Raw genomic sequence first — 88,792 nt, 5'->3', positions numbered from 1 at the left:
ACAACGGCATTACGGAAGGCTTTCATCGTAAAATGAAATTGATTCAACGTCGTGCTTATGGATTTAGAAACTTTGAAAATTATAGATTAAGGGTTAAAGTTTTGTGTTCTTGATTAGTGCCCCCGGAAATGGGGATGAGTCGTTTTTTTGCAAAAGAGCAAAATTTTTTGGTACCTAGGGTGGGACTCGAACCCACACGGTGTCACCACCACCGGATTTTGAATCCGGCGCGTCTACCAATTCCGCCACCCAGGCATTTGAGAGGCCATTATAACAAAGAAATAAATTCAAACAATGGGTTTTTGTGTATTATTATTTAAAAATAATTAATTATTAAAGGGAGAATTAATGAATAAATATCGGTTTTATATTTTAGTGTATTTTCTTATACAATTTAGCACAGCTCATTCTACAATTTGCCCTGATCCAAAAACCACTTCTCTGCAATGGGGGGTTCCCCCAGAGCCTTGGGTAGTTAATCCAGTTTCCCCCCATCGTCCCCAGGGCGATGTGAATACATCCTTTGTGCGAGCTAATATTTTAGTTGCTGGATATGGTCGTGGAGTCGTGTGTACCTATAGAAATTCGATAGGGGAATATTCAATCTGGTGGCCCACTTTGACTAAAATCCCATCTCGCCTTGATTATCATTGGATAGAAACCTTAGCTGGTTTTGTGTGTTTTCAAGGTTTGGAACAGTGTCAGTTTTATGGCGCAAAATAATTTTATGTGATTAATTGCCCTGGTTGAGTTAATACAATCAGGGCATGAAAAATAATGTTAACCAGCTCACATGCAAATTTTAGGTGTGCATATTTTATTAGATTCGATTTTCTGTTATGTTAATCATCATTTGTAATGATTTTTTAGCATTATCTATAACCCATTGCTGTTCTTGTTCCGACAATCTGTTTCTACTGCCGGTGAATTCATTGACAACGTCACCTGCTTTAACTTCATTATAAGCCATCGTTTTACCTTGCCTTAGTAAATCAACGAGAGCTACTAAATGAGGGGGATCATTACGGGACATCGTGGCACATCCACATCCTATGCCTTTTTCATTTTCTTTTTTAGGGGCTTGGGCTAAATTGATTACTTCGATTCCTAAACCTTTACAATATTGTTTGAGATTGTCTACCATATGGTTTTCTGTGCCTATGGCATAACGTTTCGTCTTCGCACGATCATGTACTACATAATCCCAAATGAAGGCTGTAGATCCTGAATGTTGGGCAATTTTAATGACCGAATTGCGGCATTCAGGATGAACAATAGTTGTATATCCTTGAGTATGCCAATACTCACACATTTCAGGTTGGTAGTGGGTATGTACAGCACATTGGCTGGAGAACAAGATAAGTTGGGCTTCATCAAATTGCTTTAATGTTTGCTTGTCTTGATTTGCTAGTGAATATTGAGCTCCGGCTGTACCGCCTGGCCAATAAGCAAGGTTTTTTATCCCTAGCCAATAGGCTACATTTTCTCCCATATGTTGATCGGGAATGAAAAGGATTTTCTTATTTTGCTTTTGTGCCCATTGAAATATTTTTTTGACATTAGAGCTGGTACACACAGCCCCACCTTGGGCTCCAGTCATTGCTTTGACACGGCCAGATGTATTCATATAACAAACAGGTAGAATATTTTCAGCACCATAACGTTCATTCAAATCAAGAAAGGCAGGTTCGACCATGAAATCTTTGGCAAGCATTTCCATAGTACAACCCGATTTAGGATTAGTGATATATACCTGTTGATTTTGATGAGCCAGAATACTAATTGATTCAGCCATAAAATGAACTGCAGACTCAATAATGATCGATTTTTCAGGATGCTCTGCGGCCATTAATGCTAATTGATAGGAATCCCCAATAAGCCCCCCAAATTGTTCTACTAAACGAACAATTTCTCCTCCCATATAATAATGGGCTAAAAGCAAAAGGCGCTTACCAAAATGATCTTGTGCTTTTTTAAGATAGGGGGTCATCCATGCCAAGATCGTAGTAAGTTTACGATCAGGTAATGCCTGATATTCCTGAGCATAGGGTATAAAATCCTCCTGGTACCAATCTATAGGATAATCGCTTTGGCAAATGCTCATATCATTTCTAATGTGCATTAAAGTGGTTTCAGGAGTATAAAGAGTAGAATTTTTAAACATCTATTTGGCCTCAAATCATGTCAATATAGCCTCAAGTATCTATACTAAAGCTACAAATTTTATTTATTCCGGTGAAATATCCATTAATCCCAATTTGGCAATGCTTTCTTTCGCTTTGGTATTTTTGTTTGGGTAATCTTCACGAAAATGGCCACCGCGTGATTCACGTCTCGCCAAAGCGGATCTTACAATGAGCTCTGCATTGAGAATAATATTTCTGAGTTCAATAAAATCACGAGTAATGCAATGCTTCCAGTAATATTCTTCAATTATTTTCTTTCGCTTCATAATTAATTGTAGTAGATCTTCAAGGCCTGCTTCTGTTCTTACAATTCCTGCATAAGAAGTCATTTCTCCCCTTAAACCCCGCCATTGAGCATTAATTTGGCTTGCTCGTCTAGCATTAACCTCACTAGGTGCGCTCCAGTTTGGGATATGATCTGTATATTTCCATGGAGTAGAAATATCTTTTAAGGTACAGTATGCTGCATTAGAACCCATAACTAAAGCTTCGAGTAATGAATTACTGGCTAAACGGTTAGCGCCATGTAATCCAGTAAAAGCAACCTCTCCTATTGCATAAAGTCGTTTTAAATCGGTACGACCATCAATATCCGCAAGTACCCCCCCGCATTGATAATGTGCCGCTGGAACGACAGGGATCATATCCTGAGCCATATCGATGCCTATAGACAATAATGTACTGTAAATTTGGGGAAAACGTTTTTTAAGAAACTCTTTTGATTGATGGGTAATGTCGAGATAGACATATCCTTTTTGACTACGCTCAATTTCACTAAAAATAGCGCGAGCAACGATATCTCGAGTTGCGAGCTCCATTTGTTCAGGCGCATAGTCCTTCATAAAACGCTCACCTGTTTCAGCATTTTTAAGCAAGGCTCCTTCGCCTCGTACGGCTTCTGAAATAAGGAAATTATTTAATGAATGGTGGTGTAATAGGGTAGGGTGAAATTGGTAGAACTCCATGTTACCAACACGTGCTCCTGCTCTATAAGCCATGGCAACACCATCCCCGGTAGCAACCATAGGATTTGTTGTATATCGGTATGTTTTACCAGCCCCGCCAGTCGCCAATATGACACAGTTTGCTAAGAAAGTATGTATACGATTTGCTGAACAATCTAAAATATATGCGCCTAAGACCTCACTTTGAATATCTGTTCGATGAGGATGGTAATGTGTAATAAGGTTCACTGCTACATGATGTTCAAAAAAATGAATTTGCTGGTGTTGTCGTGCTAGTTGGTTCATTATCTGTGTTACTGATAAACCTGTCTGATCACCGCAATTAAAAATACGTCGATGAGAATGCCCACCTTCTTGTGCTAAATGAAAATGGCCATTGTTGTCCCGTTTAAATTGAACACTATATTGGCTCAGTTTTTTTATAGTCTCGGGCCCTTGCCTAATAATGAACTCTACTGCAGGCAGATAGCATAAGCCATCACCAGCAATCAATGTATCTGAAATGTGCGACTCGAGAGAATCTTCTGCTGAAAAAACAGACGCAATGCCACCTTGGGCATAACGACTGTTGCATTCAATTGCATCTGCTTTACTAATCAAGGCAATTTTTAAACGTGGTTGCAGGTTTATGAGTTGAAGGCAGTATTGTAATCCTGCTAACCCTGTTCCAATAACCAGAACATCAAACTCATAGGTTTGTCCTTGCTGTGATAAAGTATCACTCATAAAAAAGCCTTTACGAGTTGCGTTGCTAAGCCAGTATAGCTTCCCGGAGTAAGTTTGGTGAGTTGTTCTTTAGCTTTCTCAGGAATAGATAGCTCTTTAATAAAATTTTTAAGACTTTCTTCATCAATACCTTGGCCTCGGGTCAACGCCTTTAATTGTTCGTATGCATCAGGTACGTTATAACGACGCATTACTGTTTGTACTGCTTCTGCCAAGACTTCCCAGTTGGATTTTAAATCCTCTTGCAGAGCATATTCATTGATTTGCAATTTATCATTGCCTTTGGCTAAGGCAAGATAGGCGATTAGACTATACGAAAAGGCCATTCCAATGTTGCGCAATACGGTGGAATCAGATAAATCGCGTTGTAATCGTGATTGAGTGAGTTTATTGGCGAAATGGATAAATAGGGCATTAGCCATCCCTAGATTTCCTTCTGCATTTTCAAAGTCAATTGGATTTACTTTATGAGGCATGGTTGATGAGCCCACTTCTTCGGCCACTGTTTTTTGTTTAAAATAGCCCAATGAGATGTAGCTCCATATGTCTTGTGTATAATCGAGCAAAATATTATTAATGCGCACCATGATTTGTGATACTTCTGCTAAACCATCATGGGGCTCAATTTGAGTTGTGTATGCATTAAAGGATAAACCTAAAGATGTAACAAAATTTGAGCAGTGTTTGCGCCAATCAACTTCAGGATAAGCTACTGTATGGGCGTTATAATTACCTACAGCACCATTAAATTTACCTGGAATCAATACCTCAGCTAATTGCTGTTGTGGTCTTTTAAGCCGAGCAACAAAATTGACTAACTCTTTGCCCATGGTTGTTGGTGTGGCGGGTTGGCCATGTGTCCTTGACAACATTGCTACATCAGCATGTTGTTTTCCAAGAAGGGTAATACCCCCCATTATTTCAGCTAGGGTTGGTTGAATTACCTGAGCGATTGCTTGTTTTACCATTAAAGCATAAGCCAGATTATTTATATCTTCTGAGGTGCAGGCAAAATGAATGAATGCTGTGATCGCTTTCAAATGCGAATTCTGTTGGAACTTATGCTTTAAGTAATATTCTATTGCTTTGACATCATGGTTCGTTTGTTTTTCCAATTCTTTAATTTTGAGGGCTTCATTTTCGTCAAAATTGGAAATGATGCTATTGAGAAAATCTTTCGCTTCTTTATCTAATTGAGGAACCTCAGAAATAGCATTATTCGCAGCTAAAGATTCAATCCAACGGATTTCCACTGTTAAACGATAGTAAATTAGAGCAAACTCACTAAAATAAGGACTCAAGGCCCGGGTTTTATTGATGTATCGTCCATCTATAGGTGAGATGGCATTTAAGGAAGTAAGAGTCATAACTGCAAGCCCTATGGGTAAAGCGTATATAATATTAGATGCGAGCCAAGATGTGAATTAAAGTAATAAATTTTCTATTAAGATTGATTATAATTTGATTTAATTGCTCATATTAACATCTTCCAATAAATCATTTATCCATTGGATGAGGTTTATTTAATGCGAGAAGATCTACAAAGTGCAAAAGAAGTCATCCGCAAACTCGTTTTTGAATTTATTCTGCACACCTATTTGGAATCTTACTCATTAAAAACGCATTCTCCAATGTAATTATTAAGCAAACAAAGTTTCTCATTCCCATAGCCCCACATTTTCAGTAGAATAACGGTCATAATTTATGGACTTGGGGCGGTTATGGCGATCAAAAAACACATTATTGACTTAGCTCATCTAAGCATGCGTGATTTAGAGCAGGTTGGTGGAAAAAATGCATCTCTCGGGGAAATGATCAGTCATTTATCCTCGGCTGGGGTTTCTGTTCCGGGCGGTTTTGCAACCACCGCAGATTCATTTAGAGAGTTTTTAGCTCAACATAATTTAGATAAAAAGATTTATACGAAATTAGAGACCTTAAATACTGATGATGTGCTCCAATTAGCTCTTGTTGGTAAAGAAATTAGAGAGATGATTGTCAATGCCCCATTTACTTCTGAGTTTGAAAATGCGGTACGCGCTGCCTACGAGCAGTTATCTCATACTATAGGTCATGATAATTTTAGTGTTGCTGTACGCTCCTCAGCAACAGCTGAAGATTTGCCAGACGCATCCTTTGCAGGCCAGCAAGAAACATTTTTAAATGTTAAAGGCATTGATGAGGTTTTACTATCAATTAAACATGTTTTTGCGTCACTGTATAATGACAGAGCAATTGCTTATCGCACACATCACCAGTTTGCTCATCATGATGTCGCTTTATCAGCCGGGATCCAACAGATGATTCGTAGTGATTTAGCAGTAAGTGGTGTAATGTTTACTATGGATACTGAATCTGGTTTTGATCAAGTTGTATTCATTACTTCTTCGTATGGTTTAGGAGAAATGATTGTACAAGGAGCGGTTAATCCTGATGAATATTATGTACATAAACCCGGTATTCAAGCAGGAAGACCAGCCATTATTCGTAGAAATCTGGGTAGTAAAGCTTTGAAGATGGTGTATTGTGATGATCCGAGTAAGCAACAACGGGTTAAAACTGTAGAAGTAGATGCCAAAGATCGCTTATTGTTTTCTTTATCTCCAGCTGAAGTTGAAAGCCTGGCTCATCAGGCCATGATTATTGAAAAACATTATGGTCGACCAATGGATATAGAGTGGGCGAAAGATGGTTTAAATGGCCAATTATACATACTTCAAGCTCGTCCTGAAACAGTAAAAAGTCGCGATAACAAACAAATATTAGAACGTTATACGTTGCAATCCAAAAGTGAAATATTGGCTGAGGGGCGTAGTATAGGCCAGCGAATTGGACAAGGTAAGGCCAGAATCATTACTGATGTTAGTGAAATGGATAGAGTACAACCTGGTGATGTCTTAATTTCAGATATGACTGATCCTGATTGGGAACCAGTGATGAAGCGGGCGTCAGCGATCGTCACTAATCGTGGTGGACGAACCTGTCATGCAGCAATTATCGCTCGTGAGTTAGGTATTCCTGCGGTAGTGGGTTGTGGTGATGCAACAAAAACGATACGTGATGGAGATGAAGTAACTGTTAGTTGCGCTGAAGGGGATAATGGTTATGTTTACGCTGGTTTATTACCTTTCGAGCAAGTACGTCTTGATGTAGAAACCATGCCTGAATTACCGATGAAAGTTATGCTTAACGTGGGAAACCCTGAGCGGGCATTCACCTTTCAATCCATTCCTAATTCAGGAGTGGGGTTAGCTCGTCTTGAATTTTTAATTTCAAATACGATCGGCATACATCCTCGGGCATTACTGGATTTTGATTCCTTAGAGGATAAGGAATTAAAACAATTTATTATGCAAAAAACTGCAGCCTATGATTCGCCTGTTGAGTATTATATCGAGCGCTTGAAAGAAGGTATTGCGACAATTGCTGCAGCTTTTTATCCAAAACCAGTGATTGTGCGGCTGTCTGATTTTAAATCTAACGAATACGCTAATCTTGTGGGCGGTAATTTGTATGAACCTCATGAAGAAAATCCAATGCTGGGCTTTAGAGGGGCATCGCGATACGTTTCTGAATCATTTGCCGATTGTTTTGCTTTAGAGTGCCAAGCAGTTCGACGTGTTCGTGAAAAGATGGGACTAACAAATGTAGAGGTGATGATACCATTTGTTAGAACCGTTTCTGAGGCAAGCAACGTTATCCAGGTATTAAAACAACATGGACTTGAGCGTGGCAAACATGGTTTACGCATCATTATGATGTGTGAGTTGCCATCTAATGCCCTATTAGCGAAAGAGTTTTTAGAGTATTTTGATGGTTTCTCTATTGGTTCTAACGATTTAACACAATTAACTTTAGGGTTAGATAGAGATTCAGGACTTATTGCTTCTCAATTTGATGAACGTAATGAAGCCGTAAAAGCATTATTACATATGGCTATCATCGCCTGCAAAAAAGCCAATAAATACATAGGTATTTGTGGCCAAGGACCTTCAGATCACCAAGATTTTGCACAGTGGTTAATGAAAGAAGGGATAGAAAGTGTTTCGCTGAATCCGGATTCAGTTTTAGAAACGTGTCTATTTTTAGCGAAACAATAATTGTGTCATGATTTAGGCTGCAAAAGCGGAAAACGTACCTTATAAATTTGTATCCATTTAGCCAAAATGTGGTCTAAGTCAATTGAAAAATAGACTTTTTCGGAAGCATCAATCCCAAAAGAGCTTTTGAAAAAGTCTAATGAATGAATGGGATATTGATGCGGGCTTTAGAACAAATAATACAACGCTTCAAATGGTGGTTTCTTTTAGTGGGCATATATCCGCTGTACGGATTTGCATCTCCTGAATCCGAGCATGTTGATCCAATTGCATTTGTCCTGCTTGCCGTGACTACTATTTTTTTCTTTGCGATTATTGGTCGCTATACGGCAAGGCGCTTGAAGCAACCAAGTGTTCTTGGTGAATTACTCATGGGCATGCTAATTGGCAATATATTTTATTATTATGGCTTTCCATTAGCTATTTTATTACGAGAGGGTTCAGCAACTTTTGATGTGGTTCGAGAAGTACTTAGCGGAGTTCCTATAAATCAAGCGGTGACAACCACCATATCTAATGTAAGTTATGCACAACAGATGATTACTGCTTTAAGTGGGCCGCATGGCGCTGATTTTCTTAAGATTGCTTATATTGTAGATATTTTTTCGCGCTATGGAGTAATTTTTCTTCTTTTTATGGTGGGTCTTGAAAATTCTGTTGAGGAAATGAAGCACACTGGACGTGATTCATTCTGTGTCGCATTAATTGGGGTTATTGCTCCAATGCTCTTAGGATTTGGTGTTGCTTATATGTTGTTGCCTGATGATTCATATCAAGCTGATTTGTTTATCGCTGCAACCCTAAGTGCAACCAGCATTGGTATTACTGCTCGAGTCCTTGCGGAAATGAAAAAGCTGCGTACCCGTGAGGCTAGAACTATTTTAGGTGCGGCAATGCTGGATGATATATTGGGCTTGATTATATTAGCTGTAGTTAGCTCTTTAGTAATAAATGGTGCAGTGGATCTCATCGTTATTGTTCGCATCATTGTGAGCGCGCTATTGTTTTTTTCAGGTACTCTGTTTTTAGGTCCAATTATCTTAAGAAGATCGATTCACTTTTTTCGTTTTCTTGAACCCTGGGAAGCCAAATTATTTATTTCCTTTATATTTATTATGACACTTTCCTGGTTAGCCTCAGTGCTTCAGCTTGCAACGATTATTGGCGCTTTTACTGCGGGAATAATCCTTCATGATGATTACTTTGATGGGATTGGTAGAGGAAAACAGGAAAGTCGTAGTATTTATCATTTGTTATCACCCTTAGAATCAATTCTAACACCAATGTTTTTCATTGTGATTGGAATCCAGGTCAAATTAGAATGTTTTTATCATTGGAATGTAGTGATTTTGTCGAGTGGCCTTATACTTGCTGCTGTGGTTGGAAAGCTTATAAGTGGTCTTGGGGCAAGTGCAAAAGATGACCGTATGCTTATTGGTATTGGTATGTTACCTCGGGGTGAAGTAGGTCTGGTCTTTGCCTCAATTGGACGTACATTAGGCGTAATTTCAGATGATTTATTTTCTGCTATTGTTTTAATGGTTATGATAACTACTTTTATAGCGCCCCCATTATTAAAGGCTCGTTATGCCATGAGGGATAGGAAAATTATAAATGAATAAAACTTTCATATCAGTAGAGGATGATGTATCACGCGCATTACAAGAGGATATAGGTGATGGTGATGTTACTGCTGCATTGTTACCTGATGATCTTAAGGTAGAGGCAGAAATTATTTCACGAGAACCAATGATAGTTTGCGGCCAACCATGGGTTAATGAGGTATTCAAGAGAATAGACGAGCGCATCCAACTTAAATGGCACGTTTCAGAAAGAGATTGGATAGATGCTCCTGCGACTTTATGCACTGTTTATGGTTTAGCACGACCTATTTTAACCGCAGAACGCACGGCACTTAATTTTTTACAAACACTTTCAGCTACGGCAACTCAAACGCATTTTTATGTTCAAAAGCTACGCGGGACAGAAACTCGATTATTAGATACACGAAAGACTCTTCCAGGTTTAAGAGTTGCTCAAAAATATGCGGTTACCTGCGGCGGTGGCTTTAACCATCGTATGGGTCTATATGATGCTTTTTTGATTAAGGAAAATCATATAAAAGCGTGTGGCTCTGTAGCTCAAGCTATTAGTTTAGCCAGACAAACTCATAAAAATATTTTAGTTGAGATTGAAGTGGAAACCCTGGATGAATTGCATGAAGCAATTTTGGTGCAACCTGATAGAATTATGCTGGATAATTTTAGTCAGGAAATGATTAAAAAAGCAATTGAAATGAATCAACCTAAACATAGTACCTTAGAGGTTTCCGGAGGGGTAACCTTGGAAAATATCGGTGAAATAGCCCAATTGGGAGTTGATTTTATTTCTGTAGGAGCCATTACCAAATCAATACAAGCAATAGACTTAAGTTTACTGATTAGGAATATTTTATGATGCCAACGATCATTTTTACTGGAGGGGGCACTGCTGGCCATGTAGCACCTAATATGGCTTTAATTCGAGAATTTAGCAATAAAAGCTGGGATGTTGCGTACATTGGCTCAGCTGATGGTATCGAGAAGCAGATGATTCAACCGCTTGATATTCCTTTTTATAGTGTAAGTAGCGGTAAATTGCGGCGATATTTAAGCTTTAAAAATTTACTAGATCCATTTAAGATTGTATTGGGTATCGTGCAAGCGTTTTTTTTGCTTTATAAATTAAAACCTGATGCTGTTTTCTCCAAAGGGGGCTTTGTTGCATTTCCAGTGGTGGTCGGCGCTTGGTTAAATCGGATACCTGTAATTGCCCATGAGTCGGATATGAGCCCGGGACTTGCAAATCGACTGTGTTTTCCCTTTGTAAACAAAATTTGTTTGACTTTCGATGCTGGGAGAAAACATTTTAAAAGACAAGATAAAATAGAAGTAACAGGTACACCCATTAGAGAGCAATTATTTTCTGGCAACAGTAATCGCGGATTGGAGTTATGCGGATTTAACTCAGAAAAGCCTTGTCTTCTTGTTATTGGCGGTAGTCTAGGAGCTGGCTCAATCAATCGCTGTATTCGTGACGCGCTACCTCAATTAACTGGAAAATATCAGGTTATTCATCTATGTGGAAAAGGTAAAGTAGATGCCTCGTTGAGTGGTTTAATGGGATACAAACAATTTGAATATGCTAATGAAGAGCTGGCGGATTTATTTGCGGCTGCTTCAGTTGTCGTTTCCCGTGCAGGTGCAAATTCTCTTTATGAAATATTGGCACTGGGTAAACCTCATATTTTAATTCCGCTTTCTGCTGAAGTCAGCCGTGGGGATCAAATCCAAAATGCTAAATACTTTCAAGAACAAGGTATCAGCTTAGTGATCGAAAATGAAGCGCTAAATGTAGATGCTTTAATGAAAACATTGAGTGATCTAGAACATAATAAAATGGAAATTATAAGTAAAATTAATGCATTAAACATTAGATCTGCTACAGAGCAAGTTGTAGCGATTATTGAGGAGCAAGTTCATGTTCAATCCCCAAGCGCTATATGATTTTGTTTGTCAGCAATGGCAGGAAGAAATTATTCCAAGTTTATGTGATTACATAAGGATTCCTAATAAATCACCCCATTTTGATGCTAAATGGCAAGAACATGGTTTGATGGATCAAGCAGTAGATCATATTGGTAATTGGTGTAAGACACATGCACCAGAAGGAATGACACTCGAAATTATAAAATTAACAGGCAGAACTCCTTTAATTTTTATAGAAGTGCCTGGTGAAATTGAAGAAACTGTATTGTTATACGGACATCTTGATAAACAACCAGAAATGTCTGGATGGGATGAGGATTTACACCCTTGGAAACCTGTCTTAAAACATGGGCGCTTATATGGCCGCGGTGCGGCTGATGATGGCTATGCTGCATATGCATCGTTAACCGCAATTCGCGCCTTACAAAAACAAAATTTACCTATACCTCGCTGTGTTTTAATTATTGAGGCCTGTGAGGAGAGCGGTAGTTATGACCTACCCTATTACATTGAATTGTTGCAAGAGAGAATAGGTAATCCTAAGTTAGTGATTTGCCTGGATTCTGGAGCTGGAAATTATGAGCAATTATGGATGACTACTTCCTTGCGCGGTAATGTGGTAGGAGAGTTATCTGTTGAGCTGATTTGCGAAGGAGTTCATTCTGGTGCTGCTAGTGGTATCGTTGCCGATAGTTTTAGAGTAGCCAGGCAGTTAATAAGCCGTATTGAGGATGAGGCATCTGGAGAGGTGAGATTACCCGAATTGCATTGTGACATTCCTGAAGAAAGAAAATTGCAGGCAGAGCATTGTGCTAATGCTTTGGGGCATTCTGTCTATTCTGAGTTTCCTTGGCATGAAGGGGTTGAACCAGTTGGTGGTGACATGCAACAACTCATTTTAAACAGAACTTGGCGTCCTGCATTGACTGTGACCGGAGCAGATGGATTTCCTGCAATTGCTGACGCAGGAAATGTTTTAAGACCAATAACAGTGCTTAAATTATCGATGCGTTTACCACCGTTAGTAGATCCTAAAGTTGCAACATCTGCATTACATGATATCTTAACAAAGACTCCTCCTTATCATGCCAAAGTACGTTTTAATGGAAAAGATGGCTCACCAGGTTGGAATGCACCAAAACTGGCTTCCTGGTTGGAAAAGGCAGCCAATAATGCATCGATGACGTATTATGGCAAACCAGCTGCTTATATGGGTGAAGGTGGTACTATCCCTTTTATGGGAATGTTAGGTGAAAAATTTCCCAAGGCCCAATTTATGATCACAGGAGTGTTAGGTCCTCATTCTAATGCACATGGCCCAAATGAGTTTCTTCATTTGGGTATGGTTAAGAAATTAACGGCATGTGTAGCATATGTTCTTTATCATGTTGGTTTAGAATGAGCGATCCAATAAATTTAATAACTGCTTAGAAAGTCATTAATATGCAGGTGTTAATCGAATGCGCCTGCATGTTTTTATATCATTGATGATTATTTTTCAGTCTTTTCCTGCAAAAAATAATTTAAAAATCTCTCGACAGTGTCTGTAAATATTGGGATACTTTGGCTTGACTCTGGAATGAGTCATCTAGTCCAACAAAAAGGAGAAAATTATGAAAGCAAAATTTTTTGCTGCTGTGTTATCTTTATATGTTATTACCCTTCCTGTACATGCAACTCTTGCTAAGCAGGATGCAGTTCCAAAGCAACCTCCAATAGCAATTCATAAAATAGATATTAACAATGCAGATCTAACCGCACTTACAGGTTCAATTAAAGGTATAGGAACAAAACGAGCCGAAGCAATCATTGCTTATCGCCAAACCCATCACGGTTTTAAATCGCTTGAGGAGCTCTCTGAAGTGAAGGGAATAGGACAGCATTTTGTCAATGTGAATCGTGAAAAGTTAAGTGAAGTATTTGTTATTCATAAAATGGAGTAAATAAATACTCAAATGTTGTTGGTCTAATTAAGACCAACAACAGAAATGAAATTGTGTCTAAATATTTGACATAATTCGCCCAATATTTAAAATTGTTCTCCAAGAACTGTCGATTTTTATCCAAATTTAGGATAAAGTAGCGCACAAAAAAAAGAACGGGGTAGTACTGCTTATGTTCAGAAAATTAAGGGGTGTGTTTTCCAATGATTTATCAATTGATTTGGGAACTGCCAATACATTGATTTATGTAAGAGATAAAGGGATTGTGTTAAACGAACCCTCTGTTGTTGCTTTACGTAATGAGTCAGGTCAAAAACGAGTTGCTGCTGTTGGTCTTGAAGCAAAGCGCATGCTAGGAAGAACTCCAGGTAACATTAACGCGATCAGACCAATGAAAGATGGTGTGATTGCTGACTTTTTTGTTACTGAAAAAATGCTCCAGCATTTTATACATAAAGTTCACGAAAATAAATTTTTACGACCAAGTCCGCGTGTTTTGGTTTGCGTTCCTTGTGGCTCTACACAAGTTGAACGTCGTGCGATTCGTGAATCTGCTATGGGAGCTGGTGCTCGAGAAGTATTTCTTATTGAAGAGCCTATGGCTGCAGCTTTAGGTTCTGGAATGCCAGTAGAAGAGGCCAGTGGCTCAATGGTTGTAGATATCGGCGGTGGTACTACCGAAGTTGCGATTATTTCCCTAAGTGGTATTGTTTATCATCAGTCTGTTCGTATTGGTGGTGATAAGTTTGATGATGCGATCGTATCTTATGTGCGTCGTAATTATGGTACACTTATTGGCGAAACGACTGCGGAACGTATAAAACATGAAATTGGTTCAGCTTTTCCAAGTCGTGATTTATTTGAAATCGAAGTACGTGGACGAAACCTGGCAGAAGGTGTTCCTCGTAGTTTTATTTTAACAAGTGCTGAGATTTTAGAAGCCTTACAAGAACCTTTATCAGGTATTGTTGGTGCTGTAAGAGCTGCTTTAGAGTTGGCTCCTCCTGAGTTGGCAGCAGATATTGCTGAACGAGGCATGGTTTTAACTGGGGGAGGTGCTTTGTTGAAGAACATTGATACCTTGCTGATGGAAGAAACTGGCCTACCTGTATTAATTGCTGAAGATCCGCTGACCTGTGTTGCACGCGGTGGTGGTAAAGCTTTAGAAACCATGGACTTACGCGGCGGTGATTTCCTCTCAACAGAATAATGCGCATAACAGATTATTTAGCAGGAGCGGGTACAGTTCTATAGGATTTGTGCTCGCTCTTTTATTTTCTGTTTTTCTTATGTTTTCTGACTATCATTATCGTTACTTAGATAATGTTCGTAGTGGTTTTTCTTTAATCGTTGCCCCTCTACAATATGCGGTTGATTATCCAGTACGTGTTGTAGGTTGGGTTCAGTCGTTAGTTAGCGCCAAAAAAGCTTTAATTGCAGAAAATATGCAATTACGTTATAAGCAAACCATGCTCGAGGCAGAGCTACAAAAATTAATTGTTATCCAAAAAGAAAATTCACAACTGAAAGAACTACTTCTTACCTCATCAAAAGCCGATATGAGCGCGATGGCGGCTCAAATCCTGGCTGTAGATACCAGCAATTCACGTCAAGTGGTTGTATTAGATAAGGGCAAGCTTAATGGGGCTTATGTAGGACAACCTGTTCTAGATGCGAAAGGGGTTATGGGTCAAATTATTGATATTGGCCCCATAACCAGTACAGTTTTACTTATTTCTGATTCTAAAAGTGCTGTTCCTGTCCGAAATAATCGAACAGGGGAGCGAGCGATTCTGGTAGGGACAAATGATATAGAAGAGTTATCTTTAATTAATTTACCAAAAACATCTTCGATTCATCCTGGTGATGTATTAGTTACGTCAGGTTTAGACAGGCATTATCCAGAAGGTTATCCTGTAGGACTAGTAGAAGAAGTTAATAGTATTCCTGGTGAAGATTTTGTCAAAGTTAAAGTGAAGCCCGTTGCTTTACTTAATAGGAATCGATTGGTTTTATTAATCTGGACTGATGTGAAACAAGAACAGTTGACGACACAAATTAATGAACGTTTAAATGCGAAGGAAACTATGTAATGAAAAACCTTCGTATTCGCTTGGGCTTGAGTTTTATTGTGGCGCTACTTTTGTCAATCTTGCCTATGCCAGAATTAATTTCTGCTTTCCGTCCCCCATGGATTTTGTTACTTGTCCTTTATATAGAATATTTTTTACCAGGTAACTTTAAATTGGCCACATTATTATTTGTGGGTTTATTGTTGGATGTATTGCTTGCCACAGTTATTGGGGAACACTCTTTTGCATTACTTTTTGTAACCTGGATTGCTTCAAGTAAATCTAGGCGGTTTCAATTCTTTTCAATGATGCAGCAAATCTTTCTAATTGGATTCTTTTGCTTGTTATATCAATCAATTATTTCTTTAATTGCAGTGCTTTTAGGTTTTAATTACAGCATATTTGCACCATTTGCGAGCGCTGTAGTGAGCATGTTCCTCTGGCCATGGATTCGTCTTCTTGGCCAAGATAATTTATTAAATCGCTTGGCATATAGGTAAGGGTCATAGCCTAAGAACCATAGATTTCTAACAGAACTTTCAAACGTAGATTATTTAAGCTCGGCTACACTTCTTACTTTTCTCTGGGATTTTTCATTTTCACAATGAGAAAGGCATATAATCTAGTTGGAATTACTTCTTTATCTTGATGTCGATAATCTTATACTCGCCAGGCTGTAAGTTATCTAATCGCCAGTCACTTATGCGATGTCGTACTAATCTTAATGTAGGAAATCCAATTGCAGCAGTCATTTTTCGTATTTGATGGTTTTTTCCTTCGCTTAATATAATTTCCAGCCAACTCGTAGGAATATTTTTTCTAAATCGAATGGGTGGATTACGTGGCCAGAGATGTGGTTCATCAATGAGTCGAGCTCCAGCTGGCAAAAAACTAATGTCTTTAAGAACCAGGCCGTTTCTAAGAATATCCAAATCTTGGTTGCAAGGTGTTCCTTCGACTTGAACCCAATAATATTTTCTCTTATTGAATTTAGGAGCGGTCAATCTATGTTGTAACGCTCCACTATCTGTTAATAACAACAATCCTTCACTGTTTTTATCCAATCTTCCCGCAGCATAAAAATTAGGGATATCAATAAAGGCAGCTAATGTATGCTCATGTTCTTCACCGGAAAATTGGCTGACTACACCATAGGGTTTATTGAATAATACTATTTGTGGCATGAGATATTTCGTAACAAATGAAAAAACGCAATAGTAGGTTGTATATGAATTATGAGCAAGAGATCTCTAGTGTGGATAATTATTTCAGTAATCCTGCTTTGTTTAATAGAATTCAAAATATGCTTATACAATCTTATGTAAAAATAACTAAAAAGCACTAAAGCCTACTCGTGAAAATGCAAATTAATTCCAATGATTTTCCCTACACAAAAATGAGATCAAAAAATTTTAACCTGAAGTGAGACAATCATTGGCCAATCTAATGAAATTAAATGTTTAGCGCTATTACATAGCGATTTTTAATCCATTAAAAGCAGACCAGAAAAAGACATAATTTATTGTTTTGTTAGGTTAATTATTATACAATCATGCAAAAACAGACTTGTAGTGAAAATCAATGATAAAATACGCTTTTTTGTTTTCTATATTTATGTGCCAAGTATCTTATGCTATGACTCATATTGTAATGGTTGGAGATGAAAAAGTAGAAATTAAACAAATCGTAGGCAGGGGAAAAACCTTTGTACATTTACATTATAATGAGCAAACAGCTTTAAAAGCAGCGCAAGCAGTTATAAAAAACGAAGGAGGAAGCCTTATAACTTTAGTTCATTCTGGCGGTAGGAATATAGTTTTTCGTCTTAATAACAAGCGCTACGAATTTGATCCGAACCGCATTTTTACTGATAAGGGAATTAAGAATACACTTACTTCATTAAGTCAGTATAGTCCTGAAGCGCATCAAGAAGTAAATAAGTTAGCAAGTAGAATCAAGCAGTTATTACCTGAGGGTAAAGTGGTTGCTGTACATAATAATTCATCCTACTCATTGAAAGATTATTTGCCAGGTAAGCCTCTTGAAAAAGATGCACAGGCCCTCCATTTGGTTCCTGAAAAGTATTATCGAAATTTTTATTTAGTAACAAAAATCAGTGATTTTCTCCGTTTAAAAAGTAAAGGATATAACGGAATATTACAGAAACCATCAGCAACAGACGATGGTTCATTGTCCATATATTTAGCAAAAAATGATTACATTAATGTTGAGGCTGGTTATGATCAATTGATGGAACAAATTAAAATGCTACAACATGCATAAACAATGGTGATCCCAAATTATGTTTGCGGCAAAAATTAATAACATCAAAAAATAGGATGCCTATTGTTCTAGTCAACGTTTTAGCCGCATTATGCATGCTGTAGGTCGTGCACTATTTTTAACGCAATACCAATCAACTCGTTATACAAAATGTCTATAATATTATCTAAATGCTACATCATTATCTTAAGGTGTAAATTAAATAAAATCATGCTTGGGATTCCAAGTTATCACATGCTATTATTGAAACCTCTCTAAATTTACGGAGTTGTCAATGACATATGATAAAATCAAAGTGCCTTCACATGGTGAAGCTATTACTGTAGCTGCTGATCTATCTCTTCGTGTACCCAATAATCCTATAATTCCTTTTATTGAGGGAGATGGTATTGGCGTTGATGTGACGCCCCCTATGATTCGAGTTGTTGATGCTGCGGTTGCAAAAGCCTATGGTGACAAGAGAAAAATTGCCTGGATGGAAGTATATGCGGGTGAAAAAGCAACTAAGGTATATGGTGCAGATCAATGGTTACCTAAAGAAACATTGGATGCAATGAAAAAGTATGTGGTCTCAATTAAAGGTCCCTTGACCACCCCAGTAGGTGGTGGAATTCGCTCCTTAAACGTAGCAATTCGACAAGAAATGGATCTTTTTACTTGTTTACGTCCAATTCGTTATTTCGATGGTGTTCCAAGCCCAGTTAAAGAACCATGGAAAACCGATATGGTGATTTTTAGAGAGAATTCAGAAGATATTTATGCAGGTATTGAATGGCAAGCAGATACCCCGGAAGTGAAAAAGGTGATTGAATTCTTGACAAAAGATATGGGCGTAAAAAAAATCCGTTTTCCAGAACATTGCGGGATAGGAATTAAGCCAGTCTCAAAAGAAGGAACCACACGTTTAGTAAGGGCAGCAATTCAATATGCAATTGATAATGATCGCCATACTGTTACCTTAGTCCACAAAGGTAATATTATGAAGTTTACCGAAGGTGCATTTAAAGAATGGGGCTATGAAGTTGCACGAGATTTTTTTGGTGCCAAGGAGTTTGATGGTGGGCCTTGGATGGAGTTCAAGAATCCTAAAACAGGCAAGCAAATTGTCATTAATGATGTCATCGCAGATGCGTTTTTACAACAAATTCTATTAAGACCCGAAGATTATAGTGTCATTGCTACTTTGAATTTGAATGGAGACTATATCTCTGATGCTTTGGCTGCCCAGGTTGGTGGTATTGGTATTGCTCCTGGTGCTAACATAAGTGATAAAGTTGCGGTATTTGAAGCTACTCATGGAACTGCGCCAAAATATGCGGGTAAAGATAAAGTAAATCCTGGCTCAATAATTTTATCTGCCGAAATGATGTTACGCCATATGGGCTGGAATGAAGCAGCTGATTTAATTGTCAAAGGTATGGAAGGTGCTATAGAAGCTAAAACAGTAACTTATGACTTTGAACGTGGTATGGCCGGTGCAACTTTGGTAAGTAGCTCTGGCTTTGGTGATGAAATAATTAAGCATATGTAAGTGTTACATCGCTATTGTATTAAGCTAAAATTTAGGAATGGTGTGAAAATGATCTGGGATAGTGTATAAGAGAGCTCCAGGATTTTTCACGCTTCCCTAAGTTATAATTTGTGATAGTGGTTTAATGAATGGTATCTAATCAATGTGTTTTTCATTATTTCAAAGGCTTTTTTTTTCATTAAAATTAGCTGTTTTTACTGGCCAAAAGCGCGCGGGGAGTCTATAAAAATAGTATAGAGGTTGTATGTTATGAGCGGGCAAAATCTAGAGGAAATTGTAAGGCATAGAATTGCTGAACCAGAAATGAGCTCAGAAATTAAAGTGCCTAGAAAGTACAAAGTTGTGTTGCTCAATGATGATTATACACCAATGGATTTTGTAGTTGATGTTCTGAAGCATTTTTTTCACCTGAGTGAGGAAATGGCTGTTCAAATAATGCTACAAGTTCATTTTCAAGGAAAAGGCGTGTGTGGGGTATTTACGCGAGATATTGCAGAAACAAAAGTAGCTTTGGTAAATGAATACGCCAGAAGAAATCAGCATCCATTGCTATCAAGCATGGAACCCGAGTAATTGCTGTGGGCTGAAGAGGAGCAACGACAATGTTAAATAAAGAACTTGAATTTACCTTGAACTTAGCTTTCAAGGAAGCAAAGGAAAAGCGTCATGAATTTATGACAGTTGAGCATTTGCTGTTGTCTTTGCTTGATAATCCGTCAGCTGGAAGCGTGTTGCAGGCATGTGATGCGAATATTGAAGCATTACGCCGAGATTTGATTGAATTTATTGATGAAACTACTCCTAGAATTCCTGAAGATGAAGTAGACAGGGAAACTCAGCCAACACTTGGTTTTCAACGAGTGCTGCAACGTGCTGTCTTTCATGTGCAGTCTGCAGGAAAAACAGAAGTAACTGGGGCGAATGTTTTAGCAGCCATTTTTAGTGAACAAGAAAGTCAAGCTGTTTATTTCTTACGTCGTGAAAATATTACACGTCTTGATGTAATTAATTATATTTCGCATGGTGTTTCTAAATATCAGAATAATGACATGCATGAAAACATGAATTCTATGGAAGATGAGATGGGGGCATCAGAAGGTAATGAATCACCTCTTGAAAGTTATTGTACCAATCTTAATAGACGTGCGAAACAAGGTAAAATAGATCCTTTGATCGGACGACATGAGGAAATACAACGTACCATTCAAGTATTGTGCAGACGCAGAAAAAACAATCCTTTACTTGTGGGAGAAGCAGGAGTTGGTAAAACTGCAATTGCCGAGGGATTAGCTCGACGAATTGTTGACGGCGAAATTCCTGATGCTATACGTGATTGTATTGTTTACTCGCTGGATTTGGGAGCATTACTTGCTGGAACAAAATATCGTGGTGATTTTGAAAAACGATTAAAGGCTGTATTAAAACAGCTTGGTCAACAAGAGGGAGCTGTTTTGTTTATAGATGAAATTCATACCATCATTGGGGCAGGAGCAGCTTCAGGTGGTGTCATGGATGCTTCTAATTTGATTAAACCCCTGTTAGCAAATGGCGAATTGAAATGTATAGGTTCTACAACTTACCAGGAATACCGGGGTATTTTTGAGAAAGATAGAGCATTGGCTCGACGTTTTCAAAAAATTGATATTCCTGAACCTACAGTTGATGAAACTTTTGAAATCCTGAAAGGATTAAAAGGGCGCTTGGAAGACCACCATGGGGTAAAATTCACGATACCTGCCCTAAAAGCTGCAGCAGAATTATCAGCAAAATACATTAATGATCGGTTTTTACCCGATAAAGCGATAGATGTCGTTGATGAAGCAGGTGCATATCAAAACTTATTAACGGCCAGTAAACGTAAAAAAATAATTAGTGTTACTGAAATTGAAAGCGTAGTTGCAAAAATTGCACGCATCCCTATTAAGAAGGTATCTGCCCGTGATAAAGATACATTACGTAATTTGGAACGTGATTTGAAACTTCTTGTATATGGACAAGATCAAGCAATCACTGCATTGGCTTCCGCAATTAAATTAGGTCGCTCTGGACTTAGAGATCCACAAAAACCAGTTGGTTGCTTCTTATTTGCTGGTCCAACAGGTGTTGGAAAGACTGAAGTAACAAGGCAATTAGCTAATGTTTTAGGGATAGAATTGTTGCGTTTTGATATGTCTGAATATATGGAGAAACATACAGTTTCTCGATTAATTGGTGCTCCTCCAGGATATGTAGGATACGATCAAGGGGGATTACTCACAGAAGCAGTCACCAAAAACCCACATGCGGTGCTTTTACTTGATGAAATTGAGAAAGCTCATCCCGACGTGTTTAATTTACTGTTACAAATTATGGATCATGGTACTTTAACCGATACCAATGGCCGTCAAGCAGATTTTAGGCACATTATTTTGGTAATGACCTCCAATGCGGGTGCGGGAGAGATGGTGCGAAACTCCATTGGTTTTTCACAGCAAGACAACAGCAATGATGGACTTGAAGTCATTAAAAAACAATTTAGCCCAGAGTTTAGGAATAGACTTGATGCAATAATTAACTTTGCTCCGCTGGATGCAGTAACTATTGGTTTAGTAGTTGATAAATTTATCATGGAATTAGATGAACAACTTAGCCACAAAGGGGTGACCTTTACTGTGGATAAAATGGCTCGTGAATGGCTGATTGAACATGGTTATGATAAAGTAATGGGGGCTCGACCTATGGCTCGACTAATTCAAGAAAACGTGAAAAAACCTCTTGCTGATGAACTTTTATTTGGTAAGTTAATACATGGCGGTCATGTCACTTTAAAAGTAAAAGATGGAAAATTGCACTTTGATAGTCATGATCATCGTGAGGGCGTGTTTTAGATGTCGTTATCGGTAATAATAATAACTAAAAACGAAGAGCAAAATATCAGAAGATGTTTAGAGTCAGTACAGTTTGCGGATGAAATTATAGTATTAGACTCAGGTAGTACGGATAACACAGTAGCTATCTCAAAAGAATATACAGAGCACGTGTACTCTACAGACTGGCCTGGGTATGGTGCACAAAAACAGCGTGCTTTATCAAAAGCACAATGTGATTGGGTATTGAATCTTGATGCAGATGAGTCAGTAAGCCAAGAGTTACAGCAAGAAATGATTCAGGCAATGGCTTCTGACTCAGCAGATGCTTTTAGGGTTGCAATACAAATGTATTTTTACAATCAACCTTTAAAGTACTCTTCCAGTCCTAAACGACATGCACGTCTATTTAAACGAGTTAACACCTACTTCAGTGATGATATAGTACATGAGAAAATAGTACTCCCAGAGGGGGCGCGAATTGGTCAAATAAAAACTCCAATTATGCACCATTCATTTAAAGATGTGAGTCATATGCTTTATAAATTAAATAAATATTCATCCTACAGTGCAAAGACATATATCGCTAAGCAAAAAAGGGCAAGTTTGAGCAAGACTTTAGCAGGTACATTGTGGATGTTTTTTAGATGCTATGTTGTGCAACGAGGATTTTTGGATGGCAAAAGAGGTTTTTTATTTGCTGTATTTAATGCCCAAGGCACTTTTTATCGCGGTATTAAACAAATATATCGAGACAAAAACCTGGATCAATTACCATCGTTAGCTCAAAATGCAGAGGAGCTAATTTGAGAGCATTTTTTTCGGAAGAAAAAATTAACTTATTAGCTCCAATCCTTATTGTTTTATTGGTTTTTTCTATTCCTATTAGCTCTAGTGTCAAATCAATTTTGATGGTTCTTAGTCTGTTGGCAATAGTATTTACACCTTATTACAGGCAGTATTTATATGAGGCATTTAATACATTATGGGCGCGCGCAGCATTGGTTTTCTTTCTTTATATTATTCTTGCGTGTTCTTGGTCCGACGCGCCTCTAACAATACGTTATAATACGATTGATAAGTATTCTAAATTAATTTTTTTACCAATTCTTGCAGTAGTTTTTATTAAACCGAGAACGAGACAATGGGTTTTAGATAGTTATCTATCCGTGATGTTATTAACTTGTATACTTTCCATTTTAAAAGCAAGAAATCTTTTGGAGTTAAATAATGTTGCAGATCCTGGAGAAGTATTTTACAACCACATAATTACTGGATATATGGTGGCTTTAGGTGTTTATTTGGCAGGATTGCAGGTTTTCAAAGCTGAGGTAAGTCGACCACGCCGTCTTTTTTCTCTAAGCATGTTCTTTTTAGGAAGTTATCAAATCCTATTTTTAAATACGGGAAAAACAGGTTATCTGATATATGCCCTCTTAATGACAATGCTTATCTTACAGAGAATGTCTTTAAAAAGAGCACTAGTGGGAGTAATGCTATTTTTTGCCACGATTCTTTTAACCTATACTCTGAGTCCTAGGATGCAAGTAACAACTCAAACGTTGTTTAATGATATTAAATCATTGCAACACCATCAGGAAAATAACTCGTTAGGATTTAGAATACAATTCCATCAATATGCAGAATCATTATTTAAAGAGCATCCCGTTATAGGTATTGGTACAGGAGGATTTCCTTACCGTTTTTCATTGGAACAACCTATACCAGCATGGGGGAAAAAGTTAAATGAACCTCATGGCCAGTATTGGCTGACGCTTGCGGAACAAGGCCTAATTGGTATCACGCTTTTATTCTTATTTTTGGGTACTTTATTTATTACTTTTTTCAAGCTTAAAGAAACGAAACCAATTCTTTTAGGATTGTTAATTTCTTTTTGTTTTTCGTCATTCACAGATACAGTATTTTGCTATTCAACAATAGGTTATTTACTAATTATTTTTAGTGCATTATGTTTTGGTGAGTTAATAGAAATGCGTTAAATAAGATAGTTCAATACCCCAAATTATGTATTCTTTCTTTTTAAGATCAAAGATATGAGACCAAGTGGTTTTAAAATGAAATGAGTTGTTTCATTTGCTTATGCATGCGCTTATTTTCTATAGGAAGCTTTGAGGTAAATACTTTCGCAGTGATGACAAAACTTTAAAGATCAAATAATTGAACAGGCCAAAGATGGTAAAAATGCTGTACTGGTCCATTTCCTAATCCAACACTATTATCTTTAGCTGCTTGAATTGCGTTAAATAAATAAGTTTTTGCAATATCACATGCCTTTATTAAATCAATTTTTTGAGCGAGGCAGGCTGTAATTGCTGCTGAAAGTGTACAGCCAGTACCATGAGTATTAGAGGTATTGATTCTCGGGCTTAAGAACCAATGAGGCTTGCCATGAGCTCCTATGAGTAAGTCATTTGAATTTTTTGAGTTTAAATGCCCACCTTTTAACAAAACATTTTGAGGTCCAAACGCTAATAATTTTTGTCCTACTGATAACATATCATCTTCCGATTGGGCATTAAGTCCAGTAAATGTAGCTGCTTCAGGGATATTGGGAGTGATTAAGGTTGCCAGAGGCATTAGTAAGGTGAGCAAAGCATCAATAGCTTCAGGTAATAATAAAGGATCACCACTTTTAGCAAGAGTTACAGGATCAATAATAATAGGGATATCCTTTGCATTGCTTTTAAGGAATGCAGCAACTAATTGAATAATTTCACTATTAAGTAACATACCGATTTTGATGCTGTCAGGTCTAATATCATCAAATAGGGCATTTAATTGATCTTCAATACTTTGAAGTGGCAGAGTATAACAATTTCTTACACCGCATGTATTTTGTATGGGAAGCGCTGTAAGCACAGTCATACCATAGCAGCCCAAGGCAGAAAATGTTTTAAGATCAGCTTGAATCCCTGCGCCACCGGAACCATCAAATCCTGCAATTGATAAAGCTTTGTATCGCATGTCACTTACCAAGCTGCAATTTTTTCTTGGGGTCGCAAAGAGCACTCTTCAGAAATGGAGCCATCGTTACATACAACAAAGCCAGTAGTATTGTAAGTGGTGACTACACCTCCTTTCCATAAGCAGCAACCTCTAAACAGTTGCAAATCCATTACAGCATGGGGAGTACAATAACAGGCGGAATAAAAACCATTTTTACAAACAAGTCGTCCGGCAGATGAGTCACAGTAGCTGACACCACCCATTTGGCTGCAGCAACCAGATACATATCCAGACTGGGCACCTGATTGAGAATATGTAGGTGAGGTAAGTAAACAAAATAGACTGGCATAAAATAAATTTTTAAATGATAGCATCTGATTTTCTCTTATTATTTTTTTAATTTTAGGATAGCATATTGGTTTAAAAATTATTAGATACAACCAAAATTATCTCCAGGAAATTGGGGTAAAGTTTTAAGAAATAACTGGTTGCCAGACCTGCTAAAAGACCAAATAAATGGGCTTCCCAGGATACCCCTTCTTTTTTAGGAAAAATTCCAAAAAATATACCTGCAAAATAGTAAAGGCTAATCACACCTAAAATTAAGGCTGTTAATGTGCCATTTTGATAGATATTACTAACTAAAAGCCCCCAATAACCAGTAATTAAGCCACTTGCACCAACATGTAAACCTGGTTTGGCGAAACACCAAATAGCAATACCACTTAATAAAGTAATCATCAAGCTCACAAAAAGGAAGTAGTTTAGCCCGTTTATTAGAATGAAATTACTTAAAACCACCAAAGGAATGGAGTTAAAAAATATATGATTGAAATCTGCATGCAATAGAGGTGCAAAAAGAATACCAGGCAATCCACGAATACGCCTGGGAATAATTCCCAATAATAAAATTTTTCTGTAAATAAAGCTGCTTATCAAAAAGAAACACCAGGGAATTAAAAGGATAATAGCCAGGATTGAACTATTATTTTGTGTTTGGATGATAATTAACTCAAGACTATTATTTAATTCTTCAAACATATATTACTCTTGTATTTGTGTAATCGCACAAGTTAGATTTCCTACCGCTAAGCGGACATTTATTGCATCGCCTATGTGTACCTGTCTGCTCGAAAGCAGTACTTTATTTTTTTTTGTTGCAATCGCGTATCCTCTATCGAGAGTCGCTAAGGGGCTTACTGCGTGCAAAGTAGATAATTGAGTGCTTAATTGATATTTAAGTTGATTTAATTTAGCTTGCATGAGTTGAATTAATTGTGTCGAAAGTTGTTGTAAATTAATTTGAATTTGAGAGATTTGTATTTTTGGATTTCTTGCTTTTAGATTAATTGCAAACAGATGTAGCTGATGTTTTTTTTGTTTGATGATGGAATTCATATGCGACACAAGCTGTCTTTCTAAATAATCTGTTGTTTGCCAGTAGTGAGAAATGGCTTTTTGTGGTGATGAAATTTTATCCATTAAATGGTGGAGTTTAATTTGATATTTTTGCAAAAATCGATGCATCGCATCCTGTAAACGAGCCAGTGCATGATTTAATAATTTGAATAACTCATGACAATCAGGAGTTGCTGCAATAGCAGCAGCTGTTGGAGTTTCCGCTCTATAATCAGCTACAAAGTCAGCAATGGTAAAATCAGTTTCGTGCCCGACTCCAGTTATAATGGGGATCGAGCTGCTTGCGATTTGACGTGCTAGCCCTTCATCATTAAATGCCCATAAATCCTCAATACTTCCACCACCACGAGCAAGAAGAAGTACATCACTACGTTTATCTTCATTCGCACGTTGTAATGCTTGAATTAACTGTTGTGCTGCTCCAGCTCCCTGAACTTCGCTAGGGTATATTAATACGTGGGCTAATGGAAATCGTCGCGCAAGTGTCGATAAAATATCACGAATTGCTGCGCCTGTAGTAGATGTGACTACACCGATAGTACGAGGCATAGTGGGGATAGGGCGTTTGTTTATCGAGGCAAATAATCCTTCGGCAGCCAATTTATTTTTTAATTCTTCAAAACGTTGATACAGTGCTCCTAGACCGGCTTCAGTAACTTGCTCTACGATTAATTGATAATCGCCTCGTGCTTCGTACAAACTTAATCTTCCACCCGCAATGATGTGCTGACCATCAGATAATTTATTAGTAGCTGTACTGTGACGGTTTTTAAAATAGACGCAGCGAATTTGCGCTACATCGTCCTTTAAAGTAAAATAGTAATGTCCGGATACTGGTTTACTTAGATTTGAAAGTTCCCCTTCAACGTAAACTATTCCTAATTCATTTTCAAGATAACTTTTTACCTGGCGGTTGAGTTGAGCTACTGTGAGTATCGCAATTTGTGTTTTCATAACCTAAAGTGGTTCCATAGTGATAGTAAAAAATGAGACAAGTTAAAAAATACAGGTATTAGTTTTGTGATACAGGAACTTTTTTTATCTTATATCAAATGTGTTTTATATTATCAAAATTAAGCAGCAAAATTTATAATTGTTTTCAGAACAAACGAGTATCTTGGCAATTATTATAAGAATAAGCTATCATTCTTGTCCTAAAAAATATGAATAAAAAACAAAATGAACTCTGTACAAAATAGAAAATTAAATTTTTTTATATCTTTTTGGTTCTCTCTCGTGGCAATGAGTTTAGCTGGATGTGTTGACTTATCTGGTGGCAGGGCCTCGGTTAAAAAGCCTATACCCAAGGCATCTTCTCAAGTTGCCTTGGATAAATCTACCAAACACAACGCAAAAAACACAGTGAAGTTAGGCGCATCCCAACCTTACAAAGGTGAGGTACACACAATGCTGGGGGGGCTGGGATTGTTTAGTACAGGAATGAGAACACTTAGTAACACTGTAGAGGATGAGTGTAACATCAGAGCCCCGAGTGACATGTGGTATAATGCAGGTAATGTCACACGTAAAATAGTCTCTTATTATCAAACACATAAAGTGCATAGACCCATTATTCTTGTAGGTCATTCTTTAGGTGCAAATGAGCAAATCAAGGTTGCTCGTAATCTAAATAAAGTTGGTATTCCTGTTGATTTATTAGTTACAGTTGATGCAGTGTCACAAACGATTGTTCCTCCCAATGTGAAGTATGCAATGAATTTTTATAAACCTAGTTTTGTACCTATGTTTAGTGGCCTAAAACTTAAGGCAGTTGATCCTGCAAAAACTCGTATTGATAATATCAATGTGACTACGGTAAAAGGAATAAAAGTGAATCATTTCACTATTGATAAAGATCCTATTGTACAAGCCATGATAATGAAAGAAGTGAAAAAGGTGTTAAGTAATGCAAATAAAGCAAATGGATAAAGACCATTCTCCTCGTGTCTGTGTTATAGGAGCAGGTCCAAGTGGCCTTGCTGCTATTAAAAATTTGCAAGAACAGGGTGTAAAAAATATCACCGTTTTTGAAAAAAATAATCAAATAGGTGGTAACTGGATTTATGATGAGGAAAATGAACATTCCAGTATTTATGAAACAACACATATTATCAGCTCAAAACGTTGGTCTGAGTTTGAAGATTTTCCAATGCCTCATCATTATCCAGATTATCCTTCTCACCGGTTGGTTTTAGATTATTTTCAAAGCTATGCAGAGCATTTTAATTTAATTAAGTACATTCGTTTTAATACCCAAGTTTTAAATGCAGTTCCAATTAATCACAATCAATGGAAGATAGTTTTTGAAAACGAGCAGGGTACTGGCGAGGAGTATTTCGATTATTTATTAGTTGCAAATGGACATCATTGGGATCCTGTTTTGCCAGAATATCCCGGCGAATTTTCTGGCCAGATACTTCACTCCCATCAATATAAAAAGGCTTCCGTTTTTAAAGGGCAGCGTGTTTTAGTGGTAGGAGGGGGGAATTCCGCTTGTGATATTGCGGTCGAAATAGCAAGGATTTCACCTAAGACGTGTATCAGTATGCGTAGAGGATATCATATTTTCCCAAAATTTGTATTTGGAAAACCTACTGATGATGCTGTGGCAAAAATCCGATGGATGCCTTCTTGGTTGAGACAAAAAATTTTGAGTTTTTTTGCCCGTATTCTCCAAGGTCGCTATGCAAAGTATAAATTAATGAAACCGGATTGCGGTCCCTTGGAAATTCATCCAACTATTAATACAGAGCTTCTTTATTTTATTCGCCACGGAGAAATATTTCCCCGCCCAGGCATGACTCATTTTGAGGGTAAGCGAGTATATTTTACTGATGGCAAATCCGAGGAATTCGATACCATTATTTTTGCTACAGGCTATAAAATAAGTTTTCCTTTCCTTGATAAGGTAGTGGCTGATTTTAGTAATTCCACTAAGATCCCGCTCTATCGAAAAATGATACATCCTAATTTTGATACACTTTATTTTATTGGTTTATGTCAACCACAAGGATGTATTTGGCCATTGGCTGATTATCAATCAAAAATTGCAGCACGGATTATTATGGGTACACTGGAACGACCCGGAAACCTACATGAAAAAATAGAACTTGAAATGAATAGACCTCATTACCGGTTTAAATCACATATTCGACATGCATTGGAAGTTGACTATCATAAATTCCGAAGAGAGTTATTGGAAATGTTAGGTTCATCATAGGGAATGTATCAGCTGCATATTACTTGTCTGCTAGATATCGCACTATGAGCGATATCTAGTTTTTCTTGCTCATAGTCAAGCTTGAGACTGCCGTTTCATAAGCGCACCCATTAATTTTTCAATATTAGTTACATAGGGAGGGTCTTGCAAAATCATAGCCTTAGTTCGTTCCTCACAATATCCTTTAACCTCTTTATCTGGAAAAATATAGAATTTTTTTTGCTCTACTTCCTGCACTATATGATCGGCTATATCTATAGCAGGACGTGAGTGAGACAATAGTGATTTTAGAATTCCCTTGAATTGTGAAGGAGTATGTTCGTCGTGAGATAGCAGTGCTGTATCTGTAAATGAAGGAAATACAACGGAAATATTTACTGGCTTTTCCATACGCTTTAGATCAAAATACAAAGATTCAGACAACGCTAAAACGGCATGCTTAGACATGGAATAAGTAGTGGTCTGCGAACCGGTGCAAAGTGCATATAAACTGGCTATATTGATGATATGCGAATGAAACACTTGCTCAAATAAGAAAGGAGCAAATGCTTGGATTATATAAATCATCCCATGTAAATTTACATCCATTACCTTTTGAATTTGTTCTGGACATAAATCCCAAATAGGGGCTAATTGCCCTATAATACCTGCATTATTATAAATCCAATCGATACGGCCCAATTTGGACTGAACGTGTTGAGCCAGTTGAGCGACTTCGTTTGGATGAGTTATATCACAAGAAACTTCTAAAATTTTTTCTGGAAATAACGCCGATAATCGTGTGGCTTCATTTTTAAGTTTAACACTATCTTTATCTACCATAACTACAAAGTTTTCGCGTTGTAAATGGATTTGGGTTAATGCTAATCCAATTCCACTTGCAGCACCGGTGATAACAGCTACTTTCATTTTATTTCCTTTGCTATAATTATTTATAATATTAAACAAAATAAAGGATCTATTTTGAAGAATGGCGATGAAATACCACAGCCTGATGAGCTTCCTAGTGTGCCAGATGAGTATCCTGACAATCCAGAGCCTTTTGAGCCTGAAGATCCTGGATTGCCTGAACCTGAGCCAGTAGAACCTACAGAGCCTGATTTAGAATAGTAATTTGCATCGTACAGGTTGCATCCCCGAATCATCATGCTATGAATGCCCTGCATGTGGCTTAGACGATATTTTTTTGGTGCATCCTGCATGAAAATGATACTTTGGAGGCCATTATATATTTGATGAATGCTATATTGTATATAGGTCATTGTAATCCAATATGTATTAAATTCATCGTCAAAGCCCAACCGTATCTCTACTGACATTCATTTAAGAATCTATTTTTACTCCTACATCCCTAAATTGATTTTCAGGATCTTGAGATCACTCACCACGAAAGAAGCTGTAGAGCGTCGATTTAGGGTAGGGTAACCTCGAACATACGATTCTCTCGTTTAGTGAGATATTGTTTTACTCCTTTTAACAAAAATAGTAATTGGAGTGGGGGAGTTGGATTTATCAATAAACATAAAATGTCACACAAATAACTCTTCCCAAATACATTATATTCCCTCGATAAGTTGATCTAATGCTTTACCTATGTCTTTAGCCCTCATTAAGCTTTCTCCAACAAGAAATGTGTTTATGCCATGAGACTGCATCAAACGAATATCTGCATGGGTATTAATCCCGCTTTCAGTAATGGTTATTCTATCTTTGGGAATGTAGTGTTTTAAATCAATACTCAACTGTATATTGGTATGAAACGTATGAAGACTTCGGTTATTGACTCCTATTAATGGAGTAGGTAAACGTAAAGCACGTTCGAGTTCTTCTTGAGTATGGCTTTCTACAAGGACGGCCATACCAAGCTCCTGAGCCAATTGGCAAAACTCAATTAACTGAGCATCATCAAGTAAAGCGACAATAAGTAAAATACAGTCAGCACCCAAAGCTAAGCTTTCATATATTTGATAGGTATCAAGAATAAAATCTTTACGCAATACTGGCAAGTTACAATGCATTTTCGCTTGAGCTAAATAATCTGGATGACCTTGGAAAAAGTCGATATCAGTAAGTACTGAAAGACACCGTGCTCCATGTAGCGCATATATTTTTGTGATTTCTACTACATTAAAATCTTCTCGAATGATCCCTTTACTGGGGGACGCTCGTTTAATTTCTGCGATAATAGCTGGTGATTCTTGAGCTTGTAAAGCACCACAAAAATTTCTTTGCTCCATTAATGGTTGTTGTTTTAATGAATCTAAAGGCCTTTTTTTCTTGGCCAAACTAATTTCTTCTAATTTTTTGTGAGTAATACGCTGTAGTACACTATTCATGATTTGATTCTTTATTTAAAGTTTGAGTTAATTGGCGGAGTCGTGTAAAGCATTGCTTCGCTTTGCCGCTATCTATGGCGAGTTTAGCGTGTTCTAATGCTTGTTCAAAAGATAATTCATTCCCAGCACAATAAATGGCGGCCGCCGAGTTTAAGAGTACTATATCTCGTGGAGCTCCTAATTTTCCGGAAAATACCGCTTGGATATAGTCTAAACTTTGCTCAGGTGAATCAATAATGATTTCATTTAATGAATGATGATTGATCCCATAATCTGTAGGATTAAGAATCCAGTGATTAAATCTTCCTTCTCGATATTCAACGATATTTGTAGGGGCAGCGATACTAATTTCATCCAAGCCATCCTGGGAACTAACTACTAATGCCCTTTCGCTCCCTAAACGAGCAAGAACAGAAGCTAAGGGCTTTTGCCAAAATCCTGAAAAAACCCCTACTACTTGCTTTTTTACTCGAGCAGGGTTAATTAATGGGCCGAGTAAGTTAAATAAAGTTCTAATTCCTAATTGTTGACGTGCTGCTCGAGCATATTGCATCGCAGGATGGTAATGAGGGGCAAATAAAAATGCTAATCCACATTGGTTCATGCACATTTGCATTTGTTCATCTGTAAGATTGAGTTCAAATCCTGCTTTTTCTAATAAATCGGCGCTTCCACTACGACTGGAGACTGAGCGATTACCATGTTTAGCGACAGGAAATCCCGCACTTGCGACGACAAAACTACAAGCAGTGGATACATTAAACGTGTTTTTTCCGTCTCCACCAGTGCCTACTATGTCAATTAAATTTGTACCTAATTCAATATGGTGCGCTAATTGTTGCATTACTTCTGCTGCAGCAATTAACTCATCAGTAGTTTCAACTTTCATACGCATGAGCGCTAAAAAAGTAGCAATCTGGACATCGCTATATTCACCAGACATACAAGCATGAAGAACATCGTGAACTTGTTCAGTGCTTAAATTCTTTTTTGCGATTAGCTGTTCAAATAGAAGATTATGTTTCATATGTTAAAAAATTTTCTAATAGTTTTAGACCATGCTGGCTTAATATTGCTTCTGGATGGAATTGTAGACCAAAAATGGGATATTGACGATGTGAAATTGCCATAATGGTATTATCTGCCCATGCATCAATGGAGAAACAATCTGGCAGACTGTCCTTATCAACCGCTAGGGAATGATAACGAGTTGCTTTGAATTGATTCGGGATATTTGTAAATATCTTTTGTTGATTATGTATAATGGTCGATGTTTTTCCATGCATTATTTCAGGAGCGGATATAATTTTACCGCCAAAAACCTCTGCAATGCATTGATGCCCAAGGCAAATTCCTAATATTGGGATATCTTGATAAAAATTATAAATTACTTCCATTGAAATACCGGCATCCTTGGGGGCTTTGGGTCCAGGAGAAATCACTAAGTAGCCTGGTTTAAGCTTCCTTATTTGCGACAAAGTAATTTGATCATGGGTGAAAACAATCACCTCTTGGTTTAAGCATTGAAAATATTGTACTAGATTGTAAGTAAATGAGTCGTAATTATCGATGATGAGTAACATATTAAATTAAAATTTGGTATAAGAATCGTATTTTAAAGTAGTCGCTTTATATATCCGAATTGTGTTGCGCTACACCCCGAATTTTCTTTCAGTCCGTGAGATCCAACTATAGTATGGAGCAAGAGCATCTTTTGTTTCAATTTTGTGAACAATTCTCGAAAACCAACTGCTGGCCTTTAATGAGCAAGATTTTCTTAGGGTTATTCACCTACATTTCATTTATAGAGTAAAGTCATCACCTAAATAAACAGCCCTTACTTGTTGGTTAGCCAATATAATATCAGGTGTTCCTTCACACAATATTTTTCCTTGGCTAACAATATAGGCGCGTTCACAGATATCTAATGTTTCTCTAACATTATGATCAGTGATGAGTACCCCAATGCCTTTATTACATAAATGTTGAATAATTTTTTTGATATCAATTACTGAAATGGGATCAACTCCAGCAAAAGGCTCATCAAGTAAAATAAAAGAAGGCTCTATGGCTAAAGCTCTAGCAATTTCAACCCGTCGCCGCTCTCCTCCTGATAAAGACATACCTAGACTTTTGTCTAGATGGGAAATATGAAACTCTTGAAGCAAGAGGTCAAGCTTTTCTTGTCGAGCTTGTTCACTTAAATCAGCTCTTAATTCTAATATAGCCATAATATTTTCAGCAACAGTAAGCTTACGGAATACAGAAGCCTCTTGGGGAAGGTAGCTGATTCCTAATCGGGCTCGTTGATGCATGGCACTTGATGTAATATCCTTTTCAGACAAGAAAATTTTCCCTTCATCACATGCTTGTAGTCCTACTATCATATAAAAGCAAGTCGTTTTTCCTGCACCATTGGGTCCTAGCAAACCAACACATTCGCCTTTGTTTATGTGAAGGGTAACTCCATCAACCACTGTGCGTGATTTAAACGATTTTTTGAGGTTTTGTGCTTCTAGAATACTCATGATGGTTTCTTTTCTGGATGATAAATAATCATTATTCTTTTGCTGCCATCGCCCTGAGATAAAACATGTTGCTTTTCAGTATCATAACTTATTTTGGTTGCAGAGAATGAGTTATTCCCTTGTTCAACTCGAGCATTTCCTATTAATTCAATTAAATGACGTAAGGGATAATAACGTATGGTATCAGCATATGCATGCAGTGGGGGTTTCTTTGGATCCGTCGTTGTCCAATAATGAGCTTGTTGTCCAGGAGCCCCACTTGCGATGGCTACAACAAGTTGATTCTTTTCATTACCTAAAGTGATAGCTTTTGTTGCCCGTAGATTCGTTGTCCCTTGTATGAGTTCAACATTACCCGTATAAATACCTTTATGTTGTTGTTGGCTCAAATCTGCTGAGTCGGCCATTACATGCATGACTTTTTCTTTATCTTCTGACAATGCATATGAAGAACAAGCAAATGTTAAAAAAAACCATAAGCAGAACCACAATTTAAAATACTGATGTGACGCACTGTATCTAACCATTTGCTGGAACATAACTTCCTCGGGCTCGATGAAGTAACTCTACTCGTTTTTCATCCAGATAAGCATTCATTCCAGTAGATTGAACGATGTTACCTGATTGTTCATAAGTTACTAAAACATTGGAAATTGCTTTCTTTTCTTTTGGGAAGTAGGTGACTTCCTCTGTTTTTAAGGTACTTTCCTGGGATTTATTACCTTTATTTTGATGTACAATCACGTTACCAAGGAACGTAACTTGTTTCCCTCCATCAATCGATTTGCCTTTTTCTGAACGAATATCCCAAGGTGCTTGTTCGTCCTCGCTTACAATAATATGAGGATTTTCAAATAAATAAACATTACCTTTTTGAATATGTTGCAAGAGGGGTGCGGTTAATAAATTGGCTAGGGTACCTTTTTGATTAAACTGACGCACTGTTACGTGAGAGATTGTCGTATCTACTGAATTTGCCAAAGTTTCATGATCCAGGCGAATTAATGTTGTAGAATGGCTGTAATACCAGCCTGAACAAGCTAGAAGAATTAATGTAAAAAAAAGCCACATAAATTGTTTTGCTGCGTTCATTGTTTTAAATAACCTGATATGGCTAAATCCATTTTGCCCTGTGCATTAAGAATAAAGTCGCATAATTCACGTACAGCCCCACGACCGCCTGGTAAACTAGTTTGCCACATGGCAATTTCTTTAGCTAAATAAGTTGCATCGGCAACAGCAACACTAAGACCTACTTGTTGCATAATTGGTATGTCTGGAATATCGTCACCTATGTAAGCGAATTGTTCATCTTTAAGGCTTAAGGCTATTTTGAGTTGATTGTAAGCTTCTGTTTTATCTATTTTATCTTTGTAATAATGAAAAATACCTAGTTGTTGCATGCGATGATCAACTAACGGATTATGAGAGCCAGTGATAACAGCGACTTCAATGCCGATTGCCATAAGTAATTTTAAGCCAACGCCATCATGAATATGAAATGTTTTCTGCTCATTACAATGAGTATCAATATATAAAAAACCATCGGTGAGTACACCATCGAGATCACAGATGAGGCATTTTATATTTTTCGCTTTTTCTATTAACTGGATCATTAAAAAATACCTGCTTTTAACAAATCATGAAGATGAATCACGGCAGCAGGCCTTGTTTCTTCATCAATTACAATCAGTGATGTTATACTGTATTTTTGCATCATAGCTAAGGCTTCAGCAGCAAGCATTCCCTTGTAAATAGTGCGTGCATTACGCGTCATTACTTCTTTAATTGGAGTAGTGTTAATATCGTATTGATGTGTTAAAGTCCGTCGAATGTCCCCATCCGTATAGATACCAGTAAGGTATCCTTTATTATCAATAACACAAGTCATACCTAGTTTTTTTTCGGTTACTTCGATAAGCGCTTCACTAACAGTTGCATTTTCATGAACAAGCGGCAACTGTTCCCCTTGGTGACAGAGCTCGTCAATACGTAATAAAAGCCGTTTGCCCAAAGAGCCTCCCGGATGAGATAAAGCAAAATCCTCTTCACTGAACCCTCGAGCCTGCAACAGCGCAATAGCTAGTGCATCCCCCATCACCAGTGCCACTGTGGTGCTTGTTGTGGGGGCCAGCCCAAGCGGACATGCCTCTTGTTTAATACCGACATCTAAATTAACGTCTGATGCTTTTGCTAAAGCAGATTCAGGATTACCAGTTAAGGTGATAAGAGGTATTTCCAAGCGCTTTAATAAAGGAAGTAAGGTAACCAACTCTGCGGTATTGCCTGAGTGGGAGATGGCGATTACTGTGTCTTGCCGAGTAATCATTCCCAGATCACCATGGCTTGCCTCACCTGGGTGCATAAAAAAAGAAGGACTGCCTGTACTTGATAAAGTAGCAGCAATTTTATTGGCTATATGTCCTGATTTCCCCATGCCAGTTACAACGATCCGTCCTTTACAGGCAAGCAGTAATTCACAGGCCTTTTCAAATCGGTTATCAATTCTTTGGGTTAATTCAAAGACGGCTTGTGCTTCAGTCTCAATAACGGCAAGCCCTAATTTACAAAAATTCATAAGCTTATTTATTGTTTTTTTGTCTAATTTTGATTCTATCAAAAAAACATTTGAATAAATAGAATTAAATAGCTCATTTTTTTTTGTGATCCAGTATATACTCCTACTTTTGGCTAAACTGGAAAAATAGAGAATGCCTGAAAATTGGGTTGAAATAAAGAATTTAATTTTTACTCGTGAAAAGCGTCGCATCTTCGATGGCATTAATATGAAAGTTAAACGAGGTAATATTACCGCGATTATGGGGCCGAGTGGTTCTGGAAAGACGACCTTATTGCAGCTCATTGGTGCACAGTTGAAGCCCGATAGTGGTGTTATTCATGTAAATGACCAAAATATGCACCAATTGCCTCGCAAAGCTCTATATGAAGCAAGGCGTAATATGGGGCTTCTTTTTCAAAGCTCTGCTTTATTTACCCATCTATCAGTATTTGATAATGTTGCTTTTCCTTTACGGGAACACACGCAATTAAATGCATCCATGTTACGAAATATTGTATTAATGAAACTTGAGGCTGTTGGCCTACGTGGAGCTGTTGATTTAATGCCGGCCCAGTTGTCTGGCGGAATGGCAAGACGTGTTGCTTTAGCACGCACAATTGCTTTGGACCCAGAGCTTATGATGTACGATGAGCCTTTTACTGGACAAGATCCTATTTCACTGGGTGTTCTGGTTCGGCTCATTAAAAGACTAAATGAATTGCTGCATACGACAACCATCATTGTTTCTCATGATGTAGAAGAAACGTGTTCTATTGCTGATTATATCTACCTTATATTTGGTGGAAAAATTATAGGAGAAGGAACCCCACAGGAGTTATTAAAATCTACCGAACCTCAGGTGAAGCAATTTATGCATGGGGAAGCAGATGGAGTAGTGCGTTTTCATTATCCTGCCAGACCTTATACAGAGGAGCTATTAGATGTTTGAGTTCATAACGCGTATAGGCAGCCGTGGTTCGCGAATCTTACAAGACTTAGGTAGCTCTGGTATATTTTTATTTCTCATGTTATTCAGGAAACCAGATATTTCTAAGCTATGGTCTTTGGTACGTTATCAAATTTATTTTGTTGGTGTATTATCTTGCTTGATTATTATTGTTTCTGCGTTATTTATCGGTATGGTAGTTGGTTTACAAGGCTACAATACTTTGCAAAAATTTGGTGCATCAAGCCAGTTAGGCCAGTTATTAGCTTTAAGTATCTCAAGAGAGCTTGGACCAGTAATAAGCGCCTTGTTGTTTGCAGGTCGAGCAGGTTCCGCCTTAACTGCTGAAATTGGCTTAATGAAAGCAACAGAACAGTTATCCAGTATGGATATGATGGGTGTTGACCCTTTAGGCAGAGTTATTTATCCTCGATTTTTAGCTGGTTTTATTGCTTTACCTCTTTTAGCATTAATTTTTTCAGCTGTAGCCGTCTTTGGAGGGTATTTTATCGGAGTACATTGGTTAGGGGTAGATGCAGGAAGCTTTTGGTCTAATATGCAGGCAGCAGTTGATTTTCGTATTGATGTACTCAGTGGTATTATTAAAAGCTTGGTTTTTGCTTTTGTTGTAACCTGGATCTCAGTATTCCAGGGGTTTGAATGTGTGCCTACTGCAGAGGGTATTAGCCAGGCGACGACTAAAACAGTGGTTTATTCTTCGCTTGCAGTATTAGGACTTGATTTTTTGTTGACTGCAATGATGATTGGAGACTGGTAAATGAATAAGCAACGTTACGTAGATTTTAGTGTTGGCCTGTTTATGTTGCTTGGTGTGTTAGCCTTATTGGTTATGACCATGAAAGTGAGTAATTTCTCGAATTTCATGTCTCAAGACCATTATCAGGTAACTGCAGGTTTTACTGATATTGGCGGATTGAAAGTTCGGGCACCTGTTACAGTGGCCGGGGTTAAAATTGGAGAAGTAACCCATATCGAATTGCAGCCTGGTGAATTGAATGCAAAAGTAACAATGCGCTTGCGAAGTGATAAAAAGATACCTTATGAAGATACTTCAGCACGAATTTTGACTGAGGGGTTGCTTGGCTCAAATTATATTAGTATTGTACCGGGCTTTGAAGACGAAGAGAGTAAAGATCATCCTTATTTGCGAAATGGAGATGTGATCGATAAAACTCAAGAAGCAATAATTTTAGAAAATTTAATAGGCCAATTACTTTTTAATATTAAAAAATAAGGGTTAAAAAAATGAGAATAATAAAAACCATCTTATTCGTAATAGGTGTGATTGTATCTCCATTAATCAGTGCTGCACAAAACTCTCCTATCCCTATGTTAGAGGAGACTGCTAATAATATTATTGCAACTCTTAAAGAAAATAAGTCCAGTTTGAAGAGCAACCCAAATATTATCTATAAAGCTGTGGAAACACATTTACTGCCTATTGTTGATGTGGTAGGAATGTCTCGTTCTGTTTTGGGGAGGCAAGCATGGACTAAGGCGACAAATTCACAAAGAGCACAATTCTCTAAAGCATTTACTCGTCTGGTTATTCGTACTTACTCTAGTCCATTAGCACAATATGCTGACGAAAGTGTGCAGTTTTTACCTCTAAGAGGTTCTTTAAATTCCAGATTTATACGGGTTAACAGTATCATTGTTCGAACAGAGGGCCAAAACATTCCTTTGTCTTATAGCCTTGTTGATAAAAATGGCCAATGGAAGATTTATGACATCAGTGTTGAGGGTGTTAGTTTGTTGCAAAGCTTCAGATCGCAATTTGCTCAAGCTTTACAAAACTCAAGCATTGATGATTTGATTAAATTGATGGAAAAGAAACAGCTTAAAAGGGCTTCTTAATTGTGAATAAAGTTGATTTTAAACCTGATGTAGATTTGACATTTAAATCAGTAGTCGAGGTACGGGCAAAGCTCTATCAAACTTTGATGGATGATAAAACCAACCTATTTACTCTTGACTTAAGTAGTGTCAAGCATTGTGATAGTGCAGGTTTAGCATTGCTGATTGAAGCAAGAAAGCTATGCAAAAAAAGTAATAAAGCTTTCGAAGTGATTGGGATGCCTGCTGAAACACAAGCTTTGGCAGAATTTTGTGGTGTAAAGAGTATTTTACAAGCAGTATAATACGTTTTGATGACGCATGTAGCCTGGGTGGGGGCCTTAGCCGCAACCTGGGTTTTCTTTTTATCAGGAGAATAGAACTGGGTTGTATGTAACTTTTCGGTAATCTGCAGATGTAGGAATGACATTTTTCCCTCGATTCATTGAGAATTTACGGTTGAGCTACCTGGCAGTTTGTATTTATTTCAATTTGTGAGCTAATTTTAATGTTGAAGAACGAAGAAATTGAACAGCAGTTTAAAGCCATTGATGATGTTTTTTACGTTAAAGTGGATGGGGATGGTTATCACTATCAAATAACCATAGTAAGTGATATCTTTTTAAATAAACCCAAAGTAGCCAGACAACAGTGGGTCTATGCGCAACTAAAAGAACTGATTACCACTGGTAAGCTTCATGCAATTAACATGAAGACGTGGACAAAAGAAGAATGGGGGGGGCAACATGGATAAATTATTAATTAATGGCGGTAAGGCATTACATGGTGAGGTGGTTATTTCTGGGGCGAAAAATGCAGCTTTGCCAATAATGGCAGCGAGCTTGCTTGCAAGAGATCATGTAACGATTTCAAATGTGCCTCATCTTAAAGACATTACAACAATGATGGAATTATTAGGTCAATTAGGCGCTCATTTAATTGTTGATGAAAAAATGAATGTCCAAGTTGATGCCAGTCAAGTGAATGAATTTGTTGCTCCTTATGATTTGGTTAAAACAATGCGGGCCTCTATTTTGGTGTTGGGGCCTCTGCTAGCACGTTTTGGTAAAGCAGATGTATCATTGCCGGGAGGGTGTGCTATTGGAACCCGACCTGTCGATTTGCATTTGAAAGCGTTAAAAGCAATGGGAGCCGATATCACGGTCAAAAATGGTTATATTAACGCTCAATGTAGACGTGGTCGTTTGCAAGGTAAACGCATTATGTTTGATACGGTTACAGTAACAGGTACCGAAAACATATTAATGGCCGCAACACTTGCTGAGGGAACTACGGTTATTAAAAATGCGGCACGTGAACCTGAAGTAGTTGATTTAGCTCACTTTTTAACTCAAATGGGCGCTAAGATCTCAGGCGCTGGGACTTCAATTATTGAGATTGAAGGTGTCTCAGATCTTTCGGGTGGAGTATATTCTGTAATGCCTGATAGAATTGAAGCAGGTACTTATCTGGCCGCTGGAGCATTGACTCGAGGACATGTTACGGTCAAGAGAGTTCGTCCTGATACTTTATTATCCCAACTGTGTAAATTTGAGGAGGCAGGGGCTGAATTGTCGATTGGTGAGGATTGGGTAAGTCTTAATATGAATAACCAACGCCCTCAAGCAGTGAATATTTCTACAGCGCCTTACCCTGCTTTTGCCACAGACATGCAAGCTCAATTTATGGCAATGAATTCTATAGCAAATGGATCTTCGACTATAGTCGAAACAATATTTGAAAATCGTTTTATGCATGTACAAGAGTTACAACGTATGGGCGCTCAGATTCAGCTGAATGGTAATACCGCAATAATTAATGGTGTTGAGAAGTTAACTGGTGCGCCAGTAATGGCAACAGATCTCCGTGCTTCAGCCAGCTTGATTTTAGCGGGCTTAGTTGCTGATGGCGAGACTACGGTTGAGCGTATTTATCATGTAGACAGAGGCTATGAACGTATAGAAGAAAAGTTATCTTTACTAGGTGCTGATATTAAGCGAGTTTCTGACCGGTGATTACTCGAGAAGAACTTGCATTATACCTGCAGCAATTATTGAGTTGTGAGCGTTATAATGATTATGCACCTAACGGAATACAAGTTGAGGGCAAATTACAGATTAACCGTATTTGCACTGCAGTGACTGCTTCCGCTGATGCGATTTCACAAGCTGTCTTATGGGGTGCAGATGCTCTTTTAGTTCATCACGGATATTTTTGGCGTGGGGAAGCGCCAGTAATTACTGGAATGAAACGGCATCGAATTAACATGCTTTTGCGAAATGATATAAATCTGTTTGCGTATCACTTACCTTTGGATTGTCATTCTGAATATGGAAATAATGCTTGTCTGGCGAAACTGTTTGAAGTCGATTTGATTCATATGCACCGTGCAGGCAATACAGATAATTTACTGTGGTCAGGTAAACTATCGCAAACAATGAGTTATACCGATTTTTCAGAGTTTCTAGCAAGAAAATTGCAACATACCCCATTACATATTGTAGGTAGTGAAAAACCTATCACATATATTGCCTGGTGTAGTGGGGGAGCCCAAGATTTTATAGAAAATGCATATCAATTGGGTGTGGATGCTTTTCTTAGTGGAGAAATCTCGGAACGAACCTATTATCAGGCAAAGGAATTAGGCATTCATTATTACTCTTGTGGGCACCATGCAACAGAGCGATATGGAATCCAGGCTTTAGGGAATCATCTAGCATCTCAATTTGAGCTTGAACATTTATTTATTGATAGTGAGAATCCTATTTAACCCTTGTTCAATTTTTATCTCGAGCTGAAGTTCAGAATACATTAAGGCTTGTTGACCATTCATCCAAATAAAAATCTTTATTTGCTTAGAGTGAAAATAGATGTGCTACATTTAATACATCAATGGTGATTAAGCTGTATACTACATACTTGTGCCATGTAGTCCCATCAGCTAACATGAGTAAATAGTCACTAAAGGATTGTTTTTAATGATTAAATTTAGATTTTTTTTGTTTTTTGTTTTTATATTTTGTTCCCTACACGGCTATTCAAACATGGCTGAAAAGCAAAATAAGGCTTTTCGGAGTTTTTGGCATCCTACTTACTTAGGTGAGCGTTTAGATTATTGTACTGTTGATGGTAAAAAATGTGGCAAAATAGTAGCTGACCGTTATTGTCAAATGCTAGGTTATAATTATGCGAGTAAAAATGAAATCGCTTATAATATTGGTTTAACACACTACATCTCAACTAGCTCAATCTGTAAAGGTTGGCGCTGCAATGGTTTTATGACCATTGCTTGCGTCACTGATTTATCGCATACCCCACCAAAATCCTATCATTATCGACAAAAGCGCTTTGCTGATCCCCGTTATAATGCTTATCGAGTAGATTGGTGTTATGAGAAAAAGCATGGTTGTGGTATGCGTGCTGCAAATTCTTTTTGTAATCGAATGGGTTTCATACGGGCTAAATCCTTTGTTAAAGAAACCCAAGTAGGCGCTACTAAAACAATAGGAAGTGAGGAGTTATGTTTTGGTAATCTATGTAATGCGTTTAAAACGATAGTGTGTTATCGATAATTTAATTATTGATTGTTTCCTACTATATTAATTATAAGAGAAAGAGAGAGGATTTAAAAGTAAGCTTAGGATAAGTGTATGAGTATTAGTGACAAAGTTTATATCATTGATAATAACCAAAGTCGTGGTGAAAAATTACGCACTATACTTGACTTTATCGGTGAATTAACTGAAGTTAGCATTTATGGAAAATGGCAGGTATTTGCTGAGTCGAATCCAGATGTAATTGTTCTTGGTGCCAGCGAATCACTTGAGGAAACTCTGCATGAACTAGATGCTTTAGTAAATAAATTTCTAAAAACTCCAATCATAGTTATTGGCCAGCAATTAAATGATACACAATGTATTTTGCGAAATGTCGTCTCCTGCCAACCCTTTCCATTTAGTTATGTGCAAATAATGGAAGCATTACACCAATGTAAAATTGCCCAAGAAACAGTAAAGTCTATAACTATCGGTAGTCATAGAAATCCAATATTTCGAAGCTTGGTTGGGAATAGCACAAGTATTCGCACTGTACGCAGGCTAATAGAACAAGTAGCAGATACGGAAGCCAGTGTCTTGGTTCTAGGAGAGTCAGGGACAGGAAAAGAAGTAGTAGCACGCAATATACATGCATTTTCATCAAGAGCAAACAAGCCCTTTATACCCATTAATTGTGGCGCTATTCCTGGGGAGCTCCTTGAAAGTGAGTTATTTGGTCATGAAAAAGGTGCGTTTACAGGTGCTATTACTACGAGGCAAGGAAGATTTGAGTTAGCAAATAGCGGTACTTTATTTCTAGATGAAATAGGTGATATGCCTTTACCCATGCAAGTTAAATTGTTGCGTGTATTGCAAGAGCGCTGTTTTGAACGGGTTGGCTCTAATAAGAGTATTGATGTGAATGTAAGAATTATAGCCGCAACTCATAGAAACTTGGAAGAAGCTATCAAAGAAGGAAAATTTAGAGAAGATTTATTTTATAGGCTGAATGTTTTTCCTATTGAAATGCCGCCATTAAGAGAAAGGGCGGAAGATATTCCACTTATATTTAACGAACTGATTGCACGTATTGAAAGTGAAAACAGACCAATTGTTCATCTAATGCCAGATGCAATGGCGGCTTTGTCAGAGTACAGTTGGCCTGGTAATATCAGAGAACTGGCCAATTTAGTGGAGCGATTGACAATTTTGTATCCTAAAGGTATTTTGAATAAAGAAGATCTACCACAAAAGATACGTAGTGAATATAAAACCTATTTTGATTCAGACACGCCCGAGTCTGAACGAGAAGCTTTATTGCGGGTAATAAGCCAAGGAACGGTATCAAGTTCGGAAGGCATCGATTTAAAGGAGCATCTAGTCAAAACTGAGTTAGCCCTTATTAGTCAGGCATTAAATGAATCTGATTGGGTAGTTTCTCATGCTGCAAATTATCTGAATATGCGGCGTACCACGTTAGTAGAAAAAATGAGAAAATATGGCCTTACTCGACCTGAGTGAGTTTGCAAACCTGACTCATTATGTCTGATCCATGGATATGTGAAAGCGTGCCATCCTTCTTTATCACAGACACCAACTTAAACAAATTTTACCGATATGATTTGCGGAAAGCGACGATATCTCTTTAGACGAAAATTATATCTATACTATATTCGTAAGTTTGACAACATTGTTTGAGCTCATAATCATTTATGAGATGATAGAAGAGTAAGGTATTAGTAGTTTGTGTAATATTTGTATAGCCTGGATAAACAAATAAATCCAGGCTTAACCAGGCATTACCTTGCAAAGCAACCCAGCGATAAGATGTTTAATTAGAAATAATATAATTTATTATTTTTGACTATCATCCTTTATTGGTGTCTCGACAGCCTTTTCTTCTGGTTTAGGTGTTTCTTCTTGAACCGGTTTACTTTCAGTTTTTGCTTCTTCTTTAGTAGGGGGAGTCTTTACTTGTTCACTTTCTCCTTCTTGCTGTGATCTATTTTCTTTATAAGATTGGACAATCTCCCCTACACTTTTTTTGATGTCCGTATATAATTTGCTTGTCATTGAAGCTAATTCCTTGAGATCAGGTAATTTTGATTTAAAGTCACTCATAACTCACTCCACTCTATAATATAAGTTAATTATATACCATTATCCTAATTTCATCAGTTCAATCAATTACTGTGTTAATTTCCTGAATTTTAAAAACTTTGTAATCGTTGCTTATCCCCAAGGATGCATGAGTCGCATTACTGGTTTAAGGAGTTTATTTGCCAGAAATGTTTTTGGGGGCACAGTAAGTTTAAATGCTTTATAGGATGAGATTTTCTCTAAGAGATAATCATCACTTGTACATAACTTATCAATGAGTTTTAGATCAAAAGCATCCTTTGCCAACCAATGCTCACCAGTTGATACTTTATCAATATCCAATTGATCACGATTAGCAGCGACGTAATTTCTAAATGCTGCATGTATCTTTTCTAAGTCATCCTGAGCTTTTTCTCTGCCTTTTTCCGTGTTTTCTCCGAAAAGCGTTAATGTTCGCTTGTATTCCCCGGCTGTTAATAGTTCTACATCGATATCATGTTTTTTAAGCCAACGATGAAAATTGGGTATTTGTGCCACAACCCCTATAGACCCAATAATTGCAAAAGGAGCCGCAATAACTTGATTTGCAACGCAGGCCATGAGATAACCACCGCTTGCTGCCATTTTATCAATACTTACGGTCAGAGGAATATTTCTATCGCGTATACGTTGTAATTGTGAAGCAGCTAGGCCATAACTATTCACTATACCACCTGGGCTATCCAATCGAACTAGAACTTCATCTCGAGGTGTTGCAGTACAAAGTAGCGCATTAATTTCTTCACGAAGTTGCTCTACTTGTGATGCCTTGATATCTCCATGAAAATCAATAACATATAAAGTAGGTTGCTCTTCATTTTTATGCTTTTTTTTCTTTGGGATTTTTTTACCAAGAATCTCTTTATTCATCATGGATGCAATGTGATCATAATGTTCATTCAAAGAGGTGATTTCTAACTTATGTTTCGGTTTGCGGCTAATAGAAAAAAAACCAGCGAACACTACCAAAATTGCAATAACTATAGTTATAGACTTTAAAAGGAACATACCATATTGACTCAAAAATTCCATTATTAACCCTTCAAATGAAACAAAAGCAAATTATGTCGTTCAATGGGATAGTTCGCAAGTGTATAATTTACTTTATAATCTAAAAACTTCACTCTCCGAGGAGTTATGAGCACAAACCATACATATTTTGCTCAAAACGTGGATCTATAATATCATGGGATGTCGGATGACAAATCAGGATGTGTTTTTGCAATTTAAAATAACTACAATAGTATTGTGTTAACTATTCTTCAAAGGATCTGAAATTATTTGCCTGACAGTACTTGGTGCCGGGAACTTTTGATAAATTTTTATTAGCAGATTTTGTTGGGTTTACTACATCGATCATGAAAGACCTTCCGAATCAGTCAAGTCATTAATCAAATAAAAAGAGACTTACTTTTACTAGGACTTTAGGATGTAAATACAAGCACTCGTATTGTTATTAATTGAACCTAATGAGGAAATAGTGATCACAAAAATGCATAATTTTGATAAAAAAAAAGCTGGTCATCGATACTATATCGGTGTTGATCTAAATAATAGTCCCGAAGATCTTGCTCCGGATGACCGCGCGAGTTTAGGTGATGATATTTATCAACATCTGGATGGTTTGTCTATTAGCGGATTAAAACCAACAGAACGAAGCAAATGGCATATGACAATTGGTTGGTTAGAAAATAAATACTCTGAAGACACTCCGATTGCAGATGAAACATATGAAAAAATATTACCTTATATTGCTCACATAATTACTCAATTTCAGAGTTTAGAATTAGAGATAATAGGTTTTTCTGCCAATTGGACAAAAACAGCGGTTCATGCTGATTTTGAAGAGAAAACAGGGCAGTTAGAAATCCTACGAAAAGAGATAAAGCTAATAGTTGAAAAAGTAGCTCCTGAAGTAGAATTTAAAACGGCATGGCCTCATGCGCTTGTCGCATATATTTCAAACCCACCTATAGATATCACACAAATTACTCCTATTGATACAGGTAAAACTTATCAAATATCCAATATGAGTTTTATGTATTATGATGAACAAACCAATAAGAATATTATTACTGATCGTTTTGTAACTATGCTCATTTTTAAATCAACCCCGATGTTCTTGGGGCGATTTTTTCAATCTGAAATGGCAAGGATGGGGGGCTCACCTCCACAGAAATTAGAAAAGAATGAAGAAGGACATGGTAACTCTCTTGAACATGGCAGTTAACCCTGTTCGAAAGGAAGGATTTGAACAATTTAAATAGGTAGATGAACCCTTCCTAATTACATCCATTTACAGTTTCTTATAGTAAACGTGGGTTCGATGTTGAATTCATAGAGAAACAAATATTCATAATTTCTATTAAATTCTGGCGAAATTTTAATAGGTTAAGAATTGATTTTGATGCTTAACCGTCGAGATGCGACGGTTAACTTGCTGTTCTATAAATTAATACTTATAGTTTGCTAAAGCCATAATTGCAGAGGTATCCATAGATGTTGTCATTCCAATAATCAGTGGACGTCGCACACCGAAGAAGATATTTTCATTCCCTTGAATAGTGCTTTTTTCTTTATTTTCATTCATGTTCTTAATGTTTTTTTCTTGCGCATCTATGGCTGGTATTCCAATGTGAATCATATTGGTTCTGAAGAAACTATTCATAGTTCTTGTTTCTTGACCGCCAATCGCACTCTTAAATTCTTTCTTTTCAGCAACTTGATCCTTTATTTCTTCCTGAGAAGCATAAAAAGTTGGTTCATTAAGAATTACGTCTCCACTGAGTGTTTGTGGCTTCCCGACAAACGCTGCAGCCTCAAGTTCCGAATATCCCTCTTGTTCAACTAATTGCTTCATTTGAGCATTTAGAATTTTTTTAGATGGACTGGCACTTTCAGAAACATTAAGATATTCTTCTCTAATTTTCCCCTCACTTTCATTGTCATTCCATGAAACGGTTTTCTTTTTTTTGCTGGTTGCAAGAGAAATGGTTTTCGTTTTTTCAATTAGCACTTCTTCTTCGGTAATCATAAATCCTCATTTTCAGATGAAAAAATTTACGAGATTCTATCAACAAATTATTAAGAAAATATGAACACAAATAAAACAATGAATAATAAATACTATTAGTTGAAAAATATGCTGTGCAGGTCTACAAAGATAAAATTTTCAAGGTTTTAAACCCTGCTTTCTTAAGAGGTATTATATGGCCATGTCTTTTCATCGCCAGGATTATTAGTTTTGCGATTAATTATTAATTTGCACATATTCCTAATTGATTAACTTAACAATATAGCTCTTGATAATTAATTGTTTCATATATCATTTTAGGGTAAAGGGTATTCGGTTGCCTTCTAAATTTCTTGCTTTAGTTTATCTTTTACTAATTTTTTAATCATTTTCATGGAAAATGATCAACTCTGAGTCAAATCGTATGAATAATTTTATTTTTAGTGTAGTTGAATTTTATGAAAAATCTTATCTTAAGCTTTAATTTTTCAAACTTTACTGGTAATGTCAGTCCAGAATTTTCCTCGTTTTAAGAAGAGCTACAGTTGTATCTTAGTGCTTTTGAAGAAGGATATAACTTAGCAAAACAAAAATATTCCGATCATTGAATCATCCTACTAACTCATGAATATGCAATAACCAAGGTCAACCCTTCAAATTCGAAAAATCCTCGATTATTCCGAACATCTAAAAATCCAGGAACGATTAAAATAGTTTACTCGATTAAATAATTTCGGACTTTTGTGACGATGAAAGCTTACAGTCAAGATTTACGAGATAGAGTAACATTAACCTTTAAACAGGGAGTGCATACTAGGTATCCATTAAAACGGTTTTATTCGTATGTCCTGTTTTAAACATGCTTTGCAGGTAGCAGAAAAAGGGGCGCGGTCATTAATTCAAAACTGTGCTGCTTTTCCCGCTATACAGAAAGCACCACCAATATCCCATATAGCTCCAGAAGGTGCATATGGGATAAGGTCATTGTCTATGATGCAGGATTATCAGAAATCTTTCTGAACTTTGGCATTAATTGAAAATACAAACCACTATAATTCTTAATTTCAGGTACTCCATTAGCACCTACACCAAGACCTACATACGTTCGATCAACATATTTTCCATCCCTCAAATAAAAATAGAATCCGTTTGCATCAACGATTTTACCGGAACCACCACCAACAAGCACAATAGGATCACTGGGACCGGAGGAAGGGACAGGTACTAAACTGGGATCAACAGCAGCACCGCAGGTTCCATTTGTTTTCCCTATAGTATAAATAGAACCACCTATTAACTTATATTCAATGAGTTCCGTAAAGCAACTGGTTCCAAAAGAACCAGTTGTGCCATCTTTTGTCCAAACATGAATTTCTCCGACAAACCTTCCTGTTTTTGCATTTGTCATAGGTATCGTAGTTGTTGGCGTACATGCCCCCGTAGGAGTTTGAGCACAAACACTTTTAAAAATTTCAGGAAGCTTGTGAGTATTTTTTGTAGCAGGACCGCTATAAATGAGCACAACATTATCAAGTAAAGAAAGGCCGGCATTGGACACCATGGATACAAAGGATAATGGTACGGCAAGTAGAAATTTTTTCATCTCTTAGGTCCTTTTCTATTAAGAGTTAAAAGATTAGAGCTGTTAGTTAAAAGTTTGAAGAGCTAGTTTTCAAATAGCAGTTAAATGATATACATTTTTATAATAATTATGCAAGTTAAAAAAATCTATAAAAGTCTAATCCATTAAACCTGAGACAATAGAAAATGTGAGCCACCAACTTGCTTAAAAAAAGCGCAAATTAATCACCTTTTTAAAATTGATGCATTAGTCACTCTTTTTCAATAATCTGATCTTTCCCCGAAAAACCGGGTTCAACACTACAAAGCGCATTGCTATTCGATAGAAACTCTGAATCGAGCTCTGTAGGTTTCCCTTTTACCTCAACAAACTGCAGGCTAGTATTCTGAACAGATAATAATTTTTTCCTGATTTGGATTGGACTAATCCCTAAATGACTGCAGATTTTCGAAGGACTATAATCACCCGATAGTCCCTTGACCTGCCCCATAACTCATAGGGGATTTGCCCGCACTTTGTTCGTGTGGCCGCCAGGGTCTAAAGGCTTGTTTGACAGTGGTGCTGTTTATCAATAACTCGCCTCCTAAAATCATTGAGGCTATAGGCTAAACAGCAGCTCTGTCTTTAGTCACGCTCGCTTGCCGAAAACTAAGGATTGATTTAGCTACTAAGTCATATATCCTCAATAAGTAGTCAAAATTAAAGACTGTTAGGGATTTAAGTTGATCCGTGAAGGGTTATCAAAATTAAATGCCCCCATTTTTAACAACTACAAGACTAATTATTTGCGAACCATCTCCGAATGATTTTGACAATCTCTATACACTGCAATCAAATTCTCCAGTGATGAGTTTTATAGGTAATGAGATGTGATAAAAATGAGGTGATGGTCGGATTAGAAAAAGCCATTCTTCACTTCAAAAACTTTCAGTATTGGCACAGGTTTTAGAATGTGTAAGAAATTAATGGAAATATATGGAGGCAGCATTTCTTTTAAAAATCACACTGGATTAAAAGTAATCATACATCTACCCATTTAAAACATGCATACTCTTACTATCTGATTTACTTCAGGTATAAGCTAAATCTTAATTGGGGATTGTAGATTTTATTTTCCACAAATTTTGATAATAATACAATACATGTTCATGTAACGCGCAGGGTCTACGCATGAAAAAATAATTCTTTAAAAGTCGTTGTAAATCATAGATATTAGACTCAATTATGATAAGAGGAGCCTTCATTTAGGTATGGAGCACTGAAATACTTTTCAGACATAGACGACCCGCGGTCATTAAGAAACCAAAAACATCCGTTAATAACGCTTATAGGCACAATATTGTTTGCAAGTCTTTCAGGGATTGTGCCTAGTAGGCTCTGTTAGAGGGCTCAACCGCGCTTTTTTTGGTTTATAATTATAATATATTCATAATTTGGACTTAAAAATGCCTGAAACTGAAGAGCAAAGAAAAGCGCGAGAGAAAATGGAGCGTGAGGCTGCTGAACAAACTAGAGCAACTGAGCTAGCTCAGCAAAAACAAGCAAAGCCAGGAGAGGAAGAATCTACAAGAGTTTTGGAGCTTGATGATGATAAGGGTCCTGAACAAGAGGAGAGTTTTGCTCTAAAAATTTATAAGGAATGGCTTAAAAAATACAAAGAGAATAATCCAGATTTTAAAGAAAATGAAAATAAAATAGTAAGAGATCCAGATGGCACGAATCTTTTATGTTTCAAAGATCCACTGGCTGAAGAGGATTTTGTTCGACAGCTGGCCAAAAATGCACCTGGTGGCAAAATTTTTGATAAAGGTATTCCAATCGCAAGCTTTGATAATGGTGAACTCATTGATCTCCGAACCAAAAAGCCTTTTCCAGAAGGAGGCTATGCTCACCTTGTGAGCCAGCTCGATAGTGGAGTAGCCTATGATAAGACAACGATTAAATCACCTGACGTTAGCGCGATGATGTCGCCGCCAAGTCCTTCTCACTCAATGACTGTGAGTAAAACGTCTTTACCAGAGATACCATCTACTAAGTTAAGTGAGAAAGAAAAGGAATCTGATCTAACTCAAAATGAAAGTGATCAAGTGAAATTGACTAACTGACACTTAATTTTATGTATTGGATTAATCATTTATCTTACTTAAACAAGTTATGTTCATTACTGTTTATTCTTATTCTTTAAGGTTGTTATGATAGACAGTTACACAAATTTATCTACAATCCCAAAATTAATCATAATCTCTGAATACACAATACCTGACTTTACTATCTTTTTTGGATTGATAAAGAGCTAAATCAGCTTTTCTAAATAATTCGTCTATTGATTGAGCATGATCCGGAAACATCGCAACACCTATACTTAAATTTAATAAAAGGGGATGTTCATGGATTAAGAAGGTATTTTTTATTTTTGAACAAACCTGTTCTATATAACGGATACCCACCGATAATTCAGCGTTAAATATAAGAACTGCAAATTCGTCTCCCCCAATTCTGGCTGCTATGTCATAGGGTCGACATTTCTTTTTCAATTTTTCAGCGACATGCTTTAATGCCGCATCTCCAGCTAAATGGCCATAGGTATCATTAATATGTTTGAAACTATCCATATCCGCTAAAATGAGTATTATCTTTTTTTGATCTCTTCGAGCGATTTGTAAGTAATTTTCGAAAGTTTCCAGTAATTTATGTCTATTCGCTAATCCAGTTAACTGATCAAAATTAGCCATTTTTACAATTTTTCTTTGAGTTTTTAATCTTTCAGTGATATCTCTAGAAGAGGCATAGACATAATGTTGTCCACCAAGAACAATTCCTTTAGCATTGATTTCAACATCAAAAACAGAACCATTTTTTCGTTTATGTCTGGTTTCAAATACCTCAGCAGAATCTAATAAGCGCCTAAGAATATTGAATAATTGATCTTTAGGAATTTTTGCGTCCCAATCCAGCACATTTAACTTTAGTGCTTCTTCTTTTGTATACCCTAAAGATTTAGCAAATGATTCACTACACTCTATAACAAAGCCATCTTTATCAAGAATATGTATACCATCCCCTGCTAATTCCAAAATGGTTCTGAATTGCTTTTCCTTATTTTCCAACGTTAATTCTACGAGTTTTCTAGCAGTAATGTCAGTACATACTGAGTAGTATTCAAAAGGCTTCCCGGTCTTATCCAGTTTGGGAATGATACTGGTATCAATCCAATACAAGTGATCGTCTTTTGCTTTATTACAAAAAATACCTTTCCAAATATTTCCCTTAATTATAGTTTGATACATATTTTCATAAAATTTTCTATCATGATAATTAGAGATAAGGATTCTATGGTTGGCTCCAAGAAGCTCATCTTTCGAATAACCAGATAACTCACAAAATTTATTATTAACATAGGTTATAGTGCCATCGGCATTTGTTATGGCTACGCTGCAATGGGTATCCAATATTTGTTTATGCAAAGATAATTTGCTGATTGTTTTTTTTAATTCCTCATTTCTTGATTCAATAATTTTTTCTAATTTTATTTTGTAGTTTAATAGCTCTGCCTCGATATGTTTTTTTTGACTGATATCGTTAACAAACGCTAATGCGTAATTATTCCCATCCTGAATGTACAAATGCGCATGGATTTCAACCGGAAATATTTCCCCAGATTTCTTTTTGTGTTTTGTCTCAAAATGAAGTCGCTTTTTTTTGATAAATTCCCCCCAAAAGCCAGGCCAACTTTCCTTTGGAAAAAGAGGATCCCACTCCCAAACATACATACCAATTAACTCTTGATTGGTATAACCAAGTTTTTGGCATGCAGAGTAATTCGCATAAACGATGCTGGAATCATCCCTCATTAAAAATACTTCATCAGCTCCAACTTCTGTTGAAAATCTAAAAAAATCATCTTTAAAGGGCGTTTCTATTACCTCTTTTTCTTTAAAAAATGGCAGGGTGTTGGGATTAAATTCATTACCAGATGGATGTGTATCATTCGCTATATCTATCAATTTTTGAATAAAATCGGCTTTATTATTTAAGAATAGCCCGTACAAATCATTAAATAAATTAAGTTCCAATTCACGGAGTTGCATTTGCCATTGTAAGAATAATCTCTTATCTGTATTCTGTTCAAAAAGTATAAAATTTCCTGTATTTCTAGGATCGGTAAGTATAGACGCATAAATATCCCTCACATCTATCTCACTTCCCTCTAATACCTGCATAAATGAATGCCCAGAATAAATTAAAATACCCGTAATACCCTGTTTTAAATTACGAGATCTTGACTGCTTCAATAGCCTTTTGAGCTCTTCACTGGTAAACACTTTAGTTGCTGAGCTAATATAAATTAGTTGCAACATAGATAACCTTTCTTTTATGCGTTCTACTTTAATTTTAGACAACTTTGGGGAAGAGGTTGTATGGCCTATTCTCTAAATGAATACCAGTTGTGTGATGGGACTATGCGCTTTACTTGTGTATTCAACAAGTAGGGTATAATTTAGAGGGCAGTGGAGGTTGATCATTTTTTAGTTTACACCACTGTCTATTCTCAAATTGCATCCTTCTCCTTGGCACTTAGTGTTAGTTTATTCGGCAAATGTAAACCATTCTTTCATTGCACTATAAAAGGACCTTTTACTGATGAAAATTTATTCAAAAATTTATACCAGGTGATCTTTTTCTTGTTCAAGCCATTCCAGAAAAGATTTACGATCTGATTTAGATAAGTTAAAAAATTTATTTTTAACGGTTTCAATAGGTTGTTGCTGTTTTCTGGGGGCTTTAACCCAAGCATCTTTTATGTTGATTTTTCCTTGAATCACATTTTCATAAGCGAGGGGATCTTTCTTTTTTAATTTCAAAAGTTGTCCATCAATCGACCTTGAACGAGAAGGCAAATATGTAATGTTGTCTTCCTGATACAAATTGGGATTCGTATTATCCTGCTCTCTAAGGTCATTATTCAAATCTTTAATAGAGATTTTATTTTCCTTTGCATACACTCTGGCACAGTTATCCACCATACTAAGAACATCTCCCCAATGAGCTACATGCTGAGTATTTATATCCATAGCGGATCGCAACAACCACAACATTTCATTGTTAGTAATACCCAGACCGTCTGATGATTTATCAAGAGCATATTCTCCAAAATTTTTATAGGCATTGTTTCTGTTTTTCCAAATTTCCCGTTCAATAATTTGTGATATTACAGAGGGAAGATTCTGAAAGATAAGTTGTTTAAATTCACATATATACTGATTCGCTTTGGCATGCAGTTCTTCATCTGAAAAATTTGGCATTTTTTCCTTTAATATTTCTTCTGATCGCATTATAAATCCACTTGGTGAGTAATAACCTTTCGTTATTTTAAAAATACTAAATGTTTATCTTAAGCTGATAAGCCTATTAAACTCAATAAGCGTTACAAAAATATCAAGTGTGCGCTTAATTAAATGGGTTTGTGTTATAGAGACCGCAGATAAATTATTTTTAAGTAACCAGATGATTCTAAAGTATGGCTACTCATTACTATTATTTAGAGCTATGTGCCATCGACTGTTAATATGAATTTTATATAGCTAACCATCTTCAGTAATGGAACCTCACGTTTTGAGACCAAACAAATAACAATTTTAAGAATATATTTATTTGTATGTGCTCGGTTGTTGCATAATGATTCTATTTAACTATCATTTAACTCTTGAAATTACATTAACATGCCCCTATCTCCAGATTATCCAAAAAAACTATTCAAGGGGATACTAGGGATATTTTGCAAAACCCTATCCATAGCTTTCAAAAAAACGCAATAGAGTTTATTGAAAGTTAAAGCATTGTCGCTGGTTAATCCATGTGTATTAAGCGAAGCAGCCATTAATTGTAGGCGGCAAGCAGGTTCCAATTGCTCATTAGTGCTATTTGACAGACAGGTTATGATAATTTCGTAAATCTATATTTAGGGCTATTTGATATTATGAAAGAAAATAAAAAAACTATAAATCAATATGAATATCCTAATTTCATGGAGTGTGCACTTGCCATACATGGTTCGGTTACTCCTAGAGTATGGAAGAAGGTTTTGGCTGTAAGTGTTTATGCCTGTCTTGTTTCTGTATTAAGTATTTTTATTCCATGGTTGTCTCTTCCTATAAGCCCATTTGAGTATGCAGGGGTAATTATGGGATTAATTTTGGTTTTTCGTGTTAATGCGGGATATGATCGGTGGTGGGAAGCAAGAAAACTATGGGGAAATGTTGTTAATTGCAGCAGAAATTTGGCTATTATTATAATAAGTTACGTAGAGCCTTCGAGTAGGGACGATATAGAGAAAGTTCTCGGTCTAATTGCGGCAATGCCTTATCTTATGAAAAATCATCTTAGGGGTGTTACCTCTACCGAAGAAGTAAAACATTTGTTGCCTAAGGATACATATGCTCAATTGCAACTATGGCAACACAAACCTAATTTAATTTCGTCAAAGCTGGCTTCGATGCTATCCCAGATGCAAGAAAGTGGCAAATTAAATCAGTTCTCCTTTTTGAAAGCAGAAGAGCTTCGGGAAACAATCCTTGATTGCCAAGGCGCATGCGAACGGATATTAAAAACACCTATGCCTTTTGTGATGGCAATCAAATCACGTCGATTTATCCTTTTATTTTTGATTATACTTCCTGTAGCCCTGGTTAATTACTCAGCATATATAAATCCTATAATCGTGGCTCTGGTCGGATATGCTCTATTTTCATTAGATCGAATAGGAGTCGAGCTACAAAACCCCTTTTCAATTGAGAATTTAAGTCATTTACCTCTCAATGATATTTGTAACACTATAGAGAATAATGTAATGGAAATTCAAAATAAGCCTGGTAAAGATTAGAGTGGATTTGGAGCATTTATGAATACCATCAGCAAAAAAGAGCAACATCATATCTCCCCATACCAGGCACTTGATTGGGTGCGAGAAGTAAATCAACAATTTATTTTTAAAACTCTTTTTATTTCTATGAATTTATTAGAGAAATTGATAAATTCAACCATTTCTTCCTGTTTGAGACTTATATGACTACCGCATTAGTCTGGTTTCGGTTCGATTTAAGATTGAACGATAATCCTGCGTTCATCGAGGCGTGTTCTCATCATCAGTTTGTTATTCCGCTCTATATTTATGATGAAAAAAATAGTGTTTTAGGAGGAGCCCAGGCTTGGTGGCTTTATCATAGCCTCACATCTTTAAGCAACTCGCTGGCACAACGCGGGTTAAATCTCATTCTCCGCAAGGGGGATCCCTTAGAGATTATTTTAGACTTGGCCAAGACTGTTTCCATAAGCTCAGTCTATTGGAACCGCTGTTATGAGCCCGTAGCTATCTCCCGCGATAAAGGGATTAAAGCAACTTTGTTGGAACGTGGAATTGATGTTCACAGTTCTAATGGAAGCTTGCTTCATGAACCTTGGACGATTAGAAATAAAAGCGGAGATTATTTTAAAGTGTTTACACCCTATTGGAAGCACTGTAAACAACTTATTAATATCCAACGTCCTATGAATTTAGAGCATCGCCCGGTTGGAGTTGAAGTACAAAGCGAGCTACTTAATGATTGGAAATTATTACCAACCATCAATTGGGCCGCGCGATTTAGTGAGTATTGGATTCCTGGAGAGGGCGGGGCGCAACAAAAACTTAAAGAGTTTATTGAGCATCATCTTAATGGTTATAAAAATAATCGAGATTTTCCCATAAAAAATGCGACATCACGCTTATCACCACATTTGCATTTTGGTGAAATCAGTCCATGGACAATTTTAAGGGCAATTGAACTGGCAAAGCTTAATCCTAATTGTGATTTAGCATCTGCGGAACATTTCTTGTCCGAGCTGGGATGGAGGGAGTTTTCAGTTTACCTGCTTTATCATTTCCCAAAGCTTCCATCTGAGAATTTCAGGAATGAGTTTGATGCATTTCCGTGGCACAATGATGAGAAGTTATTATCTTACTGGCGAAGAGGTTTGACCGGCTATCCAATAATTGATGCTGGGATGAGAGAATTATGGGCAACCGGCTATATGCATAATCGTGTCCGTATGATTGCTGCGTCATTCCTTACTAAAGGGTTACTCATTGATTGGCGTTTAGGTGCAGATTGGTTTTTAGATACTCTTGTAGATGCGGATTTAGCAAATAATAGTGCCAGTTGGCAATGGGTTGCCGGATGTGGTGCTGATGCAGCACCGTATTTTCGTATTTTCAATCCAGTATTACAAAGTCAGAAATTTGATGCTGATGGCAGTTATATTCGTCATTGGGTTCCGGAGCTTTCTCAATTAGACAGTCAGTCAATCCACGCACCTTGGGAGTCTGTTGGTAGTGAGCGGTTTTATTTAAATACAAAGTATCCCAAACCTATTATTGATCATCATGAAGCTAGAACAAGGGCATTAAATTATTACAATCAGTTAAAAAGGAATGATCTCAGATGACTCCTTCTTTTTTTATATTTGGTTTCGGCTACACGGCCAATCGATTTGCTCAGAAACTGATTCAACTAGGATTTAACGTTATTGGAACGACGCGTCAAGAAAGAAAAAAAGCAACGAGCCATCCTCCTGCAATCACGCTTATTGATTTTGAGTCTTCTGATATTGATTTCTACCTTAGTCAAACCACTCATATTTTGATCAGTATTCCTCCAGCAGAAGGGATGGATGATCTCGTATTATCTTATTACTCAGCGTTGATTAAACGGCATGCTACACATATTGAGTGGATTGGCTATCTTTCTTCTACGGGTGTTTATGGTGACCACCAAGGAAACTGGGTTAATGAAGAAAGTATTTGTAGACCCAACAGCACATCTGCAATTATACGTTGGGAGGCAGAAAAGGCATGGATTTCTTATGCAAAGGGCGAGCAGTTGCCTCTACACCTATTCAGACTGGCAGGAATATATGGATCAGATAGAAACCCGTTGGAACGTATTCGATCCGGGAAAAATTTCAGTATTTTTAAAGAGGGTCAGGTATTTTCACGTATCCATGTTGATGATATTGTGTCTGTGCTTCTTGCCTCAATAAAGAACCCACATCCTTTGTCTATCTATAATGTAGCTGATGATGAACCAGTCGCATCTCACATTGTAGATGCATACGCTGCCTCTTTACTTAATCTGGTACCATTACCATTAATCCCGTTTGAAAAAGCTTCATTATCACCAAGGGAACAAGAATTCTATTTAAGTAATCGCCGCGTATCTAATTTAAAAATAAAAAAGAAACTTGGTGTTATTTTACACTATCCTTCATTTCGTGAGGGACTAACACAAATATGGAGGGAAGATTTTGAGAAAAAAAAACGGAATTAAATTGATTATTTGGATTTTAATGTTTGAATTAATAGGATTTATCTTAGGCTTATTAACGAGAGCAAATATTCCTTCTTGGTATGAGGGGCTTTATAAGTCAATTCTAACTCCTCCTGGGTGGGTGTTTTCTGTTGTTTGGATAATTTTATATGCATTTCTCGCGATTGTTGGGTTTATATTGTGGCAAAATCGCAGTAAACCCCAAATTAGAAGGGCACTTAATCTTTATTTAGTACAACTCATCATGAATTGGGTATGGACACCACTTTTTTTTCAGCTTCATTGGATAGGATTTAGTTTTTTATGGATAGTAGTAATAATTGGTTTAAACGCAATTATTATCTTAAACCTTAACAAAATAGAAAAAGGAATCACGTTACTATTAATTCCTTATTTTTTGTGGATTATATTTGCGGGCTACCTTAATGGGATGATATGGATTCTCAATTCACAGGCCTAAAGATGGCCTGAATCTGCATAAGTAAGATTAATCCTCACCTACAAGGTATTGCAATTAATCTATAGGGGCAATTAAATTGAAATTTCAAGGCTGGTTTTGCCCAAAATGTGGTAAAAATTACCTTGTACATTTCGGAGTTAACCCGGTACTTGCAGGTACGTTTTTTGGAGCCATGACAACTCAATCTTTAAGCCTCTCTATTTCTAAAATCATACTGTTCTCCCGAGACGCTACTATTCAATAACGTCATCGTTGATGGCGTTATAAATGTTATTGGATTGGTACAACTTGTATCGCTTCCAATATTGCTACCCAGCTACTATAAGGACTTGGATTATAATCAGAATTTCTTACTGGATAATTCATTTCATATGGGTTACTGGGTATGGGTTGGGGCTCAAGTTTCCAGGCAGGTAGTCGTGGTAAAATGTTTGCCGACACACAGGAAAAAAGAGTGCTATTTTTCTTACAAGTATAATCATTTTGAAATGAATAACTTTTCCAACCACTGGGAACGGGTGTGGTGTAATAAGTCTTTGCTTCAGTTAATTGGAACGTATTATCATATAAATAAACTTGCACACCGGGATTGTTAAAATGATTTGGTGTAACTCCGGGTATTCCAACATCAAGTACTTCCATCTTCGTTAAAGTCTGATCTGGATAAAGTGCGCGTAATTCATCCTCGTGAGTATGTCCGCTCAACACTGCCCGAATAGTACTCTTATATTCTGTCATAAGCGCAAGGAAGGCATCACGAAATAGTAAACCATTGTTCAAATGCAATGTGGTGTTCCACATATCATGATAATCGCTATTATAAAAAGCATCCATACCAACTGGAATATGCATAATGATATAAACCGATTCTTTATTGGCTTTGGCAAAAGCCAATTGATTGCTTAGCCAATCCATTTCTTCCTGTGCTTCGGCTAATTGAGATGTTGGTGGGGCTTGCAGGGGTAAATAGTCGCGGGAAAAAATAACACTATTTAAACTGATCAAGCGAAAGGGAACCTTACTTCCTAAAGGATAAGCACTGTAGTAACCTTGTGATTGAGCATGGGCCATATCTTCGGCATGCTCAGGAGGCATAGGTAAAGTCGTTGTATATGTACATGCAAATTTTGGTGAAATACTGCAATCAGGATTAGTATTTAAAGCAGGCCAATTATGCGTGGGATCTAAGTAAAACAAATTGCGATTGTTCACGGCATCAAAAAACTCACCATAATCGCTTACAAGGGAATCGTTGTTACCAAATGCATAAAATACCGGTAAATTATTTGCACTAATGGCTGGAAGACCGCTAAGACCTGTCAGTACGGTCATAATATCTTTTGCCTGGTTAGGGTTGACGTTAGGCCATGGGCCATGTGCCGGTACATCACCTGTAAATACAATAAATGCAGGTGATTGTTCGTTGATTAGTGATGTGATTTTAGCTAAAGTGCTATTCCATAACGTAAGATCAGTATCATTCCCGTAAGTAATAGGTGGAGCCTTAAAATAATCTACATGCATATCGGAAATAGCAATAAATGTATTATTATTCAAAATGTTTATATCTAATTGGTTGGCTGGACTTACCAAGGTGCAACCTTCGTTCTTCCTGACGCAGACTTTGAAACGCGACCGAATCTCTTTATGCTCCTTAGTCAGACTCGCAGGGATGGTCAAATTCAAGGTACAACTGCTACCAGAAATAAGTGTAGGACAAACTGAAGAAATCACTCCTTTTGGTAAATCACTTGCCCTAACCTGATATAAGGTGGCTGGGGTATTATTCGTTATGGTGTAAGGGACAGTTAAACTGGTTCCACGAGCGACGGCTTGATCATGATAAGTATAATCTTGTGGAGTAATGGTTACTAACGGTAGAGCAATAGCTACCGAGGATAATAAATATATGCCTGCTGCTAGAACAAATTGTTCTTTATTCACTTTGTTGCGCATCGTATTCCTTTATCTATCGTTTCCAAAATTAGATGGTGTAGCTCACTTGTGCCAGAACCTGATTGGTATTGATCGTTCCAGAGCTAACTTGTTGTGAAGTCATTTGAACCGGTGATCGCCCCAGTTTTGTCGGGCCTAAGTTGCTGTATTCATAGCCAGCACCTATTCGCCAATTTTTAGTCACTTCGATATCTAGGCCAACGCCTGCAGAATATGAAAAATTGGTCTGTGTTCGATTCGCAAATGAAGGATCAGGTACAGCATAAGGCTCAACCGGTATTTCTTGATAGTTGTAGCCTCGATTACGGCTAGCACCAATCCCGGCTGAAATATATGGATGATAAATAGTATTGAATGTTGTTAAAAGTTTGCCTTCAAACATCAATCGCCGAATTTGTATTTTATAATCATAATTTAAATTGTAAAAATCTGGGCTATTGTACTGATATATTTTTCCTTCTTGCTTGAAGCTTGCTGCCTGATAGTATCCCGCCCCGATCTCAACTGCCCAAATTGAATTAAAAGGGATACGTAATCCTGCAGATATACCACCATATATCTCTGAAACTGAATCGCGATTTGTAACGAGGGTCTTCCAGTAGGAGGGATCAAAAGCTATGGTTTTGTTTTGGCCTGTTTGGGTAAATAGTTCTCCTATAGTCAGCCGGATATAAGGAGATGTTTGAGCGTTCATTGTCAAGGGGGTAAAAATTCCAACGAAGAAAATTCCTATTATAGAAAGTCTATTGCTTGTCCATTGTTGAAACTTCAACAGCGATTGAGTATAAAATATACTTTTACATAACATCCATTTATTCCGTTTCACGTTGACTCTGTCCCTTTAGTGTGTGCGAATTCCGATTTCATTTAGTTTGCACTATCGCCAAGAAAATAAAAACCCTTTATAAGCTTTTAATTTTTAAAGAATTAAAACTTACGCCATAGAGCCCCAATTGATTATATTCGAAGCATGATTCAATACAAATTTTAATACCCAGGGTAGGTATCAGAACAACTCTGGCTCATGCCATAGTGGACGAAATCATTCATGGTGATCCTTAGCGTTTTCTATCCATCCCGTTTTTCTTATTGCAGATTTTCATAATGTGACACGACTCACTAGCAAAGCAAAATGATTGAATGTGCGAGCATAAAATTTGACGCTCACGCCTGCAAAGTTCTTAGCGCTCATTTAAATAAAAAAGACATTTGTATGGAAACCTAGCGGCCTGCCGCTCTTGCAGCAATTACTGGATTTTTTTATGGTCTTGGTAGCAAAGATTCAACCCATTGAGGCGAGTCTAAAGCAAACTAGGGAAGTACTTTGCATTCTACCTCTTTACATATCCTGATGCATTTTTAAATATTTAATCAAAATTCCATATCAATAGGCAATTTATTCGGATCAAAATTAGGAATTTTTTTACTGTCGCATTTTTTAAAAACTATTTTTTCCTTAGCAATCCCTTTACATACAAGGACATCTCCGTATTTATCATAGATAACTAAAGAAAAGTCGCTTTCTACGGTTTTGCTGAAATTTTCATCCCTAATTAATGCATGATATTGGTGGGGATTATTTACATTTCTCATTTTATCTAAAATACATTCCGCTAATTCAGCACCAATCTTATTTTCATCTTCATAACAATGATTCATTATTTTTATTAGAAATTCAGGTGAGGATGCAGTTTCTTCTGCATGTATCGATAGGGCGAATAAGAATGACACCATTAAGGCAATAAATCTCATAGCCACAATCCTTTGCAATCATGAAGTCTTAAACTTAACCATAAAAAACGCGTTTCGTCAACTTAAGATTAAAGCAGCGTTTCTGAGGCAAACGCGAGAAATTATTTTTTTTACTGACTGATTGCCTCAGTTTTCAAATTAATGAGAAATAGTATATTTCTAAGGGGTTTTAAATTTTTGTGATTCGTTTAGATCATTATCTAATACATAGGCATTTGGTTTACGGGTGTGATTGTATTCTTGCCGCAAATAACTTTTAATCTGATGATTATTATATTTCTCATGGCCATCTCTAAAAAAACCATGCTTTAAATGTTGCATATCCGGATCTTTCATTCGTTTATTTACATAGGACTCCTGATTTGCAATTGAATTTTCAAAAGAAGATGTATTTCCCATATATTTAAGCTCCTAATAAATAAATTGGATTTTACATAATAAAAAATTAATGTCAAATCAAGTGGTTAAATGAAAAATATGACTGAAGCGAAGTCTGGGATCATCGTTGCTTTCATATAAGCAGATGAAATCCATCACATGGTTTCCATAGACAGGTTCAAACAACCGACTCAAAATTTCCATTCAACCCAGATCAACAATAACTTATTGATTTTATAATAAATATCATCTAATAAACTACTATGATTGTCCTACGATGCATAACAATATAGTACTCAAATATGCACTTATTTTAGCAATCTTATCCAAGTATATAGTTATAAAATTTTTTGATATAACTTATGAATAAAATTAATTTGATGAATATATGGTGTTATTGCTTTAATAATCATCTTTTAAAGAGACCTCAAAATTAAAAAGGAATAGTATGCAAGACAAATTGACATCAATTGATGAATTACCTGAGGAAATTTTAGTTGAAGTGGCGCAATATTTGCCAAACAGTGGTTTAATAAACCTTGCTAAGACAAAAATGTACCATTGTACTTTATTTAACCCCATGATTAATATGCGTAAGATATCCTACTTTTTACAAAATGTTGTGTGCGGTAATCATGAAATTGTTACCTCAATGTTACAAAAAGATATCCGTTTAATTTTTAATAAGGGTAGAGTAACAGACTGTTCTGGACGAACATTTGATAACATCAGTGGTTTTGAATATGCACTATGGGCTCTGGATAAACATATTTGGACAAAAATGATCGCATGCATACCGCGTAATGAAGAAGGTGGAAAAGTATTCGAAAACTTGATTACCCAATACACTAAAGTGAACAAAGACGGGGTAACTTATAGGCTTAATGGAAAAACCATCACTGAAAATCATTTTGATTTCGAAACCACCATCATCAAAGAGCTGCAAACGCAAGTGGAATTGGTAAACGCACCAGGGGCTATAAATTGGGATGACGCAAAGTCTCAATGGATAGAAGGAGTTGGTGGCGCACAAAAGCTACTGCCTATTCATGTTGTTTATGAATACTGCGCTGATGAAAATTTTTATCTTGTACCTGAATTCAGCTCACAACCAAAATTGTCAAAACAATTTTATAATTGGATTACCAGCAAGGAGGAAAATTGGTTCAGTGTTGATTTCAAGCTGGGTATTGAATTTGCAATATTTAAGGCATCTGTGGGCTGTGCGGCGGCTGAGGAACCGCATGGCTCTCCTGGTGTAGTTGCTACCCGCGATTTGGATGCCATTACTGAATTATATCAAGTAAGGTCAAAAGACTTTATAAATCTCAAATCGCAACTAGAAGATCTGGTGACCAAGGATAATCATCATCAAGTTGTTGTGGCAATATATCAATAAGCCGGGCGGTGTATAAGCCGCCACACGATCATCCCGACATGAGCCCTGTTTGCCATTCTTCTGTATCCTTTTTGTACTGCAATTTGTTTTAGCACCAGGCCAAAACCAGGTAATATTGATAAGATTTTGCTATTGAATACGCACTTTACAAATTTTTTTATGATAATCTTCTAAAAATAATTCTATTTTATCTTTATTTATCTCTTTAATGTTGTTGATTGTTTGTGAGATATCTAAAATCATTTCTTTCTGAATTAGCCTAATTGAATTGATATAACTGTATGAATGCGAACTAAAGCAAGTCAAGTTGTGATATGTAGCAAAAGTGTCTTTAAAATTTACCATGAGATAATTTTCTATTTCACGCAATAATATTGATTTTTGTAAATCAGAGTCAAAAAGTTCAGGATAATTTTCTAGTGACATAATAGTAATAGCATTAGTATCTTTTTTTCTAAATTCTTCAAAAGCTGGAATAGCGGTTTGCCAATCATCATTATATTTATCCAAAAATTGATTAAATAAATAACAATCTTCAAAGCAACAATTTAATCCTTGGCCCAAAAAAGGCACCATAGCGTGCGTACTGTCGCCCATTAAGGCAACTTTGTCTATATTCCAATGACCCTCATTAATTGTAATTAATGAGCCTATGGGATTATTATAAAGATCATTTTCCAGATTGCTAATGAACGGATAAATATCTGAATATTGATCTTTAAAGTAGTTAAGCATTTGCTGAGGTGAGTAACTTTTCGTCAATTTTTCAAAACTATAGTCACCTGTACTTGGCAATAGAAATGCACATGTAAATGAATGGTCATAATTTGGCTGCGCAACCAACATGCTATTTTCACGAGGCCACATATGCATGGCTTCAAGTTGTAACGTTTTATTTTCTAAATAGGGTATGGTTAATTCTTTATACTGATATGGAAAATAACTATATTGGAACGTAACATCTTTTTGTTTTTCAATACATTTTCTAACCATTGAATTAGCGCCATCACACCCAAAAAGAAAAAATGGTTTGATGTTAAAGTGTTTGTTTAAATGATTATCGAAGAGGATAAATTCACCGGATGTTGTATCCATATCAACAAATGATCGATTGAAATGTACAACGATCGATGGCACGGATTCAGTTTCCTGCAATAAATCAAAGTGCAGTTGCGATCGTGATACAGTATGAATGCAATCATTCGCACATTTTCCATAAGCGAGCGAGATGATTTCTCCATTAGGTAAATGAATGACTCGATCTCGCATTGGAACAGATTTACTTAATATTTTTTCAGCTAAACCCATTTCTGCTAAAGATAATAACCCGCGGGATGATAAATCAATACTCATCTTGCGTCCTTTATCATAGGGATGTGTTGTTATTCTAGGATCTGAACGTTGCTCGTAAATATCGACTTCATATCCTCTGCGGGCTAAATAAAGAGATAACAATAGCCCGGTTAAACCCGCACCAATAATAGCAATCCTCATTGCTCCTGCTCCTGCTCCTGCAAAATGTACCTTAATATTTTATTAGCTAAGGCCTCTAATTTGTTATTGTACGAATTGAATGAATTAACTTGTGAATATCTTCTTCATTATTGAAAAAATGAGTAGATACCCTTAGTCCGCCTACATTTGATGTATAGCGCATTGATAAATAGATTTTTCTTTCAAGCAAAGCTTTAAGAAGGGCTAAATCCTTTTCAGCATTATTGTAAAGACTGAACACGGTGATTCCCGATTGTGAGGCTTCATCTTCTTGGGTAATTTTAAAGGCATTCAGCTTATTCAGTTCTTGATGTAACAAGTTACTTAGTTCACGAATTCTTGATTCAATGGACTTAATCCCAAGTTGATTAATAAGTGAAATGGATTTTCCAAGCCCAATTGCACCTACATAATTTGATGTGCCGCCCACTTCAAATTGTTTTGCGGTTTTAGAAAAATTAAAAGGTTGGAATGGGGTGATAGAAGGTGTTCTAAAATAAGTTCCCCATCCTCCTTGTGGTTCTTCGAGAGACAAATAACCGAAAGAATTAGGTGAGAGTTCATTTAAAACACGGTCAGAGAGATACATGATCCCACAGCCAAGGGGTGAATTGAGCCATTTATGTCCGCCAGCAATGTAGAAATCGGCATATTGTTTTTGTAAATTGACTTCCATGGCACCAAGTTCATGTATTCCATCTACAATTAACCAAATATTATTTTGTTGACACAGCTTTCCTAATGCTTGAAGGTCAATACGATACCCTGTGCACCATTGTACTGATGATACACAAATCGCTTTAGTTTTTTTATCTATCCTTTTCTCAAATTCATTAATTGTTAATTTTCCATCTTCGGTATAAACCGGTTTAATTTCTATGCCCATGCTTTGTTGTTTTTTTATCCAAGGAATAGAAACTTGTAAAAACTCGGTATCAGCAATCAATACATTATCACCAGGCTTTAAATTTAAAGCATTAGCAGCTGTGTTTAATCCAAAGGTGGTGCTTTCAATCAAAGAGAGGTTATTCACATTTACTTGAAGTAATTTTGCAGCTTCATCAAGAGCTTCTAATCTCATTCTATCCATTTGAATGTGATGTGCGGAAGCATCTTCAGCGTAGCAGTGCAAAGCTATATCTAGAAAATCATCAATTGCTAATTTAGACGAAACAGGAAGTAAACTCACGCAAGCTGCGTCTAAAAAAACTTTATCCTTTAATCCTGGAAACAATTGTCTTACTTCTGAAATTTTCATACTAAATTCCTTTTTATAAACGTTTAAGCGTGTAAATTATTCGTTAACTGCAAACTCATAAATTATCAGTGTAAGGCTCAATTTATGATCCATGCCATAAGCCTGTATTTTTTAGAAAAGAAGTACTGTTTCGTTACTTTTGTTTCTTTAAATAATCTCATTTTGGACTCACGATTATAACTAGATGAGCCGATTAATTCTAGTAAAAACCTAAAGAGCCAGTTTTACATCAAGAAATTTAATGCTGTTTGTTCGAACAGATTTTTGTAATTTAATAAAATTGAAACCAAGCAGCAAACTTGTTTTGCGGGCAATGAATGATTTGGAGCGCTATTCCGAAATTTTTGTTTATGATTTTAATAACAGGATCTTAAGTTTGGAAAATCAAGGGAAAAGGGCATAGGATGTGGAGGCATTGATGCCCCCAGGTTATTTTCTTACTTCATTACACGGGGGCAACTGGTGCTGAAGGTGTTTTGGATAACTCGCTAGCTCCCCAGCCTGTAGCAAGAATTCCGGCATAAAGCAGATCAAGCAAAAAATCAGCTTTGCATAAATTACTCGTATCCGAATTTAATATATTAGAGCCTGTAATGTTACATTCTTCTCCTTCAAACAACATCGTAATTGCCAAACCAATTTGAGTTATGGTAAGTCCGGCCTGTAACAGAGCAACTATTTTTTCACTGATATGCGTATCTTTACTACATAAAGCATAAAGTTCTGCGGCAGTTTGTACTACTTTAACCGGTATTGCTGTGATATAGGTATTTAAAATAGTCTGACCTATAAATTCAGAATAACCTGAGGTCCTTTGACTTTTTCTACCCGTTTTAGTTGAGCTAAAAAAAGTAGGGGCATAATCGCTTAAAGGCATGATTTTTTTCCTGTTGCATCAGATTACATGCTTGAGTTATTTAAAAAAAAGGATTTTAGATAGTTTTCCTCTCCTTGTAAACGGATTGGTCTAGGGTAATTTTAAGAGTTGTTCCTCATTTTAATCTATTTTCCCTTTCTTTATCTCATAGGATCATAGTGGTGTTAATCTTGATTAAAGAGTTATCATGATTTTAAAATATCGCGATATTTCCTTTGGCTGCCATCGGCTTGATTATTAAAATAGGGAAGATTGCAGATCTTTAGTCCGAACAAAAATAGGAGACTTAAGTTGTATAATGCAAGATTTTTTGAAAAACCTATTAATAATGTAAACGATAATTTTCAGACAAATTTAAGCGCGGCGATTGATGTTATTAAGCAAAACCGATCCGTTCTTGCCAAAAAAATTTTAGATGTTATTAATTCTAAAAAGATCATAATCCATTCATTTTTTAATGTGACTAAAGAGCATTACTTTAAAATGAGAAAAGATATAAAAAATGAATATGGAGAAATTCTATCGGAAAATTTTCCACCTGATATTTCAACTATACGAAAAATTGAATCTAAATTGGAAGGTATTATTTATGATGATAAAGTGATTTATATTAGATCAAGCAATAATCCTCCAAAAATGGCAAATACTTTGGTTCATGAAATTTGTCACTTTTTGAATGCTAGCATCTATAACAAAGAGAAAAAGATTAATCCCACTAACCTCGTGGATTATTATGATGAAGTAAGAGCTCATACCGGAGAAAAAATCTTTGAAAGAAATGGAAGTTGTTTGAGGAGAAGCGATATAAAACAAATCCATAAACAAGTTACGGATTTATACCCTGAATTTTTAGTATCTTATGAAGATGCGTTAGAATTAGGATATATTTACTCAAGCTATGATGGTCCTGGAGACAAGATATTGCAACAGCTGTCGCTCTAGGGTAATCATTGTTAAAATGAATATCTTGTTTCGTAGAAATAATAAATTAGGTTAAAAATACCAAGACATCGAATTGTATTTAAACTTTAAAAATCTATTTTACAAATAAAATTTTTTCTAGTTATGACAATTTTTTTCAGAGAGAAACGAACAAAAGAGGATGGTATTAAGACGAGTTGACCATTCATCTCTCCTCCGTGCGCGACTTATTCGGCGTTGTTGCATATCCCAGGTTCTCTGCCAGCCTCGTTGGGGCTACTTAAAAAACAGCCACACTTTTAGGTAAGCCTAGTTTATTCATTTTATTGATAATACGCCATCGAATAGCAAGGTCTGTCAATTGGTTTACGGGCGTACGAGCACTCATTTGTAATATATTTACTTTTTTAAGTAAAAAAGATGCTGATAAGTCTTATAAATAATGCCTGCGAAATTTTGCGGTATAGTGAGTATCGTTTATTTAATCAATTAGATATTATCTTAAATAAACCTTATAAGTGATATATATCAACATAAATAATACTAACAAATAACTACGAAGGAGCATTATGTCAACACATTTATTCATAAAAAAAATATCTATTGTTGCAATGATAACGTTAACAACTTCTGTTTTCGCAGCGAGCTATGATGGTTTAACTACTGATTATAAGAAATGGAAGAACTCAAATAATTTTAGGGATGCAGGAATAAGCTTGAATACAAGCTGTCAGTTCAATGCCCCCAATTATAGCTCAAGCATTGCTCGTAATGCCCAGAGTATAAGTTCTCCATTATTTAAAACGGGTCTTTTATACCGTGCGAATAAAAAATTCTCTGGTAAATCATGTGGTGATGTTGGAAATCCAGATGTAATCCTGGATTTGGAATATGCTCCAGGCCAGAGCCCAACATATTGTCTTACCAAGGATAATAAAAAAGTTGTAGCGAAAGTTTTTAATACCTCCGGTGCAGCAATACACTCCATTGAAGCGTTACCTTATTTGCCAGAGCAACAAAAAGCAGATGTTTGTAACTATATAAAGGAAGGAATTAACGATATCTCTCAAGCAAAATCCATTTTAGTTCATTGTAGTTCAGGTAAGGATCGTACAGGTGCTTATGTTGCATTATTAACTTATTTATTTACAGAGGCTGAAAATATTAGTGGCGATCAAAAACAAAGTGTTGAAACAGCAATTATGTGTGATTATTTACGAAGTGGCACTGGAATATTTTCAAGCAGGCGTGCCCCAGCACATTACCAACAAAATTATCTTGAAGATTTAGATTTATATAATGGAAATGCTGCGACAACTATTATTAATCAATGTAATTCTGTTGGAGTAACTATTTCAACTGATATAATCAAGAAAGCAGCGGATAATTTTGTTAATACTAAATAAGTATATTGAAAAAATCCATCAAATTGAAATAACTGTACCCAGAGTGAGTATTATTGCTGATGAGCCTTTTTTTGCTACGATTAAAGACAAATTGTAGATATACATTGACCTCATCAGCGACTCGAAGAGCGTTGTGATTTCAGTAGATGGAAACGCATTATCAGCTTAATATGATCGGTAAGTAACGGCCTATTATCAAACCGTTACTTACCGTAGAAAGATAAGAGAACGTTTAAGAGTCACTGCGATTAAAAAGCAAAGAAAGCCATTTGTTATTCATTACACCAGATTGCCAATGGGACTATTTACAGGTGGTAGCGTGATATGAGTTTAGCTTATTTGTGCCATATTCCTGCCTTTACATTCATTGATGGGAACCACTAAAATTAAAAAATCATTATTATCAAATGAAAACTTACCCACATTTTCCATACCAAGCTTTTTATGAGCGTTAATCGAGCGTTGATTTTGATTAGATACCAAGACAGCATATAAATCTAATTCCGGATGTTCATTTACTAAAAACTCTGAGAGTTTATTATAAAGATTAAAAAATATACCTTGGCCTCTATAGTCTTTATCAATGCAAACAGGACCAGAAATTGCGATATTATAAGTTGACAGTAACTTCCCTCGATAAATAATATGCGTGAAGCAATCAAGCATTGAGGCGACTAAAGGTACATTTTTATTGTATTCAACCGACCCCACACAAATATAACCGCAAACTTTATCTTTGTCCTTACAAATGAAGACACAAATATCATCATCCATAGACTTTAATTGCGCAACTGAAAATGCTCCGGAAAGATAACCATCTGCTTTTTCTGATAGGGTTAAAACAGAAGCTAAGTTCCTGTTTTGCAGGATAACTATTTGTTCGAAATCAGATGAAAGTGGCCTTTTATATTCCATGACACTTGCCTCCTGCAAACAAGAAGTAAATAAGAATGTTGTTAAAACAATAATCTCTGTTTCTTTATTTATTATTGTAAAGACTAGCATAAATTTGGTTGCCCTAAATTGCCAATACACCCTAATTTATTGAAAAAAAGTTAAGGCGAGTTGACAATACATCCCCACCGCCTAAGTGCGACTTGTTCGCAGCATCTCGGCGATGGGGATGTATTCTCAGTACGCCACTTAGGGAAGTTTAATCCCAAAACTAAATAATTCATTCCAATGAAGCACTCGTACCATGTTTTTTTGCTACTTCCGGTTTAAAGAAAATAAAATGAAATATCTAAATTACCTCTATACGGTATAAACAGCGAGTCAAAATAAAAAGTAAAAATAGTTCGAGTCAAGACTGTTTTTTTATTTTTTATTTGTATAACATTGCTACGTCTAATTTATTTTCCCCATATCCCTTATCTGTGGATATATATGTTCACCAAGTAATGACCTATCAATCACCAACTTATGAAAGCCCTTGCCGCGCTTGATTTATTTGATTTTTTAATCCCCATAATTTCATTTTAGTTATTCACATTTTCTGTGGATAAGTCTGTTTATAGGCTGTCAAATTTGTTGTGGGATTTAGAAGTAAATCAGATGATTCATCATTTATCAAAGTGTCTTTTATCTCAATTTACAAAAAAAATGAAGCAGTACTACACTTTAAATAAACAGATGAGAATATGATGTGTGGCCGATTTGCTTATATAGCTTCTTATAACAAGTTAAAATATCAATTTCATCTATCTAATTCGATTGAAATTACCCCGCGATTTAATATCGCTCCAGAGGCGGAGGTGGTTTGTCTTCTCAAAACCGATACCCATGAAATTCAAAGTGTCTTATTGCGCTGGGGATTAATTCCTTCATGGACAAAAGACAGAAAAAAAACAGAAAGCCTCATTAATGCACGGGCTGAAACAATTTTTGAAAAGCCTGCATTTCGCCAGGCTATGAAATCCAAACGTTGTTTAATGCCAATGAGTGGTTTTTATGAGTGGCACGATGAAAAAGGGATAAAACAACCTTATTTTTTTCAAAAAAATAACTATGATCTATTGGCTGTAGCTGCTCTTTGGGATACCTGGCAACATGAAGAGGGGGTGATTCATTCCTGTTGTCTTATTACTACCGATGTCAACCCACTAATGCTGCCAATACATCATCGAATGCCTGTTATTTTAGATGAAGAAGCTCAGTCTATTTGGCTTAATAACACTCAATGTGATAAAGCACAATTAATGGCGTTAATGAAGCCTTATTCTTATGAGGATTTGGAAGGGTATAGGGTTACGACTTTGATGAATAACGCTGGTTTTGACTATCCATTGGCAATGGAACGATTGCCGCAATAAAAAATTTTTTATTAATGTTCTCGTAGACTTAGAGTTGATTTCAGGTTTTGTGACTTTGATGTGGGTTTACAGGTTAATTTATTACGTCTATGATATTTGTACGCAAATCAAAAAATAAATCATAATGTCACCACGAGGCGGAAAAAGAGAAGGGGCGGGGCGTCCTAGAAGTGAGCCTACCAAAGCAGTGCGTCTACCTATATCTCAGCTTGCTGAATTAGAGCGTTTAAAGAGTCGTCCGGATTACCGATTGCCGGTATTCGCAAGTAAAATTCAAGCGGGATTTCCATCACCAGCCGATGATTATATTGAGGGATATCTCGACTTAAATTCCAAATTTATTAAACATCCATCATCTACCTTTGTTTTACAAGCCACAGGTGATTCGATGGTTGATGCAGGTATTTTTTCCGGCGACTGGCTGTTAGTGGATAGAAGCATAGAACCCTCTGATGGGCGGATTGTAATTGCTGCCGTCAATGGTGAGCTCACAGTAAAACGACTTTTAAACAAAGGAGGAAAGGTACAATTACTCCCTGCAAATCCCAAATTTAAACCCATTGATATTACCGAAGGAAGTGAAATGGTAATTTGGGGTGTAGTTATTTTAGTTCTTCATGAGCTTGCCTAACATGTTTGCCCTTGTCGATTGCAATAATTTTTATGCCAGCTGCGAACGCTTGTTTCGTCCTGATTTAAAAGAGGTTCCTATTGTGGTGTTATCCAATAATGATGGATGCTGTATTGCGCGCTCGAATGAGGCCAAAGCATTAGGCATTGCAATGGGGGAGCCTTATTTTAAAATTAAAGATTTCTGTAAGAAGCATGGGGTAAAAGCTTTTTCATCAAATTACACCCTTTATGGCAATATCAGTCATCGAGTGATGTGTACCATTGAGGATAGCTGGCCACACGTGGAAATATATTCGATTGATGAAGCATTTCTTGATTTAAGAAGCTTGCCGGTTGGTTACCATGAGTTTTTTTGCAAGCAATTGCAGAGGAAAATTTTAAAACATATAGAAATACCTACATCCATAGGCATTGGCCCTACTAAAACATTAGCTAAAGTGGCCAATTATCTATGTAAAAAGGTCTATAAGATACCCGTGTATAACATCACCCCTAATCGTGAACAATTGTTGCAGCAGATTTCGGTAGGGGATATATGGGGGGTAGGGCGGCAATGGGAACATAAATTAATCGCACGAGGCATTCGTACTGCCTATGATTTGGCAACGACCAACCCTCATCTTTTGAGGAAAAGTTTTAATGTCGCACTCATGCGTACAGCAATGGAACTTCAAGGGATTGAGTGCAATGGTTTAGAGGATGTTGAGCTGAAACAAAGTATCATGTCATCCAAAAGTTTTGGGCAAATGCAAACACAATTGACTCCAGTTGCCGAGTCAATAAGTAGTCATTGTGCTCGGGCGGTGGAAAAAATGCGTCGCCAGCATTTAGTGACACAACGCATGGTTATTTTTGTACATACTAACCGGTTTCGTGAGGATTTGGCTCAACACTTCCAATCCATAGAGTTCCGATTTATTAATCCAACAGATGATTTACGGCTAATTACCAAGATAGCAAAGCGATGTCTGCGTCGTATTTTTAAATCAGGGTATTACTATAAAAAAGCAGGTGTATGTCTTGAAGATTTAATTCCTAAAGATCCACGACAATTGGATCTATTTCATCAACCCAGTGATGAGCAATTACATCATACTGAACAATTGATGACTGTTTTTGAACAAATAAATCAAAAATATGGAAGAAGCACAATTCGGCTAGCGGCAGAAGGATATTCAAAACCTTGGGCAATGCGAGCAGAACTTAAATCACCTGCTTATACCACGCGATGGTCTGAGGTTCCTCAAGTCCGTGTATATTAAAGCGTTTTATCATGAGTGCACTATTGGAAAGCAATTGAAATGAATCCTATAAGAAAAATCATGCATCTTGATAAGTTTGGAGGAGCGTTGGTATTTATTAGGTCATGGTTCCGGTCGAATTATGATCCCATAAATAAGATGTCTCCATTACGGTTACATGGAAATTTTAAAATCTCGGATATTTTCGTGTTTACTGCATAATGATGAAGTGATGCTGAAACCAAAGATACATACGGAACTTTGATTTATTGAAATAAAAATGCTACCTTGATGAACAAAAAATATCATTATTTTTAATAACTTAATGGATATAAGTTATGTACCACTTAAACAAATACTCCAATACCTTAATCCTCGCTTATATTGCCGCATTTGTAGTGATGCAAATTGGAGCAAAAAGCAACATTATTGAAGGGTTAGTTAGTTTACCTATTATTATATTTGTTGTTGTCTGGTCAGAGAGTATTGCTGATTTTTTTAAAGATAGTCGTGTTCATTTAGAACAAACGTCCTTTAAACGGGACATGTTTCTCATCACTTACAGCTGTCTAATAGCATTTATTACTGCTTTAATTTTTCAGTGAATAATGTTGATGCCAATGGGTGGTGGTCATTAATTATTATTTTGAGCGGCGTGTATGCCCTGGTTGGGAGATTAATTTTTTCTCTGTTAGCCATGCTATTAGATAAAAATCATTTGTTCGATACAAATACATTGGCAAGTACATTTTTTTTAGGATATGTTGCTCTGAGTTTGCTACCCATTTATTTTAATTTGACTTATTTAAATCAAACACATTTATTTATCTTTTTTATCATTATCTTATTTACTGTCCATTTGTTAATTTGTCTTGGATATCAACTTAAAAAAAGAAATCACCTTTAATTTTTATCTCTGTTTAAAAGGGATGTAAACACTGATGCTTCTTGAAAACATTTTTTTACAGAAATCTTTATCAATGTCGGGAGCCCAAAAGCAAAAGCGATACAATAAGGCACGGGACTATACAGTAAGGGGAAGATGGAGCCTTCCAGTTTTTGTCCCTATTTGTGGCAATGACTAATAAGTTAACTTGCTCAGATTTTATTCTTTGTTTTATATGTTTTTTTAAATCAATTCCAATTTGAATTCTGATTGAAGTTTTAGAATTTTGTATACTGATGGGCTTTATATTTTAGTCGTTTAAAGTAGAAATGGTGCGGAATAAAATATTCCTGCCGATCACTCTATATTACGATACCTGGTTGCTTAGGCTCTAACTTGACTAATATATCATTAAGTTCAGAAATAACACTATCAATGTCAGGACGTTTAGTGGGATCTTCGTTTGTCATTTCTTTTAAAATTCCCTTTATCTCGTTACGTAGGTCAGTTTCTTCTGATGGAGAAATGATGGGAGAGTGTTGGATGAACTCAAATAGATCATGTCCCATTTTGTCCGGATCGTAACATCCATTGCGTTGTATTTGTTCAAGCGCGAGTTGAACAACCTCATTACCACTCTGCGCATTTAACTCATTTGGAAAGTAAGCGTTAGGATTTAAATTAGGATTCAAACACGCTATCAACAGTACACCAAGTTGAAAGATGTCTCTTGCTTGAGCCACTGGTATTGTATTTGATGATGTAATTTGAAAAAGCTCTAGTGGTAAAAAGCCTGGGCTGCCATAAGCATTATCATTTGTACCAAGTTTTAAAGCACTATCCACATCTAAAAAATTAATTGTAGAACCAAACACGGATAGATAAGCCCTTATGTTCTCTAGTTTGATATCTCTGTGAACAAAATTTTTATCGGAAATTTGTACTTTATATGCTTCCAATACAGGAAGCAGGACACGTTTAACCATTGTTGCAGCATCAGGATCAGCATTAATAATAAAATCGTCAATTTCTAGATCAAGATCTCGACCTTTTAGCTTATTCATGATCGCATAACTTTTTGAAAATAAGCCGAGTTGAGTGTGAGATTTTTTAACCTCTATAGGGCGTTGCATGCCTATATGACTAAAGTTTCTAGTTTGTTGATAATCTGCAACTGCTTCTGAATGGCTATATGGAGTTGCTCCCGTATTTTGTCTTTTCTTCTGGGCGTATTGAGTATTTTTTACTCTAATGGCCTTGTCGTCATTTGGTGTATATGAAACGTCACCACTTGCTATGTCAACATCAATATAACCCATAGCTCCTCTGGCCTTACTAAAAGCTCCTTTTCCAAGAAAATCTTTACTAATAACATAGTACCGTTTAATGTTAAAATTTTGATTTTCTTGATCAAGAATCAGATTATGAGTTATTTCTAGTTCGAGAGAAGGTGTTAGCTTATGTTCTCCTTTCTTTTCTAGAAAAGCTAAATCATTTTTAATCAAGTAAGCACCTAATGCTTGTGCTTCCTGGGGGGAATTATTAATCAAAGTGGGATCAATTTTTAATTTCATGTCGGGCGTTTTTAATACAGCATGAATAAATTATAAACTATTGTTTGTTATATTTCTATGGGGCTAGGATAGAAAAAGCGAAAAACTGACCAAAGAGTTTTCCAAAGGAAATCCGTCTTGCCGTTCAAGTCTTAGCGCTAACATTTTATTGTGAGTGACACTTTATTGCCATTTTATAAAAGATAAATTTCATTGGGATATGCAGACAGTCTATTTATAATGATTGATTTATTTTAAACTGAGATAAAAAATTAGGATATTTCTAGTCCCCTGTGACAAAAGAGGTACATAAGCCAACTATTTTTGCTAATTTATAAATGAGATATATATCAGGCTTTTGAAGAAAGTATGGGCTGTGCTAACCGCTCAACATTGTACTTATAAGAAGCCACTTTTTTGTTATAGTCTTGATGGGTTAGCCAGGATTCAAGACTGGAATAGCTAGATACATTTTCGGTAAGAGGTTTTGGATAATCAAAGCCTTCAGGATGTTCATCTCTCGGGTGATTTCTAAAAGGATCGATCATATGAAACATTATTATAAAATAATACTGATTTCATCTTACCTGCTTTTATCTTGCCAAAATAGTGGTAGTAACCTCAATACCAACGCGGCAGAGGCACAGAAATTTATTGATAATTACACCAAACAGTATGTACAGTTTTACACGAGTGCTAAAAATGCACGATGGCAATCAAATATTGAGATAAAACCCAATGATTTTACTAATACGAAGATTGCACAGAAAGCGGATAAAGCTCTCGCTGTCTTTGTCGGTAGTAAAGAGAACATCAAGGGTGCCCAAAAATACCTTAATCCAAAATATAAGCTAACAAAGATACAAGTAAAGCAATTGGAGCTAATTCTCTATTCTGCTGCTAATAGCCCTCAAGAAGTAGCTGAGCTTGTGGAAAAAAGAATACAGGCAGAGGTTGAGCAAATATATAAGCTATATGGATATCAATATAAACTGGATGGCAAAAAGATAGGTGTTAATCATATAGACTGTATTCTTAAAAAAGAATCCAATCTCAATAAACGTCTGTCAGCATGGGAAGCAAGTAAACAAGTTGGACCTACTCTCAAGGCAGGTCTTATCAATTTACGCAACTTAAGAAATCAAACGGTACAGGCGTTAGGGTACCCTGATTTTTTCACATATCAGGTAAACAGCTACCATATGAGCACCGACGAAATGATGCAGACTTTGGAGGGTTTGATGAGGGAGCTCTATCCTCTATACCGCGAACTGCATACCTGGATGCGTTATGAACTTGCTAAAAGATATGGTGTAAACACTGTGCCGAAATATCTGCCCGCACACTGGCTACCAAACCGCTGGGGGCAGGACTGGAGTTCTATGTTGAAGGATAAAAGCATTAATATTGATGATATCCTTAAAAACAAATCGCCTGATTGGATTATGAAGTCAGCAGAAAGTCTATATGTAAGCCTTGGTTATCCCAAACTACCGGCAACATTTTGGAAAAAGTCAAATCTTTATCCCTATCCCTCCAATTCATCCATTAAAAAGAATAACCATGCATCTGCATGGCACATTGACCTTAATCAAGATATACGAATCATAATGAGTCTGGAGTCTAATGCCAAGTCGTTCAGGACTGCGCACCATGAGTTGGGTCATATCTATTACTACCTCACTTATACTAACAAAGACGTTCCGCCACTGTTACGAAAAGGGGCTAACCGTGCCTTTCATGAAGCTATTGGTACCATGATGGGGCTTGCTGCCAGGAAGAAGCCTTATTTGGTGGAGCGTGGTTTGATCGATAATTCCGTAGAAATAGATAATATGTATACTCTTCTTAAAGAAGCGCTCAACTCTGTAGTGTTTATTTTTTTCTCTGCGGGCACGATGAGCCATTTTGAAAAAGCCATGTATGTTGATAATTTATCTCCGGACCAGTTCAACGTAAAGTGGTGGGAGCTGGCTAAGAAATATCAAGGAATTGAGCCACCATTTATTCGAGGTGAAGAATATTGCGATGCAGCCACTAAAACACATATCAACAACGATCCTGCCCAATATTATGATTATGCATTGTCTTATGTCCTCTTATATCAGCTGCACAACCACATAGCCAAGAATATACTTCACCAAGATCCTCATGCGACCAACTACTTTGGCCAGCAAGCTATAGGAGACTTTCTACTGCATATCATGCGCCATGGAGCGTCTAAGGACTGGAGGGAGGTACTCAAAGAGTCAACTGGTGATGAGCTGAGTGCCAAAGCGATGTTAGAATACTTTCAACCCCTGGTTGAGTGGCTTCATGAACAGAATAAAGGAAGAAATTATAGTCTTCCGGAAATTATGGTATAAAACTGGTGTACTTGGAAAGCGGAGGTTGGGCCTGGTCCTATCGATTCATTACCTGGTACAGCGGAACCTACAATTCCACCAATGGTACCGCCCACACTGCCGCCAATAGTAAAGTAGAATGAATCAACTGCCGGTTGAGAAATTTTTTTATCCGTGTGCTTTGCTTGAGTTGCTTTTACTGTTTCATTATTCCTAATTTTATTACTAGGCTTTTTGTGTGTATATGGCTCTATTTGATCGATATTAATCCAAAACTAAGGTGGGTTATCAAAAAACAAAAGCATTGAACACATAATGAAATTGCGTAAGTACTCAAATGAAATAAATATTTTCGATTACGAATACTTATGAGTAGATTTCCCAGAGATGGCCTATGATATTACAGCAGGGTTTGTCATGCGTGATGTAAAACGTTTATGAAAGTCTAGGCAACGAATTGGTGATTTTTTACTTAGTCAGATGTTTTGTGATCTAGAAGTATAATAGGTAACTACCGAAGATTACTCGATAGTTCAGGGACTGTAGATAATAATTATTGTAGCCTGGAAACGTGTATACAACGCGCGCTTGATGCACTTCCTGGCTCGGTTAGGACATTTTTGGGATTGTTCTTGATGACAATCACTTACCAATTAAACCAATAACCGAATTTTTCATTATTCAAATATTGAGAAATAATTCATTAAAATAAGGATCAGCTACCTCATAGAAGTTTATAATTTAAAATATATCGATCCTCTTAGTTAACAAATCATGAATATTCTTCAATGTTTAGAAAATTTTACTGTCGTTGTGGAATACAAAAGTTTTTCTGCTGCTGCGCAAGTTCTTAATAGTTCGCCTTCAAAAATAAGCAAACAAATAACCTATTTAGAAGAGGAACTAAAGCTGAAATTATTTATACGTTCTACAAAAAAATTATTATTAACTGATCAAGGGCAAATCCTCTATGAAAAAGTAGGAAACTTATTTAATGAGTTAAAAGAAATTAAAAGCATCGCTTATCAAGAACAATACTTGCTTCAAGGTTTATTAAAAATCTGTCTCATTGTAGGGCCTGCTGTGATATATTTTACCTCGGCAATTGCTCAATTTATGAAAAAACATCCCAAAATCATCATTGACTTACGTGTAGGAGCAGATATTATCGATGCAAACCAATACACCTATGACCTGATAATTTCTTTCGATAGTTTTACGCATCCTCAGATAATCTGTAAAAAAATATTTTCTATTCAAAGAGGAGTTTATGCTTCACCAAACTACTTAAAATGTTATGGGAATCTTAGGAAGGATGAGGATTTGATTAATCATAATTGTTTAATTAATACTCTCTATGGCTTACAAAATAAATGGATATTGAATAATAAAGTAATTCATGTTGCAGGGAATTTCACCAGCAATAATGCAGATGTATTAAAACAGGCAGCAATCGATGGATTAGGTTTAATTTGGGTCCCCTCATTTTCTGTACGAGAAGAGATAAAGTCAGGGAAGTTATTACAGATTTTACCAAGTTCATTATCTCCAGAGATAATGCTTTATGCTCTCTTTAAAAAACATAAAAAAAATAACTTAATGATTGATCTATTCTTGGGATACATTTGTGAAAAAATAGTTATCGATGACATTATTTCAATTGACTGAATCATATTTGCTCCAGTCTTAGTAACAAGAGCAAATATTAGAGATAATTATTTATTTATGTTCAGGAATTGCAGTAGTTGACTTACTTATCTCGTCTACCCACTGAAGTTGAGACTCCATTTCCTGTTTGATATCAATTTCTCCCGGTGCTCTTCTATCTCTTTTTGTTGCACAAAAAAAGCCGGCATTATATTTCTGTGTTTTAAATTGCTCTTGTTGGTACAGGGCATGATAGAGTTTTATCAATCTCCAGCTATAGACTAATATTTGTCCAGACTTTCCGTCATTTTTTGCCTTATGAGGGAATAATTGCTCTTTAACAGCTTCCGATACCTCTCTTTTCTCAAACACATAGTGTTTTAATTCTCTATGCATTTTCTTCTTTTCTTTATTATCAAGAACACTCTTGGTTTCTACGATATCATCCGATAATGCAATATCCTCAAGACTCCTCAGAACGACGAAATTTAAAGGATGTTCTGTGCGCATTTTTGACTTCAAATCCTCGCAACAGAGTATATGCGGTATTCCATTGGGGAAAAAACGTCTTTTGCTTACATTATATTTTTCATCAGTAAGTCTGTCGTCACTATGTAAATTAAGAAACCGTAGACCCGAAGAGTTATCCAATTTTAAATTTTTGGGTAAATTACTATTCTTTAATTCTAAATTGAACATAGCGTCTATGCCTTGTTCCCAAACAAGTATACAATCATAATCGCTATGACTTCCAAAGCGTTTGGCTCCCTTTGCGTTCGCGTATGACAGACCTGTTACACTACTTCCCTTGAAACACAGAAATTCGGGGGGCTGATACTCGGTGCCCTTATCTACAAAATCTCCCTTATCAAAATGAGTAACAAGATAATTACAGAGTATAGCAAATTGATAATTACTCATACCTAATGGTAATTCATTTGAACTAAGGGGTTTACTTTCAACATTGCCCAAGACCCCTTCCGTAGAAGAAACAAGAGCTCTTTTAGACCCAATTTGAGTGTGAGAGGAATTCCTTAATTTTTTAACTTTCAATTTCGGAGTTTTTTTCTTACGTTCAGTGTCTATGGATGAGTTATCCTTTCGGGTTCCCTTTTTGTTTCTGTTTAAATTTTCTTTTATTCCTTCTTCAACCGCAAGCATGAATTTTTCTATCTGGGTTTCAATCACCACTTCCATTTTTAAATCAGTTTTAAGTAAGGCTTTTTCAATTGCCTGTTGTAATAATGGAAGCTTCCCATTCCAACGCTCTATACATTTATTCCGCCTTTGTTCATCTTCGAAGTAATGATTTGCTAAGATTCTTATCTTTTTCTTAACGTGATAAGCCAAGAAGTAGGGGTCGAAATCAGTAACCTCATGTTTACCTTGCATAATACACCTATGAGTTGCCATTAATTGACTAAATTATATTCTTAATGGTTAAATATTATAAATACATAATTTGGAAAATAATTATTTCCAGTTTGGAAAAATTCGACGTTGAAGAAGCGGTAAACAAGACTGTTAAGTGAATAGAGTCGTCGAATAACTTTTGTCTAAGTTATTCACACCTGTGAAGGTAAAACCCGAATAAAATTATATAGCGATAAAGTTCCCTGATGCTCGTGGATTTATGAGCACCCATTATTGAGATATTTATAAAAGTACAGGAATTAATGCGAAATCCCTCTGATATCAGTTGAATAATTCCTTGTGACATATAATTGAAAATTGGTGGTGTACGTTTGGCATATTGATGTATTCGGGGAACTTTGGGCTGCCATCGCTCATAAAGATTTACCTAAAGTTCAGTTAGGTCTCGCCTGAGCATTCTTAGCAAGGCAAGACCTATAATTAATTATTTAGTGAAAAATCCAGTTTACAATGTTGTTCGAAAATCGAGGTTACATGCAATCTAAACTATCAGGTTATCAAAATGCGAATTCGTGGTTATGTGAGTGATCGGATCTGCATGCATCAGATAATATAGTAAAAGGATAAGTGACGAACATAGATGCTAGTGCAAGTACTGCAGCAACTGAAGCAATTGCAATAGTTATGGACGTAATTGTTGGTAAAATCGGAACTATAGTTGATAAAACGAGACAAACACCGATTCCTAAGGCAAGGTCATTTGGATCGGGATGATCAGAGTCCAGGAATGCATTAATGGTTAATCGATAGGGGCAGATGGCAAATTTTGCGCATTTCCCAAAAAAAGAGCCATAAAAATTAGTTAATGATTTAGTAGCTGACATATATTACTCACTATTACAAGGGGAAAATCAAGATACAATTCTTTGAAAAAGTCAAAGAAAATAAAGTCATAGTAAATCTTAAATTGTAATATGAAAATAGTATTGATAATAGCTATTGTTAAATGAATCATAACTTCTGCTTTTATAAGTTTGATCTTCAAGGGAAGACAGTACAAGCCATTCAGCGAACAATGAGCAGAATAACTTTGGGTTTAAGAAATGTTTTTTAAACCAGACAACGTCCCAAAGTTTTTCGATCATCTCCCATGTCTCAATTAGTGGTCCTACCCAGTCACCTCATAACAAAAGTGACCGAGTCGGACCACAATTACGGTTTTCATAGTGCATATTTTCGGTATGGGCGTGTATAGGATCAGGACTTGAATTTTGCATAGCAACCCATTCAAAATTCAAGGCCTGATCCTGAGTTACATGCTTAAATTGCAATGAAATTCCTAGCTATATCCAAATGATCGTCTTTCTTCCTCAACCTCTTGCGGTTTATCTTGCTCAACCTTTTGCGATTTATCTTGCTCAACCTTTTGCGACTCTTCTAGCTCAACCTTCTTTGATCTTTTCTCAGAAAAAGCCATTACATCAACAACAACTTGCTCTACACGGGGCATCAGCGCTGCCATTCTAGCGTGTGAATCAGTTATATTTTGATTAGCATGAGTATTTTGCATATTCGAAGTACTTTGCATACCCGAAGTATTTTGATTAGTAGGCTGGTTTTGACTTGAAGTACAGTATTTTATACCTGCAATCGTGACATCTACAAGCATATGAGGAACAGCTGTATAGCCAGTATACCCATTGACTTCAGCTATCTTATATAAAGCATAACCCGCGGTTGCCCCCGCAACTGCGCACATCTTTGCCATAGCAGCTGTGCCAACACCTGGTGCGATGATGGAGCCTAAAACTCCACCAAAGGCAGCGCCCAAACTAGCTCCCCCAGTTGAATAGAATGACGCGACTTTTTGATTACTCATAATTTTATCTCTTTAAAATAAGGTATATATAAAATTCTATTTAACCAATATTAAGCCAAGATTAAGGTGAGTTATCAAAAAACAAGACCATTGAACACATAAGTAGAGCTCACTAAATACCGATGATTTTGGCTCTACACCAAAAGCATATCCTTACCATAAGTTATATCCCTAAGAGTTTGTTGTGCTAAAAGAAAATCCTTGAGACGCTGCAAACCAATCCAAAGTGTAGTAGGTCCTGGCTCTGGGGCATTTTTTCTATTCATGTATCCTTCCATAGAAGCAAGCATTTTATTTAAGTGTCTACATTACGTCTACATGTAAATTTTTAAAACTCGGGAATTCACCGTAAGTCGTTAATTCTCATGGTGCCCAGAGGAAGAATCGAACTGCCGACACTAGGATTTTTAGCCGCCCAGTTTGAAAGCAAGTTATTGATTTTATTATAATTTATATCGCAGGAATCCACTGAAAATGTCCTACGATGTATAACAGTGTCGTACTCAAATACGCAAATTCCCCACAGTGGATTTATATGGTATCAGGGGTATGGTTTCTTGCTGTCCTTAGCCTATAAAGGGCCTTTTTCCTTTTCCTCGACGTTTTCAAGCAATTCATTAAATTCAGTTCCTCTTTGAGTTGAATCCTTGCTAAAGAAAAACCCATGCTCTGAGTAGGCTCTAGGTTGTTCTCCCGCCTTATACAGATCATTTTGTTTCTGATTAAAGGCATTAATTTTTTCTTTTGCTGCTCGGATGGTTGCATAGTGAAAAAAAAGTTCTCCTCTTTAAAGCTCTGGCGTGTAGACCTGATCTTTTCGCTCTCTTGATCTAATTGTTCTGCCAATTCGTTCAGAAGACCTTTCATCACAAAGCTAAGAATCAATGAAGAAGAGAGTTTCCATGTTTCATTTTCGTCAGGACTAAGTGTAATTCCTAATTCAGTGATTAATTTGCTTGTAGGGGCTCTAGCGACCAAGTTTGTAAAACCAGCGAGTCGTTTCTCTTGAAGCGAAGAGTGCTCAGTTCGATTGACATGGTCTATGCTTGGGTATCAATTGGATTGTAAGAGAATGGAAATTTTTCCATTTTCATTCTTATTCTAAAATAATAGTTGCAAAACAACAAAAGGAGACATCATGAAACTAACGAGAATGCCTGTTTTATTTATTGGGCATGGTAGTCCTACCAATGCGATTGAAACCAATCCTTTCACTAAAACTCTTGTGAGATTATCAAAAGAACTACCTCAACCCAAAGCAATTCTTTGTATTTCTGCTCATTGGCTAACTGCCCGAACCTGGATTAGCCATACCCCTAATCCTCAAACACTACATGATTTCCACAAAGGTCCTCCTGAATTATTTACTGTGCAATATCCTGCACGTGGTGCTCCAAAATTAGCAGAGAAAATCAAAGATTTAATTCAAAAACCACAAATTCAACTTGATGAACATTGGGGTTTTGATCAAGGAGTTTGGATTGTATTTCTTCATATATATCCCGAAGCCGATATCCCAATTATTCAACTGAGTATTAATATGGCAGAACCCGCCGAGTTTCATTTTGAATTGGGTACCCATCTTAAGCAACTGCGTGATCATGGAGTGCTTATCGTAGGAAGTGGGAATATTGTTCATAATGACAAAATGATCATTTGGGATAATCAATACGGGAAACCCTATCCTTGGGCAATTGAATTTGATGAACAAGTAAAACAATGTATCATCCGACGGGATTATAAACCACTGCTAGGAAATTTACTTTTTACCGAATCAGGTAAGTTAAGTGTTCCTGCCCCCGATCATTATTTTCCTTTATTATATACTTTAGGAGCTTCGGATATGAGTGATTCACTACGCTTTGAATTTGAAGAAATTCAATTTGGCTCAGTTTCGATGCGCTCACTTAGTTTCGGTTGCTAAGATCTTATGTCACGGGAAGTAAGTTTTTTGTCAATGTTTTGCAGATTAAAGGATTTGTTACGAGCTAAAGATGAGCTAACATTGGCAGTGATCTTTTCTCGAAAAACCGGACACCAACATTATGCAACCAACCTAAAGTCATTCGGGGTCTGAAACCCTAAAGTTGAATGGATGCGCTGACGATTGTAAAACACTTCAATGTAATCGAATAGAGCTAATTGAGCATCCTTTCTAGTTTTATATTGTTCCCCATAAATCATTTCGACTTTCAAAGTATGATAGAAACTTTCCATAACTGCATTGTCATAACAGTTACCCGAGCCACTCATGGAGCAAATAAAACCATGTTCTTTGAGAAGCGATTGATAAGCATTACTGCAATATTGAGATCCTCTGTCAGAATGATGAATGACGCCATTAGGTGGGTTATTGCAGTGAATCGCCATGATAAGAGCATCTTCAATAAGGCTTGTAACTAAGCGAGTTCCCATGCTCCAACCGACAATCTTTCGATTGAATAAATCTATAACTGTAGCTAGATAAAGCCAGCCCTCATCAGTATGAATGTAGGTTATATCAGACGCCCAAGCGGTGTTAATAGCAACAGGATTAAATTGTCTTCCCAAAATATTTTCGGCCACAGGCTTTGAGTGGCGACTATCTGTTGTCACTTTAAAACGCCTTGCCGCTTTAGGTTTGAGTCCTTCCTGCTGCATTAAGCGTTTGATCCTCGCTTTCCCATGATATTTACCCAACTTACGCAATGCCTGTTGTAATCGAGGCACGCCATAGGTTTGACGCGATTGCAAAAATTCATCCCGAAGCGTTTGTGCTAAACGTTTATCTTCTTGTATACGTGAGCTTTCAGAACCTTTTAACCAAGCAGAATAGGAGCTACTGGATACGCCCAATGCCTGACAAAGATTTTGTACACGATGGAAAGCCGATTGTTCTTTTATTAACGCGTATTTCGCTGGCCTTCCTTGGCGAAAAACGCTGCTGCCTTTTTTAAGATTTCTCGCTCTTCTTCCAGTTCCGCTACGCGCGCTTTCAATCGCTTTAACTCTAAGTCTTTTTCATTTAATTGAGGTTGATTTGGGAATACTTTCTCTTGTTTGAGAAGGTATTGTTTGCGCCAGTTATATAGGTTATTTTCTGCTACACCAAGCTCTCTGGCTACTTGTCTTAATGGCTTATTGCTTGATTCCAGTAGTTCAATAGCTTTAATTTTGAACTCTTTTGTATAAACTTGTCTTACCATGATTACTCCTTGTTGATGAGATTATATCTCTTAAACAAGGTGTACGGCTATTCGAGGGAAGATCAGGTAATAAGAAGCTTCGTAAAAAGGACAGTTTTATAAGGCGTATTCGTCATGAATCTATTGGTTTACGTCGTAGTTATTTATGTATTAAAGCCCATAAGTATTATTGTTCCTTATGTAACCGTTATT

87 protein-coding genes, 1 tRNA gene and 1 pseudogene are annotated in these 88,792 nt (G+C 36.6%); 48 read left to right on the top strand and 41 right to left on the bottom strand.

Annotated features, from left to right (window positions below; genetic code table 11):
• The coding region (locus EKG34_RS15860) for a transposase (RefSeq protein WP_130560095.1) at nt 1-113 on the top strand (113 nt) is incomplete at its 5' end.
• Nucleotides 114-168: 55 nt separating this feature from the next.
• Here the strand turns inward: EKG34_RS15860 and EKG34_RS15855 are convergent.
• Nucleotides 169-255: transfer RNA gene (locus tag EKG34_RS15855), tRNA-Leu, on the bottom strand.
• 93 nt (nt 256-348) lie between these two features.
• On the opposite strand from EKG34_RS15855, the gene EKG34_RS15850 reads away from it, so the two are divergent.
• Entirely contained in the window at nt 349-723 is a 375-nt protein-coding gene (locus tag EKG34_RS15850; protein ID WP_003636676.1) for a DUF3757 domain-containing protein, read from the top strand.
• 97 nt (nt 724-820) lie between these two features.
• Here EKG34_RS15850 and nadA read toward each other — a convergent pair whose 3' ends face one another.
• From nadA to purB, 3 genes are all read right to left on the bottom strand, one after another.
• Nucleotides 821-2,164, bottom strand: a complete 1,344-nt coding sequence (gene nadA, locus EKG34_RS15845) for a quinolinate synthase NadA (protein WP_003636677.1) — start codon at nt 2,162-2,164, stop codon at nt 821-823.
• A gap of 63 nt (nt 2,165-2,227) precedes the next feature.
• A complete protein-coding gene (gene nadB, locus EKG34_RS15840) occupies nt 2,228-3,877 on the bottom strand; it encodes an L-aspartate oxidase (RefSeq protein ID WP_003636679.1) in 1,650 nt (549 codons plus the stop codon).
• Entirely contained in the window at nt 3,874-5,244 is a 1,371-nt protein-coding gene (gene purB, locus EKG34_RS15835) for an adenylosuccinate lyase (RefSeq protein WP_003636682.1), read from the bottom strand. The genes nadB and purB overlap by 4 nt, the downstream gene beginning before the upstream one ends.
• Before the next feature lie 354 nt (nt 5,245-5,598).
• Here purB and ppsA point away from each other — a divergent pair, with 354 nt between their 5' ends.
• The 9 genes from ppsA to mreD all read left to right on the top strand — a co-directional run bounded on the left by ppsA (nt 5,599) and on the right by mreD (nt 16,019).
• Nucleotides 5,599-7,977, top strand: a complete 2,379-nt coding sequence (gene ppsA / locus EKG34_RS15830) for a phosphoenolpyruvate synthase (protein ID WP_003636685.1) — start codon at nt 5,599-5,601, stop codon at nt 7,975-7,977.
• A 158-nt stretch (nt 7,978-8,135) separates the two neighbouring features.
• Nucleotides 8,136-9,599 (top strand): cation:proton antiporter, encoded by a 1,464-nt coding sequence (locus EKG34_RS15825; RefSeq protein WP_003636687.1) that lies wholly within the window; start codon nt 8,136-8,138, stop codon nt 9,597-9,599.
• Nucleotides 9,592-10,434: a carboxylating nicotinate-nucleotide diphosphorylase gene (nadC, locus tag EKG34_RS15820; protein WP_003636689.1), complete on the top strand. Its 843-nt coding sequence runs from the start codon at nt 9,592-9,594 to the stop codon at nt 10,432-10,434. The genes EKG34_RS15825 and nadC overlap by 8 nt, the downstream gene beginning before the upstream one ends.
• Nucleotides 10,431-11,522: an undecaprenyldiphospho-muramoylpentapeptide beta-N-acetylglucosaminyltransferase gene (locus EKG34_RS15815; protein WP_003636692.1), complete on the top strand. Its 1,092-nt coding sequence runs from the start codon at nt 10,431-10,433 to the stop codon at nt 11,520-11,522. Before nadC ends, EKG34_RS15815 begins: the two co-directional genes overlap by 4 nt.
• Nucleotides 11,497-12,906, top strand: coding sequence for a M20 family metallopeptidase (locus EKG34_RS15810; protein WP_012979236.1), 1,410 nt, complete (start codon nt 11,497-11,499; stop codon nt 12,904-12,906). The genes EKG34_RS15815 and EKG34_RS15810 overlap by 26 nt, the downstream gene beginning before the upstream one ends.
• 211 nt (nt 12,907-13,117) lie before the next feature.
• Complete coding sequence (locus EKG34_RS15805; RefSeq protein ID WP_003636695.1) at nt 13,118-13,447, top strand: ComEA family DNA-binding protein; 330 nt, start codon at nt 13,118-13,120, stop codon at nt 13,445-13,447.
• Nucleotides 13,448-13,619: 172 nt separating this feature from the next.
• Nucleotides 13,620-14,657 (top strand): rod shape-determining protein, encoded by a 1,038-nt coding sequence (locus tag EKG34_RS15800; protein WP_003636696.1) that lies wholly within the window; start codon nt 13,620-13,622, stop codon nt 14,655-14,657.
• Nucleotides 14,635-15,540, top strand: a complete 906-nt coding sequence (gene mreC / locus EKG34_RS15795) for a rod shape-determining protein MreC (RefSeq protein ID WP_003636698.1) — start codon at nt 14,635-14,637, stop codon at nt 15,538-15,540. Before EKG34_RS15800 ends, mreC begins: the two co-directional genes overlap by 23 nt.
• Nucleotides 15,540-16,019 (top strand): rod shape-determining protein MreD, encoded by a 480-nt coding sequence (gene mreD / locus EKG34_RS15790; RefSeq protein ID WP_003636699.1) that lies wholly within the window; start codon nt 15,540-15,542, stop codon nt 16,017-16,019. Before mreC ends, mreD begins: the two co-directional genes overlap by 1 nt.
• 132 nt (nt 16,020-16,151) lie before the next feature.
• Here mreD and EKG34_RS15785 read toward each other — a convergent pair whose 3' ends face one another.
• Complete coding sequence (locus EKG34_RS15785) at nt 16,152-16,703, bottom strand: pseudouridine synthase (RefSeq protein ID WP_003636701.1); 552 nt, start codon at nt 16,701-16,703, stop codon at nt 16,152-16,154.
• A 397-nt stretch (nt 16,704-17,100) separates the two neighbouring features.
• Here EKG34_RS15785 and EKG34_RS15780 point away from each other — a divergent pair, with 397 nt between their 5' ends.
• The 6 genes from EKG34_RS15780 to EKG34_RS15755 all read left to right on the top strand — a co-directional run bounded on the left by EKG34_RS15780 (nt 17,101) and on the right by EKG34_RS15755 (nt 24,179).
• Nucleotides 17,101-17,802, top strand: coding sequence for an SAM-dependent methyltransferase (locus EKG34_RS15780; RefSeq protein WP_003636707.1), 702 nt, complete (start codon nt 17,101-17,103; stop codon nt 17,800-17,802).
• A gap of 274 nt (nt 17,803-18,076) precedes the next feature.
• The gene (gene icd / locus EKG34_RS15775; protein ID WP_003636710.1) at nt 18,077-19,333 is read left to right on the top strand and encodes an NADP-dependent isocitrate dehydrogenase; all 1,257 of its coding nucleotides are present in this window, start codon (nt 18,077-18,079) and stop codon (nt 19,331-19,333) included.
• 249 nt (nt 19,334-19,582) lie between these two features.
• Nucleotides 19,583-19,906, top strand: coding sequence for an ATP-dependent Clp protease adapter ClpS (gene clpS, locus EKG34_RS15770; RefSeq protein ID WP_003636711.1), 324 nt, complete (start codon nt 19,583-19,585; stop codon nt 19,904-19,906).
• A gap of 29 nt (nt 19,907-19,935) precedes the next feature.
• The gene (gene clpA, locus EKG34_RS15765) at nt 19,936-22,200 is read left to right on the top strand and encodes an ATP-dependent Clp protease ATP-binding subunit ClpA (RefSeq protein ID WP_003636713.1); all 2,265 of its coding nucleotides are present in this window, start codon (nt 19,936-19,938) and stop codon (nt 22,198-22,200) included.
• On the top strand, nt 22,201-22,989 hold the full coding sequence (locus EKG34_RS15760) for a glycosyltransferase family 2 protein (RefSeq protein ID WP_003636714.1): 789 nt from the start codon (nt 22,201-22,203) through the stop codon (nt 22,987-22,989).
• A complete protein-coding gene (locus EKG34_RS15755; protein WP_003636715.1) occupies nt 22,986-24,179 on the top strand; it encodes an O-antigen ligase family protein in 1,194 nt (397 codons plus the stop codon). The genes EKG34_RS15760 and EKG34_RS15755 overlap by 4 nt, the downstream gene beginning before the upstream one ends.
• Before the next feature lie 163 nt (nt 24,180-24,342).
• On the opposite strand, the gene thiD is transcribed toward EKG34_RS15755, so the two are convergent.
• Genes thiD through xseA form a run of 4 tightly spaced genes read right to left on the bottom strand, consistent with a single transcriptional unit; the run spans nt 24,343 to nt 27,519 of the window.
• A complete protein-coding gene (gene thiD / locus EKG34_RS15750) occupies nt 24,343-25,164 on the bottom strand; it encodes a bifunctional hydroxymethylpyrimidine kinase/phosphomethylpyrimidine kinase (RefSeq protein WP_003636716.1) in 822 nt (273 codons plus the stop codon).
• A 5-nt stretch (nt 25,165-25,169) separates the two neighbouring features.
• Entirely contained in the window at nt 25,170-25,520 is a 351-nt protein-coding gene (locus EKG34_RS15745; RefSeq protein WP_003636717.1) for a hypothetical protein, read from the bottom strand.
• Nucleotides 25,521-25,566: 46 nt separating this feature from the next.
• The gene (locus tag EKG34_RS15740) at nt 25,567-26,187 is read right to left on the bottom strand and encodes a rhomboid family intramembrane serine protease (RefSeq protein WP_003636718.1); all 621 of its coding nucleotides are present in this window, start codon (nt 26,185-26,187) and stop codon (nt 25,567-25,569) included.
• 3 nt (nt 26,188-26,190) lie between these two features.
• Nucleotides 26,191-27,519 carry an exodeoxyribonuclease VII large subunit gene (gene xseA, locus EKG34_RS15735; RefSeq protein ID WP_003636719.1) on the bottom strand — a complete coding sequence of 443 codons (1,329 nt, stop codon included), beginning with the start codon at nt 27,517-27,519 and terminating at the stop codon, nt 26,191-26,193.
• Between the two features lie 225 nt (nt 27,520-27,744).
• Between xseA and EKG34_RS15730 the strand changes: the two genes are divergently transcribed.
• Both EKG34_RS15730 and EKG34_RS15725 read left to right on the top strand, forming a co-directional pair.
• Nucleotides 27,745-28,494 (top strand): hypothetical protein, encoded by a 750-nt coding sequence (locus EKG34_RS15730; protein WP_003636720.1) that lies wholly within the window; start codon nt 27,745-27,747, stop codon nt 28,492-28,494.
• The gene (locus EKG34_RS15725) at nt 28,472-29,785 is read left to right on the top strand and encodes a flavin-containing monooxygenase (RefSeq protein WP_003636721.1); all 1,314 of its coding nucleotides are present in this window, start codon (nt 28,472-28,474) and stop codon (nt 29,783-29,785) included. Before EKG34_RS15730 ends, EKG34_RS15725 begins: the two co-directional genes overlap by 23 nt.
• 75 nt (nt 29,786-29,860) lie before the next feature.
• Here the strand turns inward: EKG34_RS15725 and EKG34_RS15720 are convergent, their stop codons facing one another.
• The gene (locus tag EKG34_RS15720) at nt 29,861-30,694 is read right to left on the bottom strand and encodes an SDR family NAD(P)-dependent oxidoreductase (RefSeq protein WP_003636722.1); all 834 of its coding nucleotides are present in this window, start codon (nt 30,692-30,694) and stop codon (nt 29,861-29,863) included.
• 54 nt (nt 30,695-30,748) lie between these two features.
• Between EKG34_RS15720 and EKG34_RS18310 the strand changes: the two genes are divergently transcribed.
• Complete coding sequence (locus EKG34_RS18310; protein ID WP_003636723.1) at nt 30,749-30,895, top strand: hypothetical protein; 147 nt, start codon at nt 30,749-30,751, stop codon at nt 30,893-30,895.
• A gap of 446 nt (nt 30,896-31,341) precedes the next feature.
• Here the strand turns inward: EKG34_RS18310 and trpC are convergent, their stop codons facing one another.
• The 8 genes from trpC to EKG34_RS15680 all read right to left on the bottom strand — a co-directional run bounded on the left by trpC (nt 31,342) and on the right by EKG34_RS15680 (nt 37,227).
• Nucleotides 31,342-32,121 carry an indole-3-glycerol phosphate synthase TrpC gene (trpC, locus tag EKG34_RS15715; protein WP_003636724.1) on the bottom strand — a complete coding sequence of 260 codons (780 nt, stop codon included), beginning with the start codon at nt 32,119-32,121 and terminating at the stop codon, nt 31,342-31,344.
• Nucleotides 32,114-33,148 carry an anthranilate phosphoribosyltransferase gene (gene trpD, locus EKG34_RS15710; protein ID WP_003636725.1) on the bottom strand — a complete coding sequence of 345 codons (1,035 nt, stop codon included), beginning with the start codon at nt 33,146-33,148 and terminating at the stop codon, nt 32,114-32,116. The genes trpC and trpD overlap by 8 nt, the downstream gene beginning before the upstream one ends.
• Nucleotides 33,138-33,704, bottom strand: a complete 567-nt coding sequence (locus EKG34_RS15705) for an aminodeoxychorismate/anthranilate synthase component II (protein WP_003636726.1) — start codon at nt 33,702-33,704, stop codon at nt 33,138-33,140. Before EKG34_RS15705 ends, trpD begins: the two co-directional genes overlap by 11 nt.
• A 219-nt stretch (nt 33,705-33,923) precedes the next feature.
• On the bottom strand, nt 33,924-34,649 hold the full coding sequence (lptB, locus tag EKG34_RS15700; protein WP_003636730.1) for an LPS export ABC transporter ATP-binding protein: 726 nt from the start codon (nt 34,647-34,649) through the stop codon (nt 33,924-33,926).
• Complete coding sequence (gene lptA, locus EKG34_RS15695) at nt 34,646-35,188, bottom strand: lipopolysaccharide transport periplasmic protein LptA (RefSeq protein WP_003636733.1); 543 nt, start codon at nt 35,186-35,188, stop codon at nt 34,646-34,648. The genes lptB and lptA overlap by 4 nt, the downstream gene beginning before the upstream one ends.
• Nucleotides 35,169-35,741, bottom strand: coding sequence for an LPS export ABC transporter periplasmic protein LptC (lptC, locus tag EKG34_RS15690; RefSeq protein WP_003636734.1), 573 nt, complete (start codon nt 35,739-35,741; stop codon nt 35,169-35,171). Before lptC ends, lptA begins: the two co-directional genes overlap by 20 nt.
• Complete coding sequence (locus tag EKG34_RS15685; RefSeq protein ID WP_003636736.1) at nt 35,738-36,265, bottom strand: KdsC family phosphatase; 528 nt, start codon at nt 36,263-36,265, stop codon at nt 35,738-35,740. The genes lptC and EKG34_RS15685 overlap by 4 nt, the downstream gene beginning before the upstream one ends.
• Nucleotides 36,265-37,227 (bottom strand): KpsF/GutQ family sugar-phosphate isomerase, encoded by a 963-nt coding sequence (locus EKG34_RS15680; RefSeq protein ID WP_003636738.1) that lies wholly within the window; start codon nt 37,225-37,227, stop codon nt 36,265-36,267. Before EKG34_RS15680 ends, EKG34_RS15685 begins: the two co-directional genes overlap by 1 nt.
• A 133-nt stretch (nt 37,228-37,360) precedes the next feature.
• Between EKG34_RS15680 and EKG34_RS15675 the strand changes: the two genes are divergently transcribed.
• The 10 genes from EKG34_RS15675 to EKG34_RS15630 all read left to right on the top strand — a co-directional run bounded on the left by EKG34_RS15675 (nt 37,361) and on the right by EKG34_RS15630 (nt 45,069).
• On the top strand, nt 37,361-38,158 hold the full coding sequence (locus EKG34_RS15675) for an ABC transporter ATP-binding protein (protein WP_003636739.1): 798 nt from the start codon (nt 37,361-37,363) through the stop codon (nt 38,156-38,158).
• Nucleotides 38,151-38,933, top strand: a complete 783-nt coding sequence (gene mlaE, locus EKG34_RS15670) for a lipid asymmetry maintenance ABC transporter permease subunit MlaE (protein ID WP_003636740.1) — start codon at nt 38,151-38,153, stop codon at nt 38,931-38,933. The genes EKG34_RS15675 and mlaE overlap by 8 nt, the downstream gene beginning before the upstream one ends.
• Nucleotides 38,934-39,410: an outer membrane lipid asymmetry maintenance protein MlaD gene (gene mlaD, locus EKG34_RS15665; protein WP_003636741.1), complete on the top strand. Its 477-nt coding sequence runs from the start codon at nt 38,934-38,936 to the stop codon at nt 39,408-39,410.
• Nucleotides 39,411-39,421: 11 nt separating this feature from the next.
• Complete coding sequence (locus EKG34_RS15660; protein WP_003636743.1) at nt 39,422-40,033, top strand: MlaC/ttg2D family ABC transporter substrate-binding protein; 612 nt, start codon at nt 39,422-39,424, stop codon at nt 40,031-40,033.
• Nucleotides 40,034-40,035: 2 nt separating this feature from the next.
• Nucleotides 40,036-40,317 carry an STAS domain-containing protein gene (locus tag EKG34_RS15655; protein ID WP_003636745.1) on the top strand — a complete coding sequence of 94 codons (282 nt, stop codon included), beginning with the start codon at nt 40,036-40,038 and terminating at the stop codon, nt 40,315-40,317.
• A 203-nt stretch (nt 40,318-40,520) separates the two neighbouring features.
• Entirely contained in the window at nt 40,521-40,766 is a 246-nt protein-coding gene (locus tag EKG34_RS15650) for a BolA family protein (RefSeq protein WP_003636747.1), read from the top strand.
• Nucleotides 40,759-42,027 carry a UDP-N-acetylglucosamine 1-carboxyvinyltransferase gene (gene murA / locus EKG34_RS15645; protein WP_003636749.1) on the top strand — a complete coding sequence of 423 codons (1,269 nt, stop codon included), beginning with the start codon at nt 40,759-40,761 and terminating at the stop codon, nt 42,025-42,027. Before EKG34_RS15650 ends, murA begins: the two co-directional genes overlap by 8 nt.
• Nucleotides 42,024-42,782, top strand: a complete 759-nt coding sequence (locus tag EKG34_RS15640) for a Nif3-like dinuclear metal center hexameric protein (RefSeq protein ID WP_003636750.1) — start codon at nt 42,024-42,026, stop codon at nt 42,780-42,782. The genes murA and EKG34_RS15640 overlap by 4 nt, the downstream gene beginning before the upstream one ends.
• A gap of 208 nt (nt 42,783-42,990) precedes the next feature.
• Entirely contained in the window at nt 42,991-43,584 is a 594-nt protein-coding gene (locus EKG34_RS15635) for a hypothetical protein (RefSeq protein WP_012979233.1), read from the top strand.
• A gap of 78 nt (nt 43,585-43,662) precedes the next feature.
• Nucleotides 43,663-45,069, top strand: coding sequence for a sigma-54 interaction domain-containing protein (locus EKG34_RS15630; RefSeq protein ID WP_003636753.1), 1,407 nt, complete (start codon nt 43,663-43,665; stop codon nt 45,067-45,069).
• A gap of 333 nt (nt 45,070-45,402) precedes the next feature.
• Here the strand turns inward: EKG34_RS15630 and EKG34_RS15625 are convergent, their stop codons facing one another.
• Nucleotides 45,403-45,669, bottom strand: a complete 267-nt coding sequence (locus EKG34_RS15625) for a hypothetical protein (RefSeq protein ID WP_003636755.1) — start codon at nt 45,667-45,669, stop codon at nt 45,403-45,405.
• Nucleotides 45,670-45,780: 111 nt separating this feature from the next.
• Nucleotides 45,781-46,719, bottom strand: coding sequence for a protease SohB (sohB, locus tag EKG34_RS15620; RefSeq protein WP_003636757.1), 939 nt, complete (start codon nt 46,717-46,719; stop codon nt 45,781-45,783).
• A gap of 460 nt (nt 46,720-47,179) precedes the next feature.
• On the opposite strand from sohB, the gene EKG34_RS15615 reads away from it, so the two are divergent.
• Nucleotides 47,180-47,917 (top strand): hypothetical protein, encoded by a 738-nt coding sequence (locus EKG34_RS15615; RefSeq protein WP_125461266.1) that lies wholly within the window; start codon nt 47,180-47,182, stop codon nt 47,915-47,917.
• Nucleotides 47,918-48,139: 222 nt separating this feature from the next.
• Here EKG34_RS15615 and EKG34_RS15610 read toward each other — a convergent pair whose 3' ends face one another.
• Nucleotides 48,140-48,721, bottom strand: coding sequence for a hypothetical protein (locus EKG34_RS15610; protein ID WP_003636759.1), 582 nt, complete (start codon nt 48,719-48,721; stop codon nt 48,140-48,142).
• A 967-nt stretch (nt 48,722-49,688) separates the two neighbouring features.
• Nucleotides 49,689-50,303 carry a hypothetical protein gene (locus EKG34_RS15605; RefSeq protein WP_003636760.1) on the bottom strand — a complete coding sequence of 205 codons (615 nt, stop codon included), beginning with the start codon at nt 50,301-50,303 and terminating at the stop codon, nt 49,689-49,691.
• Between the two features lie 1,424 nt (nt 50,304-51,727).
• On the opposite strand from EKG34_RS15605, the gene EKG34_RS15590 reads away from it, so the two are divergent.
• Nucleotides 51,728-52,387 (top strand): hypothetical protein, encoded by a 660-nt coding sequence (locus tag EKG34_RS15590; protein ID WP_003636762.1) that lies wholly within the window; start codon nt 51,728-51,730, stop codon nt 52,385-52,387.
• Between the two features lie 126 nt (nt 52,388-52,513).
• Here EKG34_RS15590 and EKG34_RS15585 read toward each other — a convergent pair whose 3' ends face one another.
• On the bottom strand, nt 52,514-54,640 hold the full coding sequence (locus EKG34_RS15585) for a PAS domain S-box protein (protein ID WP_012979229.1): 2,127 nt from the start codon (nt 54,638-54,640) through the stop codon (nt 52,514-52,516).
• A gap of 303 nt (nt 54,641-54,943) precedes the next feature.
• Nucleotides 54,944-55,615, bottom strand: coding sequence for a hypothetical protein (locus tag EKG34_RS15580; RefSeq protein ID WP_003636765.1), 672 nt, complete (start codon nt 55,613-55,615; stop codon nt 54,944-54,946).
• Nucleotides 55,616-56,259: 644 nt separating this feature from the next.
• Here EKG34_RS15580 and EKG34_RS15575 point away from each other — a divergent pair.
• The 5 genes from EKG34_RS15575 to EKG34_RS15560 are packed head-to-tail and all read left to right on the top strand — an operon-like array spanning nt 56,260 to nt 60,104.
• Entirely contained in the window at nt 56,260-57,162 is a 903-nt protein-coding gene (locus EKG34_RS15575; protein ID WP_003636767.1) for a bestrophin family protein, read from the top strand.
• A gap of 18 nt (nt 57,163-57,180) precedes the next feature.
• Nucleotides 57,181-57,348 carry a hypothetical protein gene (locus EKG34_RS18305; RefSeq protein WP_003636768.1) on the top strand — a complete coding sequence of 56 codons (168 nt, stop codon included), beginning with the start codon at nt 57,181-57,183 and terminating at the stop codon, nt 57,346-57,348.
• On the top strand, nt 57,345-58,763 hold the full coding sequence (locus EKG34_RS15570) for a cryptochrome/photolyase family protein (protein WP_003636769.1): 1,419 nt from the start codon (nt 57,345-57,347) through the stop codon (nt 58,761-58,763). The genes EKG34_RS18305 and EKG34_RS15570 overlap by 4 nt, the downstream gene beginning before the upstream one ends.
• Complete coding sequence (locus EKG34_RS15565; protein WP_003636770.1) at nt 58,760-59,644, top strand: SDR family oxidoreductase; 885 nt, start codon at nt 58,760-58,762, stop codon at nt 59,642-59,644. The genes EKG34_RS15570 and EKG34_RS15565 overlap by 4 nt, the downstream gene beginning before the upstream one ends.
• Nucleotides 59,622-60,104, top strand: coding sequence for a TspO/MBR family protein (locus tag EKG34_RS15560; protein WP_012979228.1), 483 nt, complete (start codon nt 59,622-59,624; stop codon nt 60,102-60,104). Before EKG34_RS15565 ends, EKG34_RS15560 begins: the two co-directional genes overlap by 23 nt.
• A 270-nt stretch (nt 60,105-60,374) precedes the next feature.
• Here the strand turns inward: EKG34_RS15560 and EKG34_RS15555 are convergent, their stop codons facing one another.
• From EKG34_RS15555 to EKG34_RS15540, 4 genes are all read right to left on the bottom strand, one after another.
• On the bottom strand, nt 60,375-62,060 hold the full coding sequence (locus EKG34_RS15555) for a metallophosphoesterase (RefSeq protein ID WP_003636772.1): 1,686 nt from the start codon (nt 62,058-62,060) through the stop codon (nt 60,375-60,377).
• Between the two features lie 28 nt (nt 62,061-62,088).
• The gene (locus tag EKG34_RS15550) at nt 62,089-62,886 is read right to left on the bottom strand and encodes an outer membrane protein (RefSeq protein WP_125461267.1); all 798 of its coding nucleotides are present in this window, start codon (nt 62,884-62,886) and stop codon (nt 62,089-62,091) included.
• A gap of 545 nt (nt 62,887-63,431) precedes the next feature.
• Nucleotides 63,432-63,812: a hypothetical protein gene (locus EKG34_RS15545; protein ID WP_003636774.1), complete on the bottom strand. Its 381-nt coding sequence runs from the start codon at nt 63,810-63,812 to the stop codon at nt 63,432-63,434.
• A gap of 159 nt (nt 63,813-63,971) precedes the next feature.
• Nucleotides 63,972-64,211, bottom strand: a complete 240-nt coding sequence (locus EKG34_RS15540) for a hypothetical protein (protein WP_003636776.1) — start codon at nt 64,209-64,211, stop codon at nt 63,972-63,974.
• 427 nt (nt 64,212-64,638) lie between these two features.
• Between EKG34_RS15540 and EKG34_RS15535 the strand changes: the two genes are divergently transcribed.
• Nucleotides 64,639-65,589: an F-box protein gene (locus tag EKG34_RS15535; RefSeq protein ID WP_003636778.1), complete on the top strand. Its 951-nt coding sequence runs from the start codon at nt 64,639-64,641 to the stop codon at nt 65,587-65,589.
• A 129-nt stretch (nt 65,590-65,718) separates the two neighbouring features.
• Here EKG34_RS15535 and EKG34_RS15530 read toward each other — a convergent pair whose 3' ends face one another.
• The 3 genes from EKG34_RS15530 to EKG34_RS15520 all read right to left on the bottom strand — a co-directional run bounded on the left by EKG34_RS15530 (nt 65,719) and on the right by EKG34_RS15520 (nt 69,218).
• Nucleotides 65,719-67,083, bottom strand: coding sequence for an FAD-dependent oxidoreductase (locus tag EKG34_RS15530; RefSeq protein ID WP_003636779.1), 1,365 nt, complete (start codon nt 67,081-67,083; stop codon nt 65,719-65,721).
• 55 nt (nt 67,084-67,138) lie between these two features.
• Nucleotides 67,139-68,341 (bottom strand): aminotransferase class V-fold PLP-dependent enzyme, encoded by a 1,203-nt coding sequence (locus EKG34_RS15525; RefSeq protein ID WP_003636780.1) that lies wholly within the window; start codon nt 68,339-68,341, stop codon nt 67,139-67,141.
• 445 nt (nt 68,342-68,786) lie between these two features.
• Nucleotides 68,787-69,218 carry a hypothetical protein gene (locus tag EKG34_RS15520; protein ID WP_003636782.1) on the bottom strand — a complete coding sequence of 144 codons (432 nt, stop codon included), beginning with the start codon at nt 69,216-69,218 and terminating at the stop codon, nt 68,787-68,789.
• Nucleotides 69,219-69,509: 291 nt separating this feature from the next.
• Between EKG34_RS15520 and EKG34_RS15515 the strand changes: the two genes are divergently transcribed.
• Nucleotides 69,510-70,160: a hypothetical protein gene (locus tag EKG34_RS15515; RefSeq protein ID WP_003636783.1), complete on the top strand. Its 651-nt coding sequence runs from the start codon at nt 69,510-69,512 to the stop codon at nt 70,158-70,160.
• A 548-nt stretch (nt 70,161-70,708) separates the two neighbouring features.
• Nucleotides 70,709-71,545 (top strand): tyrosine-protein phosphatase, encoded by an 837-nt coding sequence (locus EKG34_RS15510; RefSeq protein ID WP_003636785.1) that lies wholly within the window; start codon nt 70,709-70,711, stop codon nt 71,543-71,545.
• Between the two features lie 330 nt (nt 71,546-71,875).
• Here the strand turns inward: EKG34_RS15510 and EKG34_RS15505 are convergent, their stop codons facing one another.
• Nucleotides 71,876-72,460: a GNAT family N-acetyltransferase gene (locus EKG34_RS15505; RefSeq protein ID WP_003636787.1), complete on the bottom strand. Its 585-nt coding sequence runs from the start codon at nt 72,458-72,460 to the stop codon at nt 71,876-71,878.
• A gap of 728 nt (nt 72,461-73,188) precedes the next feature.
• On the opposite strand from EKG34_RS15505, the gene EKG34_RS15500 reads away from it, so the two are divergent.
• The 4 genes from EKG34_RS15500 to EKG34_RS15485 all read left to right on the top strand — a co-directional run bounded on the left by EKG34_RS15500 (nt 73,189) and on the right by EKG34_RS15485 (nt 76,336).
• On the top strand, nt 73,189-73,857 hold the full coding sequence (locus tag EKG34_RS15500; protein ID WP_003636789.1) for an SOS response-associated peptidase: 669 nt from the start codon (nt 73,189-73,191) through the stop codon (nt 73,855-73,857).
• A 124-nt stretch (nt 73,858-73,981) separates the two neighbouring features.
• The gene (locus EKG34_RS15495; protein ID WP_003636790.1) at nt 73,982-74,488 is read left to right on the top strand and encodes a LexA family protein; all 507 of its coding nucleotides are present in this window, start codon (nt 73,982-73,984) and stop codon (nt 74,486-74,488) included.
• Nucleotides 74,475-75,752 (top strand): Y-family DNA polymerase, encoded by a 1,278-nt coding sequence (locus EKG34_RS15490; RefSeq protein ID WP_012979224.1) that lies wholly within the window; start codon nt 74,475-74,477, stop codon nt 75,750-75,752. Before EKG34_RS15495 ends, EKG34_RS15490 begins: the two co-directional genes overlap by 14 nt.
• Before the next feature lie 317 nt (nt 75,753-76,069).
• Nucleotides 76,070-76,336: a hypothetical protein gene (locus EKG34_RS15485; protein ID WP_003636792.1), complete on the top strand. Its 267-nt coding sequence runs from the start codon at nt 76,070-76,072 to the stop codon at nt 76,334-76,336.
• A 643-nt stretch (nt 76,337-76,979) separates the two neighbouring features.
• Here the strand turns inward: EKG34_RS15485 and EKG34_RS15480 are convergent.
• Entirely contained in the window at nt 76,980-78,191 is a 1,212-nt protein-coding gene (locus EKG34_RS15480; protein ID WP_003636797.1) for a protein kinase domain-containing protein, read from the bottom strand.
• Nucleotides 78,192-78,520: 329 nt separating this feature from the next.
• Nucleotides 78,521-78,718, bottom strand: a complete 198-nt coding sequence (locus EKG34_RS15475; RefSeq protein WP_003636798.1) for a hypothetical protein — start codon at nt 78,716-78,718, stop codon at nt 78,521-78,523.
• Between EKG34_RS15475 and EKG34_RS15470 the strand changes: the two genes are divergently transcribed.
• Entirely contained in the window at nt 78,719-80,536 is a 1,818-nt protein-coding gene (locus tag EKG34_RS15470) for a M2 family metallopeptidase (RefSeq protein WP_003636799.1), read from the top strand. It begins immediately after the preceding gene.
• A 753-nt stretch (nt 80,537-81,289) separates the two neighbouring features.
• A complete protein-coding gene (locus tag EKG34_RS15465) occupies nt 81,290-82,183 on the top strand; it encodes a LysR family transcriptional regulator (protein WP_003636801.1) in 894 nt (297 codons plus the stop codon).
• Nucleotides 82,184-82,234: 51 nt separating this feature from the next.
• On the opposite strand, the gene EKG34_RS15460 is transcribed toward EKG34_RS15465, so the two are convergent.
• The 5 genes from EKG34_RS15460 to EKG34_RS15445 form a co-directional block, all read right to left on the bottom strand.
• Complete coding sequence (locus tag EKG34_RS15460) at nt 82,235-83,554, bottom strand: hypothetical protein (protein WP_003636802.1); 1,320 nt, start codon at nt 83,552-83,554, stop codon at nt 82,235-82,237.
• Nucleotides 83,555-84,093: 539 nt separating this feature from the next.
• On the bottom strand, nt 84,094-84,420 hold the full coding sequence (locus tag EKG34_RS15455) for a hypothetical protein (protein WP_003636803.1): 327 nt from the start codon (nt 84,418-84,420) through the stop codon (nt 84,094-84,096).
• Between the two features lie 455 nt (nt 84,421-84,875).
• Nucleotides 84,876-85,415 carry a hypothetical protein gene (locus tag EKG34_RS15450; protein ID WP_012979220.1) on the bottom strand — a complete coding sequence of 180 codons (540 nt, stop codon included), beginning with the start codon at nt 85,413-85,415 and terminating at the stop codon, nt 84,876-84,878.
• Between the two features lie 134 nt (nt 85,416-85,549).
• A complete protein-coding gene (locus EKG34_RS18875) occupies nt 85,550-85,681 on the bottom strand; it encodes a hypothetical protein (RefSeq protein ID WP_263283338.1) in 132 nt (43 codons plus the stop codon).
• Between the two features lie 265 nt (nt 85,682-85,946).
• Nucleotides 85,947-86,393 carry a hypothetical protein gene (locus EKG34_RS15445; RefSeq protein WP_003636808.1) on the bottom strand — a complete coding sequence of 149 codons (447 nt, stop codon included), beginning with the start codon at nt 86,391-86,393 and terminating at the stop codon, nt 85,947-85,949.
• 160 nt (nt 86,394-86,553) lie between these two features.
• Here EKG34_RS15445 and ygiD point away from each other — a divergent pair, with 160 nt between their 5' ends.
• The gene (ygiD, locus tag EKG34_RS15440; protein WP_003636809.1) at nt 86,554-87,339 is read left to right on the top strand and encodes a 4,5-DOPA-extradiol-dioxygenase; all 786 of its coding nucleotides are present in this window, start codon (nt 86,554-86,556) and stop codon (nt 87,337-87,339) included.
• 119 nt (nt 87,340-87,458) lie between these two features.
• Here the strand turns inward: ygiD and EKG34_RS15435 are convergent, their stop codons facing one another.
• Nucleotides 87,459-88,298, bottom strand: coding sequence for an IS3 family transposase (locus EKG34_RS15435; RefSeq protein ID WP_231852891.1), 840 nt, complete (start codon nt 88,296-88,298; stop codon nt 87,459-87,461).
• Nucleotides 88,298-88,600, bottom strand: a complete 303-nt coding sequence (locus tag EKG34_RS15430; RefSeq protein WP_003636813.1) for a transposase — start codon at nt 88,598-88,600, stop codon at nt 88,298-88,300. The genes EKG34_RS15435 and EKG34_RS15430 overlap by 1 nt, the downstream gene beginning before the upstream one ends.
• Before the next feature lie 65 nt (nt 88,601-88,665).
• Between EKG34_RS15430 and EKG34_RS15425 the strand changes: the two are divergent.
• Nucleotides 88,666-88,792: pseudogene (locus tag EKG34_RS15425) on the top strand (ISL3 family transposase); the annotation flags it as partial.

It is taken from the genome of Legionella longbeachae, assembly GCF_004283175.1.
GTDB classification, from domain to species: Bacteria; Pseudomonadota; Gammaproteobacteria; order Legionellales; family Legionellaceae; genus Legionella; species Legionella longbeachae.
The sequence above is the reverse complement of the archived record's forward strand: the minus strand, read 5'-3'. Positions and strand labels throughout refer to the sequence as shown.

Excerpts from the sequence above, each read along its gene's own strand:
- EKG34_RS15850 (WP_003636676.1), top strand. The coding sequence starts at position 349 with ATGAATAAATATCGGTTTTATATTTTAGTGTATTTTCTTATACAATTT.
- nadA (WP_003636677.1), bottom strand. The coding sequence starts at position 2,164 with ATGTTTAAAAATTCTACTCTTTATACTCCTGAAACCACTTTAATGCAC.
- nadB (WP_003636679.1), bottom strand. The coding sequence starts at position 3,877 with ATGAGTGATACTTTATCACAGCAAGGACAAACCTATGAGTTTGATGTT.
- purB (WP_003636682.1), bottom strand. The coding sequence starts at position 5,244 with ATGACTCTTACTTCCTTAAATGCCATCTCACCTATAGATGGACGATAC.
- ppsA (WP_003636685.1), top strand. The coding sequence starts at position 5,599 with ATGGCGATCAAAAAACACATTATTGACTTAGCTCATCTAAGCATGCGT.
- EKG34_RS15825 (WP_003636687.1), top strand. The coding sequence starts at position 8,136 with ATGCGGGCTTTAGAACAAATAATACAACGCTTCAAATGGTGGTTTCTT.
- nadC (WP_003636689.1), top strand. The coding sequence starts at position 9,592 with ATGAATAAAACTTTCATATCAGTAGAGGATGATGTATCACGCGCATTA.
- EKG34_RS15815 (WP_003636692.1), top strand. The coding sequence starts at position 10,431 with ATGATGCCAACGATCATTTTTACTGGAGGGGGCACTGCTGGCCATGTA.
- EKG34_RS15810 (WP_012979236.1), top strand. The coding sequence starts at position 11,497 with ATGTTCAATCCCCAAGCGCTATATGATTTTGTTTGTCAGCAATGGCAG.
- EKG34_RS15805 (WP_003636695.1), top strand. The coding sequence starts at position 13,118 with ATGAAAGCAAAATTTTTTGCTGCTGTGTTATCTTTATATGTTATTACC.
- EKG34_RS15800 (WP_003636696.1), top strand. The coding sequence starts at position 13,620 with ATGTTCAGAAAATTAAGGGGTGTGTTTTCCAATGATTTATCAATTGAT.
- mreD (WP_003636699.1), top strand. The coding sequence starts at position 15,540 with ATGAAAAACCTTCGTATTCGCTTGGGCTTGAGTTTTATTGTGGCGCTA.
- EKG34_RS15785 (WP_003636701.1), bottom strand. The coding sequence starts at position 16,703 with ATGCCACAAATAGTATTATTCAATAAACCCTATGGTGTAGTCAGCCAA.
- EKG34_RS15780 (WP_003636707.1), top strand. The coding sequence starts at position 17,101 with ATGATAAAATACGCTTTTTTGTTTTCTATATTTATGTGCCAAGTATCT.
- icd (WP_003636710.1), top strand. The coding sequence starts at position 18,077 with ATGACATATGATAAAATCAAAGTGCCTTCACATGGTGAAGCTATTACT.
- clpS (WP_003636711.1), top strand. The coding sequence starts at position 19,583 with ATGAGCGGGCAAAATCTAGAGGAAATTGTAAGGCATAGAATTGCTGAA.
- clpA (WP_003636713.1), top strand. The coding sequence starts at position 19,936 with ATGTTAAATAAAGAACTTGAATTTACCTTGAACTTAGCTTTCAAGGAA.
- EKG34_RS15760 (WP_003636714.1), top strand. The coding sequence starts at position 22,201 with ATGTCGTTATCGGTAATAATAATAACTAAAAACGAAGAGCAAAATATC.
- thiD (WP_003636716.1), bottom strand. The coding sequence starts at position 25,164 with ATGCGATACAAAGCTTTATCAATTGCAGGATTTGATGGTTCCGGTGGC.
- EKG34_RS15745 (WP_003636717.1), bottom strand. The coding sequence starts at position 25,520 with ATGCTATCATTTAAAAATTTATTTTATGCCAGTCTATTTTGTTTACTT.
- EKG34_RS15740 (WP_003636718.1), bottom strand. The coding sequence starts at position 26,187 with ATGTTTGAAGAATTAAATAATAGTCTTGAGTTAATTATCATCCAAACA.
- xseA (WP_003636719.1), bottom strand. The coding sequence starts at position 27,519 with ATGAAAACACAAATTGCGATACTCACAGTAGCTCAACTCAACCGCCAG.
- EKG34_RS15730 (WP_003636720.1), top strand. The coding sequence starts at position 27,745 with ATGAACTCTGTACAAAATAGAAAATTAAATTTTTTTATATCTTTTTGG.
- EKG34_RS15725 (WP_003636721.1), top strand. The coding sequence starts at position 28,472 with ATGCAAATAAAGCAAATGGATAAAGACCATTCTCCTCGTGTCTGTGTT.
- EKG34_RS15720 (WP_003636722.1), bottom strand. The coding sequence starts at position 30,694 with ATGAAAGTAGCTGTTATCACCGGTGCTGCAAGTGGAATTGGATTAGCA.
- trpC (WP_003636724.1), bottom strand. The coding sequence starts at position 32,121 with ATGAATAGTGTACTACAGCGTATTACTCACAAAAAATTAGAAGAAATT.
- trpD (WP_003636725.1), bottom strand. The coding sequence starts at position 33,148 with ATGAAACATAATCTTCTATTTGAACAGCTAATCGCAAAAAAGAATTTA.
- EKG34_RS15705 (WP_003636726.1), bottom strand. The coding sequence starts at position 33,704 with ATGTTACTCATCATCGATAATTACGACTCATTTACTTACAATCTAGTA.
- lptB (WP_003636730.1), bottom strand. The coding sequence starts at position 34,649 with ATGAGTATTCTAGAAGCACAAAACCTCAAAAAATCGTTTAAATCACGC.
- lptA (WP_003636733.1), bottom strand. The coding sequence starts at position 35,188 with ATGTTCCAGCAAATGGTTAGATACAGTGCGTCACATCAGTATTTTAAA.
- lptC (WP_003636734.1), bottom strand. The coding sequence starts at position 35,741 with ATGAACGCAGCAAAACAATTTATGTGGCTTTTTTTTACATTAATTCTT.
- EKG34_RS15685 (WP_003636736.1), bottom strand. The coding sequence starts at position 36,265 with ATGATCCAGTTAATAGAAAAAGCGAAAAATATAAAATGCCTCATCTGT.
- EKG34_RS15680 (WP_003636738.1), bottom strand. The coding sequence starts at position 37,227 with ATGAATTTTTGTAAATTAGGGCTTGCCGTTATTGAGACTGAAGCACAA.
- EKG34_RS15675 (WP_003636739.1), top strand. The coding sequence starts at position 37,361 with ATGCCTGAAAATTGGGTTGAAATAAAGAATTTAATTTTTACTCGTGAA.
- mlaE (WP_003636740.1), top strand. The coding sequence starts at position 38,151 with ATGTTTGAGTTCATAACGCGTATAGGCAGCCGTGGTTCGCGAATCTTA.
- mlaD (WP_003636741.1), top strand. The coding sequence starts at position 38,934 with ATGAATAAGCAACGTTACGTAGATTTTAGTGTTGGCCTGTTTATGTTG.
- EKG34_RS15660 (WP_003636743.1), top strand. The coding sequence starts at position 39,422 with ATGAGAATAATAAAAACCATCTTATTCGTAATAGGTGTGATTGTATCT.
- EKG34_RS15650 (WP_003636747.1), top strand. The coding sequence starts at position 40,521 with ATGTTGAAGAACGAAGAAATTGAACAGCAGTTTAAAGCCATTGATGAT.
- murA (WP_003636749.1), top strand. The coding sequence starts at position 40,759 with ATGGATAAATTATTAATTAATGGCGGTAAGGCATTACATGGTGAGGTG.
- EKG34_RS15635 (WP_012979233.1), top strand. The coding sequence starts at position 42,991 with ATGATTAAATTTAGATTTTTTTTGTTTTTTGTTTTTATATTTTGTTCC.
- EKG34_RS15630 (WP_003636753.1), top strand. The coding sequence starts at position 43,663 with ATGAGTATTAGTGACAAAGTTTATATCATTGATAATAACCAAAGTCGT.
- EKG34_RS15625 (WP_003636755.1), bottom strand. The coding sequence starts at position 45,669 with ATGAGTGACTTTAAATCAAAATTACCTGATCTCAAGGAATTAGCTTCA.
- sohB (WP_003636757.1), bottom strand. The coding sequence starts at position 46,719 with ATGGAATTTTTGAGTCAATATGGTATGTTCCTTTTAAAGTCTATAACT.
- EKG34_RS15615 (WP_125461266.1), top strand. The coding sequence starts at position 47,180 with ATGCATAATTTTGATAAAAAAAAAGCTGGTCATCGATACTATATCGGT.
- EKG34_RS15610 (WP_003636759.1), bottom strand. The coding sequence starts at position 48,721 with ATGATTACCGAAGAAGAAGTGCTAATTGAAAAAACGAAAACCATTTCT.
- EKG34_RS15605 (WP_003636760.1), bottom strand. The coding sequence starts at position 50,303 with ATGAAAAAATTTCTACTTGCCGTACCATTATCCTTTGTATCCATGGTG.
- EKG34_RS15590 (WP_003636762.1), top strand. The coding sequence starts at position 51,728 with ATGCCTGAAACTGAAGAGCAAAGAAAAGCGCGAGAGAAAATGGAGCGT.
- EKG34_RS15585 (WP_012979229.1), bottom strand. The coding sequence starts at position 54,640 with ATGTTGCAACTAATTTATATTAGCTCAGCAACTAAAGTGTTTACCAGT.
- EKG34_RS15580 (WP_003636765.1), bottom strand. The coding sequence starts at position 55,615 with ATGCGATCAGAAGAAATATTAAAGGAAAAAATGCCAAATTTTTCAGAT.
- EKG34_RS15575 (WP_003636767.1), top strand. The coding sequence starts at position 56,260 with ATGAAAGAAAATAAAAAAACTATAAATCAATATGAATATCCTAATTTC.
- EKG34_RS18305 (WP_003636768.1), top strand. The coding sequence starts at position 57,181 with ATGAATACCATCAGCAAAAAAGAGCAACATCATATCTCCCCATACCAG.
- EKG34_RS15570 (WP_003636769.1), top strand. The coding sequence starts at position 57,345 with ATGACTACCGCATTAGTCTGGTTTCGGTTCGATTTAAGATTGAACGAT.
- EKG34_RS15565 (WP_003636770.1), top strand. The coding sequence starts at position 58,760 with ATGACTCCTTCTTTTTTTATATTTGGTTTCGGCTACACGGCCAATCGA.
- EKG34_RS15555 (WP_003636772.1), bottom strand. The coding sequence starts at position 62,060 with ATGCGCAACAAAGTGAATAAAGAACAATTTGTTCTAGCAGCAGGCATA.
- EKG34_RS15545 (WP_003636774.1), bottom strand. The coding sequence starts at position 63,812 with ATGAGATTTATTGCCTTAATGGTGTCATTCTTATTCGCCCTATCGATA.
- EKG34_RS15540 (WP_003636776.1), bottom strand. The coding sequence starts at position 64,211 with ATGGGAAATACATCTTCTTTTGAAAATTCAATTGCAAATCAGGAGTCC.
- EKG34_RS15535 (WP_003636778.1), top strand. The coding sequence starts at position 64,639 with ATGCAAGACAAATTGACATCAATTGATGAATTACCTGAGGAAATTTTA.
- EKG34_RS15530 (WP_003636779.1), bottom strand. The coding sequence starts at position 67,083 with ATGAGGATTGCTATTATTGGTGCGGGTTTAACCGGGCTATTGTTATCT.
- EKG34_RS15525 (WP_003636780.1), bottom strand. The coding sequence starts at position 68,341 with ATGAAAATTTCAGAAGTAAGACAATTGTTTCCAGGATTAAAGGATAAA.
- EKG34_RS15520 (WP_003636782.1), bottom strand. The coding sequence starts at position 69,218 with ATGCCTTTAAGCGATTATGCCCCTACTTTTTTTAGCTCAACTAAAACG.
- EKG34_RS15510 (WP_003636785.1), top strand. The coding sequence starts at position 70,709 with ATGTCAACACATTTATTCATAAAAAAAATATCTATTGTTGCAATGATA.
- EKG34_RS15505 (WP_003636787.1), bottom strand. The coding sequence starts at position 72,460 with ATGGAATATAAAAGGCCACTTTCATCTGATTTCGAACAAATAGTTATC.
- EKG34_RS15500 (WP_003636789.1), top strand. The coding sequence starts at position 73,189 with ATGTGTGGCCGATTTGCTTATATAGCTTCTTATAACAAGTTAAAATAT.
- EKG34_RS15495 (WP_003636790.1), top strand. The coding sequence starts at position 73,982 with ATGTCACCACGAGGCGGAAAAAGAGAAGGGGCGGGGCGTCCTAGAAGT.
- EKG34_RS15490 (WP_012979224.1), top strand. The coding sequence starts at position 74,475 with ATGAGCTTGCCTAACATGTTTGCCCTTGTCGATTGCAATAATTTTTAT.
- EKG34_RS15485 (WP_003636792.1), top strand. The coding sequence starts at position 76,070 with ATGTACCACTTAAACAAATACTCCAATACCTTAATCCTCGCTTATATT.
- EKG34_RS15480 (WP_003636797.1), bottom strand. The coding sequence starts at position 78,191 with ATGAAATTAAAAATTGATCCCACTTTGATTAATAATTCCCCCCAGGAA.
- EKG34_RS15475 (WP_003636798.1), bottom strand. The coding sequence starts at position 78,718 with ATGATCGATCCTTTTAGAAATCACCCGAGAGATGAACATCCTGAAGGC.
- EKG34_RS15470 (WP_003636799.1), top strand. The coding sequence starts at position 78,719 with ATGAAACATTATTATAAAATAATACTGATTTCATCTTACCTGCTTTTA.
- EKG34_RS15465 (WP_003636801.1), top strand. The coding sequence starts at position 81,290 with ATGAATATTCTTCAATGTTTAGAAAATTTTACTGTCGTTGTGGAATAC.
- EKG34_RS15460 (WP_003636802.1), bottom strand. The coding sequence starts at position 83,554 with ATGCAAGGTAAACATGAGGTTACTGATTTCGACCCCTACTTCTTGGCT.
- EKG34_RS15455 (WP_003636803.1), bottom strand. The coding sequence starts at position 84,420 with ATGTCAGCTACTAAATCATTAACTAATTTTTATGGCTCTTTTTTTGGG.
- EKG34_RS15450 (WP_012979220.1), bottom strand. The coding sequence starts at position 85,415 with ATGAGTAATCAAAAAGTCGCGTCATTCTATTCAACTGGGGGAGCTAGT.
- EKG34_RS18875 (WP_263283338.1), bottom strand. The coding sequence starts at position 85,681 with ATGAATAGAAAAAATGCCCCAGAGCCAGGACCTACTACACTTTGGATT.
- ygiD (WP_003636809.1), top strand. The coding sequence starts at position 86,554 with ATGAAACTAACGAGAATGCCTGTTTTATTTATTGGGCATGGTAGTCCT.
- EKG34_RS15430 (WP_003636813.1), bottom strand. The coding sequence starts at position 88,600 with ATGGTAAGACAAGTTTATACAAAAGAGTTCAAAATTAAAGCTATTGAA.